The 115,343-nt window shown below is 46.3% G+C and carries 110 protein-coding genes and 1 pseudogene (1 of these 111 only partly in view); 61 read left to right on the forward strand and 50 right to left on the reverse strand.

Annotated features, from left to right (window positions below; all coding sequences use genetic code 11):
- The first annotated feature begins 60 nt into the window (after positions 1-60).
- Both QUA53_RS00225 and QUA53_RS00230 read left to right on the forward strand, forming a co-directional pair.
- Positions 61-672 (forward strand): methyltransferase domain-containing protein, encoded by a 612-nt coding sequence (locus tag QUA53_RS00225; protein ID WP_333094224.1) that lies wholly within the window; start codon positions 61-63, stop codon positions 670-672.
- A 151-nt stretch (positions 673-823) separates the two neighbouring features.
- Complete coding sequence (locus QUA53_RS00230) at positions 824-1,498, forward strand: SDR family oxidoreductase (protein ID WP_333094226.1); 675 nt, start codon at positions 824-826, stop codon at positions 1,496-1,498.
- Between the two features lie 137 nt (positions 1,499-1,635).
- Here the strand turns inward: QUA53_RS00230 and QUA53_RS00235 are convergent, their stop codons facing one another.
- On the reverse strand, positions 1,636-2,115 hold the full coding sequence (locus QUA53_RS00235) for a hypothetical protein (protein WP_333094227.1): 480 nt from the start codon (positions 2,113-2,115) through the stop codon (positions 1,636-1,638).
- Between the two features lie 82 nt (positions 2,116-2,197).
- On the opposite strand from QUA53_RS00235, the gene petN reads away from it, so the two are divergent.
- The 4 genes from petN (at position 2,198) to QUA53_RS00255 (ending at position 3,489) form a co-directional block, all read left to right on the forward strand.
- A complete protein-coding gene (gene petN / locus QUA53_RS00240) occupies positions 2,198-2,287 on the forward strand; it encodes a cytochrome b6-f complex subunit PetN (RefSeq protein WP_071883976.1) in 90 nt (29 codons plus the stop codon).
- A gap of 90 nt (positions 2,288-2,377) precedes the next feature.
- Positions 2,378-2,977 carry a DJ-1/PfpI family protein gene (locus QUA53_RS00245; protein ID WP_333094229.1) on the forward strand — a complete coding sequence of 200 codons (600 nt, stop codon included), beginning with the start codon at positions 2,378-2,380 and terminating at the stop codon, positions 2,975-2,977.
- Entirely contained in the window at positions 2,974-3,210 is a 237-nt protein-coding gene (locus tag QUA53_RS00250) for a DUF167 domain-containing protein (protein ID WP_333094231.1), read from the forward strand. Before QUA53_RS00245 ends, QUA53_RS00250 begins: the two co-directional genes overlap by 4 nt.
- A gap of 90 nt (positions 3,211-3,300) precedes the next feature.
- The gene (locus QUA53_RS00255; RefSeq protein WP_015175540.1) at positions 3,301-3,489 is read left to right on the forward strand and encodes a CsbD family protein; all 189 of its coding nucleotides are present in this window, start codon (positions 3,301-3,303) and stop codon (positions 3,487-3,489) included.
- A gap of 297 nt (positions 3,490-3,786) precedes the next feature.
- Here QUA53_RS00255 and QUA53_RS00260 read toward each other — a convergent pair whose 3' ends face one another.
- From QUA53_RS00260 to QUA53_RS00280, 5 genes are all read right to left on the reverse strand, one after another.
- Positions 3,787-4,026 (reverse strand): DUF4926 domain-containing protein, encoded by a 240-nt coding sequence (locus tag QUA53_RS00260; RefSeq protein WP_333094233.1) that lies wholly within the window; start codon positions 4,024-4,026, stop codon positions 3,787-3,789.
- Between the two features lie 158 nt (positions 4,027-4,184).
- Positions 4,185-4,376, reverse strand: a complete 192-nt coding sequence (locus QUA53_RS00265; protein ID WP_333094234.1) for a DUF6883 domain-containing protein — start codon at positions 4,374-4,376, stop codon at positions 4,185-4,187.
- Between the two features lie 63 nt (positions 4,377-4,439).
- Entirely contained in the window at positions 4,440-4,670 is a 231-nt protein-coding gene (locus QUA53_RS00270; protein ID WP_333094235.1) for a hypothetical protein, read from the reverse strand.
- A 24-nt stretch (positions 4,671-4,694) separates the two neighbouring features.
- Positions 4,695-6,674: a calcium-binding protein gene (locus QUA53_RS00275; protein ID WP_333094237.1), complete on the reverse strand. Its 1,980-nt coding sequence runs from the start codon at positions 6,672-6,674 to the stop codon at positions 4,695-4,697.
- Positions 6,675-7,137: 463 nt separating this feature from the next.
- Positions 7,138-8,271 carry a cob(I)yrinic acid a,c-diamide adenosyltransferase gene (locus QUA53_RS00280; protein WP_333039380.1) on the reverse strand — a complete coding sequence of 378 codons (1,134 nt, stop codon included), beginning with the start codon at positions 8,269-8,271 and terminating at the stop codon, positions 7,138-7,140.
- Between the two features lie 227 nt (positions 8,272-8,498).
- Here QUA53_RS00280 and fraC point away from each other — a divergent pair, with 227 nt between their 5' ends.
- The 6 genes from fraC (at position 8,499) to QUA53_RS00310 (ending at position 13,770) form a co-directional block, all read left to right on the forward strand.
- Positions 8,499-9,017, forward strand: a complete 519-nt coding sequence (gene fraC / locus QUA53_RS00285) for a filament integrity protein FraC (RefSeq protein ID WP_333069349.1) — start codon at positions 8,499-8,501, stop codon at positions 9,015-9,017.
- Between the two features lie 5 nt (positions 9,018-9,022).
- Positions 9,023-10,021, forward strand: coding sequence for a DUF5357 family protein (locus tag QUA53_RS00290; RefSeq protein WP_333094239.1), 999 nt, complete (start codon positions 9,023-9,025; stop codon positions 10,019-10,021).
- Positions 10,022-10,218: 197 nt separating this feature from the next.
- On the forward strand, positions 10,219-10,992 hold the full coding sequence (locus QUA53_RS00295; protein ID WP_333094240.1) for an ABC transporter permease: 774 nt from the start codon (positions 10,219-10,221) through the stop codon (positions 10,990-10,992).
- Between the two features lie 161 nt (positions 10,993-11,153).
- A complete protein-coding gene (locus QUA53_RS00300) occupies positions 11,154-11,900 on the forward strand; it encodes a Uma2 family endonuclease (RefSeq protein ID WP_333094241.1) in 747 nt (248 codons plus the stop codon).
- A 188-nt stretch (positions 11,901-12,088) separates the two neighbouring features.
- A complete protein-coding gene (gene larE, locus QUA53_RS00305; RefSeq protein ID WP_333094242.1) occupies positions 12,089-12,916 on the forward strand; it encodes an ATP-dependent sacrificial sulfur transferase LarE in 828 nt (275 codons plus the stop codon).
- A 107-nt stretch (positions 12,917-13,023) separates the two neighbouring features.
- Complete coding sequence (locus QUA53_RS00310; protein ID WP_333094245.1) at positions 13,024-13,770, forward strand: SGNH/GDSL hydrolase family protein; 747 nt, start codon at positions 13,024-13,026, stop codon at positions 13,768-13,770.
- Positions 13,771-13,825: 55 nt separating this feature from the next.
- Here the strand turns inward: QUA53_RS00310 and QUA53_RS00315 are convergent, their stop codons facing one another.
- A complete protein-coding gene (locus QUA53_RS00315) occupies positions 13,826-15,655 on the reverse strand; it encodes a polysaccharide biosynthesis/export family protein (protein WP_333094247.1) in 1,830 nt (609 codons plus the stop codon).
- Positions 15,656-15,985: 330 nt separating this feature from the next.
- Between QUA53_RS00315 and QUA53_RS00320 the strand changes: the two genes are divergently transcribed.
- From QUA53_RS00320 to QUA53_RS00340, 5 genes and pseudogenes are all read left to right on the forward strand, one after another.
- Positions 15,986-16,675 carry a class I SAM-dependent methyltransferase gene (locus tag QUA53_RS00320; protein ID WP_333094249.1) on the forward strand — a complete coding sequence of 230 codons (690 nt, stop codon included), beginning with the start codon at positions 15,986-15,988 and terminating at the stop codon, positions 16,673-16,675.
- 365 nt (positions 16,676-17,040) lie between these two features.
- On the forward strand, positions 17,041-17,679 hold the full coding sequence (locus tag QUA53_RS00325) for a histidine phosphatase family protein (protein WP_333094251.1): 639 nt from the start codon (positions 17,041-17,043) through the stop codon (positions 17,677-17,679).
- Between the two features lie 145 nt (positions 17,680-17,824).
- The gene (locus QUA53_RS00330) at positions 17,825-18,592 is read left to right on the forward strand and encodes a YebC/PmpR family DNA-binding transcriptional regulator (RefSeq protein WP_333094253.1); all 768 of its coding nucleotides are present in this window, start codon (positions 17,825-17,827) and stop codon (positions 18,590-18,592) included.
- 20 nt (positions 18,593-18,612) lie between these two features.
- On the forward strand, positions 18,613-20,316 hold the full coding sequence (locus QUA53_RS00335) for a hypothetical protein (RefSeq protein ID WP_333094254.1): 1,704 nt from the start codon (positions 18,613-18,615) through the stop codon (positions 20,314-20,316).
- Between the two features lie 240 nt (positions 20,317-20,556).
- A pseudogene (locus QUA53_RS00340) lies at positions 20,557-20,751 on the forward strand (YebC/PmpR family DNA-binding transcriptional regulator); the annotation flags it as partial.
- 9 nt (positions 20,752-20,760) lie between these two features.
- On the opposite strand, the gene QUA53_RS00345 reads toward QUA53_RS00340, so the two are convergent.
- From QUA53_RS00345 to QUA53_RS00380, 8 genes are all read right to left on the reverse strand, one after another.
- The gene (locus QUA53_RS00345; RefSeq protein ID WP_333094256.1) at positions 20,761-21,363 is read right to left on the reverse strand and encodes a Uma2 family endonuclease; all 603 of its coding nucleotides are present in this window, start codon (positions 21,361-21,363) and stop codon (positions 20,761-20,763) included.
- A gap of 120 nt (positions 21,364-21,483) precedes the next feature.
- Complete coding sequence (locus QUA53_RS00350; RefSeq protein WP_333094258.1) at positions 21,484-23,358, reverse strand: adenylate/guanylate cyclase domain-containing protein; 1,875 nt, start codon at positions 23,356-23,358, stop codon at positions 21,484-21,486.
- Positions 23,359-23,517: 159 nt separating this feature from the next.
- A complete protein-coding gene (locus QUA53_RS00355; protein WP_333094259.1) occupies positions 23,518-26,826 on the reverse strand; it encodes a PAS domain S-box protein in 3,309 nt (1,102 codons plus the stop codon).
- A 377-nt stretch (positions 26,827-27,203) separates the two neighbouring features.
- Positions 27,204-30,323 carry an AAA family ATPase gene (locus QUA53_RS00360; protein WP_333094261.1) on the reverse strand — a complete coding sequence of 1,040 codons (3,120 nt, stop codon included), beginning with the start codon at positions 30,321-30,323 and terminating at the stop codon, positions 27,204-27,206.
- 64 nt (positions 30,324-30,387) lie between these two features.
- Complete coding sequence (locus QUA53_RS00365; RefSeq protein ID WP_333094263.1) at positions 30,388-30,729, reverse strand: type II toxin-antitoxin system PemK/MazF family toxin; 342 nt, start codon at positions 30,727-30,729, stop codon at positions 30,388-30,390.
- Positions 30,729-31,049, reverse strand: a complete 321-nt coding sequence (locus QUA53_RS00370) for a hypothetical protein (protein WP_333094264.1) — start codon at positions 31,047-31,049, stop codon at positions 30,729-30,731. The genes QUA53_RS00365 and QUA53_RS00370 overlap by 1 nt, the downstream gene beginning before the upstream one ends.
- Before the next feature lie 284 nt (positions 31,050-31,333).
- Positions 31,334-32,443, reverse strand: coding sequence for a hypothetical protein (locus QUA53_RS00375; RefSeq protein ID WP_333094265.1), 1,110 nt, complete (start codon positions 32,441-32,443; stop codon positions 31,334-31,336).
- A 231-nt stretch (positions 32,444-32,674) separates the two neighbouring features.
- Complete coding sequence (locus QUA53_RS00380) at positions 32,675-32,953, reverse strand: hypothetical protein (protein ID WP_333094266.1); 279 nt, start codon at positions 32,951-32,953, stop codon at positions 32,675-32,677.
- 148 nt (positions 32,954-33,101) lie between these two features.
- Here QUA53_RS00380 and QUA53_RS00385 point away from each other — a divergent pair, with 148 nt between their 5' ends.
- Complete coding sequence (locus QUA53_RS00385) at positions 33,102-33,641, forward strand: cyclic nucleotide-binding domain-containing protein (RefSeq protein ID WP_333094267.1); 540 nt, start codon at positions 33,102-33,104, stop codon at positions 33,639-33,641.
- Positions 33,642-33,787: 146 nt separating this feature from the next.
- Here the strand turns inward: QUA53_RS00385 and QUA53_RS00390 are convergent, their stop codons facing one another.
- Together QUA53_RS00390 and QUA53_RS00395 are read right to left on the reverse strand one after the other, a co-directional pair.
- Complete coding sequence (locus QUA53_RS00390) at positions 33,788-34,201, reverse strand: hypothetical protein (RefSeq protein ID WP_333094269.1); 414 nt, start codon at positions 34,199-34,201, stop codon at positions 33,788-33,790.
- Between the two features lie 136 nt (positions 34,202-34,337).
- Positions 34,338-35,198: an FAD-binding domain-containing protein gene (locus QUA53_RS00395; RefSeq protein ID WP_333248600.1), complete on the reverse strand. Its 861-nt coding sequence runs from the start codon at positions 35,196-35,198 to the stop codon at positions 34,338-34,340.
- A gap of 194 nt (positions 35,199-35,392) precedes the next feature.
- Between QUA53_RS00395 and ribD the strand changes: the two genes are divergently transcribed.
- Both ribD and QUA53_RS00405 read left to right on the forward strand, forming a co-directional pair.
- On the forward strand, positions 35,393-36,568 hold the full coding sequence (gene ribD / locus QUA53_RS00400; RefSeq protein ID WP_333069377.1) for a bifunctional diaminohydroxyphosphoribosylaminopyrimidine deaminase/5-amino-6-(5-phosphoribosylamino)uracil reductase RibD: 1,176 nt from the start codon (positions 35,393-35,395) through the stop codon (positions 36,566-36,568).
- Positions 36,569-36,620: 52 nt separating this feature from the next.
- Complete coding sequence (locus tag QUA53_RS00405; protein ID WP_333094272.1) at positions 36,621-37,217, forward strand: hypothetical protein; 597 nt, start codon at positions 36,621-36,623, stop codon at positions 37,215-37,217.
- A gap of 291 nt (positions 37,218-37,508) precedes the next feature.
- Here QUA53_RS00405 and QUA53_RS00410 read toward each other — a convergent pair whose 3' ends face one another.
- Positions 37,509-38,420, reverse strand: coding sequence for a PPC domain-containing protein (locus tag QUA53_RS00410; protein ID WP_333094273.1), 912 nt, complete (start codon positions 38,418-38,420; stop codon positions 37,509-37,511).
- Positions 38,421-38,513: 93 nt separating this feature from the next.
- On the opposite strand from QUA53_RS00410, the gene QUA53_RS00415 reads away from it, so the two are divergent.
- On the forward strand, positions 38,514-40,217 hold the full coding sequence (locus QUA53_RS00415) for an NAD(P)/FAD-dependent oxidoreductase (protein ID WP_333094275.1): 1,704 nt from the start codon (positions 38,514-38,516) through the stop codon (positions 40,215-40,217).
- Between the two features lie 48 nt (positions 40,218-40,265).
- On the opposite strand, the gene QUA53_RS00420 is transcribed toward QUA53_RS00415, so the two are convergent.
- Positions 40,266-41,021: a Uma2 family endonuclease gene (locus tag QUA53_RS00420; protein WP_333094277.1), complete on the reverse strand. Its 756-nt coding sequence runs from the start codon at positions 41,019-41,021 to the stop codon at positions 40,266-40,268.
- Positions 41,022-41,163: 142 nt separating this feature from the next.
- Here QUA53_RS00420 and QUA53_RS00425 point away from each other — a divergent pair, with 142 nt between their 5' ends.
- From QUA53_RS00425 to QUA53_RS00435, 3 genes are all read left to right on the forward strand, one after another.
- Positions 41,164-41,646 (forward strand): FxLYD domain-containing protein, encoded by a 483-nt coding sequence (locus QUA53_RS00425; RefSeq protein WP_333094278.1) that lies wholly within the window; start codon positions 41,164-41,166, stop codon positions 41,644-41,646.
- A gap of 182 nt (positions 41,647-41,828) precedes the next feature.
- Positions 41,829-43,556 carry an ABC transporter ATP-binding protein gene (locus QUA53_RS00430; protein ID WP_333094279.1) on the forward strand — a complete coding sequence of 576 codons (1,728 nt, stop codon included), beginning with the start codon at positions 41,829-41,831 and terminating at the stop codon, positions 43,554-43,556.
- Positions 43,557-43,813: 257 nt separating this feature from the next.
- The gene (locus QUA53_RS00435) at positions 43,814-44,431 is read left to right on the forward strand and encodes a Uma2 family endonuclease (RefSeq protein WP_333094280.1); all 618 of its coding nucleotides are present in this window, start codon (positions 43,814-43,816) and stop codon (positions 44,429-44,431) included.
- 73 nt (positions 44,432-44,504) lie between these two features.
- On the opposite strand, the gene QUA53_RS00440 is transcribed toward QUA53_RS00435, so the two are convergent.
- Positions 44,505-44,744, reverse strand: a complete 240-nt coding sequence (locus QUA53_RS00440) for a hypothetical protein (protein ID WP_333094282.1) — start codon at positions 44,742-44,744, stop codon at positions 44,505-44,507.
- A 19-nt stretch (positions 44,745-44,763) separates the two neighbouring features.
- Positions 44,764-49,260, reverse strand: a complete 4,497-nt coding sequence (locus QUA53_RS00445; RefSeq protein WP_333094283.1) for a WD40 domain-containing protein — start codon at positions 49,258-49,260, stop codon at positions 44,764-44,766.
- Positions 49,261-49,715: 455 nt separating this feature from the next.
- Here QUA53_RS00445 and QUA53_RS00450 point away from each other — a divergent pair, with 455 nt between their 5' ends.
- Positions 49,716-50,072: a hypothetical protein gene (locus QUA53_RS00450; protein WP_333094285.1), complete on the forward strand. Its 357-nt coding sequence runs from the start codon at positions 49,716-49,718 to the stop codon at positions 50,070-50,072.
- 52 nt (positions 50,073-50,124) lie between these two features.
- On the opposite strand, the gene QUA53_RS00455 is transcribed toward QUA53_RS00450, so the two are convergent.
- From QUA53_RS00455 to QUA53_RS00470, 4 genes are all read right to left on the reverse strand, one after another.
- Positions 50,125-51,093: a YegS/Rv2252/BmrU family lipid kinase gene (locus QUA53_RS00455; protein WP_333094286.1), complete on the reverse strand. Its 969-nt coding sequence runs from the start codon at positions 51,091-51,093 to the stop codon at positions 50,125-50,127.
- 258 nt (positions 51,094-51,351) lie between these two features.
- Positions 51,352-52,128, reverse strand: coding sequence for a DUF3891 family protein (locus tag QUA53_RS00460; RefSeq protein ID WP_333220272.1), 777 nt, complete (start codon positions 52,126-52,128; stop codon positions 51,352-51,354).
- Between the two features lie 94 nt (positions 52,129-52,222).
- Positions 52,223-53,824 (reverse strand): metallophosphoesterase, encoded by a 1,602-nt coding sequence (locus tag QUA53_RS00465; protein ID WP_333094288.1) that lies wholly within the window; start codon positions 53,822-53,824, stop codon positions 52,223-52,225.
- A gap of 668 nt (positions 53,825-54,492) precedes the next feature.
- Complete coding sequence (locus QUA53_RS00470) at positions 54,493-55,548, reverse strand: alpha/beta fold hydrolase (RefSeq protein WP_333094289.1); 1,056 nt, start codon at positions 55,546-55,548, stop codon at positions 54,493-54,495.
- 386 nt (positions 55,549-55,934) lie between these two features.
- On the opposite strand from QUA53_RS00470, the gene QUA53_RS00475 reads away from it, so the two are divergent.
- Positions 55,935-57,128 (forward strand): DNA cytosine methyltransferase, encoded by a 1,194-nt coding sequence (locus QUA53_RS00475; RefSeq protein WP_333094290.1) that lies wholly within the window; start codon positions 55,935-55,937, stop codon positions 57,126-57,128.
- Here QUA53_RS00475 and QUA53_RS00480 read toward each other — a convergent pair.
- The 4 genes from QUA53_RS00480 to QUA53_RS00495 form a co-directional block, all read right to left on the reverse strand.
- Positions 57,091-57,822 carry a restriction endonuclease gene (locus QUA53_RS00480; RefSeq protein WP_333094292.1) on the reverse strand — a complete coding sequence of 244 codons (732 nt, stop codon included), beginning with the start codon at positions 57,820-57,822 and terminating at the stop codon, positions 57,091-57,093. The genes QUA53_RS00475 and QUA53_RS00480 overlap by 38 nt on opposite strands.
- Positions 57,819-58,223: a helix-turn-helix transcriptional regulator gene (locus QUA53_RS00485; RefSeq protein WP_333094293.1), complete on the reverse strand. Its 405-nt coding sequence runs from the start codon at positions 58,221-58,223 to the stop codon at positions 57,819-57,821. Before QUA53_RS00485 ends, QUA53_RS00480 begins: the two co-directional genes overlap by 4 nt.
- A 399-nt stretch (positions 58,224-58,622) precedes the next feature.
- The gene (locus QUA53_RS00490; RefSeq protein WP_333094294.1) at positions 58,623-59,189 is read right to left on the reverse strand and encodes a PIN domain-containing protein; all 567 of its coding nucleotides are present in this window, start codon (positions 59,187-59,189) and stop codon (positions 58,623-58,625) included.
- A 5-nt stretch (positions 59,190-59,194) separates the two neighbouring features.
- Positions 59,195-59,659 carry a helix-turn-helix domain-containing protein gene (locus QUA53_RS00495; RefSeq protein WP_333094295.1) on the reverse strand — a complete coding sequence of 155 codons (465 nt, stop codon included), beginning with the start codon at positions 59,657-59,659 and terminating at the stop codon, positions 59,195-59,197.
- Positions 59,660-59,979: 320 nt separating this feature from the next.
- Between QUA53_RS00495 and purB the strand changes: the two genes are divergently transcribed.
- The gene (purB, locus tag QUA53_RS00500) at positions 59,980-61,275 is read left to right on the forward strand and encodes an adenylosuccinate lyase (RefSeq protein ID WP_333094297.1); all 1,296 of its coding nucleotides are present in this window, start codon (positions 59,980-59,982) and stop codon (positions 61,273-61,275) included.
- Between the two features lie 301 nt (positions 61,276-61,576).
- The gene (locus QUA53_RS00505; RefSeq protein ID WP_333094299.1) at positions 61,577-62,302 is read left to right on the forward strand and encodes a M15 family metallopeptidase; all 726 of its coding nucleotides are present in this window, start codon (positions 61,577-61,579) and stop codon (positions 62,300-62,302) included.
- A gap of 73 nt (positions 62,303-62,375) precedes the next feature.
- Here the strand turns inward: QUA53_RS00505 and QUA53_RS00510 are convergent, their stop codons facing one another.
- The gene (locus tag QUA53_RS00510; protein WP_333094301.1) at positions 62,376-63,218 is read right to left on the reverse strand and encodes an SH3 domain-containing protein; all 843 of its coding nucleotides are present in this window, start codon (positions 63,216-63,218) and stop codon (positions 62,376-62,378) included.
- Positions 63,219-63,463: 245 nt separating this feature from the next.
- Here QUA53_RS00510 and QUA53_RS00515 point away from each other — a divergent pair, with 245 nt between their 5' ends.
- Positions 63,464-64,837 carry an NACHT domain-containing protein gene (locus QUA53_RS00515; RefSeq protein WP_333094303.1) on the forward strand — a complete coding sequence of 458 codons (1,374 nt, stop codon included), beginning with the start codon at positions 63,464-63,466 and terminating at the stop codon, positions 64,835-64,837.
- A 115-nt stretch (positions 64,838-64,952) separates the two neighbouring features.
- Here the strand turns inward: QUA53_RS00515 and QUA53_RS00520 are convergent, their stop codons facing one another.
- Positions 64,953-65,528 carry a Uma2 family endonuclease gene (locus QUA53_RS00520; protein ID WP_333094305.1) on the reverse strand — a complete coding sequence of 192 codons (576 nt, stop codon included), beginning with the start codon at positions 65,526-65,528 and terminating at the stop codon, positions 64,953-64,955.
- 194 nt (positions 65,529-65,722) lie between these two features.
- Here QUA53_RS00520 and QUA53_RS00525 point away from each other — a divergent pair, with 194 nt between their 5' ends.
- The 4 genes from QUA53_RS00525 to QUA53_RS00540 all read left to right on the forward strand — a co-directional run bounded on the left by QUA53_RS00525 (position 65,723) and on the right by QUA53_RS00540 (position 69,956).
- Positions 65,723-66,706 carry an alpha-ketoacid dehydrogenase subunit beta gene (locus QUA53_RS00525; RefSeq protein WP_333094307.1) on the forward strand — a complete coding sequence of 328 codons (984 nt, stop codon included), beginning with the start codon at positions 65,723-65,725 and terminating at the stop codon, positions 66,704-66,706.
- 137 nt (positions 66,707-66,843) lie between these two features.
- Positions 66,844-68,241: a protein translocase subunit SecD gene (secD, locus tag QUA53_RS00530; protein ID WP_333094309.1), complete on the forward strand. Its 1,398-nt coding sequence runs from the start codon at positions 66,844-66,846 to the stop codon at positions 68,239-68,241.
- A gap of 206 nt (positions 68,242-68,447) precedes the next feature.
- Positions 68,448-69,416 (forward strand): protein translocase subunit SecF, encoded by a 969-nt coding sequence (gene secF / locus QUA53_RS00535; RefSeq protein ID WP_333094311.1) that lies wholly within the window; start codon positions 68,448-68,450, stop codon positions 69,414-69,416.
- Between the two features lie 153 nt (positions 69,417-69,569).
- Positions 69,570-69,956: a hypothetical protein gene (locus QUA53_RS00540; protein WP_333094312.1), complete on the forward strand. Its 387-nt coding sequence runs from the start codon at positions 69,570-69,572 to the stop codon at positions 69,954-69,956.
- Positions 69,957-70,070: 114 nt separating this feature from the next.
- Here QUA53_RS00540 and QUA53_RS00545 read toward each other — a convergent pair whose 3' ends face one another.
- From QUA53_RS00545 to QUA53_RS00555, 3 genes are all read right to left on the reverse strand, one after another.
- Complete coding sequence (locus QUA53_RS00545; RefSeq protein ID WP_333094314.1) at positions 70,071-71,555, reverse strand: ATP-binding protein; 1,485 nt, start codon at positions 71,553-71,555, stop codon at positions 70,071-70,073.
- Positions 71,556-72,134: 579 nt separating this feature from the next.
- A complete protein-coding gene (locus tag QUA53_RS29100; RefSeq protein ID WP_445304905.1) occupies positions 72,135-72,233 on the reverse strand; it encodes a hypothetical protein in 99 nt (32 codons plus the stop codon).
- 220 nt (positions 72,234-72,453) lie between these two features.
- Entirely contained in the window at positions 72,454-72,579 is a 126-nt protein-coding gene (locus QUA53_RS00555) for a hypothetical protein (protein ID WP_333221771.1), read from the reverse strand.
- Between the two features lie 398 nt (positions 72,580-72,977).
- Here QUA53_RS00555 and QUA53_RS00560 point away from each other — a divergent pair, with 398 nt between their 5' ends.
- A complete protein-coding gene (locus QUA53_RS00560; RefSeq protein ID WP_333094317.1) occupies positions 72,978-73,376 on the forward strand; it encodes a DUF4342 domain-containing protein in 399 nt (132 codons plus the stop codon).
- A gap of 750 nt (positions 73,377-74,126) precedes the next feature.
- Positions 74,127-74,969: a hypothetical protein gene (locus QUA53_RS00565; protein ID WP_333094318.1), complete on the forward strand. Its 843-nt coding sequence runs from the start codon at positions 74,127-74,129 to the stop codon at positions 74,967-74,969.
- Between the two features lie 300 nt (positions 74,970-75,269).
- Here the strand turns inward: QUA53_RS00565 and QUA53_RS00570 are convergent, their stop codons facing one another.
- The 3 genes from QUA53_RS00570 to QUA53_RS00580 all read right to left on the reverse strand — a co-directional run bounded on the left by QUA53_RS00570 (position 75,270) and on the right by QUA53_RS00580 (position 79,251).
- Positions 75,270-76,661 carry a hypothetical protein gene (locus QUA53_RS00570; protein ID WP_333094320.1) on the reverse strand — a complete coding sequence of 464 codons (1,392 nt, stop codon included), beginning with the start codon at positions 76,659-76,661 and terminating at the stop codon, positions 75,270-75,272.
- An 805-nt stretch (positions 76,662-77,466) separates the two neighbouring features.
- The gene (locus QUA53_RS00575) at positions 77,467-78,996 is read right to left on the reverse strand and encodes a YifB family Mg chelatase-like AAA ATPase (RefSeq protein WP_333094322.1); all 1,530 of its coding nucleotides are present in this window, start codon (positions 78,994-78,996) and stop codon (positions 77,467-77,469) included.
- Between the two features lie 48 nt (positions 78,997-79,044).
- The gene (locus QUA53_RS00580; protein WP_333094323.1) at positions 79,045-79,251 is read right to left on the reverse strand and encodes a hypothetical protein; all 207 of its coding nucleotides are present in this window, start codon (positions 79,249-79,251) and stop codon (positions 79,045-79,047) included.
- Here QUA53_RS00580 and QUA53_RS00585 point away from each other — a divergent pair.
- From QUA53_RS00585 to lnt, 3 genes are all read left to right on the forward strand, one after another.
- Positions 79,250-79,597: a histidine triad nucleotide-binding protein gene (locus tag QUA53_RS00585; RefSeq protein WP_333094324.1), complete on the forward strand. Its 348-nt coding sequence runs from the start codon at positions 79,250-79,252 to the stop codon at positions 79,595-79,597. The genes QUA53_RS00580 and QUA53_RS00585 overlap by 2 nt on opposite strands.
- A gap of 547 nt (positions 79,598-80,144) precedes the next feature.
- Positions 80,145-81,227: a photosystem II q(b) protein gene (gene psbA, locus QUA53_RS00590; protein WP_333071427.1), complete on the forward strand. Its 1,083-nt coding sequence runs from the start codon at positions 80,145-80,147 to the stop codon at positions 81,225-81,227.
- A gap of 187 nt (positions 81,228-81,414) precedes the next feature.
- Positions 81,415-83,211, forward strand: a complete 1,797-nt coding sequence (gene lnt, locus QUA53_RS00595; RefSeq protein WP_333094326.1) for an apolipoprotein N-acyltransferase — start codon at positions 81,415-81,417, stop codon at positions 83,209-83,211.
- Between the two features lie 65 nt (positions 83,212-83,276).
- Here lnt and QUA53_RS00600 read toward each other — a convergent pair whose 3' ends face one another.
- Complete coding sequence (locus QUA53_RS00600) at positions 83,277-84,182, reverse strand: bestrophin family ion channel (RefSeq protein WP_333094327.1); 906 nt, start codon at positions 84,180-84,182, stop codon at positions 83,277-83,279.
- Positions 84,183-84,502: 320 nt separating this feature from the next.
- Here QUA53_RS00600 and recJ point away from each other — a divergent pair, with 320 nt between their 5' ends.
- Positions 84,503-86,584 (forward strand): single-stranded-DNA-specific exonuclease RecJ, encoded by a 2,082-nt coding sequence (gene recJ / locus QUA53_RS00605; RefSeq protein ID WP_333094328.1) that lies wholly within the window; start codon positions 84,503-84,505, stop codon positions 86,582-86,584.
- Positions 86,585-86,690: 106 nt separating this feature from the next.
- On the opposite strand, the gene psb30 is transcribed toward recJ, so the two are convergent.
- On the reverse strand, positions 86,691-86,831 hold the full coding sequence (psb30, locus tag QUA53_RS00610) for a photosystem II reaction center protein Ycf12/Psb30 (RefSeq protein ID WP_333094330.1): 141 nt from the start codon (positions 86,829-86,831) through the stop codon (positions 86,691-86,693).
- 349 nt (positions 86,832-87,180) lie between these two features.
- On the opposite strand from psb30, the gene QUA53_RS00615 reads away from it, so the two are divergent.
- From QUA53_RS00615 to QUA53_RS00625, 3 genes are all read left to right on the forward strand, one after another.
- Positions 87,181-87,555 carry a YkgJ family cysteine cluster protein gene (locus QUA53_RS00615; protein WP_333094332.1) on the forward strand — a complete coding sequence of 125 codons (375 nt, stop codon included), beginning with the start codon at positions 87,181-87,183 and terminating at the stop codon, positions 87,553-87,555.
- A 198-nt stretch (positions 87,556-87,753) separates the two neighbouring features.
- Positions 87,754-88,077, forward strand: a complete 324-nt coding sequence (locus QUA53_RS00620; RefSeq protein WP_333071421.1) for a hypothetical protein — start codon at positions 87,754-87,756, stop codon at positions 88,075-88,077.
- 251 nt (positions 88,078-88,328) lie between these two features.
- Positions 88,329-88,616 (forward strand): YggT family protein, encoded by a 288-nt coding sequence (locus QUA53_RS00625; RefSeq protein ID WP_006631083.1) that lies wholly within the window; start codon positions 88,329-88,331, stop codon positions 88,614-88,616.
- A gap of 260 nt (positions 88,617-88,876) precedes the next feature.
- Here QUA53_RS00625 and QUA53_RS00630 read toward each other — a convergent pair whose 3' ends face one another.
- The 4 genes from QUA53_RS00630 to QUA53_RS00645 all read right to left on the reverse strand — a co-directional run bounded on the left by QUA53_RS00630 (position 88,877) and on the right by QUA53_RS00645 (position 93,000).
- Positions 88,877-89,308: a hypothetical protein gene (locus QUA53_RS00630; RefSeq protein ID WP_190657424.1), complete on the reverse strand. Its 432-nt coding sequence runs from the start codon at positions 89,306-89,308 to the stop codon at positions 88,877-88,879.
- A gap of 107 nt (positions 89,309-89,415) precedes the next feature.
- Entirely contained in the window at positions 89,416-90,429 is a 1,014-nt protein-coding gene (locus QUA53_RS00635; RefSeq protein WP_333094334.1) for a shikimate dehydrogenase, read from the reverse strand.
- 170 nt (positions 90,430-90,599) lie between these two features.
- The gene (locus QUA53_RS00640) at positions 90,600-91,964 is read right to left on the reverse strand and encodes a P-loop NTPase fold protein (protein ID WP_333094337.1); all 1,365 of its coding nucleotides are present in this window, start codon (positions 91,962-91,964) and stop codon (positions 90,600-90,602) included.
- A gap of 496 nt (positions 91,965-92,460) precedes the next feature.
- A complete protein-coding gene (locus QUA53_RS00645) occupies positions 92,461-93,000 on the reverse strand; it encodes a type 1 glutamine amidotransferase domain-containing protein (protein ID WP_333094339.1) in 540 nt (179 codons plus the stop codon).
- Between the two features lie 820 nt (positions 93,001-93,820).
- Here QUA53_RS00645 and QUA53_RS00650 point away from each other — a divergent pair.
- The 3 genes from QUA53_RS00650 to QUA53_RS00660 all read left to right on the forward strand — a co-directional run bounded on the left by QUA53_RS00650 (position 93,821) and on the right by QUA53_RS00660 (position 96,599).
- Positions 93,821-95,155, forward strand: coding sequence for an alkaline phosphatase PhoX (locus QUA53_RS00650; protein ID WP_333094340.1), 1,335 nt, complete (start codon positions 93,821-93,823; stop codon positions 95,153-95,155).
- A gap of 159 nt (positions 95,156-95,314) precedes the next feature.
- Complete coding sequence (locus QUA53_RS00655; RefSeq protein WP_333094341.1) at positions 95,315-95,767, forward strand: DUF732 domain-containing protein; 453 nt, start codon at positions 95,315-95,317, stop codon at positions 95,765-95,767.
- A gap of 388 nt (positions 95,768-96,155) precedes the next feature.
- Entirely contained in the window at positions 96,156-96,599 is a 444-nt protein-coding gene (locus QUA53_RS00660; protein ID WP_333094342.1) for a hypothetical protein, read from the forward strand.
- A 108-nt stretch (positions 96,600-96,707) separates the two neighbouring features.
- Here QUA53_RS00660 and QUA53_RS00665 read toward each other — a convergent pair whose 3' ends face one another.
- On the reverse strand, positions 96,708-99,476 hold the full coding sequence (locus tag QUA53_RS00665) for a phycobilisome rod-core linker polypeptide (RefSeq protein WP_333094343.1): 2,769 nt from the start codon (positions 99,474-99,476) through the stop codon (positions 96,708-96,710).
- Positions 99,477-99,943: 467 nt separating this feature from the next.
- Between QUA53_RS00665 and QUA53_RS00670 the strand changes: the two genes are divergently transcribed.
- Positions 99,944-100,099, forward strand: a complete 156-nt coding sequence (locus tag QUA53_RS00670; protein ID WP_333094344.1) for a hypothetical protein — start codon at positions 99,944-99,946, stop codon at positions 100,097-100,099.
- 60 nt (positions 100,100-100,159) lie between these two features.
- Positions 100,160-101,392 (forward strand): class I SAM-dependent methyltransferase, encoded by a 1,233-nt coding sequence (locus QUA53_RS00675; protein ID WP_333094346.1) that lies wholly within the window; start codon positions 100,160-100,162, stop codon positions 101,390-101,392.
- Between the two features lie 286 nt (positions 101,393-101,678).
- Here the strand turns inward: QUA53_RS00675 and QUA53_RS00680 are convergent, their stop codons facing one another.
- Complete coding sequence (locus QUA53_RS00680) at positions 101,679-101,822, reverse strand: hypothetical protein (RefSeq protein WP_333094347.1); 144 nt, start codon at positions 101,820-101,822, stop codon at positions 101,679-101,681.
- Positions 101,823-101,911: 89 nt separating this feature from the next.
- On the opposite strand from QUA53_RS00680, the gene QUA53_RS00685 reads away from it, so the two are divergent.
- Positions 101,912-102,157 (forward strand): hypothetical protein, encoded by a 246-nt coding sequence (locus QUA53_RS00685; RefSeq protein WP_333094349.1) that lies wholly within the window; start codon positions 101,912-101,914, stop codon positions 102,155-102,157.
- A gap of 151 nt (positions 102,158-102,308) precedes the next feature.
- On the opposite strand, the gene QUA53_RS00690 is transcribed toward QUA53_RS00685, so the two are convergent.
- Both QUA53_RS00690 and QUA53_RS00695 read right to left on the reverse strand, forming a co-directional pair.
- A complete protein-coding gene (locus QUA53_RS00690) occupies positions 102,309-102,731 on the reverse strand; it encodes a hypothetical protein (RefSeq protein WP_333248604.1) in 423 nt (140 codons plus the stop codon).
- A 381-nt stretch (positions 102,732-103,112) separates the two neighbouring features.
- On the reverse strand, positions 103,113-104,213 hold the full coding sequence (locus QUA53_RS00695; protein WP_333094351.1) for a hypothetical protein: 1,101 nt from the start codon (positions 104,211-104,213) through the stop codon (positions 103,113-103,115).
- Positions 104,214-104,741: 528 nt separating this feature from the next.
- Here QUA53_RS00695 and QUA53_RS00700 point away from each other — a divergent pair.
- Complete coding sequence (locus QUA53_RS00700) at positions 104,742-105,332, forward strand: Uma2 family endonuclease (protein WP_333094352.1); 591 nt, start codon at positions 104,742-104,744, stop codon at positions 105,330-105,332.
- A gap of 36 nt (positions 105,333-105,368) precedes the next feature.
- Positions 105,369-105,563, forward strand: a complete 195-nt coding sequence (locus tag QUA53_RS00705) for a type II toxin-antitoxin system HicB family antitoxin (protein WP_333094353.1) — start codon at positions 105,369-105,371, stop codon at positions 105,561-105,563.
- On the opposite strand, the gene QUA53_RS00710 is transcribed toward QUA53_RS00705, so the two are convergent.
- A complete protein-coding gene (locus tag QUA53_RS00710) occupies positions 105,483-105,995 on the reverse strand; it encodes a hypothetical protein (RefSeq protein WP_333094354.1) in 513 nt (170 codons plus the stop codon). The genes QUA53_RS00705 and QUA53_RS00710 overlap by 81 nt on opposite strands.
- Positions 105,996-106,089: 94 nt before the next feature.
- On the reverse strand, positions 106,090-107,079 hold the full coding sequence (moaA, locus tag QUA53_RS00715) for a GTP 3',8-cyclase MoaA (RefSeq protein ID WP_333094355.1): 990 nt from the start codon (positions 107,077-107,079) through the stop codon (positions 106,090-106,092).
- Positions 107,080-107,264: 185 nt separating this feature from the next.
- Here moaA and QUA53_RS00720 point away from each other — a divergent pair, with 185 nt between their 5' ends.
- The 10 genes from QUA53_RS00720 (at position 107,265) to QUA53_RS00765 (ending at position 114,774) form a co-directional block, all read left to right on the forward strand.
- Complete coding sequence (locus QUA53_RS00720; protein WP_333094356.1) at positions 107,265-107,714, forward strand: nitrate reductase associated protein; 450 nt, start codon at positions 107,265-107,267, stop codon at positions 107,712-107,714.
- A 330-nt stretch (positions 107,715-108,044) separates the two neighbouring features.
- Positions 108,045-108,506, forward strand: a complete 462-nt coding sequence (locus QUA53_RS00725) for an ATP synthase subunit I (RefSeq protein ID WP_190657390.1) — start codon at positions 108,045-108,047, stop codon at positions 108,504-108,506.
- A 55-nt stretch (positions 108,507-108,561) separates the two neighbouring features.
- Positions 108,562-109,320 carry a F0F1 ATP synthase subunit A gene (gene atpB / locus QUA53_RS00730; RefSeq protein WP_006631104.1) on the forward strand — a complete coding sequence of 253 codons (759 nt, stop codon included), beginning with the start codon at positions 108,562-108,564 and terminating at the stop codon, positions 109,318-109,320.
- Positions 109,321-109,448: 128 nt separating this feature from the next.
- Positions 109,449-109,694 (forward strand): ATP synthase F0 subunit C, encoded by a 246-nt coding sequence (gene atpE / locus QUA53_RS00735; protein ID WP_006631105.1) that lies wholly within the window; start codon positions 109,449-109,451, stop codon positions 109,692-109,694.
- A gap of 97 nt (positions 109,695-109,791) precedes the next feature.
- Entirely contained in the window at positions 109,792-110,277 is a 486-nt protein-coding gene (locus QUA53_RS00740) for a F0F1 ATP synthase subunit B' (protein ID WP_333054530.1), read from the forward strand.
- A gap of 87 nt (positions 110,278-110,364) precedes the next feature.
- Positions 110,365-110,892 carry a F0F1 ATP synthase subunit B gene (locus QUA53_RS00745; RefSeq protein ID WP_190740265.1) on the forward strand — a complete coding sequence of 176 codons (528 nt, stop codon included), beginning with the start codon at positions 110,365-110,367 and terminating at the stop codon, positions 110,890-110,892.
- A 3-nt stretch (positions 110,893-110,895) separates the two neighbouring features.
- The gene (gene atpH, locus QUA53_RS00750; protein WP_333094357.1) at positions 110,896-111,441 is read left to right on the forward strand and encodes an ATP synthase F1 subunit delta; all 546 of its coding nucleotides are present in this window, start codon (positions 110,896-110,898) and stop codon (positions 111,439-111,441) included.
- 224 nt (positions 111,442-111,665) lie between these two features.
- Positions 111,666-113,183 (forward strand): F0F1 ATP synthase subunit alpha, encoded by a 1,518-nt coding sequence (gene atpA / locus QUA53_RS00755; protein WP_333037344.1) that lies wholly within the window; start codon positions 111,666-111,668, stop codon positions 113,181-113,183.
- A 128-nt stretch (positions 113,184-113,311) separates the two neighbouring features.
- Positions 113,312-114,265 carry a F0F1 ATP synthase subunit gamma gene (locus tag QUA53_RS00760; protein ID WP_333071393.1) on the forward strand — a complete coding sequence of 318 codons (954 nt, stop codon included), beginning with the start codon at positions 113,312-113,314 and terminating at the stop codon, positions 114,263-114,265.
- A gap of 257 nt (positions 114,266-114,522) precedes the next feature.
- Positions 114,523-114,774 (forward strand): hypothetical protein, encoded by a 252-nt coding sequence (locus QUA53_RS00765; protein WP_333248607.1) that lies wholly within the window; start codon positions 114,523-114,525, stop codon positions 114,772-114,774.
- Between the two features lie 35 nt (positions 114,775-114,809).
- Here the strand turns inward: QUA53_RS00765 and QUA53_RS00770 are convergent, their stop codons facing one another.
- Positions 114,810-115,022 carry a helix-turn-helix transcriptional regulator gene (locus QUA53_RS00770; protein ID WP_332958465.1) on the reverse strand — a complete coding sequence of 71 codons (213 nt, stop codon included), beginning with the start codon at positions 115,020-115,022 and terminating at the stop codon, positions 114,810-114,812.
- 202 nt (positions 115,023-115,224) lie between these two features.
- On the opposite strand from QUA53_RS00770, the gene QUA53_RS00775 reads away from it, so the two are divergent.
- On the forward strand, positions 115,225-115,343 hold the 5' portion of the coding sequence (locus QUA53_RS00775) for a hypothetical protein (protein ID WP_333094359.1). Its footprint extends 325 nt past the window's final position; 119 of the gene's 444 nt are visible here — the first part of the coding sequence; the start codon lies at positions 115,225-115,227; the stop codon falls past the right edge of the window.

The raw sequence follows: 115,343 nt of genomic DNA on the forward strand, positions 1-115,343 counted from the left end.
GACCTTCTTCAATCTAAAATCTAAAATCTAAAATCTAAAATAATACAAGAGGGGGAAATTGTGGACAAACGCGAAGAAATTACGATCGCAGAATACCAGCTAACTGCCGAATCTTTCCGAGAAGGAACTTGGCATCACGACGTATCCCAAAATCGATCCGCACTGACGGCTGCTATGCCCCGCAATCCCGGTAAAATACTCGATATAGGATGCGGGCCGGGACGAGATTTAGTAGCCTTCAAGAGCCAAGGACACACAGTTGTAGGCTTAGATGCAACTCCAGCTTTTGTAGAAATAGCTAAGAAGTTATCGGGATGCGAAGTTTGGCAGCAATCTTTTCTGAATCTCGACTTGCCAAATGCAGAATTTGACGGTATTTTTGCCAATGCTTCCCTGATTCACGTTCCCAGCAACGAGATGGTGAAAGTGCTGCAAGATTTGCACAAAGCCTTAGTTCTTAACGGTGCAATTGTCATGTCAATGTGCCGGGGAAATTGGGAGGGATACGACGAGCGACCAACGGGAAAACGCTATACTGCCGGATGGGAATATCATACTTTAGCCCCTTGTTTAGAACGAGCGGGATTTGAAATTGTAAATCACTACTACCGCCCCCCCGGCTTACCACGCGAAGCTCAATCTTGGGTAGTAATGGTGGGCAAAAAAATCTAACGTAAATTGGAAATTGGCAATAGGTAATTGCGAATCATTGCCCTCTCTTCCTCTGCGGTTAAAAAAACTAATTCAAACATTTACAGAGGATTGTTGTATACTGTTCCCAGTCAAAACATCCAATTTATGCACAACTTAAAACATAATTAACATGACAGACAAATCCCACATTTTTTTAGCGGGTGCTAGCCGAGGCGTAGGCCTGGAAATCGCGAAGTTGTTGGTAGAACAAAAGATGCAAGTAACTGCACTTTTGCGATCGCCCGCAAATAGCACCGAATTAGAAGCAATGGGCATCAAAGTCGTCACTGGCGATGCTTTGGATGCTGCCGCTATGGAAGTGGCCATGGCTGGCGGTGAGCCAATTCATGCAGTAATCAGCACAATTGGCAGCTTGCCAAAAGATAGAGAAATATCCGATTATTTGGGCAACAAAAACTTGATTGATGCGGCTGCAAAAGCAGGCGTGCAAAAATTTCTTTTAGTCTCATCCATCGGCAGCGGTAATAGTGCCGGCGCTTTGCCACCCCAAGCTTTAGAAACTTTGCGCCCGGTTTTAATTGAAAAGGAAAAAGCCGAAAATCATTTGATAGCAAGCGGGATGATTTATACAGTGATTCGTCCCGGTGGACTTAAATCGGAACCTGCAACCGGCAACGGTATTTTAACAGAAGATTGTCGAGTTTCTGGAACGATTCATCGGGCAGATGTAGCGCAGCTAGTTGGTCAGTGTTTAGTTTCTGATGCTGCTAACAATAAAGTTTTGTCGGCGGTAGATAAACAGATGGTTTACGGCAATCCAGAATTTGAGGTGTTAAATCTTTAGGGGCCGGTTTAGCGCAAAATAAGCTGTTTCGCTAAATTGTATGTTTTGGGCGGGCTAGAAGCCCACCCCACAATAAAATTGAAATTTTGTGGAACAGGCATCTTGCCTGTTCCTAAAAATGCTGCAAGATTTTGCACTCAAGAATCAAAGGGCTTAATCCACGATCGCCCTATCGCCCAATCCAAAACCAAACCCGCGATCGCAAACAATACCACACTCTCGACACCGCGAACCGCAAACGGCAATAACTCCTGTAGTGCGGGCATCTTCCCGGCATCAAACGACAATCCAGCATCCAACTGTCCAAAAGCCCGCACCAACCCAAAAGCCAACACCGCGCCCGATTTAAGCTGCGGGTTAACATCTCGGCGAATCGCATAGCGGTAAGTCACCCCGAACAAAAAACCGCCCAAAAGTGCGATCGTCCCTCTGAACGCAAAATTTAGGTCAATTTCCCTTACCTGCAAACTCGCCAGAGAATCGAACCTATCCGCTAGAATTAAGCTATTACCAAGGGCGATCGCCCCAAAACTAAGCAAACAAGACAAAGCAGCAACACTCCCTGCCTTCAAAGATTCTACCCGTTCAGCCGCACTAAAATTTGACGAGTCCTTCACAGCGCCCTCATTTCAAAAATGGCTCAAATTGACTTATCATAAGGTTTGGAGTCACTTTGTACAGTTTGTTCAATAAATAGCTATGGATATTTTGTCACTCGGTTGGGTTTCGGTGCTAGTTCTGTTCTCCTTCTCAATTTCAATGGTCATTTGGGGACGCAACGGTTTCTAGATTCCACAATAGCTTGCGGGGCAAGCTTTTTAACTGCCCCGCATTTTTTTAATCCTATTTAACACAATCAAAATAACAGGAGTTGGAAACATGACAGCCAAAAAAATCTTAATGTTAGTCGGCGACTTTGTAGAAGACTACGAAGTAATGGTTCCCTTCCAAGCACTGCAAATGGTAGGTCACACCGTCCACGCCGTCTGCCCGGACAAAGTGGCAGGTCAAACAGTTCGCACCGCAATTCACGACTTTGAAGGCGATCAAACCTACAGCGAAAAACCCGGTCACAACTTCACTTTAAACGCGACTTTTGACGAAATCAACCCGGCCGACTACGACGCTTTGATTATCCCCGGAGGACGCGCCCCAGAATACATCCGCCTCAACGAACAAGTGCTGCAAATTACCCGCTACTTTGCCAACAGCAAAAAGCCGATCGCATCTATTTGTCACGGCTTACAGGTTCTAACAGCAGCCGGCGTACTCGAAGGCAAACGCTGCACCGCATACCCCGCTTGCAGCCCCGACGTACTCCGGGCAGGCGGCAAATATACAGAAGTTCCAGTTACCGAAGCCGTAGTCGATGGCAATTTAGTCACCGCCCCCGCGTGGCCAGCACATCCTAACTGGCTGGCTGAATTCCTGAAAGTTTTGGGAACGAAGATAGAACATTTAGAGAAAGTCGAAGTGTGAGTATTTTCACAGTCAAAGTTAAACCGAATTCCAAACAGCAAAGCATCGCAGAACAACCCGACGGCAGCCTCACAATACATCTCAAATCCCCGCCCGTTGATGGTAAAGCCAACCAAGAATTAATCATGCTGTTGGCGAAAAAGTTTAAAGTGCCGAAATCTGCGATCGGCATTAAATCCGGTTTTTCCTCCAGAAATAAACTTGTGGAAATTCCAATCGAACCTTTAACTTAGAAATAAGGGTAATAACAAATCTATCTAAAGAGGGATATAGACTCAGCTTTAAAAGTATATATTATAGTTGTCGAGTTAGAATATAAAATTATGAGCATTGAAAATAGAGTCGAAGCAACAGCAAAGAATATTGAAGGCAAAATCCAAGAAGCTGTTAGCGAAGTTACAGGCAATCAGAAAGATAAATTAGAAGGTCAAGCCAAGCAAGATGAAGCATCAGCAATTCACCTGAAAGAAGACCTCAAAGATAAAGCCAAAGAGATTGTAGACCGAGCTTAGTAACAGTATTCGCTACAAGTTTCCTGCCTACTAAATCCCGCAAACAATATGTTTGCGGGATTTTTTTTTTATGAGCCTCAATCATTTGTACCAATATCTTGGGCCAGGTTTTACCAACCATAATTGCCCAAAACTAACCATCTCATAAACCCGCCTCCCCCCAGCCCAAAATTCAGAATTAATTGAATTTAATGCTTGGGCGACGATGCTTAATCGGGGTTATTTGTTGGGTGGGGGCGGGTTTATCAACATTATTGGTGCGTGGCAAAATTCATCGGAGAACCGCCCCTACAGATTCTAGTAATTTTCTAGTAATTCATAATACAAAAGCATTAATTTTGTGGCGGGAACTGTTTTCCTTCCATAAGTTGTGCCACCTTGATGAGAAAATTCTACCTCAAAAGCACTGCCATCAAATTCCACCACGACTGTTCCTACTTCTCCTTTATATAATTTAATGATTTGTTTTTTTTCAAAATGGGTTGCTTCTAAATCTTCAGTTAAATCAACAATATTAATGTCTTTAATTATTTTCATTGTTTTTACCTCACTTTTTGACGGAATAACAACTTGTTAATCTGGGTAAAATTTTACCTGCGCGGACGATTAAAGCTGCTAGAATCAGAGATTCACCTACCTACTTCGGTTTTTAGCAATAATTTCATGTGGTAACGTGTTCCGTATTCATTGTTTTTTTAAATAACAACATCTTCGTTGATAGCAGCTTCTTTTAAAGCCTGTTTGAGCATTTCAGCATTTTTTATGGTAATGCCTAACTTACTGGCAAACAAAATAGCTTTATTTTTTCCTTCTTGATGATTATGATTTAAAGAATATAATTCTATTTTATTGCCTAAATCTGTTAGATGACCATTGGACAGTTTCACTATTAATAACTGTTTTTGAATAACAAAATAGAATATTAGTCTGCTACGATAATCGACTTTTACTCAAATGTCAATTATATCGTCTTTGAGTTGGGTGGCTGGTTTGTCAACATTATTGATGCGTGGCAAAATGGATCGATCGGTGAATCTGCCCTTCCTTTCCATGCCCAAAGCCCAATGCCCAATCCCCGATGCCCAATTCCCAATGCCAATAAAAAAGCCAGGGATGGATATCCCCAGCTCGAAACATACCACAATTAGTTTTGAGAGTTGGCGCGGGCGATGTTTCAGCATCGACCCGATCCACTTTTACCCAAATTAAATCAGGGTAATGTCAGCAGCCGTAATGCCAGGTCTGCCATTCAGAATTGCCAGTGTAACGCCTCGGTCAGAACCACCAAAACCGTCAGAGTCAAATCCTAGTCGTCCAGTTGAATTTTCATAAAAGACGAACGGCTCTGTCGGGCCTGCCCCGGCTGGACCAAAACTGCTGTTGTAAGACCCACTCTCAACCGCCAAGAAGGCCTGCGAAGAAATTCGATTCGTATTTGGCACTACCCTCAAGTTGGGGAAGCCGTTGGAGCCATTGAGTTGGAAGATAAACTTGTCTTGACCGATCGTAAAATCGCCGATTTGGTCTGTGTTTGTACCCACTGCGCCTTCGCCGAAGTTGTTGTAGTAGAAGCTGTCATTGCCACTGCCACCAATCAGCGTGTCAGCACCCGGCCCGCCTCCGAGAGAGTCGTTACCGTCGCCGCCGATCAAATAGTCGTTACCAAAGCCGCCCAGCATGGTGTCGTTTCCGGCACCGGCATTTAAGGTATCGTCCCCAGCTCCTCCGAGGGAGTCGGTAGCATTGGATGAGTCGCCGAACAGGATGTCATCCCCGTTACCAGTAGTGACCACATCAGTGCCGTTGCCACCAATAATGAAGTTGCTGCCTAAGGTATCGCTAATCAAGTTGGCGGCTGTGCCAGTAAAGGTGATGCTGCTAGCGTAGGAGATGAAGTCGTTACCCGCAAAGTTGCCAATCACGCGATCGCGCTGGCTGCCAAAGATGATGGTGTCACTTCCCTCGCCACCGTTCATGAGGTTGGTAACGGTGAAGCTGCCAGTAGGATTGGTGTAGCCAATTAACAGATCGTTGCCTAGCCCGCCTTCGAGAGTAATCAAAGCAGTACCAGTAGCATTACCAAAAAAGGCAGCGGTAGCATTGATAGTATCGTTGCCATCTCCACCGGCTGCGTTAGTAAAGGTACCGCTCAGGCTGTCGTTGCCTTCGCCGCCAATCATCGTATCGCTGGAGAAGGCAGCGACGATCGTGTCATTGCCTACTCCGCCGTCGAGCAAGTTGCGACCCGCGAAGCCTGGGAATGAACTGGAGGCGCCTACGCTCGAAATTACATTCGGCACCGACGCCGACACGATGAAGTCGTCGCCTGCACCTCCCAACGCAGTATCCGAAGTAGCAAAAACGTTGATCGTGTCGTTGCCGTCGCCGCCCTCAAAGAAGTTTCTGCCGCCGCCAAACTCGCCGATCGCCCCGGTGAGAGAATCGTTGCCGCCACCACCAATCAAGGTGGTTCTCTCAATTCCGATCGTGATGACGGAGGAAGTAAATGGGCTGCTTTGCGTACTGTTGGTAATCACTAAGATGTCGTCGTCAAGATCGCCCGACAGGTAGCTGTTGCTGGCCACACCTCTTAGGGTGTCGTTGCCTTTACCGCCAAAGAGAGTGTCTCTTACATTGATACCTACAACCAAGTCGTCGCCATTATCACCCCGCAAGTAGTTGCTGCCTTCATTGCCAGCGAAGCCAATACCCAAGCCACCCTGTAAAGAAAGGTTGTTGCCACCGCCTGCAATGAAGAAGCCGATCGCGTCATTGTCCTTACCGCCGTAGAGGGAATCTCCTCTCTGCGCCCCTCCCAGAATCGTATCTGCGCCCTGATTACCAAACATCAGGTTAGCTTCGACAGTACCTTGGAGGATGTCTTCTCCCAAACCGCCGGCCACGGTAGCGCGGGCTTCAGCGACTATGGTGTCCGAGCCTGCGTCGCCAAACAGCAAAGCCGGAGTGCGCTGAGATCTGATTGAATCTTCGTCGTCGCCGCCGTATAGAGTATCGTTCGGGCCAACTGAAATCAGAGTATCGTTATCGCCTTGGCCAAATATTAAGCTGCCGCCCAGGGTGGAAGTTCTAACGAAATCCGCCCCAGCTCCGGCGAATACTGTATCCGGGCCTAGTCCCGGAAGGTTTAAATCTAGTTGATTAGGATTGTCATCTAACGTTGTCATAAAGCTTCACTCCTCTACTTGTTGGTCATCGCTGGTGCGACTACAGACACTGCCTAGAACACCGAATGTTTGGATTCCGCTGTAGTTTAACCTGTTTGCCAGCCGCAAGTCTAGCCTACTGGCGTTAACCCTGTCTAGACTTTCTCCCTCGCGGTTTTTTTGCTTGTAAGCTTTTATTTTCAAAGTCTTCACCCTTTAATAATCCTGGTGCACTGTCTCAGGTGCTCACGCTCCATAAGACGCGGCTCATATTCTTAATGTTCCACTCTGGATTGGCGGTCGGGGATCGCGTCCGGGGGAGGAAATTAAAGATTAAAAAAGGCAGATCTGGGTGATCGGGAAGACAAGGGAAATTGGGAGATTTGTTACTTGGTAACAAGGCTTTGTGGCAATTTCCGGTTTTCCAGGCAGGGTCGTCATTTAATAATTCTGACCCGGATTGAACTGCGTACCGCTCCGGGCTTTAAAAGTCTACGCCCCGCTTTAGTTCTACGCCCCGATCGCCGTAGTGTTTGTGACAGTATACCTCGGAGTGTACGCTTGCCAAGTCAAAGTAAGCATGGGGTTTGTGGCAACGCCCGGTGATAATAATTTCTGTATCCCGCGGCTTGCGTAGCAGAGCTTCGACGATCGGCTCTACCGGCAGCAGTTCTAAGTCTACTGTGGGATTGAGTTCGTCGAGAATAATCGTTTTGTACCAGCCGCTGGCGATCGCACATTTGGCGATTTCCCAACCGCGTTCTGCTTCTATGCAGTCTAGCTCTTGCTGTTGCCCCCGCCAAACTATAGCATCTCGGCCGCACCGCTGGTGGTCTACTAGCTGTGGATAGCTTTGGCGCAAAGCTGCGATCGCCGCATCTTCTGTATAACCGGTGCCGCCTTTTAGCCACTGCACGATTAACACCCGGTGAGATTGGTCTTGACTGATACCCCTACCTATTGCCTGCAAAGCTTTGCCCAAAGCGCTTGTAGACTTGCCTTTGCCCGCTCCGGTGTATATTTCGATACCCGAAATATGATGCTCTGCCGCTGCGGGGTGATAGTGGGGCTTCATTTCTGAGTGTAAGTCGGCAATCTCCAGCAAAGCTTCCGGGGCCGCTCGGCCTGTGGCGATTACTTCTAAATACTCTGGTTTGTTTTTGAGGGTTTGGACTACTTCGTCAACTGGCAGCAAACCCAAGTCCAATACGGGGTTTAGTTCGTCTAGTACCACGACGGAATAGAGCTCGCTGGCGATCGCTCCTTTGGCGATATCCCAGCCTCGCTGAGCTTCCGCGCGATCGAAGCGGGTGATTGCTTCGGCCCCAAAATATTCGGCTCTGCCGGTTCGCACTTGGTCGATCAAGTGCGGAAATGCCCGTTGCAAGGCTTCTATTGCTCCGTCTTCGTCGTAGGAGCGGCCGGGGCCTTTGAGAAAGCGCAGCAACAAAACTCGCGTGGGCGAGTCAGAATTGATACCCAGCCCGATCGACCGCAACACTACTCCCAAAGCTGCCTGAGACTTGCCTTTACCAGCGCCGTCGTAGACGTGAATCTGACCCGCGGCACGTTCCGATCGGGATGAGGCTGTCCGAATACCAATGCCATTCCTTACCATAATCAGCAGTTGTTTGAGTCTGTATCGGGGTGGGTATTCGATCGCGCGCCTTGAAGGTTTAATTTTTCCATTCTTTTGGCGGATCTCAACAGATTATACGATAAGTTCTAACCCCCAATCTTTTAAGCCACGATTTAACGCAATCAGGTGCTTAAACCTCCGGTTAAGATTATTCCGCTTGTGCTGTACAATTAAAATCTAACACGGACTGATATACCTAAAGGCTTATGATTGCGAGTGTTTTCCCATTTCGGACTGTTTTGGTGCAAATTTTAATTATGTTTTTGGCGATCGCGATCGAATCGTGGTTTTTGCAAAAACTACTTAAACTCGGCCCCAAAACCAGCATTGAATATACAGCCATCCTCAATCTATCTTGCACTTGCGTAGGCTGGTTAGTTTTCTTCGGCATTGAAAGCGTTCTTAGCAAAGAATTGCGGGAACAGCTTATCGGTTATATTTTATTAGGACGTGGGGATAATGTTTACGCTCCAATAACTATGATAGCACTCTCAGTATTAGCAGTAACTTTTCTAGCTAAATGGCAGGGATTAGAATTCATAGAAAACATGGTTTCCGGCAATAAAAAAGCTTCCAAGCCAGCATTTTTAGGACCGCCGAGCCTCACCCGCCGTGCTCCCAAAAGAACTTTTCAAGTAACTACCCAGTTTGGCGGAATTTTAATCGCCCACATTGTTAGCAATGTCGTTATTTTAACCGTGTTGTTTTTGCAAAGCGTCTATTAAAATTTATGATGAAGCAATTTTTTGATGTCACTCAGCAACTCACTAAACTGACGAACAACCTTTGGGAAACCAATAAAAAAATCCAAAAGGCGATGATTCCGCCTAAGGTTGTTCATTGGAAGACTCCTTTACTACTCAGCATCTTTTTAGCTTTGCTGACAGTGGCGGCAGTCACTGACTGGCGGACGAGAACTCTGCTTTTTGATATGAGCTGGTTATTTTTTACACTTTCAATGGGTTTGCTGACCAGTCAGCAACCTTTTGTTATTAAAGGAGTAAGTCTGAGTCCGTGGGTGACAAGCATCTTAATTGGCTTGTGGTTGCTGGTAAGATTGCCGTCGGATAGGAAGGAAATAGCGTGGATATCCGGCCCACTGATAGCAGTAGTAGTTCTTGCTACAATAGAGGTTTGGAATAGCGAGTCAAAACGGGAAGGTATCAGGTCGTTGGTGCGCCCTCAGTTTTTGATCATTACTCTAGTTCACCTGCTGTTTTCCTGTTGGTTTGCTTTTCACTTTTTAATTCAGGGTTGGATACGACAGTACCCTAGCGTTTTATCCCAGGATTTGAGGCAAAGCGATTATGTGGTGACATTTCAACAGCCAACTATTAATCGCTCTCGAGGAGTTGTCATCCTCAATGCAATGGAGGGATATTTGCGAAATGAAGCCCGCACAAAACCGTGGGCGCAAGTAGAGCAAATGTTAATAGATATTGACAACGAGCGATTTTTTCTGCGGAATCAAGCCTTAAAAACAACAGGGGTAGTCGCAGAAGATGCGAGGTGGGATGTCAAAACTTCGATCGTCCAAGGAGAGTCCCGCTATCAGTTAGAGATGCAGGCAACTTGGCTGGGATTGGTTTTTAGACCGGAAATATATTCGTTTACCAAATCTTGCGAGGTGTTCGCCGTAGCCAATAGAGCGACTGTAACCTGCGGTGCCATCAAACGCTCTCAACCCGGACAGCGAAAAGATGGAACGGCGGGGGACAGTCAAGTTTGATTCTGTCTCTGTTAACTAATTGCGATTGGTATAGCGGGAGAGTGAAAGAGTCTGAGAGTCGGAGATGGAAAAAATCCTCTTTCTTCCCTCTTCCCTCTTCCTTCTTTTTAATCTGAGCGAAGCCGAAGAGCTTTCTTCCTTCTTCCTTCTTCCTGACACTAAAGTATGGCGAAAGTTTTCAGCGGGTTAATAACTAGATGAATTTGAGAAGAATCTTGACAGTCGCGACCAATGTATTTTGGGAAGTAATTCGCGACCGCATCCTTTACTTAATTATTATTTTTGCTCTGTTGATGGGCGCATCGGTACGGTTGATACCGGAATTGGCGGCGACAACCGAAAAGAAAATTATCTTAGATATCGGTTTGGCTGCTATGAGCCTCCTCGGTCTAATTGCCACAGTCTTTGTGGCTACCGGACTGGTCAACAAAGAAATTGAAAAACGGACTGTTTATCTGTTAGTTGCTAAACCGATAAGTCGGGCGGAGTTAATTGTGGGCAAGCACTTAGGGCTGTCGGCGGTGCTGGCGGTGCTTGTAGCAGCAATGACTGTTATCTATCTGGCTATTCTGAGTTTGAGCCACATTCCTTTCCCTTTGGAAAGCATTTTAATCGCTTCGTTGTTTGTCTGGTTTGAACTGTGTCTCATGGCCGGTGTCGGGATTTTATTTGGGGTTTTTAGCAGTTCGCTGCTGGCAACTTTACTGACATTTGGCGTTTATTTAATGGGACATTCGACGCGGGATTTAGTTGCTTTGGGCAAGTTAACTAAAAATCCTGGTATTGAACAACTGATGATGGGACTATATCTGGTATTGCCGGATTTAGCCAGATTCAATTTGAGAAACGATGCTGTTTACGGACAAGTTCCTTACTTGGCAGGTTTGATTACAGATGCTGGCTACGGTTTGCTGTATGTGGTGCTGCTGTTGTCAATTGCGATCGCCATATTTTCCCGCCGGGAATTTTAAAACTCGCAGTCGGCACTTTCAGGGTAACTGTTTGTAGTGAGGATTTTCGTCATTACTACAAACAATTTTATTATCAAATTAGCGCGCTAAGATATAGAAAAGGTTATTGATAGCCAATCTCGACTAAAACTCAAAATTTTAGTGGTAAAATGAGGTGACTTATGAATACTGTAATTCACAAACCGATATCGCAGCTCAAGATTACTTGGCCGCTGCTACCCGAGGATTTCATCCTACCAGACGACCCCGTGGAAAATATAGAACATCCTTTAATCTCTAAGGGTTTGCGCCAGTATGTAATGGATTCCCCGGAACTAATGCAAGACGCACTAATAGTTTCTAATTTTGGTTTGTGTGCTGCTGTGGACGATCACACTATTTGCAAAGCCCCAGACTGGATGTACGTGCAGCCGGTTCAACCTTGGCCTCACAACTATCCCCGCCGCAGTTACACCCCTCATACCGAAGGAACTGTCCCTTTTGTAGTGATGGAATTTCTATTAGCTACTTACGGCGACGAATACTCTGTCGAACACACAGAAGAAATCGGCAAGTGTTTTTTTTGCGAACAAGTAATCAAAGTTCCTCGCTATGTCATTTTTCGACCGCAGACAGGCAGAATAGAAGTTTATGCGCTTGAATCAGAGCGTTATGACAATCAAAATCCTGATGAAAACGGCCGTTATTTAATACCTGGATTAAATCTATTTTTGGGTGTGTCGCAGGGAACTCGCGAAGGTAGAACGGGATATTGGCTGCGTTGGTGGAATGCTGAAGGAGAACTGCTTTTGTGGCCGAAAGAAAGGGCAGAAAAGGAACGCCAGCGGGCAGAAGATGAACGCCAGCGAGCCGATCGCCGACAGCAAGACAAAGAGTTAGCCGAGACGCTGCTGGAACAGGAAAGATAGCGAAATCAAGAACTTTTGGCTCGATTGGCAGCCCTCGGTATCGATCCAGAATAGCATTAGAAGTCGATGTCCGTCGGAAGAAAGAAGTGGTTCGAGGGAAGAAAGGAACCCGCTCGATATATGCTTTCTTCATTCTTCTTTATTGAGTTTGCTTTCTTACTTATATGTTCGTAAAAAAAGGTGAAATTATGTTAATACAAAAACTAGAACAATTAAAAGATATTTTCGCACAGATGGAACGGGCTTTGATTGCCTACTCCGGCGGAATTGACAGCACTTTGGTAGCCAAAATCGCTTTTGATGTGTTGGGCGATCGCGCTTTGGCAGTGACGGCAGTTTCCCCGTCTTTACTGCCAGAAGATTTAGAAGATGCGCGCATTCAAGCAGCAGAAATTGGGATTGCCCACGAGGAAGTAGAAACTCAGGAAATGGCAAATCCCAATTACACTTCTAACCCGGTTAACCGCTGCTATTTCTGCAAAAGCGAACTGCACGATACTTTGAAACCCCTAGCACTAGCAAAGGGTTATCCTTATGTGGTAGATGGGGTTAATGCTGACGATTTAAAGGATTACCGTCCCGGAATTCAGGCGGCCAAGGAACGCGGTGCGCGATCGCCCTTAGCAGAAGTAGGAATCACTAAATTTGAAGTGCGGCAGTTGGCAAAAGAATTGGGTTTGCCTTGGTGGGACAAACCCGCTCAACCTTGTTTGAGTTCGCGCTTTCCTTACGGTGAAGAAATCACCGTTAGAAAGTTGCAAAGAGTGGGGCGCGCTGAACGGTATTTGCGCCAGTTGGGACTGAAAAATTTGCGAGTGAGATCGGAGGGAGATACGGCGCGCATTGAGTTACCGGCAGAGGAGATTCGGGAGTTTGTGCTAAATACGGATTTGCCTGCTTTGGTTGCGGTGTTTCAGGAGTTTGGTTTTATGTACGCGACTTTGGATTTGGAGGGGTTTCGCAGCGGCAAATTAAATCAGGTTTTGCAGCAGGAGTTGTTGGGGGCGAAAGATTGATTAATTATCATGAAAAGAGGAGCGCAATTTCGCTAAATTTGCATAAATCCTGACTGTTGGTCAAAGGAATAGCATAAACTAAACTAGCAGCAAAATTAGCAAGTTTTATGAAAGTTAAATTTAGGTTATTTTCCGTCCTGTTGGCTTTGTTTTTATCGGCGTATATCCCCTTTCGGGTGTTAGCTAACCCGCAACCTTCGGGTGATACAGTTAGTTCTGCACTGTGGTGGCAAGTTGCTGTGTACAATCAGGTACAACAAATTAAAGATCGGCAATATCAAGGGTGTGTGTGGGGCGATTCTATTTCCTCGGCTCTGGGAGACTCTTTGGGAGCAGAAAATTTTAATTTTGCGATCGGAGGGATGAGTTCAGTCTCGCTGCTAGAACAGCTTAAACTTGTAGTGCCGCTTCGGTTTACCTGCGAAAAAGCGATTGTGGCGATCGGCACAAATGATGCTATGTACGGCATTAGCGATGAGCAGTTTGTTAGTAATTTAAAAGAGGCGATCGCCGTGATGCGATCGATCGGAACAAAACAAATTATTCTGATTCCTGCTTTTTACTCAACTCTTGCCGCCAGCTACAATCCTAAATTTGCCGGAACAATTGCCAGAGTTGACGAAATCAATGTTCTCATCAATAAAGTAGCCGCCGACGAAAATGTGACCGTGGAATCTAGCGATATACAAGCGTTGTTTAAAGAAAAAGCTCTGAATGAAGATTTAACAATTGACGGCGTTCACCTCAATCCTAAAGGTTTAGATATATACAGGAAAGTTTTGTTAAATATTTTGAATTCTCCCTCAGAAACGCGCACATCTTTCGATTGGTCTGTTAGATACCCGATTTCTTAAACAAGAAGTCGGGTATCTGGGTATTCTGTTTTTTAGGTGGGCTTAATTATCATGTCTAAGGAGTAGACTGAATTTGTTGTGGCTGCTGCTGCTGAAGCTGAAGTTGTTGATTTTGAATCTGAAGTCGCTGATTTTCAATATCTATTTGCCGCTGTCTGTCTTCAAGTTGCAGTCTTCTGTCTTCTGCTTGCTGTAGTCTATCTTGACGGTCTAGCTCTCTTTGTAGCTGTCTGTCTTCACGTTGCTCTTGTCTGTCTGCATCTTGTTGGCGAATCTGTCTGAGCTGATTTCGCCGCTCGAAATCCCCTCCCAAAAATAAGTTTTGAAAAGCGTTGATAGTTGCTTGAAACCCAGTAAGAACGCCACTAACAGCGCTGATCCCACTTGCAACTCCTGTTATTGGCTGCAAGAAACTGTTAATATTGTCTCCTACCCTAGCATAGCCCGATCGCGCTACCAGAATCACATCGTCGTTGCGGAGAGTGGGGTTATTATTAGGATTCAACCCTTGAGCAAAATCTACCTCTATCGTGCGGCGAGAAACAGTACCGTTGGGGTTCAAACGCAAGAGTTCTACCTTGTCTTTTTTAGCTCGTAATTGATTGAAACTGCCTGCGGTGAGCAAAGCTTGGTGAAGGGAGGTACTAGGCCGCACCTGCAAAGCGCCAGGCCTAATTACTTCTCCTACAATATTGATGCTAATCGCGTTCGGAGAAAAACTGCTATTTGCGACTTGAGAAACTTCAGCCAAGTCTACAGTAGCTGCTGTCGGGATAATTACGCTATCTCCTTCTTGCAGCAAAATATCTTGAGTGGCGTCGCCTTTTTGCAGCAAATCCCACAGATTTACCATGATAGTTTGTTCATTGCCACCTCTGACTCGGCGGCGGATTTGCACGCGGCGAATGTCAGCTTCTGTAGTGATACCACCAGCAATTTTCAGTGCTCTAGTTATTGTGGGTAAGCCTACAACGGCTCCTTGCTGTTGGTCGATAGATACAAAACTCAACTCGGTTTGTTGGTTGCTCGATCGCACATCCGAAGCAAATACAGTATAAGGCCCCGGCCGGTTTACTTCCCCGACAATTACCACCCCAATTGGTTTAGTAATATCAGCGGAAAAATTAGCACTGGCTCTTTGACGAACTTCTTGAGTATTCAGAGCCCTTGCTGTCGGTACAAAAATTGTATCTCCATCTCGAATGGTGACATCTTGACGCAAATTTCCCGTGTCTAAAAAATCCTGCAAATCAACATTAGTAACTTGCTCCGGCCCGCCTCTGCGGGGACGACGAATTTGGACATTTCGCATATCTCCTGCTGATGTCACCCCTTGTGCAAGTTGCAGCATTTCCATCAAAGTCGGGAATTTTACTCCTCCTCCTTCTCTAGTGGGATTAATCTTGTAGGAACCCGGGCGAGTAACTTCACCCGCAAGACCTATATTTAGGGGGCGAGCGACGATCACTGTCACGGTAACAACGGGAACATTGATGAAGGGTTCGTAGCGCTGGGTAATTACATTAGCGGCTTGTTGCAGGGTCAACCCTTGAATTGATACGCTGCGAATGATAGGCAAATTGAGCGTCCCGTCAACTAACACTTGATATTCCTTGCTGAATTCAGGAACGCCGAAGATATCTAAAGCAATGCGATCGCCCGGGCCTAAAGTATAAGCTGCTTCTGGTGTCAGCGAACCAGAATTGCCGATCGGCGGCAAACTTACACCCCGAGGTGGCGGCGGCGGTACTATCGGTTGGTTTGAGTTAGGAGTGGCAGCAGGATTTCTAATGGCAGGCAACTGAGCTATACTGGGCAGCGAACTCAATAGCACCAGGAGTGCTGAAAAACTCAGACTTGTAGCGGTTTGAACGGTATGTTTCATCTTTCTTCCCTGGTTGCAGCCTGCCAATGAACAAGAGCGATTTAGCTAGTGGATTTTAGTTTATTTTCCCTGCTGTCCAGTGTAGCCTCGCTTCGCTGCAAAATCCACAGGTAGAAGCATAAAAATTGTGCGATCGCACTTAACTATTTTGTACCTTGTTTATAAAGAAACTGTAAAGCCCGCCAACTGTTATCAGGATTAGGATCTCGTTTGAGCAAAATTCTTCATACATAACTCGGGATACAAATCAACCCGCCAAGGAAATGGATAAAAAAAACGCCCGTATTAGAGGTAAAATATTAAATAATTCTCTCTGCAGGACAAAGACAAGTGTCACTAAAACTCGACCGAGTAATTCCCTGGGGACGCTGCTTGGATGAATACATAGGAATGTTTAGCTTGACATCAAGTGACCTCAAGCTAAACATTCTTGATTGTGCCGCCGGCCCGGCAAGTTTCAATGCCGAAATGACTCGCCAAGGTAAAAAGGTAATTTCTTGCGATCCAGTTTATCAGTTTACTGCGGTGGAAATTGGCGATCGCATCCAAGAAACATATCAAACTGTGATTGACGGTGTTAAGGCCAATTTAGACGGCTACCTGTGGAACAATTTTGAATCGCCCTACCAGCTAGGCGAAGTGCGAATGAAGGCGATGCAGGAATTTTTAGAAGATTTTCCATCAGGCTTGCAGCAAGGCCGCTACCTGAATGCTGAGCTGCCAGTTTTGCCGTTCGAGAACGGTCAATTCGATTTAGCTTTGTGCAGCCATTTCTTATTTGCTTATTCTCACCTGCTTTCCGAAGAATTTCATCTCGAAGCGATTATAGAAATGTGTCGGGTTGCGAAGGAAGTCCGGGTATTCCCTCTATTGCAGAGTTTTAGCGGGGAAGAATCCGATCACTTAAATCCGACGATCGTAGAATTGAAAAAGAGAAGTTTTAGTGTAGAAATTCAAGAGGCTCCTTATGAGTTTCAAAAAGGCGGGAATAAGATGCTGCGAGTTAGAGGGCGAATGTAATGGCTACACAAACTGTCGTCCGCGCCACGCGGAATGAAATAGCAATAGGGTGACTAGACTTATTTTATAAATTTTTCCTCGATCGGAAAACAGCAGATTAACGCAGATGTCTTTCAAGATATTTTGCGACTTTTTTAAGAGATTGAGAACAAGCTCGCTTGCGTACCTGATTTTGAATACATGACAAAATCCACTGTAAATTTAAAAACACGAGCGCATCCATCACCCATTACCAAATCCACCATCCATCTGCTTCTATCTGCCTGCCTCTGCTGTTAAAAAAATCTCATCAATAGCTTCGCAACAAATCAAATTACCCAACTTTGATATGATATTACACCTAGAAGCCAAACTCAAACCAACTCATGCCGCAAACAGTCTGGATCGCACGACACGGAAACCGCATCGACTTCGTTAACCCCGACTGGTTTCTCACCGCAGAACGCCGCTACGATCCTCACCTTTCCGAAGACGGTCACGTTCAAGCTAAACAACTCGCCAATCGCCTCAAGGGTGAAGGAATTTCTCATATTTTTGCTTCCCCTTTTTTGCGAACTGTCCAAACAGCAAATCACGCGGCCGAAGCTCTCGATTTGTCAATTAAACTAGAGTGGGGACTGTGCGAATGGCTGAATCCTGAATGGATGACAGAAATGCCGGAAACTGAGTCCGTCGAAGCTTTGTGCCGGCGCTTTCCCAGGATTGATGCTTCCTACAAAGGCGGTATTGCTAATTATCCCGAAACCGTGGAAGCTTGTTTCAAAAGGGCGGGGGAAACTGCTAAACGCCTCGCGGCTGAGTTTCCCGAGGATATGTTATTAGTAGGTCACGGTGCGTCGGTTTTAGGAACTGCGATCGGGCTGGCGGGCTGTGCTGAAACGGAAATTAACGCTTCTTTGTGCTGTTTGGTGAAAGTGGTGCGGGGTGAGGGAGAATGGTCGATCGCACTTAATGGCGATACTTCTCACTTGACTGACTCTGAAGCCGCGATCCGGTTTAATTAAAGTTGAGATTCGTGCCAAAAATCGCATTTTATGCTATGTGTGTAAGGTGCGCCGAGGTGCACCCTACGTTAATCTGATTAGTCCGAATCTGGGTGTTATTGTTTAATCTCGATCGCACATTTTAAATCGAAAAGCTTAAATCGGTATGGCAGGACACAGTAAGTGGGCGAATATTAAACGCCAAAAAGCTAGAGTTGATGCGGTTAAAGGCAAAGTTTTTGCTAGAATATCTCGCGAAATTATTGTCGCGGCCCGCAGCGGAGTTCCCGATCCCGCTGGGAATTTTCAACTGCGGACGGCTATAGAAAAAGCGAAGGCGGCGAGTATTCCTAATGAAAACATAGAAAGGGCGATCGCCAAAGGTGCGGGCTTGGCCGGGGGAAGTTCGGATTTAGAAGCTATTCGCTACGAAGGTTACGGCGTTGGCGGAGTTGCTATTCTGATTGAAGCGCTGACAGACAACCGCAACCGCACAGCGGCTGACTTGCGAGAAGCTTTTACTAAAAATGGCGGAAACTTGGGCGAAACTGGTTGTGTGGGCTGGATGTTTGACAACAAAGGAGTTTGTACGGTACGCGGCCCGATTGATGAGGAACAATTGTTTGAAGCGTCGCTAGAGGCGGCTGCGGAATCTTATGATTTGATATTAATTGATGAGGATACTGAAGGTGCAGAGGTATTTACAAGCGTGGCTAATTTGGAACAACTGGCTGATGTTTTGAAACAAAAAAATTTTGCAGTTTTGCAGTCGGAAACTCGCTGGATTCCCAGCAATACAGTGGAAATAAACACTCCTGAAAAAGCTCGATCGCTCCTGAAGTTAATGGACGCACTGGAAGATTTGGATGACGTGCAAAGCGTGACAGCTAATTTTGAAATGACAGATGAATTGATGTCTTTGAGTATGGTTTAATGCTTTAAAGATGAGGGATCTTGATCGTCCTGCTGACACTGCAAAAGACGAAAACTCGCCAGCGGGACGATCGCGCTACACTATTACCAGGAAACGAATCCCTATCTGTACGCGAGTGGGGAGTGTCAATACAACGCATTGCTGAAAAAGCTGCATTGAAAATCTCAACCCACAGTAAAGCCATGCTAGATAACAACGAAAGCAAAAGAGACAGCACCCACTCAGAAGAAGTTCTCTCAGCAACCGAAGTATCAGAAACCAAGGATCGATCCGAATCAAATGTGCAGGCTGAACCAGGGGATAAATCCAATTGGTTCGGTTCCGTTTTCGGAGCCGTCTCTGCAAGGGCGAGTGCGGTAAGGAATGCGGCAGCCAGTGCTGGAGGTGCGATTGTTAATACAGCGAGTGCGGTGGGGAATGCAGCAGGCAGTGCTGGAGATGCGATTGTTGTTAATACCGCGAGTGCGGTAGGGAATGCCGGAAGTGCGATCGTTAATACCGCGAGTGCGGTGGGGAATGCAGCAGGCAGTGCTGGAGGTGCGATTGTTGTTAATACCGCGAGTGCGGTAGGCAATGCCGGAAGTGCGATTGTTAATACCGCGAGTGCGGTAGGCAATGCGGTAGGGAATGCCGGAAGTGCGATTGTTAATACGGCTAGTGCGGTGGGGAATGCAGCAAGCAGTGCTGGAGGTGAGATTGTTGTTAATACGGCGAGTGCGGTGGGGAATGCGGTAGGGAATGCCGGAAGTGCAGCACTCCAATTTCCCAATTTTTTTGGTTCAGCCCTCGGTTCGATTTCCCAGAGTCCTATCCTAAAAAAACTGACTGAAAATTTCAAAATCGACTGGTTAGTTAGTGCGATCGATAAAGTTGATGTCGTGACTGCCGAGGCGCAAGTTCGAGAGTTGCAGCGCCAATATCCTCACGAGAAACCTCAAGAAATCGCACATCGCTTAATGGTGGAAAAAGCCTTGCTAGCTGCAGGAAGTGGCTTGGTTAGCAGTTTAGTGCCGGGCGCAGCTTTGGCATTGGCTGGCATGGATTTAGCGGCAATGACGGTGTTATCCGCGGAGTTGGTTTATCAAATAGCTGCCGCCTATGGAAAGGAGTTGCAATCGAGCGATCGCCAAAAAGAAGTTGTAGCTATTTTCGGTTTATCCTTGGGTAGCAATTTAGCGATCGAAGCTGGAGTTACGCTTGTCAGCAATATTCCCTTGGCGGGTGCGGTAATTAATGCTAGCGCCAGTGCGACAATGATTTACGCGCTGGGATACGGTGCTTGTCGGTTTTATGAAGCCGATATCGATTCCTCGAAAATCGAAACCAAGCTCGAAGATTTACAAGAGGTATTGCAAGCGGAAAGTGAGCAATATTTAGAGACAGCGATCGCACAAGAAACGGTGATGGATTGGATTTTGGTGTATGTCGTCTATACCACCCAAAAATTCACCCGATGGGATGAGTTATTACCTCAATTACAAGCGGCGAATTTAAATCCCAAATCTTTAGCTGAGATTGAAGCTGTGAAAAATAAGTCTAAATTGCCTCCCAAGTTGGATATTTTACTCGCACAACTCGAACTCGACTTTGCCGAACCACTTTTAAAGCGATGCACTGAGATGATCGAGGCTGACGGTGAAATTAATGAACAAGAGGGGAAAATTTTGCTGACAATTCAACGGGCTGTTTTGAGCAAAAGAAAGCAAGCTCAAAAGCAAGCGTAGCAAACTTCTATCTAGAATGGGGTATCGGAAGCCACTGAAGTACAAACTGAAGTCTAAGCTAGATCGCAAACTACTCGGTGCCTTCACGCCCGGAAATGTCAAATCCAATACTCAAACTGGCTCAAGCGAATGGGGTAAAACTCTGGGACGATAACAGTTAATTGATTTAGTGATTCGAGCTAAAAAATAAGGGATCTATGAACCAATAATCCCAGTCTATGAAAGAGTGGGGAGTGTCATTTGAAACAAAAAAAATTTGCATTTTTGCAGTCGGAAAATCGCTGGATTCCGAGCAAGACAGTGGAAATAGACACTCCAGAAAAAGCTCGATCGCTCCTGAAGTTAATGGATGCACTGGAAGATTTGGACGACGTGCAAAGCGTGACGGCGAATTTTGAAATGACAGATGAATTGATGTCTTTGAGTATGGTTTAACGATCTAAATCACCAGATTTTTGCCATCCGCAAGACAAATCCCGGTAACTCTGGATCTGCGCTGACTGTTTCAGGATTATCCAAGATTTCCGGTTCGCGATTGGGACGGTAAATATAGACTTTTCTGTTTTTGCGATCGAGCAAAAAGCCGAGGGATACACCGTTCTCAATATATTCTTGCATCTTGTTTTGCAATCCCTTGAGAGTGTCACTAGCAGACCGCAATTCAATCACAAAGTCAGGACAAATGGGTGCGAAGGAGGCTTTTTGTTCTTCACTTAAGGCATTCCAGCGCTCTAGTTTAATCCAGGAGGCATCGGGAGATCGGGTTGCTCCATTCGGCAAGGTAAAGCCTGCACTGGAGTCAAACGTTTCACCTGTGCCATCTTCTTCTGCCCAGTTCGCAAGTTGCTGAGCAATTTTAATGTTGCGGTTCCCTGTATCTGAAAAGGCTGGTGACATGATAATGACTTCCCCACTGGCAGTACGCTCAATTCTCAAATCGCGATTAACTATACAGAATTCATAGAACTGTTCAACAGTCATCGATTGGATCGCAGGGAAATTGACCGTCAGTGGGACGCTTTCGGTTTGAATTAGCAGCGTCGTCATGGTTTTTCCTCGGTTGGTGCAGGGGTGATAGAATACCTTGAGCTTACACTATTTTAGCTTGGCGATTGAAAGTCTTACTCGATCGGGGAGTCGGAGGCTTGTATCCGTTTTTGGGCTGGATTAATAATCTTTTTTCCCAGTCAGTAAATAAGTAACCATATATCCCTTGCCCTTAACTTGAATGGCGCCGCGCTTCTGAAAAGTATATTTATCTTTTAATAGCTGGTAGGTTTCGGCCGTGACTTGAATGCAGCCAGTAATGCCGTGGGATTCCATGCGCGAAGCAATATTTACTGTGTCGCCCCAGAGGTCGTAAATAAACTTTTTTAAGCCGATGACGCCGGCAACGACAGGGCCACTGCTAATCCCAATCCGAATGCTGAAAGGTTCCGAATGTTCTAAACTCAGGAGCCGAATTTCGTGCAGCATATCGATCGCCATGTTCGCAACCGCCTCGGCGTGATCGTCTCGGGCCGTAGGCAAACCGCCGACAACCATGTAAGCGTCACCAATAGTCTTAATTTTCTCCAAACCGTGGCGATCGGCCAAGTGGTCAAAAGCCGAAAAAATATCGTTGAGCACTTCCACCACCGCCGTCGCTGAAATTCTCGACGAAAGCTCTGTAAACCCCACAATGTCGGCAAACATCACAGTCACTTCCGCAAAACTTTCGGCGATATTGTGTTCGTTGTCCTTCAAGCGCAGAGCGATCGCTGCCGGCAAAACGTTCAGCAGCAGTTGCTCGGATTTAGCTTGTTCGAGTTCCAACTGTAAGTAAGCAGCCTGCAACTGTTCGGCTTGGCGAATTCTTTCTCGGGCTAGCTTTTCGATTTGGGCGGTGCGGCTCAAAGCTGTCAGCATATATGTCACCGGAATCAGAGTCCACAGCATCCCCATCGTCAGAGTTCCCCAAGAGCGCCAGTGCTTGCGAATCCGGCGAATTTCCGGGGTTGCTGACACGTACATAGACCACTGGCGGCCGCTAATTTTCAGCCGCCTTCTGCAAGCTGTATAGTTCGGGCCTGGATTGTCAAGAATCGGGCAGTTTTGCAGGAGAGAGGGTTTCGCAGCGGCTGATGCTGGAAGCACTTGTTGGCTGGCGGATTGGAACTGCACCGCAAATTGCTGAATTCGCCTCTCAGCAGGGAGATTTTTGAGAGCTGAGTTCCCCGTTGGCGGTAACAGCGACGCTGCTTCTTGCTTGTCTGGAGCATCGCTAACGAGATAAATATTGAGGTAGTCGGTATTGCGTCCTTTTAAAGAGGTTTGGAAAATATCTTTGCCTCGAAATACGCCCAGAACAAATCCTTGTAGCAGTTGGCGGCGGGATTCCAGCGTAGTTGGTTGACTGCTGTTTTCGTAAATCGGAACTATGGCCAAAAGACCCTGTTCCGGGGAATTGCTCTGAGTTAAGCCGATGTAGTTGGTGACAATCATTTCTCCTGTATCGCGCCCTCGATCGAGCGCGACGCGGATTTCTGGGTGGGAGGCGAGGTCAAAGCCTAATACTGTCTCGTTTCCGGCTGGTGGTTCGACGTAGAAAGCCGGGAAGTATTCGGAACGCTGGAGAGCCTTGCGGAGTTCTCCTCGCGGGCCGCGCTCTGTAATCTCGAAGCTGGGCTCTGTTTCGTTTCTAGCTTTGGTTTCGTAGTTGCGGCGCTCGGAAGTGGGGACGCGGGGGGCCCAAGCCAGGAGTTGCAGGCTGGGGTGGACGGATAGGGGACGGGCGACAAACCGAGCAAAAGAGGAACGCTCGACGGCGCTGAAGGCTTTCATGTAGTCGCTGAGGGCGAGAACAGTATCTAAGTCGGAGTTGAGCTGGCGTTCGATGCCGATCGAAATATCGTCGATGCGGCGCTGCATTTCGTAGTCGCGGCGCTTGTCTTCCCAGTCCCAAACCAAGGCGAATGCCAGAAGCGACAGTCCCACACCCAAACCTAGCGTCAACGCGGCTGGAATGTAGCGAGACCAGGATAAAGGTAGTTTTTTCAGCATATTTGCCTAGCGAATAAGGGCAGCAGATTAGCACACCGCTGAGTGCGATTTGTTCCGGCCTCTGAGTGCGGTTAATTCAAAACCCTGATAACTCAAGCACCGACGGCAATGGGGAATTAAAAGTTATATCTTGAAACTTTTAAATTAATTTCCGATCGCTCAGCAGGGGATTTCAATCCAGAATTCCGCTCCCTGTCCGGGCGCTGAGATGCACCGCAGGCTTCCCTTATGTTTTTCTACCACAATCTGATGGCTGATGGATAATCCCAAGCCAGTTCCAGACCCTACAGGTTTGGTGGTGAAGAAGGGATCGAATAGCCGCTTCCGAACGTCTTCGGTCATTCCCGGACCGCTGTCGGCGATGCAAATTACAATGCGATCGCCATCACAGAGCTGGTTTTTACTGTGGCTTTTCAGATCGGCTTTTTTCATGAGGGTGCGAATCACGATCGTCCGAGGTTGCGGTTGGTTTTCTAGAGCGTCGATCGCATTGCTGATAATATTGAGAAATACCTGGTTTAACTGACCCGGACAACAGTAAATTTTGGATGTTTTTCCGTATTCTTTAATAATTTCAATCCGGCTTTTTATATTTGCATGATGCAATCTGTGCTGCAATATTAAAAGTGTACTGTCAATTCCTTCATGAACGTCTACCAACTTCATTTCTGATTCATCCAGTCGCGAAAAGTTCCGCAGCGACAACACAATTTTACTGATTCTTTCTACTCCTAATCTCATGGAATTTAGCATTTTTGGCAAGTCTTCCTTCAGAAAATCTAACTCTAAGTCCTTAATTTTTCTAGCAATCTGAGGCACTGGGGACGGGTAATGTTCCTGGTAGAGACTTAACAGTTCAACTAAATCGTGAAAATAGTTGTCAGTGTGAGAAATATTGCCGTTAATAAAAGTTGCGGGATTGTTGATTTCGTGGGCGATGCCAGCCACCATCTGACCGAGGCTCGACATTTTTTCGGATTGAACTAATTGGATTTGAGCGTTTTGTAGTTGTTCGTAGGCTTCTTGCAATTGGGCGGCTTGTTTTCTTAACTGAGATTCGGAAGCTTGGAGTGCGGCGGCGGAAATTTTGCGGTTTGTTATATTTTCTATCATCCCTAATTTGTAAATAGGTTTTCCTTCGCCGTCTCGAATTAAAGTAGCTGTCACATTTACCCAAACAATTTTACCTGTAGCTGTAATTTGGCGGAGTTCGATTTGATAGTGAGTAATTTCTCCCCGTTCGAGAGCATCAGCAACTTGGATATTTTTTGGAGAATCGTCGGGATGCCCAAGTTCTATAAAAGTTTTGTTGAGCAATTCTGCTATGGTATATCCCAGCATTTCGCAATAAGTTTTATTGACTCTCACTAACTTGTTATCATCTAAGTTAGCTAAGTATATAGCGATTGGTGCATCTTCAAAAATTGTGCGAAATAGTTCCTCGCTGGCACGGACTTTAGCTGCTAGGGAAAGCCGATCTGTGATGTCTTCAAACGTAGACAAAATGCCGACTACATTGCCGGAGTTGTCGTGTAAAGGTATTTTATTTGTATCCAGACAGCACTGGGTGCCGTCGGCTTGCATTTTGGATTCTATGATGTGATATTCTGGGGTGTTGGTTGCCATGATGCGGCTGTCACAGGCTCGAAAAACTTCTGTTTCTTCCTGCTTCCAGGGCATATCGAAGTCGGTGAGACCAGCGATTTCGCTGGGGTGATTGAAACCTGCGACTTTAGCAAAGTTTTTGTTACCTCCCAAGTAAACTAAATCTCGATCTTTCCAGGCGATTAACTGAGGGATATTATTGATTACCAACCACAGCATATTTTGGGATGTTTGCAAGGCTTCGGTACGTTCGAGGACGCGCTTTTCAAGTTCTTGGTTGGCTTCTTGCAGGGCGATTTTTGACTCGCTGAGGGCGATTTCTGCTAGCTTGCGATCGCTGATGTCGATTGTCACTCCTTCCCACAGTATGTCGCCCCCAGATTGCGCTTCGGGGCGGGCGATGCCGCGAATCCATTTCAGTTTTCCAGATGGCGTTACGATCCGCCATTCATATATCCAAGGTTTTAAAGTTTCGCCGGAAATTGCGATTGATTCTAAAAGGACTTTTAGGTCTTCTGGATGCACCGTTGACCACATTAAATCCGAGTTTTCTTGAACTTTTTCTGGATCTAATTCGTAGAGTTCGCAACAGCCTGAACTGGCATAAATGAATTTATCGGAACCGTCGGGATGTAGCAAGTATTGATAAATCATTCCCGGCACGTTGGCGGCCATTTTTTGAAATCTGGCTTCGCTTTGCCGCAGTGCTGATTCTGCAAGTTTACGATCGCTAATGTCAATCAACAAACCATCCCAAATAATGTTATTATTTTCCCCCCGTTCGGGTCGCGAAGCCCCGCTAATCCACTTAATTCTATCGCCCGGAAAAACAAATCTGCCTTCCCACCGCCAAGGGTCTAAAGTTTTAGCTGAGATAGCAACTGATTCATGGAAGCTGGGCGCATCCTCTGGATGAATCATTTCTATAGCAGGAATAGCTGAATTTTGGAGTACCTCTGGTTCTAATTCCCAGAGTTCGCGGCAGCCGGAACTGACGTAGGGGAATGACACAGTACCGTCTGCTGCTAACTGAAATTGATAAATCATTCCCGGAACGTTGGCAACCAGTTTTTGAAACCTGGCTTCGCTTTGCCGTAGTGCTGTTTCTGCTTCTACGCGATCGGTAATATCGTAAAATGCCGATAAAATTGCGGCTTCGCCATTAAAATTAATCGCTCGCATCGACATTTTTACCCAAAACAAACTGCCATTTGCTTTCTTGAGGCAGATTTCTTTGCTGTCGCTAAAGCCGTTTTGTTTGACTAAACCTATCAATTGACGGCGGTCATTGATATTGGCATAAAGTGCCAGTTTTTTGCGTCCGATAAGTTGTTCGTAACTCAAACCTAAACTTTTACCTAGAGCAGGATTTGCATACAAAATAACGCTATCTTCTAGGCGCGTAATTAACATGGGAACGGGAGTCGTACTGGCGATCGCGCGCAATCTTTCTTCGCTTTCTTCCCTGGCTGTTTCGGCTGCTACTCTTTTGCTAATATCGTTCTGAACTCCGATAAAATGAGTTAATTTTCCCTCATCGTCTAAGATGGGGGAAACCATTAATTCGTTCCAAAAAGGAGTTTTGTCTTTGCGATAATTTTTGAGAACTACCTGAATTTCAGTTCCCGCTTGCAAGCTGTGGCGGAGTTTGTTTAATTCGGCCCGATCGGTATCGGGACCCTGCAAAAATCGGCAGTTGCGTCCAATAACTTCTTCGCGGCTGTAACCCGTCAGTTTCTCAAAAGCAGGATTGCAGTAGATAATAGGTGTGTCATGCTTGCGAGCATCAGCAATTAAGACGCTGTTGTTCGACGCTGCGATCGCCCGCTCTAGGAGAGACAGGTTGAAAGAGTCTGTTGTCATCTGTGGCAATATCCAAATTCCCAGGGAGGGGACAGAACAATAAAAATTTATAAATAGCTTGAGCCATTCTTATTCTATAATTTTATTTTCAATTTAGCTTTTTGAACAAAGTCAGCAGCCCAAAAAAGCCCATGGGGGCGAGGACTAATACTATTTTAGATTTTAGATTTTAGATTGGCAATGACTAATTCCATTATGGTTTGGCGCACGGGCATACAGTTGCCTTCTGGTTTGAAAGTAGTACAACCGAAGGCATTAGGGACTTATCCAGAAAACAGAATGTGAAAATACCGAAACCCCAAAGAAAACAGAAGGTGAAAATACTGATATTTTTAACTGTTTTTCTTCTCCCCTTTCCATCCGGCTCATCAACCCTTTTAAATTGACAAGCTGATGGAAGAACCCTGAGCAGTTTTGCTTACTTCAATCCTGGCTTGAAAAGCTTCTTTCAGGTGGGGCATATGGGTAACGGTGAGGATGCAGGCGAAGTCGGAGGCGATCGCATTAATTGCAGCAATCAGCCGATCGCACCCTTCCGCATCCTGAGTCCCGAATCCCTCATCAATAATCAACATTTGCAAAGCCGTACCCGCCCGCTGAGACAGCAGTCTCGCCAGCGCCAGCCGAATCGCAAAATTAATCCGAAAAGCTTCACCGCCAGAGTAAGTTTCGTAGGCGCGAGTACCGCGAGCATCAGCAATTAAAATGTCTAAAGTGTCAATCAATTTAGTTGCTTTTTTAGAAGCAGAAGCCCGCTGAGTAATAAATTGAACGTGCAATTGATTAGCGCTCAATCTCGACAATATCTGATTTGTTTCCGCTTCGAGTTGAGGCAAAACATTTTCAATCATTAAAGCTTGAATGCCGTTTTTACCAAATGCTTGGCCCAACTCTTGATAAACTCGCTGCTGGCGTTTTGCAACTTGCATTTGCTCTTTTTGAGCTACTAGCTGAACTTGCAGGTTTTCCAGATTTTGCTGCTGCTGCTGGAGGCGTCCGAGACTTCCCAAATGTTGGTCAAGCTGCTGGCGGCGGCGACTGATTTGCTGTTCGATCGCACTTATGCGGGCTGTGGGATCGGGATGTTCTTGCAATTGCTGGTTCATCGCGGAAGTTTGAGCGCTGACAGCTTGCAAATCTCGATCGCGGACTGCGATGGAATTTGCTATTTCATTAACCCGCTGCTGCACTTGCGGGTACTGCACAGTTGCCGATCGCAATTTTTCGGCACGGGCGATCCAAAACTGCGATCGGCGCATTTCGCTGCGGACGTGTTCGTGCTGTTCCAAATTATAGCCAACTTCTGCAATGTATCTATCTAAAGACAGAATTTGCTGCTGTATTTCCGAGCTATTTTTTTGCTGTTCTAACTGTTGCTGTACCGTGGCTAATTGAGTTTGCAAATCCGGGCGGCGAGCATTAATTTTATTCAGTTTCTGCTGAGCATCTTTGATTTGAGCTTGCTTAATTTCCGCCCACCGCAAGCGCTTTTCTTCGCTGCGGGCGAGGGAGTGGCTGCGATCGCTGTAATTGAGCTGTTGCAGTTGCTGTTCGATTTGCTGGAGTTCGCCCAAATCATCGGCTGCATACTCGCCGGTGCGTAGCAACCGCTCTATTTCTGCCGCGTCTTGACGCATACTTTGCAGTCGGTTTTCATCTTGGCTCAGGCTATCTAATTGTGCTTGCAAATGGCTGCGGCGTTCGCGCAATTCTTGGTAGGGCGCTAATTCCTCTTCTAGTTCGCGGTATTCATGTCTGAGGACTTGAATTTCGCGCTCGGAGACAGCCAACTGTTCGCGCACAACCCACAGTTGATTCCAGATTTCCTGCTGTTGGGTGTGGTGTTTTGTGACTACCAAATTCCAGTAGTGTTCGTCTAAAGGTCGATCGCACAAAGGACAATTGCCAAAATTTGTATCTCGCACCATTAAAGGCGAATTCGATGGCTCGTTTTCCGCAAAATTTGAGGCTTTACCTTCACCTGCGCTGGTTTCTCCTTCATGTTTCCGCAGCAGTTGCAGTTTTTGGTCGATCTCGGCGAGTCTGGTTTGATAGTCGCGGCTTTTGGCTTGCAGGTTTCCGAGAAAGTCGTGCCTTTCTTGACCTTTTTCGCGGACTCGCTGCTGATAAACTCGCTTGTTTTCCAACTGCAAAATTTGATTGGCGATGGCCGAGATTTCCTGCTGTAATTGCGGTTGTCGCTGCTGCTGCTGAACTTGCACCTGTCGGTTGATTTCCTCTAAGCGGGCGGTTAAACCGGCGCGGGCGCGATCGAGCTTTTGTTGCTTTTGCTGCTGCTGTTGTAGCAGCGGCGAAACTTGCAGTTGCAGTTGCTCTAGTTCGTTGAGACGCGATCGAACTGCTTGCAACTGTGCGAGTCCTTTGTCAACCTCCGGCTGCTGTTTGAGAATTTCCAGAACATCTTTTTCATCTTGTTCTAAAACCTCTAATTGAGCTTGCAACTGCTGAATTTTGCTTTGCAAAAAGCTCAGTTCTTGCCGCTGCTGTTCTTGCAATTGCTGACGCTGATTTTGGGCTTGTTGATTAACCTTGAATTTGCCAGCCAGAGTTTCTTCTGTGGCTTGCAAGCTGTGGAAATACGCGATGCCTGCTGTTATTTCCTTTTCTTGCCCTAGGAGGGCTTGCAGCTCATTTTGCTGCTGTTTGGCTGCGCTGAGTTCTTGCTGCAAGCGGCGGCATTCTTGAGAGATATTGTAGTGCTGTTGCTGGTGGCCGGCGAGGAGTTTTTGCCAAGTTTGGCGGTTGTGGTGCTGGAGTTGCAGTTGCTGTAACTCGTTTGTGTCGGCTTGCTGCTGCTGCTGAAGCAAATCGGTTGCTTGCTGCAATTGAGTTTGTTCGGAGGCGAGAGCCTCTTTTTGTTGGAGTTGCTCTTGTACGGTTAGCAAACTCTGTTTGATCACTTCGACTTGAGCTTTAAATTGTTTGGACGTATCTTTGGCTTGGTCGGATAAAGTGTCGTAGGAGTCGAGCTTGAGCAGGTTGGCTAAAACTTGTTTGCGTTCGATCGGCTTTTTGAGCATAAATTCATCAGCTCGCCCCTGCCGCAAATACGCCGAGTTGATGAACGTATCGTAATCTAGTTTGATGTGTTCGAGGATTTTTTGCTGAGTTGTTCTCAGCCCCTTGTCTGTGAGCGTGCGAAAATTAAGTTTTTCCTCACTCTCGGCAGAATTCAAGCTGACTTGAAATTCCAAACTTCCCGATTGTCCGCGTCGGCGGTTGCGAATCACCCGGTAGATTTGACCGCCGGTGGAGAAAGTGAAATCAACGCGCACATCTGTTTCGCCGATATGGATGATATCGTCTTCTGTATCGCTGCGACAACAGCCCCAAAGTGCCCAGGATATGGCTTCTAAGAGGGAGGATTTGCCAGCACCGTTAGGCCCGCAAATGCAAGCGGTGTGCAGGCCGCGAAAGTCTAAAGCAGCATCTCGATAGCTGAGAAAATTTTTGAGTGTAAGTTGTATAGGAATCATTTAGGCCGCCGCGCCGTACAATCTATTTATAAATAACACTATTTGTACGCTGTTGCCTAGTTATTCAATCTAGATCCAGAACAATTGTCAGTGCTTCTGCAATTTCTTCCATAATTGTCTCGGACAAGGTTCCGAGTTGTCGGACAAATCTTTGTTGAGAAACGGAACGGACTTGAAAAGTATCGGCGGCTGAGAGTTTCGCCAAGCCATTTTCTGATGTCGGTTCGAGCTGCACCATCCAATCAAGCGGGGAAAAAAGATCGTTCCATGCTGTAATTGGAACAATTACTTTGAGCCGCAAATTTCCCACTTCATCATCGCTGACAACCACAACAGGTCTAGTTTTGCCAATTTCATCTCCCACCGTTGGATCTAGTCTGACAAGCCAAATTTCGCCCTTACGCATTAGTTTCTACCCCTGCGTTCAGATTCTTCCTCTGAATCGAAATACGGTTCGCTGTCGGGCGACCACAAATCGTGCAGCGGCCCTCCTGGTTCATACAAAGGAACCGCTGCTTCTGCTGCGGCTCTGAGTCTCCGCTTTCTCTCGGCTTTGCGCTGGGCTTTTTCTTCTATTTCTTCGCGCATCATCCGCGAAGCTGTTTCGATGATTTCTAGGCGTTCTTCTGCTGTCAGATTTTTGAGTGCTGCTAAGATTTCTGTTTTAGTCACGGTTTTGTCGGGTGGTTTGTGAGAAAGTGCGATCGATCTCATATGTTGCACCATTCTCAATAATCCTTTTTTGGGCGGGATATCCTGCCCACCCCACAAGAAAATCTACTCTTTGTGGAACGGGGAAGATGCCCGTTCTTGACAAAAATGACGCAACATCTCTGATCGATCCAACCATCATTATATCTTTCACAAAAATCAATCTCGGCGCTCTCTGCTTGTGGCGCACCCTACATCAATCGAATTGGCAGATTTTCCATCATCAAAAAGGGTTGACTGTATTCCTACAGCCAACCCCGCGCCTATTTATTTGTCCTGCGTTTGCTCAAACAGCAACACTATCTGGCAATATTCGGGAACGTATAGCCGACACCGACTAACAATCCCACTTCAGCTCCGTCAACAAAACCAATATTCAGTCCCGCTGTTGCTGTAAAATTGCTCGACAGCGGCACATCTACACCGCCCGAAATCAGGAAGCCAAAATGACCGTCATCGCCGGTAGAAACTATCACGCCAGCACCTGCATAAGGAGCCGCAGTAATCACAAAATCTTCGCTGACTTCGACGGTTTCTTGAGATACAAAATCGAAGGTAACGGGAACTAGAACAGTTAAGTTGTCGCGGAACAAAACACTCGGTCTCACCGACAAATTGTTCGTCAAACCGATTTTGCTAATAATCGCAAATGAACCGTCGCCTAATGCTGTATCTCCGCCAAAACCTAGATTGCCGCCAATGCCGATGTAGCTGGGCCCAGAACGAGTAGCTCGGCCTGGTCGGATTTGAGTTCCTTGAGCCACTTTTTCAGTTGCTTCTGAGGCAGTTGCCGGTTTTTCAGCAACTTTCGGTTGGTTTGTCAAAGCTGATGCAGAAGTGCTGACAGGATTGCTCAACAATTCTTGTGCTGTTTTGACTTCTTTTTCTTGCTTCGTTGCTGTTACTTCCAGATTATTGTTCTCGGCAACAATTGAGGTAGGTCGATCGCTCTTTTTGGCAGTCTCGACTGTTGACTCCACTTTGACACCATTATCAGGAATTTTAACGGTTTCTTCCAGCTTTTCAGTCTCAGCAGCAATGGAGGTATTTGGCGCAGTTTCTGTCTCAGCAATTTCCGATGTTGCTGCTTCCGATTTTTCTGGTGCAGCAATAGATACTTGCAAGTTCGCTGACGGTTCGGAGGCTGCTGGCTCCGCTGCTTCTGTTAGTTCGCTCCAACTGATAGAATCAATTTTTTTATTACTAGCGGTTGTTTCTGCGTCGGGTTTAACTGCTGAAGTTGCCGTCGGCTCAGAACTTTGGTCAATATTTTGAGCTGCGATTGTTGCAGTTGTAGCGACATCGGGCAAGTTGCCAGTTTCAGCTTTCGCTGACATGGTACTGCAACAAACAGCTAAAGCTGCAAGATTTATTAACGCAAAAGTAGACTTGGAAAATAGACTATTCATAGAAACTCCTCAATGAAGGGTGTGTTAAAAGTGTAAGTGTTTGAGGGCGACCGTCGAGAGCTTTGCTAAAAAAAGACACAAATATGAGTTGTGTTGTTCCTAGATTGCCATTTTACCGTTGAATAGTCAACTCTCAAGCTGATTAGATTCAAGAACGGACGGTGGGTTTAGAGGCTAATTTTAATTTACAGATCGATCGGCTAAAAATCAATCCTAGGGATGATTTCACCCTTAATCTTGTTTAATTGAGGGTTCGATCGCGCGTCTCGCTTGCATTCTACAATTCTGTACTTGGGGGCGCTGCACTCGCAGCGACGCCGGAAAAATCCGGTTTTTGAGGGCGCACCGCCTCGAAACCAAGAGACAACAAGCTTTCAAAACAGTTTTGGCAGCCCCGCCGTCCACAGCAAGTGCAGTTAATACAACGCGATCGGCTGCTGCACAGTCCATGACAATTAATGTAGAATAATACCACCGATCCGAGAAATATTTGTGGGTCGATCGTGTCAAAATTACTGAATTTTATGAAAATTGTGTAAAATTTAGTGTTCTATTTGTAAAGTTTAGCCTTCGCTTTCGCTCAGGGTCTGACCATCTAACAACAGCACGCAACTAAACAAGTAAAAAAATACAAATTATCTCATCTCAACCTGACTTTATGAGCAAAGTTCTAGTGATATTAGGCGAATTGAGCGATCGCGACATCGATTGGATGCTCGCCAACGGCACCCGCACCCAAGTCCTCCCCGGCACAACTCTGATCGCCGAAGGTAAGCCCTTAGACGCTCTGTACATAGTTCTGGAGGGAACTTTGAGCGTTGCTGTATCATCTTTGGGCGACAAAGAAATTGGAAAAATTATTTCCGGGGAAGTGTTAGGCGAAATGTCTTTTGTAGACGGGAGGCTTCCTTCTGCTAGCGTCACGGCAATTGAAGAGTGCCTCATCCTGTCAATTCCCCGGCGGCTGCTAACTGAAAAACTTGAGCAAGACGTGCTTTTTTCCCTGCGGTTTTATCGGGCGATTACCAAATTTCTTTCGTCGAGACTGCGGGGTACAGTTAAACGCTTCGGCGATGATAGTGATGGTTTAATATATCAAGAACCCGACGACGAGGGCGCTATCCCGGAAAATGTCGAAAATCCAGATTTGGCTGAATCGAGATTTCAATGGTTGTTGGAGCGTTTGAAGGGAAGTTGAAGGAAGAGGGAAGTTCGGCAACGAGCACTGTACAAGATGTAACGGATGTAACGGATTTCAGGAAGAAGGAAGAGGGAAGAGGGAAGAAGGAAGAAGAGAAAATAACACCTATTTCCAATTTCCAATTACCAATTCCCAATTCCCAATTAGAAAACATATTTTTCAGCGACGCGCCAATAGCGAGAAAAACGCTTCAAATCAATGTAACCATCGTAGTGGACAAATGGTTCGGGTGGCAAAACTTCTACAGGGTGCGATCGCTTAATTTCCCGGCAAATATCCTGAAACCGAGGACTGGGACTTTCCGCAGTTACCACTTGATTCGCGCCGGATTCGATCGCAAAAGCGATAACTTCCGCCGCCACATCGCCCCGCCGAATAACTACCGGCAACTCTAGCAAACATTCGTAAATAAACACCATTCGTTTAAGACTCAACTGCCATTCATCAATCAGTGCATCATCCCAAACCCAGATGGCTGGTGCCTCTGGGTGCGCTTGAAAAGCCGGACCTTCAGGACTCAAACAGTCGCCGTGCAGCCAAATAATCGGATTGTTCATAAATTGGGAATTGGGAATTGGGAACGCGGAATTGGGAATTGGGAATTGGGAATTGGGAATTGGGAATGCGGAATTGGGAATTGGTAACTAATTACAACAGTTAACCGTCAACAGACAACAGTCAACCAATAAAGTTTTAATTTCGGCGACCTTTTTTAGGGCGTTCCCAACTTTTAGAACCGCCGCTACGCTCGACCTTTTCTCCATGAGGAAACAACTTTCCTTCCAAATATTCGTAAGTTCCCTCAAAATCGCATTGCCCATACAGAGGACAATCGCGACAATAAACCGCCTTAGTGTAACGCTCCAAATTTTCCCGATTAAAAAAATAAGGTTTGTGACTAAAAGTGCTTGCTACCCACTGCCAAGAAAGATTATTGCTCGCCGGATCTCCATCTAGCAAATGTTGCAAAAACCAGCGAGATCCGGCTTGCCAGCGCACGCGCCGCCAGTGTACGAGATAAGCGGCAGTCCACATCCGCTGGTGATTGTGCAAATAACCAGTTTCTCGCAACTCGCGGCTGAAACTGTCGATGCAAACCAAACCAGTCGTGCCCTCGATGACATCCTCCGGCAGAGTTTCGCTGTAATCTTTAGCAGTGTAACCAGTTTTGTAGGGTTCGCGGTCTTGCCAAATCCCGTTGCCCAATTCGGCGTACAGTCGCTGCCAATAATCCCGCCAACCCAACTCGTTGACAAGTTTTACGGCCTCTTCTTGATGCCGCACCTTCTCCAGCACGGCATCCCGGACTTCCGCAAGACTCAAAACCCCGTAGCGCAAATAGGGCGACAAGCGCGTTACCGCACCGTTGAGGAAATTGCGGGTTGAGCCGTATTTGCTGGGGTCAATTTGTTGCAGGGCTGTCTCGGCTGCTTTCCGCCCGCCTGGGGTTGGGGGTACGCTGCTGTCCCGGCCGGCGGCTTCGGGGAACTGTTCACGCACGTAGGCAATTAATTCGTCGCGGCTGGCAAATTCCCGCTTCATGTCCTGACTCATTGTTTTTTCAAGCACCTGCTATTGTTTCTTAATCTTAAAGCTATGCGATCGGGTTAGAAGCTGCCCGATCGCCATAAATTGCCCTGACAGCCTGGTAACTTACAGTGGGCCCCAGCAGCAATCGATCGTCTGCTAGCAGCCAAAATTAGCATCAAAGTCAGTACACTCAGGGATAGATATAATACCAAAATCTCATGGAAACTTTTCCGGCGGACGCTCAAGCGATCGCCAGCTTAGCTAATCGACAGCAGCCAGGTACAAAACAACTGGAAAACAGCGAAATTCAAGAGTTCGATCGAGCCATGATGCGCCGCTGCATAGAATTGGCTCGCCGCGCTCTGGGCAAAACCGCACCCAACCCCCTTGTCGGTTCTGTAATTGTCCGAGATGGCAAGATTGTCGGCGAAGGGTTTCATCCCGGTGCCGGTCAACCTCACGCCGAAGTTTTTGCGCTTCGGGAAGCGGGGGAACTCGCCGAAGGAGCGACCGTCTACGTAAACCTGGAGCCATGCAACCACTACGGGCGGACTCCTCCCTGTTCCGAAGCTTTAGTTAAGGCCAAGGTGGCAAAAGTAGTGGCTGGCATGGTCGATCCGAATCCTTTGGTCGCTGGAACTGGGCTGACCCGGTTGCGAGAGGCTGGGATTGAAGTGGTGGCGGGAGTGGAAGGCGAAGCTTGCCAAAAACTCAACGAGGCTTTCGTTCACCGAATTTTATACCGCCGGCCTTTGGGAATTTTGAAATATGCAATGACTTTGGACGGTAAAATTGCTACCAGTAGCGGCCACAGCGCTTGGGTGACAGGCGAGGAGGCTCGGAGCGAGGTACACCGGGTGCGCGTCGGCTGCGATGCTGTGATTGTTGGGGGAAATACGGTGCGTCTGGACAATCCCCTACTGACGAGTCACCAGCCTGATAGGAATAATCCCCTGCGGGTGGTGATGAGCCGCACTCTGGATTTGCCAAAGTCGGCTTGGTTGTGGGAAACCTCTGTGGCGGCTACTTTGGTGCTGACTGAGCCTGGGGTTAACCCGGAATTTCAGGAATTTTTGATCGCAAAAGGGGTGGAAGTTGTGGAACTCTCGCCGCTGACACCGACTAATGTTATGGCTTATTTGTACGATCGATCTTTTCTTTCTGTACTCTGGGAGTGTGGCGGCACTTTGGCGGCGAGGGCAATTGCTGAGGGTGCAGTTCAAAAAATTATGGCTTTTATTGCTCCTAAAATTGTCGGCGGTCAAGGGTCTCCAACTCCTGTGGGAGATTTGGGCTTTTCCGCAATGACTGATGCTTTGACTTTAGAGCGGGTTTCTTGGCGCCCGGTGGGTCCAGATTGTCTGGTGGAAGGCTATTTGAAAATTAAAGATTGAAAGTTAAAAGCGAGTCTTTTTAGTTTTTGATTTTTAACTTTTAACTCCTTTTATGGTTGAAATTCTGATTTGGAGTTTGATGGTTGGCAGTCTCGGCTTGGAGGCGGCGCTCGCGGGTGTATTGGTGAGCCGCGAGCAATTGGCTATGTGGCAAAAATACAACGAGGAGGAGGAAGTTTTGACTCGGTACGAATCTCAAGAAGATAATTTTAATGCGCCTGAAAATGCGCCCTCTAAGGGCAATCCTCCACCCACTCCTAATGCTGTTGATTTGACGGTTTGGGAGTACAAGATTGTGCGGGCTAGCAACGATTTGTTTCGCAATCCTGCGATTTTTCACAAACTGTGCCAAGAAGAGGCGGAAGTTGGCTGGACTTTGCTCGAAAAGCTCGACGACAGGCGAGTGCGGTTCAAACGTCCGATCGCGCTGCGGGACGCCCCTAGGCCTAATTTACCCACCTTTGACCCTTACCGCACTCATTACGGCCCGATCTCGAATGCGATGAGTTGGGCTGCGGCGATCGTGTTTCTGAGTGCGATCGTGCTTCCGGCTGTTTTGGGCTATGCTTTGGTGTCTACTACTCTAACCAGAAGTCGCTCTAATTTGCCTCCGGCACCTGTTCAATCTTTGCCCTCTCCCAGGGGGTAAGAAACTAATAAGTGAAAGAGCGGTCCAATGGAAGAGGGAAGATGGAAGAATGAAGATAGAATTGTTTTTTTATCTCAAGTCCGGTCAACAAAGTATAATTAAGTTTGTAGTGAGGAATTCAGTCCTCTCTTCTCTTAAAAAGCTGACGACAAACTATTATATTAGAAGCAATTAACCGGACAACATCTAACTGACCAACCAGCAGAATTATTGAATTATATGTTTTTCTTTAATTCTGCCTTCTGTCTTCCACCTTCCAATTTTGGCTGCCTTCGACTGTAGACCATCCTGTCATACAAGCGGCGTGGGAGAAGGAGCGGCTAGCAATCTCAAGTCATAATTTGTATCGCCTTGAAATTGAGAAACGCGGACAAAATAAGTCCCCGCAGGTAAAGGCCCATTGCTGACAATTGTTTCTGAAGACGTGCCTAAATTGTTAGACGAAGCAATAATATCGTCTAATCCAACTGCGCCGTTGCCGTTGAGATCTTGAATTAATTCAACATCAACATCTGCACTCAAACCGTCAACAGTTACACTGAAAAGGCTGGGAGTATTGAGGATGAAACTGTAAATGTCGGCTGGTTCTGCAGTTCCCACAAAATCGCTCGCTGTTTGAATTTCTGTCAGAATGCCCAGGCTTTTTGCTGCGTTCAAATTGTCGGCGGGATCGGGGAGAGTGCTCAACAGTCCTTCTTGTTGACCGAATTGAATGTAATGGTCGATCGCACTTTTAACTGCGCCGCTTTGGACTGCTGCTGCTACCAGGGGATATTTTTCTAGATAAAAGCTGGGGTCGAAAAAAACGCTGGCTTTGCGGTTTTCAAATTGACCGGCTTTGAAGTAGTGTTCAAAAGGGGTAAATTGATTTGTTTGGACTGCTGTCTGCACGTCTGGGTTGCTTGCTAAATAGAAACCAACATCGAAGAAAGGGTTGGGGTTGCGTCGTTCAAATTGACCGAATCTAATAAAGTGATCGGCTGCTGAAAAGCCATTGAGTTTGGCTGATACCGCTACATCTGTATTGGTGTCTAAATAATAGCTGGCGTCGAACAGGGCATTCGGGTCGCGATTTTCAAATTTGCCAATTTTTCGGTAGTGATCGAAGGGACTCGATACCGTGCCTCTGGCAACTGCTACGGCGACATCTGGGTTGTTTTCGAGATAAAATTTGCTGTCGAACAGTGTTCTGAGGGTTAGCATTATTAAAAAAATCTCTCTGGACTTTAGTCTGGAAATTGCACGATCGAGAATCCAGTTTACATCAAAGTTTTGTTTTGTGAGGATGTCTTAATTATGGCTAAATCTGGACTGATGGCAATGCTGCGCCGCGCTGCAAGTATTGCTCAGAAATCAAGGGAAACGGGCATTCCGGCTGATGAACTGCTGGGGATGCTGACGGCTGGTATTCCCAATTCTCCCATATCTCGGCGCCGCTTGCTGCACGGGGGCTTAGCTGCTGCGGGGGCTGTCGCTGCTGCGACTTTTACCAGGGAGGGAGGGGGAGCTTTTGCTCAACAGGGCGGACGATCGCCCATTTTGGTTGTGGGTGCGGGAATTGCGGGTTTGACGGCGGCTTATCGCTTGGGCCAAGCGGGCGTGCGCGCCGATATAATCGAGGCAACTAACCGCGTGGGGGGGCGGATACGCACTATTCCCAAGGTGGCTGGAACGGTAATTCCGGCGGACGTGGGGGGAGAATTTATTGACACCGGTCATACTAATTTAATCTCGCTGGCGACGGAATTGGGTTTGCGGGCGATCGACTTAGCCCAAGTGCAGAGTGGACTGGTGAAGGATACTTTTTTCTTTCAAGGGCGCCGCTTTTCTCTTGAGCAAATAATCGCAGATTTTGCGCCGCTAGCTAGTAAAATTAGTGCTGATTTGCAGGCGGTTGGCGATGAAATTAGCTATCAAGATTTTACAGAAGCAGCGGAAAGATTGGACAATCTTTCGATCGCTGAATATCTAGACCAAGCTGAGACTAGCACGATTGTCCGGCAGTTACTCCGCATTGCTTATACTGGAGAATACGGTCGAGATCCCGAGGAACAGTCGGCGTTAAATCTGCTGTTTTTAATCAGTTCTGAACCTGGCAGTTTTGAATTGTACGGCAACAGCGATGAGCGTTATCAAATTGACGGCGGCAACAGTCAAATTATCAACAGTTTAGCGGGTCAATTGTCTGGTTCGATCGAGGCGGGGACGGTTTTGGAAGCGATTACTCTTTTGCCGGATGGCCGCTATCGGGTAAATTTGCGATCGGGACAAAGCGCGTTCGAGCGCACTTACGAGCGAGTTTTGTTAACTTTGCCGTTCAGCACTCTGCGAGACGTTAAAATTAACGTACCTTTGCCCCAACCGAAGCGCAGGGCGATCGAGCAGTTGGGTTACGGTACTAATTCTAAGTTAGTTACCGGCTACCGCAGCCGAATTTGGCGGGAACTTTATCGATCGACTGCTTCTGTTTATAGCGATTTAGGATTCCAGAATACCTGGGAAGCTACGCCTTTTGTTCCTACTCCTAACGGTTTAGTTACTAATTTTACAGGAGGAAAGCAGGGTTTGTCGATCGGTGCGGGAACTCCAGAAGACCAAGCACAAAGATTTTTGAACCAATTTGAAAGAGTTTTTCCCGGAGTGAGAAATTTGCGATCGGGCAAAGCTGTGCGAGCTTATTGGCCGGGAGAACGCTTTTCTAAAGGTTCTTATGCCTGCTATTTAGTCGGACAGTGGACGCAAATGTACGGCGTTGAAGGCGAACGAGTTGGCAATTTATATTTTGCCGGGGAACACACTTCGCTGGAAAATCAAGGTTACATGGAAGGCGGTTGCGAAACTGGACAAAGGGCGGCTGTTGAAATTTTGCAAGACTTGGGTTTGATACCTTCTGTTGATGCTTTGAATGTTAGAACTGCGAGCAGTTTGAACAATCGCCGTCCCAGCCGGAAAATTCCCGGAGCGCGGAATCTTGGCAATAGAAAGCCGAGTATTAGATAATCTCGTAAGGTGCGCATTGCGCACCCTACAAGTATGGCGTACAACTTATCAAATAATCTCGTCCGGGTTAATTCCCCGATCGCGCAAATATTCAGCCAGTCGTTCGGCCCGTTCACGTTCGCGATCGGCCCGTTCACGTTCTGCTGCTAACTGTTCTACACCCCATAAAAGCAGATTTCCTGCTTCATCCCACCAGCGCAACCAATAGCCTGAACGCTGTTCTTTCTCCCCTCGCCACGTTCCTAAATACAAACCAATATCTGCCATCCAGTGGCGACCTTCCGCGTCAGGAAATTCTAATTCGTATTTGCCATTTTGCAAGCGATATACTTCCAGTAAGCCAGTTTCTGGGTCAAAAATGATGTATGTTGGTACTTGCAGAATTTGTTCGTAAAAAAACCACTTTCCCGGAGGAAAAGTACGTTTGACAGAATATTCACCCCCGTCTGTTTCGGACAAGAATTCCATGACAATAGTGGGAATTTCTCCTTCCAAGTTTGGGGTATAACTTTTGCGGTCTCTTCTCGATTCGGCGGGCAGTACCGACGGTACATAAACCCAATCTGGTGCTTTGATTACTAACTCGCCGTTGACGGTAGCGCAAATCCCAAAATTGCTGGCTATCAGCATTTGTGGCCCGATAAATCCTCTCAATTCTAAGATTTCTCGCAGTGCTCCAGCAATTAGCGGTTGACCTGTATTCTCCACTGGTTTTTCTTCTAATTGGAAGTCGTCTGGCAACTTCTCCCACGTTACGATCAGTTCTAACGTTTTTTGTCCTGGGTTATCTTGAGTAACGACCATGACTTTACTTTACTTTCTCAAGTTTGATGTTTTATCATAGCACAATGCAGCGTGAGCGCGACGCGCCATACATATAAATATGCTAGCCTAAATTTTAGCTGCATTATCTTGTAGGATTTATTTCATAAAAAGCAGAAAAAACATGGTTTATTTACCTTTAACAGGAGCTTTATCGATTTGGCTAATGTCCTCGATATCAACTCGCCCTTTGATTGCATGCTCTACAAATACACTTGCCCAAAACTCCGAAATTGACGAGCCGTTTTGCTACATGAAAACCCCCGACGGCAAAACAGTAGACTTGGGCAAGTTATGCGAGAAACAGCCATCTTTAGGAACTTCCCAAACTTGCATTCCCGGTCTCAACATCGCTGCGAAAGTGTCAATTAAGGCGACTAATTATGACGGCAACTTTTTCAGCGGTCAAGTCCTTAATCAAGGCTGCAAAATAATCAAGAATGTCAAAGTCAATTATGAAGTTTTGGACGAGTCAGGCAATTTAATTGACAACGGATTTATCTACGCTGAACCACTTACTCTTGCGCCCGGACAGTCAGCCGCCTTTCGGGGCGAAGTTGTCGCGGGGGCTAAAGTACAGGCTACTCATGCCGACGGTCAAGAATGATTTTAGATTTTAGATTTTAGATTTTAGATTGAAGAATTGGACAAGAAAGCCCACGGATGAATCCGTGGGCTTTCTATCCCGGATGCTTTCGGTGAAGAATGATTGTTGAGATTTGCCCGATCGCTGATATCATATTTTGGCTCAGATATCTGTAAAAACAGAACTTGCAGAGGTAAAATATCTTGAAAACTCGATCTACATACTGGCAAATCTTACCCTACCTCCGTCCCCAAAAACAAACCATCGGTAAAGCATTAGCTTGTACCGTAGTATTTACCGTATTTTGGCCGATTATAGCGTGGCTGGTTGGCGAAACAGCCAAATTTATAGGTAAAGGAGATTTACAAGGGTTCGCTCAAATTGCTGCACTCAGCGCCATTATATTTCTACTTCGCGGTACAGCCCAGTACGGTCAAGATACGCTGATGGCGAAAGCAGCTTTGACTATTGCTTTAGAAATCCGCAAAAAAGTCTACTCCCACCTGCAAAAACTCAATCTCGGCTACTTTGAAACTGCCAAAACCGGAGACTTATCCTACCGCCTCACCGAAGATATTGACCGCATTGGCGAAGTCGTAAATAAATTTTTTCATCAGTTTATTCCTTGTATTTTGCAGCTAATTGCCGTCCTGGGATATATGATTTATCTCAACTGGCAATTAACCTTGGGTGCATTAATTATTGCACCGCTGATGGCTATCTTAATTGGTTGGTTTGGCGAGAGATTGCTGAGTTACTCGCGGCAAAGTCAAAATCGCATCTCTGATTTATCCGCTTTGCTGACAGAAGTATTCAGCGGCATTCGTTTAATCAAAGCTTTTGTGGCTGAAGACTACGAAATTGCCCGCTTTGCAGAAGAAGCAGAACAAAACCGCCGCGCTAAGTATTTGTCAGAAAGAGTAAAAGCACTTCAGTTCGTTGTAGTTGGCTTTTTGGAAGCGATGAGCGTGATTTTGCTCTTTTTCCTGGGAGGTTGGCAAATTTCTCAAGGAAATCTCACAGGTACTCAATTTATAAGTTATATCGCAGGGGTGGCACTTTTAATTGACCCCATCGCTATTACAACTGCTAATTACGGGGATTTTAAGCAGGGAGAAGCTTCTAGCGATCGCATTTTTGAACTATTAGCAATTGAACCCGCTGTTGTCGAAAAGCCTGGGGCAATTGAACTTCCCCATGTTACCGGAAAAGTCGAATACCGCAATATTAATTTTGCCTATAACTCAGAGACACCCATTCTGCAAAACATGAGTTTGTTGGTGCTTCCCGGAGAAATGATTGCCCTCGTGGGTGCATCCGGTGCGGGTAAAACTACTTTAGTAAACTTGTTACCGAGATTTTACGATCCGCAAGCGGGACAGATTTTAATTGACGGTATTGATATTCAAGATGTCACCTTAAATACTTTGCGGCGGCAAATCGGAATTGTACCGCAAGAAACGATTTTATTTTCGGGTACAATTGCTCAAAATATCGCTTTTGGGCGATCTTATTATGAACTGAAAGATGTGCAAAAAGCTGCGGAGATTGCTAACGCTCATCAATTTATTAATCAGTTTCCTGATGGCTATCAAACTTGGGTAGGAGAAAGAGGTGTAAATTTATCTGGGGGACAGAAACAAAGAATTGCGATCGCCCGTGCAGTTCTGCTCGCTCCCAGAATTTTGATTTTGGATGAAGCGACATCGGCGCTGGATTCGGAATCCGAAGGTTTAGTGCAGGAAGCGCTGGAAAGATTGATGCGCGATCGCACTGTGTTTATTATCGCTCACCGCTTGGCTACTGTGCGGAGAGCCGATCGCATTTTAGTTTTGGAAAAAGGCAGAATTGTCGAATCGGGGACGCACGAGGAGTTGCTGGAAAAGGGCGATCGCTATGCTGGCTACTACGCTCAACAGTTTAGTCAGTAGGCTACGTTAGAAACCGGGTTTTTAGCCGTTTCTGCTGGCCTCAACCAAGTATGCTCGTAAAAAAACCGGTTTCTGACTACCGGCGCGCGCTTCGACAAGAAACCGGGTTTTTGGCCGAATCTGCTGGCCTCAACCAAGTATGCTCGTAAAAAACCCGGTTTCTGACTACCCGTGCGTCAGTCCTATGAAGAATGATACAATAAATTATCCAACTGGATATTTACTGATTCCAGTTAAAAAGAACAGGCAGTGCCAACATGATTCAAACCACAGCCAAACTACTAACATTTGAAGAATTCCTAGAGTGGTATCCCGATGGCAAAGGACGTTTCGAGCTACGAAATGGAGTGATAGTTGAGAAGAATCCAAACGGAGACCATGAGGAAGTTACAAGTTTTCTCATCCGCAAAATTAACGTAGAAATCGATCGCCTAAATCTTCCTTATATAACACCATCAATCTATTTCGTCAGACCTCCAGCAGCGACTACAGGGTTTCAGCCAGACATCATAATATTAGACAAGCCTGCCTTGATTTCGGAGCCACTTTGGAAAAAATCGTCGATTATTACGCAAGGTGATTCTGTTAAACTTGCGGTGGAGGTAGTTAGCACCAACTGGCAAGATGATTACCTGGTTAAAGTGGCTGATTATGAAAGATTGGGTATCCCGGAATATTGGGTGGTGGATTATGCTGCTTTGGGCGGCAAACGTTTCATTGGTAATCCGAAACAACCGACTATCTCAGTTTACCAGTTGGTTGATGGGGAGTATCAGGTTAGCCTGTTCCGAAAGGGCGATCGAATTTTATCCTCTGCTTTTCCCGAACTAAATCTAACTGTTGAACAGGTTTTCGGATCTATCCAAAGCGAATAGTAATTCGGGTTAGCTTCAACGGTGTAAATAATGACTTGTGTATCCAAGTAAATTGTAGCAGAGGATGGTAGGTTTAGTTATCCCATGAGTTTCTTTCTGCTTCTAGTTCCCCGTCAATTTCTTCAACTGTTCTGGAAACATGACGGCTGCGGATTTCTGTAAGCAATTCCAACACCTTGCGCCGCCCCCCTTGAGGCTTTTCTGGTACGATCGCAAAAACTTCAACCTCTTCGCCCACAGATCCAGGCGGCAGTTGAATTTCAAATTTATTTCCTGCAAGAACTTTGGTTCTAATCCGTATTGCTGACTGCATAGTTTCTCCTTTTTGATGATTAATTTTCCACAGCCCCTAAAGCTTTGAGCGTGGCTTTTTCTACTTCCGTTAAACCCGTAACTCCTGTGATATTCATGTTTTCATAAGGTCTGTCACTTTTTAGTATTTTGAAGCACTCACCCGTCTCAACATCCCAAAGTATAATTGTGCCATCCCGACTGCAAGCAGCAATAATTTGATCCTCTGAATTGAAGGCAACAGAGTTAATTCTACTGGTATGACCTTGCAAAATTTTGAGACATTCACCTGTATTGATATCCCATAATCTTACCGTTCCATCGACACTTCCACTAACAACTATTTCACTAGAAGAACTAAAGGCAACTGAACGTATCCAATCAGTATGCCCCTGTAAGATTTGAAGGCATTCACCGCTACGGACATCCCATAGTCTTATTGTTCGATCGACACTTCCAGTGGCAAGTATTTCACCGTTATGGCTAAAGGCGATTCCGGGTGCCCAATTCGTATGCGCCTGCAAGATTTGCAGGCATTCACCAGTATGGATATCCCACAGCCTCACCGTTCCGTCAAAACCTGCACTGGCAAATATCTCGCCCACAGGACTGAAAGCAGCCGAGTGTACAGAATTGTTATGCCCGTCCAACGTTTTGAGGCATTCGCCAGTACCGATATCCCACAGCCTCACCGTTTGGTCATAACCTGCACTCGCAAGTATTTCACCATTTGAACTGAAGGCGATCGATCGTGTTTCATTGCCAAATTCTGGCAAAGTATGGAGGCATTCACCACTGCGAATATCCCACAGTTTCAGTGTTTGGTCGTAACTAGCGCTGGCAAGTATTTCACCCGAAGGATTGAAGGCAACTAAGTTTACCCGATCGAGGTGTCCGCGCAAGATTTGGGGGCATTCACCGCTGTTGATATTCCACAGCTTGACTGTTTGCGCGTCATCGCCGCTGGCCAGCATTTCACCGTTAGGACTGAAGGCGATCGACCTTACTTGATTGCTATGCCCTTGCAGTGTATTCAAGCATTCACCGCTGTTGATATCCCACAGCTTCAGCGTTTTATCGTAACTGCCGCTAACAAGTATTTCACCCCCAGGATGGAAGGCGATTGACCCTACTCGATCGTTATGCCCTTGCAAAGTATTCAAGCATTCACCGCTGTTGATATCCCACAATTTTGCTGTGCGATCGTGACTGCCACTTGCAAGTAGTTCGCCATTTGGGCTAAAGGCGATCGACTTTATTTGATCGAAATGTCCCTCCAAAGTTTTGAGACATTCACCCCTACCAATATTCCACAGCTTCACTGTTTTGTCGCCGCTGCCACTAGCAAGTATTTCACCAGCAGAATTGAAAGCAACTGAAAACACGTTTTTAGTATGACCTTGCAAAGTTTTGACACATTCACCAGTACCGATATTCCACAGCCTCACTGTTTCGTCACCGCTTCCACTGGCAAGCATCTCACCAGCAGGATGGAAAGCAACTGAACATACAACTTTAGTATGGTCTTGCAAAATTTTGAGGCATTCACCCGTGCGGATCTCCCATAACCTTATCGTGCGATCGAAACTCCCGCTAGCGAGTATATTTCCATCGGGATTGAAGGTGACTGACATTACTGATTCGGTATGTCCCTGCAAAACTTTTAAACATTCACCAGTCTTGACATCCCATAACTCGATCGTTTTGTCATAACTGGCGCTAGCAAGTATTTTGCCGTCAGGACTGAAGGCGACTGACTCCACCACGTTGGTATGTCCTTTACAGGTCAATATTTCTCTGCAACTGCTAGCTTCCCACAAGCGAACTATGCCATCAGTATCACCTGTAGCTAACAGTTTGCCATCAGGGCTAAATATGACCGATCGCACGCTGCTGAAGATTTTAGTAAAATCAGAATTAGCCAAATTAGCTTCAGCAAAGTTGACGCGACGCAGTGCCGCATTTGTCAAATCAGCACCTAAAATAACCGCACGAGAAAGGTCTTTTGTTTCTAACGCAGTTCGATCGATTTTCACCAACAGCGTCGCCGCATTCCCTCCCACATAACCCACGTCAATTTCTGTTTTTCCCCGCGTTGCTTCCAGAATTTCCAATAATTCCTCCGTAGCTGCCCCTACATCGAGGCAGGGCCGACACGAGGGTACAGCCCCTACCATTGGCAACAACAAATCCATGACTGCTTTCGTCAGTGGCGCTTGTCCGAAACTCTGAAGAAGTTGATCTAAATCTTCAGCAACAAATCTTTTCAAAGGCGCTATAAGTTCGTTCTTATTTCTCTTCTGGGCCTGAAGCCGACAATAATTTGACCAAGTGTATGATTCAGGCGCTGCATCAGGATTGACACAAGACTGTTCCGGCGCAACTAATTCGGTAAAATCAGCCGCCAAAACTCCCAATTCTGCTGCAAATTTATAAGCGACAAAAAACTCTAACAGCGAACGATGCGCCGGAGTATAATCGCCATCTGCATTGCGGATTAGCATCGTTTGACCCATCATGTCATAGTGCCAGTGGTCTAAGTCTTTTTCCTCTTGGACGATGGAACCAAACAAGCTGCGAATGCGATCGGGAAAACCGCGATAATTGAGGCTCATTTGGTTGGTAGACAGCATTTCCCAAGACAGTTCGCACAAAAAGTAAAGCTTATCTGCTACAGAAGTAAAAGTACGTTCAGCTTTGATATCTCTCTCTATCTTCCGCCGCACCGCATACAGATATATCCGCGACATATCGACTGGTTTTCCAGCTTCAATATCGGGCAATGCTTCCAAAATTAACTCGGTCATTACCGGGCGACGCGCTAAATCCAATAGTTGCGGGTTTCCCATGACTTTTTCAACTGTCGCCGCTTCTGTTTGAAATGACAGCGCTTGCCGAATTTGCTCGTCGTTAAATTTCTCTAATTCTAAGACTTCAAATTGGGGAGTTTCGCCTGTTAAAATGGTTGTTGATGCTTGCAGTTCTGCATTGAACAATGCCCGTCCTTCCTTGCCTTCAGGAAAGTGTTCGGTACGGCAAGTGAGGATGACTTTTGCGCCGGGAACGACTGCTTTTGCCAGTTCCCAGAAGTTGTTGATGGTTTCTTGCCGATCGCACTTAGCGGCCATTTCATCAAAACCATCGAAAATTAACAGAAATTTACCCATGCGATTAAGTTGTTCAAAGGCCGAATAACCCGCCAAAGGTATCTCGTGCTTGCGAAAGAAAAACTCGGAAAATAGCGACTCGACACTAACTGCTTTGGCGTAATCTCGCAAAGGAATTACTAACGGCAAACGCGGACGTTCTAATCCCCGCTTTTGAGCATCTCGGTAGCGTTGCAGCGCCATCCAAGCATAGTGCATCGCAAACCAACTTTTTCCCGTTCCAAATTCTCCTAAAACTGAAATATGTTCTTTTACTGGGTCATTCAACCACAGGTCAAGATAACCTTCGATCCAGCCATCTCGATCGCCATAATGACTCACGCCTATCTTGCGGTGAGTATCGGGGTCGATTTCTTCTTTCGTACAAGCTAGCGGCACATATTTGGTATCAATTCCTCGGCTGGTAATTTCTGTTTCTAGCCAATCCAGATAAGCAGTAAAATCGGCATCTTGGTCGAGTAATTCATCAAACGTATAGCAAGCTAAATTACGATTTTCGGCTTTTTTTACCTCATCCCGCGCGGCGCGACTGATGCGGCGGGCCGTAACTAACCAGCCTTCATCGGTGCGCTGTTTTTCTACCGACTCGCGCAAGGCTGAGATATCCCTGAGTCCCGCTTCTCCGGCAATTCCGCGCACTAAAATGCGATCGTACTTTTTGCGTCTGACGGGAACATTGATAATCAATTCAAAATAGTTATCTTCCCAAATTTCATATTTCTCAAACTGATAATTTAATGTTTCAAACCAACCTCGAACTTGTTGCGATAAAATAAAAACTTGAGACTTTTGAATATTAGTTGATGCTGCTGTGGCGGGAAGTGCGGGATAATCTTCAGATTCCAGTCGTGCAAATTCGGTGCGAATTCCTTCGATAGTGGGGAGGCGTTCGATGCGATCCATTACCATAGATAGGCGTTTTTGCAAAGAGGCGATCGCATTTCCCACCATCACATCTCCCAGCGTCCGCGTCCGCTTTGCTACTTCCATAAACACGGCGGCAAATGCCATGAATTCCCGTCGGGGGTCAATGCCTAAATCTCGAATTTCTTGGCCTAAAGCACTCTCATTCAGATATTCATCGCCTGCTTTAATTAAAATCGCTGGGCTATCGGACTCGAAGGCTTTGCGAAATGCTGATTCAATCTCTTTTTGGCGAAACAGTTCTAAAATCTGCTTGGGTTTGCCAGCGCCGTATTCTACTAAAGTATAAACATAAACCCCGCTAAAATCCGCGGGCGGAGCATCGGGGTCGAGGTTAAATCTTTTTAATAATTTGATAACTGTTTCGTTGCGCTGAAACTTGTCTTTGATAGTGCCGAAGGGAATTGTCGTCAGGATACTGATAACTAAGTCGAGACTAATTAGCATGATTTAGGCTTTCCTGTTTTTCCGTGAAAGTAATGCTCAAATCTAGAATCGGTAGGCTGTGTCCCTGAAATGCGCTGCGGGCGATCGCAAATTGCTCTATTTTTATGTTAACCCATCACTTAGACACTCCGACCAAAAAAACCGGGTTGTTACCAAAAGACGCGCTGTAGCCCGAAGCTCCCGTAACAACCTGGTTTTTGGGTTCCCATGCCCTCCGACTCCTCGAAACCGGGTTGCTACCAAAAAACGCCTTGCAGCCTGCAAATTCGCTAAAAAACGCGGTTTCTGAGCCATCATGCTATTACCGCAGATACTAGCACTTTTTACTAAATATGACCACTATAATACCGAGGAAAAACCGACAAATATTGTAGTAAGGATAGCTCTAATTTAGTTGTCATCTCTAATTGTTAAAAGTTAAAATATAGATAACGAACCAATAAAAGTTGCTCTCTATGAAAATACAATCATCCGTCTTAGTCCACCTGGGATTTGGCAAATATGTACGCTCCGATAGAGTAACAGCAGTAATACCAATTGAAGAAGAACGCGGACCCGGTCGGCGCACTTTTGTGCACGTAGACGGCGAAGCAGACCCGATCGTTGCTTCGCGCGCGGAAGATACAATTGTTCGCGATTTGGTGCAGGAACCGCGCGAAATAACTCAAGCTCGGCAGCAACAAGAAATTCTCCAAGATTTGCTGGCAGATTTGAGCAATGTTAACCTCACGGTGCGCCGCATCAGCCGCGATGAAGGCGGACTCGATCTAGAACGTTTGGAGCGCCGAATTCGCCAAATTCTAGAAGCCTAAAAACAAAAGACCGCCCGGGCGGTCTTTCTGATTATTTGTGTCGCTAAAAAGTTTAAGTTAAGGGTTTCAATGTAATTTCGATGTCCGCTAAACCGGTGAGTTTTTCCACTACAGGCTCTTCTTCAACTCGCGGTACAAAAATAGTTAAACCTCCTGGAACGCATTCAACAGAAACCGGAGTCATGCCGATGATTTCGCCGTCTACAACCACTTTTTGAGGCGGATCGGCACTAATTTTTACTTTTTTTGCCCGCAAATAACCGATGTCGTCGCGATCTGTAGGATTGCCGGTCAAAGCTGTTTGCAATAGGTGATAAGAAGCTGCGATCGCCCCAGCTTTATTCTGAGGCGCCACCAGCGTTATGTCCAGCAAGCCGTCATCAAAAATAATCCCCGCCGGGCCTTGAGCTAAAATGGAAGTAGGCGGCGCTGCATTTGCCACGGTGACGGCCACAGCAGTAAGGCTGATAATTCTATCTTCAGTTTCGATTTCCGCTTCAAATCTTTCTAAATTGTTTAACTGTTTAATTCCTGAAAGAATGTAAGCCAGCATTCCCCAACGATTCTTCATTTCGCGATCGGCAAGTTCGACGGTTTCCGCCTCAAAGCCCACTCCAGCTAACAAAACCATCGGCATTTCACCGTTGCAAATCGCCGCATCCACCACCCGCGTCAACCCTCCCAAAATAGTGGCGCAGGCGGTTTCAATTGTATTTGGAATGTCTAAAGCATTAGCAAAAGCATTAGCAGTTCCCCGCGAAATAATTCCTAAAGGAATATTTGTGCCGACAATCGCCCCAGCAACTGCGGACAAGGTGCCGTCGCCCCCGGAAGCAATAATTGCCTCAACCCCCCTGGCAACTGCTTCGCGGGCGATTTGATCGGCGTCTACTTCTGGGGTTGTCAGCCGAATGTCTAAGTCAATCAAAGGCTCTAAAAGTTCCTTAATTCTAGCTAAGTCTTGGTCGGGATCGCTGTTGCCGGCGGCGGGATTGAAAATTAGGCAAGCTGAACGTTTCATAGTTGGTAATAGGTAATGGGTAATGGCTGAACGGAAATCCTAGATTGTTTTGGTTTGTATCCAAGTTTCGAGCGCCATCGCATCCCCCTCAATAAAACCCATTTTGACTGTTCTTATCCCCCCGTTATTAAGGGGAGTTAAGGGGGAGCAAGACTCAACTATAACCCTAATTTAGACATGGTTTTAACATTAAGTTAACACAAATGCCATGCCCGCTAAACTCCGACAACAACCTTCACCTATTTTTCAAAGGTTTAATTAAGACTTGACAAAAGTCCACTCTAAGACTTCGCGCCGAGCTTTGTGCAACGCTTCCTTGATTTCCTTGTTGCTGTCGAACTTGACTTTATCCAAAAGGCACGCTTCGACGTTAACAGTAAATTTATCTTCTTCAAAAGGCCAAGGAGTTACAGTCACGAGTTCATTGCTGTGCTGTACAATATCGTAGCGCTTGCCGTCCGGGCCGACACTAATTTCTAAAGCTCGTTCTCCGGCGGGTAACTCGCGGCTGCAAAGAATTAATGATAGCCGATCGCACCACTGGAAAAAAGCATAAGCTGCCTTAGCATCTTCCTGAGAAATATTCAACTCTTTTTGCCATTTTTTTTGATTTTCCAGTTGTTCGTCCAAAAACTCGTCTAGTTCCTTCGACTCTCCCCGCTTTCCTTCATTGAGATAGCTCATGTGCATAGAAATCAGCATTGCTACCCACCTACCGCGATATAGGGAATTCTCCGTCATGGCTTTAATTTTCGGCAGAGAAGTTTCAGTCTGCAAGGTAAAATCAAAGGGCGCGCCCGCTTCAGTCAAAATATTTTCTTCCCATTCTTTCTCCAAATCATCGTGATGCGAAATAGCCGCTATGGTTTCGTAGAGGCGAACCGGAGATTTCGAGCGCTTCCACTGTCCGCCAAGTTGCGCCGCGAGCAAAGCGTGGGCCCGGTGGTAAATTATTTCCCAGCCCGTTGCGGTTAAGTTAGCAATCATTGAATTTTTCTCCTCAATTAAGTTAATACGAGTATTTTGTGCTAGCATTAGGCTCTCGATCCCCCCTAACCTTAAAAAGTGGGGAACAATCGGTTAAAGTCCACCTTTTTAAGGGCGAGCGAGATTTGGACAAAAACGAAAGTTAAATCACAAAAGGTTCGATCGAGATATCCTGCCATTTCCCCTCAAATCGTTCCACAACCAAAGGTCTGATGCGGAACTTCGGGGGACACCCATCGAGAACATCAATCCGCAAACACGAATAAGGACGGCGTTTGTGGGAACCTTGACCGCTGCGGCCGACAAATAGCAAAGATTCCGCTACCCGCCGGCTGGCTGTTTCGGAACCAGACTGCCGCGCCAACCGATAAGCTTCAGGACTCAATCCTTCTTGCAACATCGGCCCTTCCGGGCGCTGGCGGCGGAGACTGTGGCCGCTTCCCCCGCAGACAAGCCAATTAATCCCAGAGTCGCCGTGTCCGGTATCCCCAGTCCGCAGGTATTCCAAACAGTGAGCGTGGCCAGTCAGCACCAAATCTACTAGCGGACGCCCCCGGGCCACTTCCCCAACTGCATCGGCAACCCAGTCGAGCACCTCGCGCAATCGCAACCGAACAGCCAAAGTTTGAGCTTGATTCCACTTTGTCGCCTCTGTGACGTAGGGGGGATGGTGCAGGTAAATTACCCGCCCCCGCACCTCGGAATCGCGCCAAGAGTCAATCAGCCTTTTTTTCAGCCATTCGAGCTGTTCAACGTCGGTGCCGGCTGTTTTGTCGGGCGACAGTTGTTTGTCAATATCCATCAACATTTCGTCAACTTGCTCTAACTTGGCGGCTAAGTCGTCTAGCTGTTCGGCTTCCTCGGGAATTTGGGGATTGAGCCGATCGCACATTTCGAGCATTACCAATTTTTCTTGTTCCAATTTCTGGCGATCGAGTTCCAAATTCTGGCGGCGAATGTCGCCCTGTTTGGTTTTCGGGATCGGTAACGGTTCGTTGAAGGTGTTGGAGTCGAGGGCGAAGAAGTCGATGCCGCCGCTGCGGAAGGTGTAGTAGCGGTTGGGTAAGCGGGTAAAGCGTCCGGGTTGGTAGCGGAGGCAGCGGCCTGTGCTGGTGCTGGCGGTGTAGTGGGCGTCTAGGTGGCGATCGAGTTCTCCCGGCATTTTGTGAGCTTGCAGGTAGTCGAGAAACGCTTTGGCGTAGGTATTTCCGCGATCGGAACCGTGCCAGCCGACATCGAGATCCAACTTGGAACCCAACAGCCGGCGCAGCGGCAAAGCTGTCGCCGACAGAATGCCGTAGACTATCGGCAAGTCGTAATAGTCGTGGTTTCCCGGTACGGGCAAAAAGGGAAAGTTAAACACCATGCGATCGTAGGCAATGCGAGAGGGATGCTCGCCGCCGACGATAAATTCTCGGTAGGGGCGAATAAAGTTTTGCAAGTAATATTCGCTGGAACCGACGAGATAAACTACATCGCCCGTGTGGAGGACGAAACGGCAAGTTTCGCGCTCGGAGACCATTTGTTCGGCAATCTGCCGCTGGGGATTGTAGCCGCGGTGATTGCCCGTGCCGCTATCGCCTACGACTAAAAACGAAAACTCTGGAGAGTCGGTGGTTGGAGATTCCAAAACCATCCGAGTTTGGTCGATTCCCCGATCGACGATCGATTTTTCTTGCCACCGCACCCGCTCGTTCATTTTGCGGATTTTAACTTTTATTTGCGGGTCGGAAACGAATTTCAATTCACCTCTTCTCCAAAATTGCTGAGTTCCTAGTTAATAGTGTAGCGATCGGGCGAGTTTTTACATCTCTCTAAAAGCTGAAAATCGACGCGCGGGTACTCAGAAACCGGTTTTTTACGAGAATACGGCGTTAAAACCGACAGCAGCGGCCAAAAACCCGGTTTCTTTGGTTTTGATGCGATCGCCCCGTCTCTCAACTAAAATAAGATTTTGTACGAGGCGGTGCTGTTTGTTGTTGCCGAGGACGAGGGCATCAATTAAGGACGTGGGAAGATAACACTAACAATGCTAGGCAACTACAGCGAACTCTAAATACGAGAGAGTAATTATCGCTCTTTGCGGTTTGATTAGATTGAGAGTTGGAGCTTTAGTTTTACCTAGTTAATAGCTGACACTATTCTCAAAAAAAAGAATAAGTTAATCGATATTTATTCACCAGTTATTAACTATAATTGCTTCTAATCCTTATGCGATCGTCACATCGAGGTTAAGTCAATTGGCTGTGCAAATTATGCACAATTGTGCCCCAGTGAGCCATTCAGCTTCTGCCGAGATGTCTAGTGTTTTTGCGAAATAGTTTCAAGGTTCTGGACTGGAGGGATTAAACCCCCTAATCCTTTCCTCCCCGCAACTATTGCCGAGGAGTTTTCTGGTTTTATTTGATAATCTCAATCAACACTCAAGGCATCGAACCACTGTAAAATCCGATTCCATGCCCACCACCGATCGCTATCACCAAATTGATGCTGACAACGTTTACTACTGATATGCCCAACATGACCGCCGTAGGCTGTCACCACTAATTCTAAGGCAGAATTGTTCGCGCCAATGGCTTGCAACTCAGAGACAAGCACCGGATCAAACATCGGATCATCCGCTGCATAAAGGATGTAAGTGGGTTTTTTGAGGTGAGGCAAAATGTGTAAAGCGCTGCTAGCGTCATAGTATTCTTCGACAGACGAAAAACCTAACGGGCCAATTACCAGTTCATGGTCAAAGCCCCAAATGCTGTTGGCGCGTGCAATAGCGGCAGGATCGATCGCCCCTGGATGCGCTTTAGCGATGTCTTTTGCTAGTTTTTTTAACTGTCGCGCGATGGCTTTTTCTAAAAATTTCCCCCACTCATCTTTAACTAGATAAGACAGAGAACGGTTCGAGTCCAAGCTGGGGCAAATCACCGCCGCGCCTGCTAGTTCTGACTCTTCGAGCCCTAACTCCGACCCCCAATCTGCGATCGTCTGAGCTGATTTTACCGCCCACAAGGCTAATTGTCCGCCCAGGGAATAACCCGTGAACCAAAAAGGGGCGGGACATCCCATTTCTTTAGCAGCGGCAGCAATCCGAACGAAATCTTCGCCTTCGTATAGGCCATCAGAAGTCAGGGTGGGAGAGAGTTGGGCGGTTTTGCCGTGAGCTCGCCAGTCAAATAATACCACTGCACAGCCTTGGGCATAGGCTTTACGGCCTAGTAGCCTGAGAAACCATTGATTATCCAGATCGCCAGTAATGCCGTAAGTGCCGACAATGGTATATCGGGGATTTTCGGGGATGGCAACCCAGCCAAAAATCGGGACTCCACAGGCACCAGTAAAGATGTGTTCTCGGTAAGGGGGCTCTGGGTAAGGGATTGTCTTTTCCCAACTGCGACTAGCCCTTAATGCGGTGTACAACGTCATTAACATGCCGTTGTTCAGCAGCCAAGGTGGAGTATAGGCAATGGTCATAAGCGGATGTATGAAATGTCTGTCTTGTTGGTGGGATTTTTTTACTTGACAGGTTGGCTATTCTAGCGAATAACCCTGAAAACCGCAATACTTTTTGAGTCAATGCACTCAAGGGCGAAGTCAAGCCAAAATATTAATTGCTATTCATTTGGAACCATTTATTGGCGAATAGAGAAGAATGCCAGCTAACGAGGTTTAGCATATTGTAGCGGAGCGCCCAAACTACAAAAAAAACCTGGTTGCTTTGAGAAACAGGGTTTCTGAGTCTTGCATCCCCGCGCAGATGTACAATACGACGATCGCACTTTCCGACTCCAAGTGCGATCGATCTCTACACCCTGCCCCAAGTCGGCAACATCAGATAGAATGCAGTAAACAAATATAAAATGGAAGCAATACAACTGTCTTTATTCTCAAATGAGTCTGAACCAATTCCTGTCAAAAAGCAGAAGAAAGCAAAATTAGGGCGTTACGAACGCATCCAACGCGAACTAGAAGCAAATCACTGCGATCCGTACAAGATATTCATTGATGTTGAATCTCAGTCACTGCCAAAATCAGACTATACATTTGTCGATCTTTTTTGCGGTGCGGGCGGTATGACGCAAGGTTTATTGCAAGCAGGTTTTCGACCAGTAGCAAGTGTTGAAATTAATGCGATCGCCTCGGCAACTCATACAAAAAACTTTCCAGATTGCCATCACTTGTGCGACGATATAAAAAACTTAAATCCCCAAAAGTTGCTCGCTGAAATAGGTTCGCCAGAAGTTCATGTTGTTGTAGGTGGGCCGCCGTGTCAAGGCTTCTCAGTTGCAGGAAAACGCGACCCCAACGACCCTCGAAATCGCTTATTTAGAGAGTTTGTCCGCGTTGTCTCTGAAATACGTCCTTGGTATGTTGTCATGGAAAACGTACCGGGAATATTGACTATACAAAAAGGAGCTGTTAAGCAAGCCATTTGCGAGGCTTTTGAGGAAATTGGCTATCCCCACGTTTCCGTTGCTGTTCTGGAATCAGCCACCTATGGAGTCCCGCAAATCCGGCCGCGAGCCATTTTTATTGCCAATAGATTCGGGATGCAAAATCCCTATCCCAAGCCGCAATTGTTGCCCGAACAATACAAAGCGATTGAGTCAGCAATTTATGATTTACCAGAGTATACTCCCATCCCAGAAATTAACCACGAATGGACTCGTCATTCTGTTGAGTACATGGAAAGACTTGCTAAAGTTCCACCAGGCGGTTCTTTGTATGAAAGCTACGCCGATGCTTTCAAGCGACAGTATCCGGGAAAACCGAGCATGACTGTTAAAGAAAATCACGGCGGCACTCATATTCATCCTTATCTCAACCGCGTTATTTCAGCTCGTGAAATGGCTAGATTGCAAAGTTTCCCGGATTCATTTATTTTTGAAGGTTCAATGAAAAAGGCCATGTGGCAAATTGGAAATGCCGTGCCGCCCCGTTTAGCAGAGTGTATCGGTTTTGCACTTATTCCATATTTGACTGATATTGCGCTTAACAAGCCTAGCTTAGTTACTGTTAAACCTCCCGAACAGATTCAGCTAGTTTTTGATTGAGAGTATTTCGCCAAGTTTCAAAATCATACCAGCCGCATCCTGTGCAGCCTTCCTCAGCTTCAGCCCCGCGCTGATGTATGGAAGGCCAGTCTTCGCCTCTTTCATACCAAAACTTGATTCCGAAAGGTGTGCCTCTTTTCCCTGTTTTGATGCAGCGTTCGCAACTTCGAGATTTTAGAAGATTGTGATTGCCTGAAGCATCTTTTTTGAGCAACTGAAACTTTGCCTTGATTTCAGATTCGCTCATAGATGCCAGGTGTGGTGGCTCATTATCTCCCCAACGCTCCATTGGGAATCTATGGTCAATTACTAACTCATGAGCTGCTCGTTTTCTCTGTTCGATTACATCTGTATAAAAGTAAACTTCGAGAATTCTTTTTACCAGAGAAGCGGGTATGTTAGCAGCAGAATTTGCTGATTTAATTTCTCCTGTCCACAAATCGCCCAAACGTGTTGCCTGACAAGTTTGACAGTATCTCTTTTCTGTTACAATAACCAGACCGGGGCGCTTCCTTGTTCCGCGCTGCAATCCCTGAATTCCGCCACCGCCAGCATATTGAGCTGAGGCTATCTGTTTGCCTTCGCACTCCCGACAGTGCCATTTTTGGTCTGATAGAAGATTAAAGACTCTGAATTGAGTTGAGTCTTGTTTTAATTGAGCTTTAATTGTTCCTGCTAAATCTTGATTGCTCACTCTATATTTTCCGCTTCTATTTCTAGATTTTCGAGAAGATTGGAAACTGTTGTGCCCAAGCCGCTAGCTAGACTTGCAATTGCAGTGATGGACGGATTTCTGACTCCGCGTTCGACTCCAGATATATAGGTGCGGTCTAAATTAGCCCGCATTCCAAGCTCCTCTTGCGAAATTCCCAACGCTGTCCTGCGTTGCTTTACCAGATGACCTAAAGCACGCAGAATCTTCTGTTTCGATCGACTCATCTCCCAATTTTCAGTCTCTGCGGACGATCGGTCTACGGACGATGTGTCACATATCTGAAAAGTTTGATCGCCCCAAATTCCCCATCCCGACTGAAGACGGAGGCCTCGCAGAGGTACAATAGTAAAGTAGGGTGCGTTATCAGCGGAGTACGGCATTTTGAAAAATACTGCGATCGCTCCTCACTTACTTCACCAACAAAGAAGGCGATCGCACTTATTTTACCAGTCATCCAACTAACTCAAGGGACGCGATCGCTCAGTAAAAATAAAATAGTATGCGTTTGGATTGATAATCCTTGGTATTAACAACTTTACGCAATCTGCAATCGTTTTCCCAAAGTCTGAGGTTCTGGTAGAGGTTTGCCATCTTCTTGATAGAGTTCAATTAATGTTTCTTACAATTCTTGTCCGTGTTTTGCCGCGTCCTCGTAAGTGTGTCCGTGAGTGCAAGGCTGCATGACATCGGTAAACTCCGGCTAACTGACAACAAAAAGTCGATCTTATTCTGACCACTGGATGATGAGACTTTAACGGCTATTCATCTTGTAGCTCCTTTTATTGCTGGTAAATTCTTAGGCGAACTCTGTTAGAAAATCCCGGTACTCTATTGTTCTTTTCTAGTTTTTCAAGAAGTTCTACAACTGTATGAGGTGGTGGTTTGAGATCTTCAAACTGCTGCTGAATTATCTCAACCATTGACTCTGGATATTTATCGAAAAGTTCAGTTAGAAATATATCGGGGTGCTGCGCCTCAATGCCGTAAGTTTCTAAAGCCTCTTTTGGGAAATGTTTGAGGTTATCTGTAACTATGACCTTAGCATTGGCTACGATCGCAGCAGCTACAACATGACGATCGCCCGGATGATTTGTCATTGCTTCCACCAAACTTGCAGGCACTTCGACAGTTGCTTCAGGAAAGGTGTTTTTTATCATCGCCTGAAAACGTGCTGCTTTGACCTCTGTCATTCTGCCTTTTTTTACAAGATTGCGGGTAGCACCATCTAGAATTTCTTGTGAAAAGTGAACGCAGTACAACTCAGCCTCAGCAGCACGCAGCAGCGTATCGCATAAAGGCATAGGGAAAATAACGCAGGAATCTAAAACAACCGAAGGAACTTCCATACTGCTTAACTCGCATCCGATACAGATTCTTCGTAAAAACCTTCATCTTGAAGAAATTGAGTTAGTTCCTTAAGTCCTTGGCGACGCTGAATTTTCCGCTGTTCCTTGTAGGTCATTAAATCTTGGAAAAGTATGCGTCGGTGCGAACCAACTTTGATGTAGGGTATTTCGCCTTTTTCCAGTAACTTGACGATAAAGGGTCGCGATACATTCAGGATATCCGCAGCTTCTTGCGTGGTGATTTCACGATTGTGAGGCACTAGGGAAATAGCTTGACCGGATGCCATTGCACGCACAACTTGACCGAGTAAATTGTAAACCGAACGCGGTATTATAATTTCTTCTCCGTTACTTCCGACTAATTTTGGCTGTGCAGATTCGAGACTGAGAATCTGGTCTAATTTTGCTATTGCTTCTTGTTCTTGTTCGGGAATTAAAACTGACTCAGGGGACGCTTTTTGCTTCAACATAGCAAGTTTATTTTTTGATGTGTTTTTCTCTGAGTTACGGTGAGTTGGTGTAATGCTTAGCAGGCTAAAAGTACGATCGTGCAAAACCCTTACAGCTCCAGAAAGGGTTTGTCAGCATTCGTCCGGTACATACTCGATCGTTTTCTTCACGGTAACACTTGCCACACATAAACGCAATATCCGCAACACGCGAAATATTCAAAGCCCCTAGTGTGACAGTTCGATCGCCTCCGCTTCGATCGCCCGAAATTCCCCCTTCCGACTGAAGACCGAGGCCTCGCAGAGGTACAATAGGACGATCGCATTCCCCAACTCCCACCGTGATAGAGCGCTACACTTTGCCCGAAATGGGCAACATCTGGACTGAAACCGCCAAACTGAAAACCTGGCTGCAAGTAGAAATCGCTGTCTGCGAAGCTCAAGCCGAACTCGGCTACATCCCCGCCGCCGCAGTCGAAGAAATCAAAGCTAAGGCTAATTTTGACCCCAAACGAGTCCTCGAAATAGAAGCCGAAGTCCGCCACGACATGATCGCCTTCTTGACAAATGTCAACGAATATGTAGGCGATGCCGGCCGCTACATTCACCTCGGCTTAACCAGTTCCGATGTGCTCGATACTGCTTTGGCGCTGCAATTAGTCGCTAGCGTCAATATCTTGTTAGAACGTGTGGAAGAATTGAGTCAAGCTATTCGCTATCAGGCTCAACAGCATCGCAATACCGTGATGGTTGGCCGATCGCACGGAATTCACGCCGAACCCATTACCTTTGGCTTTAAACTAGCAGGATGGCTGGCAGAAGTCTTTCGCAACCGCGCCCGATTAGTGAATTTGCGATCGTCCATTGCAGTCGGCAAAATCTCCGGCGCAGTCGGAACCTATGCTAATATTGACCCGCGAATTGAAGCGATCGCCTGTCAAAACCTCGGACTCGAACCGGATACCGCATCCACTCAAGTCATTTCGCGCGATCGACACGCCGAATACGTCCAAACCTTAGCACTCTTAGCAGCATCGATCGAGCGTTTTGCAGTAGAAATCCGCAACCTGCAACGCACCGACGTTCTCGAAGTCGAAGAATTCTTTTCCAAAGGGCAAAAAGGCTCATCCGCCATGCCCCACAAACGCAACCCGATTCGATCGGAAAGACTCACAGGGATGGCGAGAATAGTCCGCGCCAACGCCGTCGCAGCCTTAGAAAACGTTGCACTTTGGCACGAAAGAGACATCTCTCACAGTTCCGTAGAACGGATGATTTTGCCCGACAGTTCTACAGTAACTCACTTCATGTTAGTAGAAACCACAGACTTAGTAAAACACCTGCTAGTCTATCCCGAAAATATGAAGCAAAACATGAACCTTTACGGGGGAGTCATCTTCAGCCAGCGCGTGATGTTAGCCTTAGTAGAAAAAGGCACGAGTCGCGAAGAAGCCTACAAAATTGTGCAATCTTGTGCTCACGAAGCTTGGAACAAACCGGGTGGCAATTTCTACAATTTAATTGCTAAGGACGAGCGCGTAACAGCTAAGATGACGACCAAAGAAATTGATGATTGTTTCGATCCGCAGTATCAATTGAGGCACTTAGATTTAGTGTATCAGCGCTTGGGAATTTGAGGACAATTAACAATTAAAAATGACTCAGAGAGAAAAGAGAGCGAGCGTTCTCGCGCTTGTCCCACAGTTTGCCGGGGGTTAAAACCCCCGTCTCATAACTAAAGTCGGTTAAAACCGACTGAAAGACTCATAAAATAAAAGTTTTAGAGAAATATTTCAGTCCTCATAGCGAGGACTTTAGCTATGAGACAGGGGTTTCAACCCCTGTCGGTCTGGCGGGCTGACAGACAACACGAAAAGCGCGAAAATTCCCCACAATATGAAATGTAAAAACTCTATTAAATATTTACTTAACAGAGCTATGAAATTCAACCGATTTACAAAATATTTAATTGTATTCGCTCTAATATTACTATCTACAACCACACTGAATTATACAATGTCGATTCGCGCCCAGGAGCCGCCACAAGTGCAAATTACCCAACCAGAACTAAACCCAGTAGTACCTGAAAGTATTTTCATGAGTCAACTTCCTCGTTCGGCGCGACTGGTTGACATCCGCACCGTAAATCCCAACATTCGCCTCGATATTCGATACGCCACTACTAACAATTTCTTGAAACGAAAACTTTATCCTATATCGAAATGCGCTTTGAGAAGTTCTGTTGCTCAAAAGTTAGGGCTAGTTCAAACAGATTTGGAAAAAATCGGATTGGGTTTGAAAGTTTACGATTGCTACAGGCCTTTCTCTGTGACTAAGCAAATGTGGCAAGCTTGGCCAGATCCGCGCTATGTTGCTAATCCTGCTAGGGGTTCGCGGCACAATCGCGGTGCTGCTATAGATTTGACTTTAGTCGATCGCACTGGCAAAGAATTAGAAATGCCCACACCCTACGATGATTTTACCGAAAAAGCTCACGGAGATTATCAAGGCGGCAGCGCGGAATCTCGGAAAAATCGTCAAGTGCTTAAGGATGCGATGAAAAAACACGGATTTATCGGTATCACAACCGAATGGTGGCACTTTGATTCTGAAGATTGGCAGAAATTTGCGATTCTTGATATCTCGCTGGGAACGATTCCTTAATTATACTATTGATTAAAAGTCCCATATCCGGGTAGGGGCAGGGCAGTGCCTGTTCCCACAGATGTCAGGCAAATTAGCGCAATTTAACCGAAAATTCGTATTCGTATCCCCGGAAATTAGAGTCTAATTGTAATGTGTAATTGCCTGTTACGGGCACTTTTCCACTCCACTCTGTTTCATTGCCTTGATAAGGATCTCCGGCTAAAAGTTTGCCACGAGGAGTTATAATTTGGGGAAAAACATCTTTCCGATTCTTAACAGTCATTGTTTGACCTTTTCGGGCTCGAATCCGGTAAGAGTGGCTGCCGCCGCCGATAATTCGACCTTTAACAATTGCTTCATCTCCTCCCGGCAGAAAATTAATCTGCTGGTTGAGGTTAGAACAACTGCTTTCGGTGCGTCTTTTCGCAACCCAACCGGGAACTGGATCGGTAATTCGCAGCCAACCGTTTTGTTCTTCGGCGACTGAAACAAAGGTATTATTTTTGAGTTTTCCTACAATTTGGCTGCCCCTTACTTGGGGGCTCGATCGCACATTTAGCGGTGGATTCGGATCGCTGACTACAGCCTGGGTGATTTTGCAACCCGAATTGGGCGGTGTGACAACTACTGGCTCAACTTTTCGCGGAGAGACTCCTGCAACTAGCGAGGATTGAACAGCCGGGGTTTTTGCAGGTTGGGGTTTGGATTTCGGAGATTCTGCAGCCTGGGTTTGTGCTTGCAGAGATTTTGGTTGCCGAGATTCAGGGTTGTTCGTGGGCCCTGCAATCTGGTTTCTGGTGGATGCCGGGGATTCTGCAAGGGGAAGATCGGATTGTTTCATCGCACCCGACTGTATAGTTGCAACAGCCACTCCCACCGCTGTTGCCAGTCCTGCTAAGCTTACTGTGATGATTTGACCCTTAGTAAATGACATAAAAAACCCTCTCTGTATCTATACTAATAATTTTTGTTTGAGAGTTGGGGCGATCGCCAGTTAATTTACAGTGGAAATACCTAGTGCGGCCCACAGGGTCAGGATTTTTAGATAAAATTTCAGATCCATAATTGTCGCAATAATTTGAGTCAATATATACTGGACGCCTATACTGATGGTAATCTTGCTCTGGGTTATTTGCGCGCAAATTTGCGAAGGTAAGCGTTCAGCGCGAGGTACATAAAATGTCAAAATTGATTCCTCTGAGATTACAAGCGCCCCGCGATCGATTGTTGGAGGAGGTGAAGCAGGAAGTCCAAGCAGGACGATCGCAGTCTTTGCACGCTGCTGTGCTGGCTAACCTCAGCCAAGAATCGCCTCCTGTTGGTGTTAACCGCTGTTGGGATGTGGAAGTGAAAGCCGGCAACCGTCCGAGTTTTCGGCTTTCACCCAAAGCCAGCATTGCTAAAGTGTTCGATCGCGCCGGCGGCAAATTGGTAATTTTGGGAGCCACGGGTGCAGGCAAAACTACGACGCTGCTAGAATTAGCTCGCGTATTAATTTCCCGCGCCCAAAAAGATGCTAGTTTGCCAGTACCAGTGCTGTTTGAACTCGGATCGTGGAAAGCAGAATCCGGGGCGATCGCCGATTGGTTAATTGCTCAACTTCAGTTCAAATACGGCATCTCTCCTGCTGTCGGCAAAAAATGGCTTGCCGAACAAAAATTGCTGCCTCTCCTCGACGGCTTGGACGAAGTAGAAACTCACCGCCAAAATAGCTGCATTCAAGCAATCAATCAATTTGTGGAAAGCGAATTTCAACCCAAACATTTAGTAGCTTGCAGCAGTTTTGAAGCTTACAAAAACTGCGATACTAGATTTCGCCTGCAAGCAGCGGTTTTATTGAAATCTTTAAGAGAAAATCAAATTCAAAATTATCTGCTAGAAGCCAGAAGCCGCGAACTTTGGTACAGCATAGAGCGGGAGCCGGAGTTGTTAAAATTGGCAAAAGTTCCCTTGCTTTTGAGCATGATGGCTTTGGCTTACGACGATATTTTAATCGAAGCTTGGAAGCGCATAACTTCCGCAGAAGAACAGCGCAAATATCTGTTAACTGCCTATATTCGCCACCAAATGGCCGGGCAAGTCAAGCAGTATCCCAGAGGTAAGGAACTGCGGCCCGAACAAATTCGCCACTGGCTGGGATGGTTGGCCAGAAGGATGGAACAGGAAGGAATTCAAGAATTTTACCTCGATCGCATACCGTCTAGCTGGCTGCAAACAGAGGAGGAACGGCGCAAGTATCAGTTGGGAGTTAAGCTGGTTGGCGGGCTGATTTGGGTGATTTTGGGATTAATTGCCAGCCTAGTCTCCGGGTCGATTTGGGGATTAATTGCCGGTGCTGTTGCTGCGGTAATTAGTGCTTTTTTGCCGGGAATTCCGGGAATTGAAAGTTTTATATTGCGCGTGGTGCTGTGGTCGAACGGCTACATTCCTTGGGATTACAGGCGTTTTCTCGATGCTGCGACCGATCGCCTGCTGCTGCAAAAAACGGGCGATCGGCGTTATCGATTTATTCACGATTTATTGCAAAAACATTTTTCGGAAATTAGTCATTAGTTATTCGTTAGTTGTTAGTTGTTATGTGGAGTTGGCCAATTAATGAGCAATTAAGTAAGCCTCGCTCAAAAAAACCGAAGATCCAGAGCCCCTACTTCTAGAGGAAGTCCGGAATCTAAGAGAAAGTTAGCGGTATTTTTGCCATTTGAAATAGCTGGGTCGCAGTAAATTCTAATCCATCAAAAAGTGGATCTTTTAATAGGGTATCTCCCATATAAGTCTGCGGTGCTGCATCGGGGTAAAAAACTGTAATGCTTCTCGCCTTGCTATCTACTACCCAAACCCGCAATACCTGAGCATCTAAATAATCTCTCGCTTTAGCAGCTAACTGACCGAAAGTTTGTTCGGGTGAAATAATTTCTATGACTAATTCCGGGACTACAGGACAGGCTTCATCTTGATTCCAGTCAGGAGATAAGCGTTGGTAAGAAACATATAAAAGGTTTGGTACTGGCACCCAGTCTCGCCCGTGGCGGGTTAATTTCACCGCCCATTCTACACCAATTTCTCCCCGTTCGTCCCCCCACTGCTCGAGGAGTTTTATTAGGCTTCGGGTGAGGCGAGAATGAAATTTTTTAGGTGACATTTTCGGTACTGCTTGCTCGTCAATAAGTTCGTAGGTAATATCGCCTTCTCCTTCGGGAAGAGCGAGAAACTCTTCCAGAGTTAGTTGAGTTTTTGTCTGGAGCATAATATTCCTCTGCTGTGGGCAGGCAAGTTAGTATTATTTTAACTGCAATATTCATTGACATAATACAAATGTTATGATAAAGATTGCCCAAATCTCAGGTTTTAACTGTCAAATTTGCGATCGACTCCTAGATCGACACCCCCGAAAGGTTAAGATTCTAATCTGACCCTCCTGCAATCATTGCTTCACCTCCTATGGCAGAAACCTTATTGTTCAACGCCCTCCGCGAGGCGTTAGACGAAGAAATGGCCCGCGACTCCGCCGTATTCGTACTCGGCGAAGACGTAGGTCAATATGGCGGTTCCTATAAAGTCACCAAAGACCTCTACAACAAATACGGCGAACTTAGAGTGCTCGACACCCCGATCGCCGAAAATAGCTTTACAGGCCTAGCAGTAGGCGCAGCAATGACGGGACTCCGGCCGGTCATCGAAGGCATGAACATGGGCTTTTTGCTGCTGGCCTTCAACCAAATTTCCAACAACGCCGGAATGCTGCGCTACACATCCGGCGGCAACTTCAAAATGCCGATGGTAATTCGCGGCCCCGGCGGCGTGGGCCGGCAACTCGGCGCGGAACACTCCCAGCGGTTAGAAGCATATTTCCAAGCAGTACCCGGTTTGAAAATAGTCGCTTGTTCGACTCCCTACAACGCCAAAGGACTTTTAAAATCAGCAATCCGCGACGATAACCCCGTTCTGTTTTTCGAGCACGTCCTTCTTTACAACCTCAAAGAAAATTTGCCAGAAACAGAATATTTAGTGCCGCTGGACAAAGCAGAAATCGTGCGATCGGGCAAAGATGTCACAATCCTGACTTATTCCAGGATGCGGCACCACGTCTTGCAAGCCGTGCCCGCCCTGCTAAAAGAAGGTTACGATCCAGAAGTAATCGACCTGATTTCTCTCAAACCCCTGGACATGGAGACGATCGGCGCATCCATTCGCAAAACTCACAAAGTAATTATTGTAGAGGAGTGTATGAAAACAGGAGGCATCGGTGCCGAACTAATTGCTTCGATTAGCGATCGATTTTTTGACGAACTCGACGCACCAGTTTTGCGCCTGTCTTCACAAGATATTCCCACACCTTACAATGGGAATTTGGAAAGACTGACCATTGTCCAGCCCACGCAAATTCTCGAGGCAGTCCAAAAAATGGTAGCTTTGCGAGTATAAATAGTGATTAGTCAATAGTCATTGGTTGACTGTTGACTGTTGACTGTTGACTGATGACTGATGACTGATGACTAAAATCTGCCAACCGCCAACTGCCAACTGACAACTGCCAACTGACCAATGACTAATAATTAAATATGCAAAAACAACGTTCAATATTAGCCCTAATTTTTGTTTTAATCATCGCCGCCATTACTGTAATAGTAACAATTCCGACGCGGCTGGGATTAGACTTGCAAGGAGGGTCGCAACTCACAATTCAAGTAAAAACTACCCCCACAATTCCCAAAATTGATCAGGGAATGTTAGAAGCAGTGCGGCGGATTGTCGAAAACCGCGTCAACGGTTTGGGTGTTTCCGAAGCATTAGTCCAAACAGTAGGAGAAGACCAAATTCTGGTGCAGTTGCCCGGAGTAAATGACCCACAACAAGCAGAACGAGTCTTGGGTGGTACCGCCAAGCTAGAATTTCTGGAACAACTGCCCGGAACAGAAGCACAATTAGCGATTGAAAGGCAGTTGCAGCAGGAATTACTCGCAAAACAAGCAGAATTGAAAACTAGCAACAATGAGGCGGCTATTAAAGAAAATCAGGCTGCTTTGAAAAGAAGCAATGAGGCGATCGCCAAACTCTTCAAAAGCACCGGCCTCGGTGGCGAAAACCTCAAAGACGCTCAACCTCAACCCTTGGCGGCTGGGAACAACTGGAACGTTGCTCTTGTTTTCGATACCAAAGGAGGCGAACTATTTGCCCAACTCACTAAAAATTTAGCAGGCACCGGACGCAGTATCGGTATTTTCCTAGACGAAAGAATGATCAGTTCTCCAGTCGTCGGCGTAGAATTTGCCCAAGCAGGAATTACTGGGGGAAGTGCCGTAATTCAAGGCAACTTTACAACGCAAGAAGCCAACGATTTAGCAGTGCAATTGCGGGGCGGCGCTTTGCCGGTGCCGGTCGAAATTGTAGAAAACCGCACGATCGGTGCTAGTTTGGGTAGAGACAGCATTCAAAGCAGTATAAACGCAGGTATCGGCGGCTTAGTTTTAGTCTTGATTTTCATGGTTGCCTACTATCGACTCCCCGGCGTAATTGCCAATATTGCGCTGTTAATTTATGCTCTGTTAACTTGGGCAGCTTTCGTGCTTTTGGGAGTGACATTAACGCTGCCAGGAATTGCTGGTTTTGTGCTCAGCATCGGGATGGCCGTGGATGCTAACGTGCTGATTTTTGAGCGCACGCGGGAAGAGTTGCGGGCGGGGAAATCGCTTTATCGATCGGTCGAATCTGGTTTTTATCGCGCTTTTTCCAGCATTTTAGACGGAAACGTCACAACAGTTATTGCTTGTGCTGCTTTGTTCTGGTTGGGTGCTGGTTTAGTTAAAGGGTTTGCTGTAACTCTGGCATTGGGGGTGGGAGTGAGTATGTTTACTGCGCTCACTTGCAGCCGCACTCTGCTGTTCGTAGTATTGAGCTTTCCAGCATTGCGGAAACCTCAGTGGTTCTGTCCCGGTTTGTCGAAAACTGCTAATACTTAACTGTTGACTGTTGACTGTTAACTGTTGACTGTTGACTGTTAACTTCTTCCTTCCTTCTTACATCCGTTAAGCTGAGGCGCATCTAAATTTGACAATCAAATTCGAGCAAATTCGTGTGGGGTGGGCGTCCCGCCCGCCCAAAAATACAATTTAGATGCGTAACAGCTTACACAATCCGTTGCCGAACTTCCCTCTTCCTTCAAATTATGAAATTTAGTGTAATCAAACAGCGATCGATCTGGTGGAGTATGTCCGCCGCTATTATCCTCGCAGGTATAGTGTCGATGGCGATTTCTTGGACTCGTCCCGACATTCGCGCACCGCTGCGCCCCAGTTTAGATTTTATCGGCGGCACTCGCCTGCAATTTGAACTCGACTGCACGAAACCGGAAAATTGTAAACCCATCGATCTTGCTGCTGTCCGCGAAGTGCTGGACGCCCAAGGTTTAGGTGGCAGCAGCATTCAAGTTATCGGCAAAGAACAGCGCGGTTTGTCGCTACGCACGAAAAGTTTGGATGTCGAACAACGTACTAAGTTGCAAACAGCTTTGAGCGATAAAATAGGCGCTTTTGCCCCGAACTCAACTCAAATTGATACGGTTGGGCCTACCCTCGGTAAACAATTATTTACTTCGGGATTGTTGGCTGTATTTCTTTCCTTTGCTGGCATTACTATTTATCTGACATTCCGATTTCAGTTAGATTATGCCTTTTTTGCTTTTGTAGCTCTGTTTCACGACGTGTTCATTACTGTTGGTATCTTCTCAATTTTAGGTTTAGTTCAAGGTGTGGAAGTTGACAGTTTGTTTGTAGTGGCAATCTTGACAATTATCGGTTTTTCGGTTAACGATACAGTGGTAATTTACGATCGCGTTCGCGAAGTAATCAAGCTAAATCCGGGACAGTCGATAAATCAAATTGTCGATGATGCGGTCATGCAGACGCTGGGAAGGTCAATTAACACGACTATGACAACGCTGCTCACTTTGTTTTCAATCTTTTTGTTTGGCGGCGAAACCCTCAAATACTTTGCTTTAGCATTGATTGTCGGCTTTATTGCGGGTGCGTATTCGAGTATTTTCATTGCCAGTACGCTGCTAGCTTGGTGGCGCACTCGCACGGCCCACTCTATCCCTGTCCCTGCAGAAGGAATCAACCAGTCAGAGGAAGTTTAATTGTCCTGGCCGATCAGTCATTAGTTATTAAGCTGCTGATTGCTGTTAACGGTTGACTCAGGACTAAGGCAAAAAAATGGTTTGACGCGCCACTGATAGTGGTAAGCTGCGCGCTGGGTACCCTAAATACTAATGACTAATAACTAATGACTGATGACTAATCAAAGCGACGCAAATTTTCAAATTGAAGTCCAAAGGCTTCACAAACTAACAGTTTACGGCCGCTGGTTAACTGTGATATTACTGTGGATTAGCGTCGGTTCTTTGAGCATTTGGGGTTTGCGCCGCGAAATCGCTTTGTGGTTTGAACACTTCACTTGGGCGGCCGTGCGCTACGGTTTATCTTTTAATCGCTGGCCAACTCTCGGTTTGGGTTTGTGCTTGGGAATGACTTTAGGAGTGCTAACTTGGCAAAGCCGCAATATGGTGCGAGGATTGCCCCATCGGGAAAAACAGGGTTTGGAACAACAAGTGCGCCGCATTCGCCAGCGAGGGCCCAGTCATCCTTTGTGGAAATGGGTTTGCAAAGGTTCGCGCTAGCCGGCGGGTTTTATTCTTTAGTCTCAAGCCACAAAAACGAAAGTTTGACTCTTAAGCGGTTTCAACTGCCGAGTCCCTAACTTTTATTGCTTCTTCCTTCTTCCTTCTGTTGTATCACGCAAAGCGAGGCAAAATCTGTGCTACGGAAGACTGTTGAAGCGGAATCTCGATCGCAAATTCTGCTCCTTTTCCCGGGTCCGAAAAGCACTTCAATTCGCCGCCGTGTTGGTTGACAACAATTTCATAGCTAATCGACAGTCCCAAACCCGTTCCTTGGCCGACCGGCTTAGTAGTAAAGAAAGGATCAAACAACCGCTTCCGAACATCTTCAGTCATGCCCGGGCCATTGTCAGAAATTTTAATTATTACCTTTTTTTTATCACTTAACTCGGTGCGAATCCGAATCATAGGACTTAGGCGGGTAGACTTAGAAACTGATGATTGAGTCTTTGTACAAGACTGCTTTTCTTCCGCTGATTGCGACTTTTTCGTGCTTTTTTTATCAACCTTTTCGTGTTTATTAGACTCAACCAGAGCGTAAATTGCATTAAGTAAAATATTCATAAATACCTGATTGAGCTGTCCGGGATAGCACTGCACCAGTGGCAAGTCGCTGTATTCTTTGTGAATTTCGATCGCCTCCTGCCCCGGTTTCCCTTTAAGCTGGCTTTGCAAAAGCATAATCGTGTTGTTGATACCGTCGTGAATGTTGACCTGCTTCATTTGAGCTTCGTCCAACCTGCAAAAATTCCGCAGCGACAAAACGATGTCGCGGACTCTTTTTGCACCTTGCTGCATGGAATTTAACACTTTCGGCAAGTCTTCAACTAAATAATCGAGTTCGATTTTTTCGGCTTCTGCTGCAATTTCCGGTATGAATTCGGGACAGTGCTGCCTGTAGATGTCGAGCATCCGCATTAAAGCTTGCGTGTACTCTTGAGCGTGGTATAAATTGCTAGATATAAAGCCGATCGGATTGTTAATTTCGTGAGCTACTCCTGCTACTAACTGCCCCAAAGAAGACATTTTCTCTGTTTGAATTAGTTGAGTTTGAGTGCGCTGAAGTTCCAGCAGGGCAAGTTCGAGCTGTTGGGCTTGATGTCTTAATTGCGCTTGCGACTCGCGCATCGCCACTGTTGACAACTCGTGAATTTGCAACTGAGAAAGCAGCAGTTGGTGTACGTCTAAAAGTTTGTAAGTTTCCGGTTCGACTTGTACTACAATGGGTTCGTGGATTAATTCGGGCGATCGCTCCAAAGACTGCCGCACTGCAGTCATAATTGAGGTTTCGCGATCGAGAACCAACATATCCGTTTTAGTAAAGCGGTAGAGTATAAACAAAGGTTGTTGAGAAAATAACTCCAAACTGTAGGGGCGGCTCATGTGTTCAAAATAACGCCGCCGCGAAATCATCCCTATAAACTTTCCTTGCTGAGTGATGATGATGCCGGGAACTAAAGGGTTTGCTTGAAAAATTTTAGCAACTTCGTTTCCCGGACACTCAGACTCGAGGAGAAAGTCGTACAGGGTTAATTCCTGTAGAGTCGATCGCAAACCAAGCGGTGATTTCAGGGGACTCAACCCGTCATTTTCATACACTGCTCCCTCCTTTGGTAATTGGCAGTAGCGGTTGGGTGCTGGAGTATTGCTTACTATTTAGACGGCTTTTTCTATTTTTTTTATAGCTATGAAATTAACTCTACTCTGTTCGCTCAAATTGAGTTACTTCAGCAGAAATTTTTGGGTGTTAAATCGTGCGGGTGTCACCCGAAACGATATTGCAGGTTAGATTAATTTAACAGCCGGCACTCCTTTGAAACCTAATTATGTAGTAAATTTGACAGATCCAAGATTCTACTAATCCGAATATAACAGTCATAACTATTTTTTATGTTTGACAACATTAATTTGGTTCAGATTGATAGACATCTGCGACCTCTGGTAGTACATTTGGTATTACCCCTTGCGTAAAATTATATTACAATAAGACAAGAATAGCGACAAATGGGCAGCCGATAACCTATTTGACTATTCAGGCCAAATCGGTTTCGGGCAATTGCCAAGAAATGTCAATTGTCAGTTTTTTCGTACAAATGCCGATCGCACTCAACCCTGGAATTGTAGGTAGTCTTCCAGCCAGGGACAGCCGATGGCGAGCAATTTGTCAAGTTCGGCAGCTTATACTTTACTCGCATCGATCCTCCAAAGCTTCACCGACGAATTTTTCCCAGCCGATGCTAAAGTTGTGCGATCGCAACTAAACCTCACATTCCACACATCCGCTTGATGTGCCTTAAAAGTTTACAGAAAAGTACCGTCGGGCAGCCAACTTGATATTCAGATTCTGTCACTGGCAAATCGGATACGGAGAATCAAGAGGAAGCAGAAGGAAATAATAGTATTTTACCCGCCTTTCCCCAACCTCCACTTCAATTTGAGGAAGTTGGTTTGGTTGCGATAGTATTTTGATTGCGATTACTTCTCCTCCCCCTTGATTTTAGGCAATTCTCATTAGAAACTCTAAGATGTTGATTTGAGGAACCTCGGGGGGGCGGGTTTGCTTGGGCGATCGCACTGAGTTAAATTCAAATGACATTTGAGGAAAGTAAGCGACGGTTTCCATGTGCGGTTTCCCGAACTAGAGGTGGTAACTGTATACACGGCGCGACGATCGTACTTTCAGTACAATGTCAGTATTTCAACCTGTACACCTGTTGAGTCTGAGTCTCTGAGAGTGTGAAAGTCCCTTTAATCCTTGGGCTGTCTCGATTGGAGGTTTTTGAAGAGTGGGGCGGTGCGAGGCCCAGAAGCAGACTGTTAACCAAGCGGCACTAGAGAAGTCGCCAGCTAGGGTCTACCGAGGAAGGATTTTAGGCGATCGCGATTAAAGATCGAGAGACCAAGGCACGATAGCACCAGCAGCAATATCACCCAAAAGAAGGATTTATCGACAAAAAGCTGCGTGTTATATTTCTAAATAATTCTATACAAAAATACTTTTACCTAAAAGGAGAACAAAAAATGGACACCCCTACAGATCGCCTACAAGAACCGGTCGGGACAAGAGAACTCGAATCAATACCTGTATCTGAAAAAGTTTCTTCCCAAAAAGTTAGTGAGGTTAATTTTGAAACAACTCCTTTAGAAACCCCAGCTTATACTCAGCAAAAAGTTAGCGTCGAGGAATTGAAGATTAACGGCGACGATTTGGTAGCTAAAGTTAAAGAACTGATTCACGAAGGAAATATCCGACGCATCATTATCAAAAATGAAGAGGGGCGGATCTTGGTAGAAGTTCCTCTGACAGTCGGAGTAGTCGGTGGAGTGATTGGTGCGGCCTTGTTTCCAGTAATTGCAGCAGTAGGAGCGATAGGTGCATTAGTTGCTCACATGACTATCATCATTGAAAGAACCGAGTAAAAAAAAATTAGTTGTTAGTAAGGCTTCTGTCCGGTTAATTTCTCGTAATAAAGCTTGTTGGTCGTGAGTACGACTATCCTCTCTTGATGGAGAAGAAAAAACTTGCCTTGATTACTAAAAACTTAATTGTGGCTATTTAACCGGATTTAAACAAATTTCAAGCATAAAGTGGCTTGATAAATAGAAAGCTAGTAACTCTTACTACTCCCTTCTCTTGTTTCCAGATTTCTCTGATGAATTGTCTTCCCACTCCGACCGTAAAGTTGCCACTTTTAAGGGTGTCATAAATCATCAATAACAATCCTCGCAGCAGCGAATTTATTACTTCCTCTCCGCAACTTCGGGGAGGATTGGGGTAGGATCAAAAATTTACGACTCCTGCGATTGCTAGATGCTTGCTCTGCAAGCATTATAAATAACTCATTTAGCCGGTCTTCTTTGTTGAAGTCCGGCTAATTCTATTCCTTTGGGGACTCTGGCAATCACTCTGAGGGTAGAGCCTGCTTAATACCTTGGCGAGTTATATTTAATACAGATGAAGGAGAAACCAACAGTTCTCTAAACTCCCTAAGCAGAAAGCTGTTAAGCATTTAAACTGGTATGGTATGAGCCAAACACCCAACGCTTACACCTGAATCTTGACAGTAAATCAAAATAAGTGATTTAACTGCTCAACAGCTTAGCTCAAGTTTTCAAACCAGAGAATCTCCTAGAGACAAATATTTTTGAATAATTGTGGGTAAGATAATTATGAAACCTAACGAAGAAAATAGCTCTAGCCGTGAAATTCATCAAGAAGTTCACACAGATGCAACTAACGGTCACGTCAGTACAACACGAACTACTACAAGTGTTCCGAGTACAGCGGCGAAGGCTTCTAAAGAAGCAGCTCATCACCAAGGTTATGTACAGGGTCAAATGGCGGAAAACCACCGCCAACTTGGAGTCCAAGAAGTCCGCGATAATGAGAATGCAGGTCGCGGGTTATTATTAGGGATTCTTCTTGCTTCTTTGGTAGGCTTAGTTCTGGGCAGTGTATATTACTTCAATCGGGGCGAGGAGGCTCCTAATCCTACTGCTGCTCCTGTGATTGTTGTACCGAAAGCAAATCAGCCTTCAGCAACACCAGCTCCGACTCGGACTATAGAGAGAGAAAAAACGATCATTCAAAAGATTGTTCCGGTTCCGGTTCAACCCTCTCCTGTTCAAAAAGCTACGCCTGCTCCTCAACCAAGTCCAGCTCAACAGGCGACTCCGGCTCCTCAAACAAGTCCGGCTCCCAATATCAATATTACAATTCCAAATTCACAGCAGCAAGATGCACCCGCTAAGGAAGCAGCGCCGTCTCCATCTTCGCCGTCAAATAATACCGATACTACGGTTCCGAATTCGCAGAGGGACCCAGCTTCCACTCCGCCAACTCCAGCACCGGAGAGTTCAGCTACTCCATCTCCAACTCAAGATGATGGTGCTTCTGGAGCAGGTACGAGCGGCGAAACTAATACGGAAAGCCAGAGCAATTCTAATCCTACAGGTACGGCTGTACCTGATAGCAACTCCGGTGCAGAGGGTGCGGCTGGTTCACCGCAATAGAAGTTGGATGTCGAATTAGTCCGCCAGGGGCTAAAACCCTAGACTCATAGCTAAAGTCCTTTAAAGAGGACTTTTTTTATGGTTTAAACTGAGAGCTTGCACCATTGTCAATAAGCCTGCTATGGGCGGGATCTCTTCCCAAACACCTACTCCCCACAAAAAAACTCATTCTTTGTGGAACGGGCCCCAGAGCCCGTTATTGACAATAGTGCAACATCTCAGACTAACCGGACATTGTGGCTGAACTCAAGACACCAAGTTTCTGCGATGGAAAACGTTTTAAGATTGTGCCAACCTATCCTAAGAAACTGTTTGGTGAACTAATTTAACTTTCCCTAAAGCTGTTTTCCTGCTGTCAAAGAGTTTCATCACGCCGGAGGAGATGGTTTCGATGACATCAGGAGCGCAGTAAGAGAGAAACTCTTCCGAGGTAATATGACCGGCAAAAAACTCTTGAGCTTTCTTCAAAAGGTTTTCTGTTTCAGCAAAGCCGATAGATTTGATAATAAACGTAGCTACGGGAGAGTTTTTAATATCATAGCGCGATTCTTGATTTCGTCCTATTGCTAACAAATTTAAAACCTCTTTTTCCAACTCAGTTTCTAATGGGTAGGCTATCTGTTTGTTGGGCAAGTAATCCTCCAAAACAGAGGTCTTAAATCCTCCTGGGGCGCGCAATTCTCCCATCATAGTTGAAAGCGGAATATCGCTACCCAAACGGTGAGAAAGAGCTTCTAAAATGGCGATGGTAATTAGCTTGACCCCAAAATAAAGTTTAGCAACTTCGATATTTTTGCGAGTTCTGGCAATCAGGTTAGCGTAGGTTTCATCGTCCGGCTCTTGCATAAACTGCTGGAAAACCAGTTCGGGTTTGAGGAAGTTCAAAAATCCTTCCATTTTTTGCAGAGACCTGCGATATCCGGCAACAGTATAGGAATTAACATTGGTCAATAATTCGTGGTTGGTTTCTGGCATCAAATTCCAGGTATTGTCTAAGAAATTAGAGGAATTTGGAGAGGCAAAATTCTCCACATCCCGATTGGCTAACCTGACCGCTCGCTTGACAATTTCTACGGTTTGGGTATCGCTCCATCCCAAGTTAAAATCGCGATTTATACTTACCAAACGCTGGTGCAAAAGTTCGATCGCGCTCAAACCGCTGGGCGAAAGGGGACGAAAAGGGATAGTAGCTTCGATGCAAGCTGTTATCTCAGCGATCGTACTAGCTGGCAAAAAAGGCTCCAAAGATTTGGCAGCAATAACAGCACTCAAGAATTCGTTTTGGCCGGCAAACGGAGAGAGAGTCTTGCCGGGAATAAACCCAAATACTGAGGCCACTAGCTGATACATGGCATCGTCGGGCAGTTCGGTTTCATCTCTAATAACTAACTGCGATCGCACCTCTTTGACAAAAGGACAAAGGGCGCTGCTAATATTGAAACTAACGCCCTGATCGACTTGCACGTACACGAGGTCGTGAAACAGCGCAGCCAGAACCTCGATCGGATCGACTGACCCCCCGACCTCAAAAATGTGTTCCGACGTGTGAAAGTACCGCCAAGGCCCTCTCATTGTTTGAATGATTAGCTCAGCTATCTGCTCTAGCTTTGGAATGTCTACTCGACCTCCCAATTGCTCGATCGAGCTTACCAAGCAATCCAAGCACCGTTTTTGTTCTGCGAAAAGCTCCATTTACACACCTCCAGTGCATTCCCTGATTGTCTTGCGCTTGATTGCATGGTATCAAAACGCGCTGCGATCGTGCCATGATTTGTCACTCAAAAATTTAAAATTTTAAGGTGAAACAGCGAGAGGGGGCCAGGGAAAGAGGAAGAGTGAGGAAGAGTGAGGAAGAGTGAGGGAGAGCGAGAGCGAGAAATTAAATATTAAAAATTCAGCCGTTGGGAAGATTGGTGCAACTTTGGTGATCGGTATCATAAATTACAGTAAAAATGCCAAAAAGTGGGTAAAAACTTGATGAATTTCTGATGAAATTATGAGGAATTTTTGACAAAAGCTGTGGGTGTGTGGCATTGACACCAGCTTCAAGCTGCGGTGGTATAAATACTGCGTGTGGCCTCACCATAAGATCCGTAGACGTGCTGATAAACATCTTAATATTTGCGCTAATACACTTCAGTTGAGTAGCTTTGGGTAAATCGATCTAAAGCTTCCTCGATCGCCACTTTAACTGCTGCCTTGGTTTCCTGTCGCCTCTCCCAATATAACACTAACAGAACTTACGCAACTCTCACCAGCGATCCTGGCACCATGCAGCACAAAATCAGACAACAAACATGGGAACATCGGGGCGTTTCAGTGGCTCAATTAAATAATTGGACACCATTAACCGAGCTTAAATACCCCCTTAATCCCTTATTTCCCCTCTGCTGGGACTTCGTATGTTTAGAAGCGATGCAAATCGCCGAATCAACTGTTAGATCCCCAACTTCTTTAAAAAGTCGGGGATCGGGGATTGTGTCTTTTGAGCCGCTGTTTACTGCATCCGATCGATCGTCCGATACTGCACCGCCTCCCCCACATGATGAGTTTTCAAGCTTTCATCCCCCGACAAATCAGCAATAGTTCTAGCAACTTTCAAAATTCGATCGCTCCCCCTTGCAGAAAGCCCCAATTTCCGAATTGCCATCTCCAATAAATTCCGAGAAGCATCATCCAACTGACACCATGTGTTAATGTGGCTGCTTTGCATCTGGGCATTACAGCGTAAACTAGATTCCGACTGAAAACGGCGAGTAGCGAGCTCTCGCGCCCGCTGCACCCTCACCCGCACCGGTTCCGACTCCTCCCCCGTCGGCTGTCGCGTAATTTCTTCAGGTTTCAAACGATTAACTGCCACTTGCAAATCAATCCGATCCATCAAAGGCCCCGAAAGTTTTGCCCAATATTGCTCCCTCTTTTGCGGCGAACAAGTACACTGTTGGATCGAATCCCCGTAATAACCGCAAGCGCAAGGATTCGTACTTGCAACTAAAGTAAATTGAGCCGGAAACATCACCGATTGTCTAGTCCGAGAAATCGTCACATAACCATCTTCCAGCGGTTGCCGCAAAAACTCCAAAACATCTCTTTTAAACTCAGTTAATTCATCGAGAAAAAGGATGCCGCGATGTGCTAAAGAAATTTCGCCCGGACGCGGAAAACTGCCGCCACCTACCAAAGAAGGCCCCGATGCCGAATGGTGAGGACTGCGAAAAGGCCGATCGCCCACCAAGCTCCCCTTATCCTTCAGCAACCCCGCCACCGAATGAATTTGAGTTACATCCAAAGCTTCACCAAAAGTCAGCGGCGGCAAAATACCCGGCAAACGCCTGGCCAACATCGTCTTACCGCTCCCTGGCGGCCCCACAAAAATTAAATTGTGTCCCCCCGCCGCCGCAATTTCCAAAGCCCGTCGCGCGTGAATTTGCCCCTTTACATCCTTTAAATCTAGACCAGAAAACCGCGTTTTTGCTAACTCTTCTCTACCGTTTATTTCTACAGGCGAATAAGCTTCAGGATTGTTCAAAAAATCAGTAACAGCAAAAATATTCTCAAAACCATAAACAGATATTCCGTGCACCAAAGCCGCTTCCTGCGCGTTACCAGCCGGTACAACCAACCCTGAAATACCCATTTTTTGAGCAGCAGCGGCGATCGGCAAAACCCCAGCCACAGGCCGCAAACTCCCATCTAAAGAAAGTTCCCCTAAAAACAAATAATCTCCCAAAAGTTCAGGGCTGACTTGTTCCGATGCTGCTAAAATGCCAATGGCAATCGGCAAATCAAAACTCGGCCCTTCCTTCCGCAAATCCGCCGGAGTTAAATTAATCACAATACTCCGCATCGGAAAACCATATCCCGAATTTTTTAGCGTAGCCTTAACTCTTTCTTTAGCTTCTTGCACCGCAGAATCTGGCAACCCCACAACCACAATTTTCGGTAGCCCGCCTGACACATCAGCCTCAACACCCACCTTTACCGCGTCAATTCCAACGATCGATGCACTCCAAACCCTAGCAAGCATTTTTCTTTATCCTTAATTTGCCTGTCCTTGATTCATCATCTATTATGATTAACAATGACTAATGAATATCGGGAGAGGCAAGAAAAACTTTTCCTTGCCTTTTCTTTTTCTCCTCTTCCTTCTCTCCTGCTGGGTCTTCCCTCTTCCCTCTTCCCCTTCCCCCTTCCCACTTGGGCCTTCCCTCTTCCCTCTTCCCACTTGGGTCTTCTTCCCTCTTCCTTCTTCCCTCTTCCTTCTTCCTTCGTTAACACTCATGGCAACTCAAGAAACGCTTTTCAGCAAAATCATCCGAAAAGAAATTCCCGCAGACATCGTTTATGAGGACGACTTGGCCCTCGCGTTCAGAGATATCCATCCGCAAGCACCCGTCCACATCCTCGTCATTCCCAAACAGCCTATTGCCAAATTAGCCGATGCCGAGTCGGAAGATCATGCTCTCATGGGACACCTGCTACTGACTGTCAAGCGGGTAGCAGAACAACTCGGACTTAGCAACGGCTATCGCGTCGTCATTAATAGTGGCAGCGACGGCGGCCAAACTGTAGACCACCTGCACCTTCACATTCTCGGCGGACGGCAGATGAAGTGGCCCCCAGGCTAAAGCCTAATTTTCACGCCGAACTTGCGGACTCATCCTCAGAAACCCTTTTGATTTCTATTGCCCAGCGCTTCAGAAACCGGGTTTTTTTTCGTCAATAAACCCGGTTGATTGGAGATTATTGAGAATGCAGCCCGATCGCACGATAAACGTGGTTTTTAGTATTCTCCCGATACAAATTTACCCTCGCAGAATCCACGTGTTATATGTGAATAAATATTAAAAATCATCTCTTCACGACCTAATTAAGAAATATTTAAGTAGAAAGAGAATCGACCTGAACACAAATAATGTGTTTGAACTGCTGAACCAAGCTACAGGCAATAGATTCTGTTCTTGTGGTCGCTGTATGTAACCCGTTGAATGTGTAATTTTACTTTGTAAAAAACTACAAATATTTACGAAATATCAAGTTATTGTAAAAGTTTGTAAAATGTTTAAATTGTCAGCAGTAATCCCTTGGCAAACTAGAGTGAATGGTGTTACTAATATAAGCGTGGGGCATCCCCACAACGAACCTTGAAAATTCAATTAAGCAATCATAAACCAAATGACAACAACCGTACAGCGTCGCGAAAGCGGCAACGTTTGGGAACGGTTCTGCGAGTGGGTAACTAGCACCGAAAACCGCATTTATGTGGGTTGGTTCGGCGTCTTGATGATTCCCACCTTGCTCAGCGCCACCATCTGCTACATCATTGCCTTCATCGCTGCTCCTCCTGTGGACATCGACGGCATCCGCGAACCAGTTGCTGGTTCCTTAATGTACGGCAACAACATCATTACTGGTGCTGTTGTTCCTTCATCGAATGCGATCGGGCTTCACTTCTACCCAATCTGGGAAGCAGCTTCCTTAGATGAGTGGTTGTACAACGGCGGCCCCTACCAATTGGTAGTTTTTCACTTCCTGATCGGCATCTTCTGCTACATGGGTCGTGAATGGGAATTGTCCTACCGCTTAGGTATGCGTCCTTGGATCTGCGTCGCTTACTCTGCACCAGTTGCAGCAGCCACCGCAGTATTCTTGATCTACCCAATTGGACAAGGTTCCTTCTCTGACGGTATGCCCTTGGGTATCTCCGGCACATTCAACTTCATGATCGTGTTCCAAGCCGAGCACAACATCCTGATGCACCCCTTCCATATGTTGGGAGTTGCTGGTGTCTTCGGCGGTGCTCTGTTCTCCGCCATGCACGGTTCCTTGGTAACATCTTCTTTGGTTCGGGAAACAACCGAAACTGAATCTTTGAACTACGGTTACAAATTCGGTCAAGAAGAAGAAACCTACAACATCGTCGCAGCCCACGGCTACTTCGGTCGTTTGATTTTCCAATACGCGAGCTTTAACAACAGCCGTTCTTTGCACTTCTTGTTAGGTGCATGGCCAGTTGTCGGTATCTGGTTTACCTCTTTGGGTATTTCCACGATGGCGTTTAACTTGAACGGTTTCAACTTCAACCAATCGGTTATCGATTCGCAAGGTCGCGTCATCAACACTTGGGCTGATGTCATCAACCGCGCTAACTTGGGTATGGAAGTAATGCACGAGCGCAACGCTCACAACTTCCCTCTCGACTTGGCCGCCGGTGAAGTCACCCCAGTAGCAATGGTTGCTCCTTCCATCAACGGCTAAGTTTAGCTTTTGATTTAACAAAAAGCGCTCCTAGAAATAGGGGCGCTTTTTGTTTTGGCAAGTAGAATTTGATAGATTTCCTTCTCTTAAATCCGTTAAATCTCATACACGGGGCGTTGCCGAGCTTCCTTCTTCCTGATTGATCTGATATATTAATTAGGAATTATTATTTTTAGCAATCATCAAAGTGGCGATATTTAACAGGCACAAATTTGAAAAATTCGTGGTTCATAAATCCAAAACATTAGCCTGGGCGATCGCATTTTTTAGCGGCATTTTGATGGCATTGACAACCGCACCAGTAAATGCCTGGCTATTGGCTTGGGTAGCATTAGCTCCCCTGTGGATTTTGGTTGTTAGTTATCAAAAGCCAAAAATAGAAGAACAAAAACAAAAATTTTTCTTTCTTCCTTCTTTCCTCAACATCCATCAGTTACATCTTGTACAGTGCTCGTTGCCGAACTTCCTTCTTCCTTTACTCTGGGGAATTGGGTATCACGGATTAGCTTTATCTTGGATTATGGGAATTCACCCCATGACTTGGTTGGGAGTTCCTTGGTGGCCGAGTTTGGCGATCGCACTTTTTTGCTGGGCATTCATTACCCTCTGGGGAGCCGCCTTAGTCACCGTTTGGGCGTGGCTATTTGTAATTCTCAACTCCCTCACTTTACCCGGCAAAAATCCTATTGTTATTCTTAACTCCCCCCCTTTACAACGGGTGGCTGGCGGGGGTAGCTCTGATCTTATTCTTCTTAACTCCCCCCCTTTACAAGGGGTAGCTGGCGGGATTAATGCTCAATTTTCAGCATTAACTCGCGTTTTAATTGGCACAGCTTTGTGGTGCGCCTTAGAAAGTATTTGGAGTACAGGTTCCCTGTGGTGGACATCCCTATCTTATACGCAAAGCCCGCACAATTTAGCAATATTGCACCTCGGTCAACTCTCCGGACCCAGCGCAGTAACAGCCGCTATTGTAGCAGTAAATGGCTTAATCGCCGAAGCTTTTATTGAAGGAAGAAGGAAGAAGGAAGAAGGAAGAAGGAAGAATTGGATTGCTTATCTTTTGCCTGCTAGTTTGTGTATAGTTTTGCATATTGCAGGGTGGAGTTTATACAACCGTCCTTTGAATCAAGAAGCTGCAACCGCTTTAAAGATTGGCATTATTCAAGGAAATATTCCTAACGAGATTAAGTTTGACTCAGGGGGCTGGCGGCGCGCTTTGGAAGGTTACACCAGTGGATACAAACAGTTGGCAGACAGAAAAGTCGATGCTGTGTTAATTCCAGAGACAGCTTTGCCTTTTATCTGGACAAACGAATATCAGCGTTCTACTCTTTCTTTTTATCAAGCTATTCTCGAACGCGGTGTGGTGGCTTGGGTGGGAGGATTCGGGCAGCAAGACAATAGTATCACTAACAGCTTATTGGCGATCGATCGCACTGGAGAAATTGTCGGCCGCTACGATAAACTAAAGCTAGTGCCTTTAGGCGAATATATCCCTTTTTACGAAATTTTAGGCGGGATTATTAATCGGCTTTCTCCCTTAGATGCTCATTTAGTACCAGGCAACTCTAAACAATTATTTGATACGCTGTTTGGCCGCGCCATTGTCGGAATTTGTTACGATTCAGCCTTTGCTGAAAATTTCCGATATCAAGCGGCGCAGGGAGGCGAATTTATGCTCACAGCTTCCAATAATGCCCATTACAAACCACCGATGTTGGCTCAGCATCACGCTTTAGATGTGATGCGGGCAATTGAAACTGATAGATGGGCAGCTATCGCAACTAATACGGGTTACTCTGCTTTTGTAAATCCTCGCGGCGAGACGGTTTGGAAGTCGAGAATTAATACCTATGAAGTCCGAGATGCTACTATTTATAGGCGGAAAACTAGGACTTTGTACGTGCGGTGGGGAGATTGGCTGACTCCTGTATTGTTAGTATTGGCTGGGTTAATACGGTTTATTGTTAAAAAAAATTAATCGAAGCTTTTAGATTTTAGATTTTATGTACCAATCTAAAATCTAAAATCTAAAATCAAATGACTCTACTTATCTTTCACGTGCTCGTGAACGCTAGGAGATAAAGAAATTAAATCGTCGATATTGCGCTGCATGGCAGCACAAATATTGTCCAAAGGCAAATCATTGGCATCGTGTCCAAAGGGATTTTCTATTTCAATGCCGATTTCTTCAATCCCGAACAAAGTAAAACTAATTAAAGCCACAACAGGACCGGTTCCCCAACTTACATCGTTTACCATTTGAAAGGGCAGTGCCAAACAGTAAAGCAACAATAGTTGTTTCAGGTGAATCGCGTAAGCCAAAGGGATAGGCGTCTTCAAAATTCGCTCGCAGCCGCCTAATACATCTATCATAGAGTTGATCAACTCCTTCATACCAGTTAACTGATAGACATCAACGCAATTACCCTCATACTGCTCGTGCAAGTAATCCTCAATCCAAAAGGCAATTTCTAGGGGCGGATTGTTCATCGACTTGAGCTTTTGGTACTGTGCTGGGGACATTAACGGCTCCAATTCGGGATTTACAGATTCTTGCCGCAAGTGCAGTTTCATCGCCACTGCAAAGGCAGGTAATAGGCGCAGGGCTGACTTTTTGAATGCGATATCCTGCGGGTCTTTTTCCTCAATTGCTACCCATATTTGGCGCGCCAAATTGCGGACGTTGTTGACTAAAGTACCCCACATTTTTCTACCTTCCCAAAATCGTTCGTAGGCTGTATTTGTCCGAAAGACTAACAGTAAACCGAGGACAATACTCGGTACAATGCTAGACAAAATCGGCAAGGCTACGGGCAAGTTGAAAAAGTGCAGGAAAGAAATAAACACCCCAAATCCGCCGCACAGCAAAACGCGGGGCAAAATTGAGGGAATGACAGACCCCCGAACCTGTAATGCAATTTTAAACCAAGGCGGTCGATCGACACTCATGCAAGTCTCCTCATAAAATTAAATTCGCCCTCTGCGCCCAAAGTTCATTTTCGATTTTCGATTGACGATTGACTCCACAGATGCAATGTGGGGGTTGGAACTTAGGTCTAAAATATTGGGTTCTCCACGACTCCTATCGGGTGCTGGTATCAGTATTTGGGTGCGGTGAGAGCTGCCCAAAAAAGCTTTCCTACAAACAACATTCGGATTTTACCCAAAAACTCATCTTTATGATCGATCTAAAATCTAAAATCTAAAATTGATTGACTGATGCACTTAATTCGATAAGATTAATTATGTATCTTTAGACCTCAGCTTCCGTGCAAAAGCTACCGACATCTGTGCCCCCGCATTTTCACCGATTGCCAAACCAACGGTGGCAAATTTATTTGCCTCAAGCACAGCAAGCCGAAAAGTTTGCCGGCGAAATCGGTTTGTCGCCCTTGCTGGCACAGGTGCTGATTAACCGGGGCATAGATTCTGTTCAAGAAGTACAAGGGTTTATCGAACCAGAATCTCTGGTTTTGCCTGCGCCAACCGATGAGTTTCCCGATTTGGCTGCGAGTGTCAAACTGTTGCGGGAGGCGATATCGGGAGGGCAAAAAATTGCGATTTGCGGCGACTACGATGCTGACGGGATGACGAGCACGGCTTTGTTGCTGCGAGCTCTCAGGACTCTGGGCGCGAATGTGGATTATGCTATTCCCAGCCGGATGCGAGAAGGTTACGGCATTAACGATCGCATTGTAGAAGAATTTCACTCGGAAGGTGTCGCTCTCATTCTCACGGTTGACAACGGAATTGCAGCCTACGGCCCCGTTGCTAGAGCGCGAGAACTCGGTGTCAAAGTTATTATTACAGACCACCACGATTTGCCGCCAAAACTGCCGCCGGCCGATGCTATTCTCAACCCGAAATTAATCGCGGAATCTTCACCCTATCGCGGTTTGGCTGGCGTAGGCGTTGCTTATGTTTTGGCTATTACTTTGGCGATTGATATGCAAAAAGTTGGCGGGTTGGTGAATCCGCTGCTGGAGTTATTTACGTTGGGAACTATTGCGGATTTAGCACCTTTGACAGGAGTTAATCGGCGCTGGGTAAAGCGTGGTTTACGGCTGTTGCCTCACTCGCAATTGGCGGGTATTCAGGCTTTGATTCAGGTGGCGGGAGTGCAGCCGGGAAGTGCGGAAAGTTTACCTCTTCTGAATTCAAAAAGCCAAGCTAGCAATACGTTAAAGCCTGAAGATATTGGTTTTAGGCTTGGCCCCCGGATTAATGCTGTCGGGCGGCTGGCTGACCCTCAAATTGTGATAGAGTTGCTGACTACGGACGATCGCGAATTGGCTCTTAAAAACGCGATGGAGTGCGAACAAATCAATCAGCGCAGGCAGGAGTTGTGCCAGGAAATTGAGCAGGAAGCAATTGCTTGGTGCGAGGAAAGTGAGCTCGACTTGCAGCAAGAACGAGTTTTAGTTGTCGTGCAACCCGGTTGGCACCACGGGGTGATCGGGATTGTAGCTTCTCGGTTGGTGGAACGCTACGGCGTACCTGTGTTTATTGGTACTTTTGAGGATGAGGCTGTAGGGGAGGTTGCCCATAAAATTATCAGGGGTTCGGCGAGGGGAATTCCTGAGTTTAATGTATTTGACGGGCTCAATTTTTGCGCTGATTTATTAACTAAATTTGGCGGACACAAAGCGGCGGGCGGTTTTTCTATGCCGGCTCATAATCTCGAAGAATTCCGCAATCAACTGTCAATTTTTGCCAATCAATGTTTGCAACCCGAACACCTAAAACCGCTGGTTTCAGTAGATGTGCGAGCGGATTTGGCTGAGATTAATCTCGACCTTTACCGACAAATTGATGCTCTGGAACCTTGCGGGATTGAAAATAAGGCTCCTGTATTTTGGACGCCTAATGTTTGCATAACTGAACAAAAAATTGTTGGTAAAGGAGGTCACGTTAAACTAACTGCAAGTCAAGATGGAAATTTATCGGCTAGTGTGAAAGCGATTGCTTGGCGTTGGGGGGAATATTTTCCTTTGCCTCGGCGGGTTGATATTGCTTACCGATTGCGGGAAAATAGTTTTAATGGCAAGACATCGGTTGAGTTAGAATTGTTGGGCGTTCGGCTACCGGCAAATGCTGCTACTTCCAGACCACCTAGGTTCGGAAAAGTTGAGTTTGATTATTGCGATCGCACTTATTCTTGCAGTCTGTCTCCTGCAGGATCGATCGAGGAATTGAGAATTCGCAACTCTCAAGGGCAAGTTCTGGCTGTTTCACCCGGACAAAACATCGGTTTGTTAGGTAACTCCCGCAAAGATGCTAGAGAAGTCGATGTATCTCTACCTTTTTTTGAGAATTTGATTCAAACTGCTAAACACGCCCTCGGTATTTGATAACAAAGCAGGTGCAGCAGCGAAAATTGGCGATCGAGCCTTGTGAATTTTGCATCATTTAAAACTCAAAACTCCCAACTCTCGATCGCCCCGGAGCGTGCTATAATTACAGGTCGCCGCCTCTAGCTGCCAAGAGAAAAATCACGATCGGGCCAGAAAGCACGACGGCTGCGAGTAAAGCTACCTGAACAATGAGTTGGTAGTCTACACCACCCAGACCACTGAAAAGATCGGTTATAAAGTCCATTTGTCCTCCTGACTGTAGTGATTAAGTCTAGATTGTTGAATTAGAAAATCCGCTTCTGATTTTACCGGGCGATCGACCATATTTTTTAAGGAACTTTACAAAATTCAACAAAATGTAAAGTGCGATCGACCTGTCAGTGACAGCAAACCAGGGATTTGATGCCCCTTCCCCGAAAGTGAACGGAATGTAAAACCTCAAATCTAAAATCGAACGCCCTTGAAGGAGATCCGCCTCCGGCGCGGGCAATTGATATACTTGAAGAGCTCTAGTCTCCTAAAGTTTGGCATTTTCCACATAATGCTCCCAATCTAAAATCTAAAATCTAAAATCTAAAATCTAAAATCACACTATGGCTACTTGGCGTTGCGTAAAGCAGTGCGGTGCTTGTTGTTACCTCGACCCAACAGAGCGCCCTGACTTAGACGAGTATTTATCTGAAGACGAATTATCGCTCTACTTGACCTTAGTCGGAGATGACGGTTGGTGTATAAATTTTGACAAATCGACCAGAGAATGCGGAATTTATGCCGATCGACCGCGCTTTTGTCGGGTAGACTCAGAGGTGTTTGAGGAAATGTACGGCGTTGAGCCGGCCCAATTAAACGATTTCGCGATCGACTGCTGCTTGGAACACATTGAAGATATTTATGGCGATCGATCTTTGGAAATGATCCGCTTTAACTCTGAAGTCGGAATTCTCGCCTTACCTGACGGTGTTTCATAATTGCCGGATGATTTGGATTGTTTTGGGAGATGGGCCCATGAGCCCGAAGGCGTGTATTTTCACAGCAGGCGGGACACCCCACAACCATCCTCCTCAAATTTTCCAACGCCTACCTGACAACTAACAATCTCCTGGTTTCTCACCGAGAGAGTGTCAAAATAAACAAATCAAGGAAATATCGCGCAGTTGAGTTGAGCTATGAGTAATCGAGAGGGTTTTACAGGGGGATTTATTGCCGGAGCTGCCCTTGGCGGCTTGGTGGGTGCAGTTTTGGGTGCGGTGCTGTCGCGGCGCGCTGCTGAAGCTTTGCTGAGTGAACCTTCAGACGCAAAAACCAGAAAAATCCGCCAGAGGAAAGCCAGCCAACTCGAAGCCGAAGGGATGGAAGTAGCAAGGCTGAGTTTAGAAGATAAAATTGCCCAACTAAATCAGGCAATAGATGACGTGCGGCTGCAACTCGGAGACGTAAACGGCAACGCGCCGGCGCCAGGCAGCGAGGGATCGATCGCCCCAGACTCCTGAATCCATTTAAAATTTTAGATTAGTCTGGCAGCTCCATGGGGGCTACTAACATCTTGCGCCATTCTCAAGAACTGGCTTTTGGGTATGTTCCACAAAGAGTGAATTTTATTGTGGGGTGGGTATCCTATCCTGCCCGCCCGTAAAAAGCCTGATGCTCCCCCTCTCGGCATCTCGCTCCTCTCACTCCCCCAGCTATGCTAAACTCACAGTTAAAGTGTCTGTAAACTTTACTCAAACTACAAGCAAAATTTATGAGTTCTTCAATAGGCCTTTTGGCAACCACGCTAGCGACATTTCTGCAAATCTATCTAGTCCTGATGATTTTTCGGGTGCTGTTAAGCTGGTTCCCCAATATCAATTGGTACGATCCCCCGTTTTCGATTTTGAGTCAGTTAACAGATCCTTACCTAAATCTATTCCGATCGATTATCCCCCCCTTGGGAGGGATTGACTTTTCACCACTGATTGCGTTTTTTGTACTTCAGTTCGGCTCGGAATTCTTGATCGGTCTTTTGACCAGCTTGCAAACATCCTTGTAGTTTGAAAAGCTTAAGTTTTTAAGCATCAAGCGTAAATTGTTTGGCAGACTTAGCTGCCTGCAACTAAATTTTAGATTTGACATTTTTAGATGAACTCCCCGGTTGAAAAGCTGGGGAGTTCATCGTACATTAGAAATGAGAAATTGCCAGCCACTCAACAATCTCAAATCGAAAATCTCAAATCTAAAACTGCTACGCGGTTTCACGGGCAGCTAACCCAAAATCTCTTTCTCAGCAATCTAAAATCTCAAAGAGTTTCGTTAGCGGCGAACCACGCCAGTAAAACCTGTAGCTTTAAATTGCTTGAGCTTCAAAGGTGTTCGTTGATTGGCGGCAACCGAAATTCTGAGCTGAAAATCGCTAACTCCGGGAGGAACTTCTTCTATAGAACCCAAGCGAGTGCGATTTTGCATCACCGGATTGTCGTCGGCATCATAAATTCGGCCAAAAATATCGGCATTGACAACTGGTTTGCCGGTGCTATTTTCAGCTTTCCCAGTAATCAAAAAGCAGGTAGCTTCCATAGAACTGCCGCTGGTGACTGTTCCTTCTCCCATTTCGGCAGGACATTCGCGATAAGAAAGGTCGGAAAGTTTAATCTGCGTCAGAGCCCAAGCAGGTGGAGTGAATACCAAACTAAAAATTCCGATTAGGCAAGTAGCAAAAAAAAGGCTGATAGCTCGAAATTTCATAAATGGCGGGGCAAGTATATTTTAATTCTCAGCTTAGCGCGAATTCAGCCTCAAATTTCTACTTATAGGAATTCGGAAAACTACAGCTACTTTTTGAAAAAATGGCATTAGTCTAGACCTAAATGCTGTCGCAAGGCTTGGCGCATCACATCGACTGGGACGGATTCTTTATCCAGCCAAATTTTTAAGGCGGCTGCTCCTTGTTGAACTAGCATTTCGAGTCCGTCAATAGCTCGCGCTCCCCGAAGATGTGCATCTTTGAGAAACTGCGTAGGATTAGGGGTGTAAATTAAATCATAGACGATCGCACCTGCTGAAATTCGATCGATCTCACCAGCCGCAACCGGCGACTTTTCCCCCTGCGGATACATCCCCACAGGCGTCGTGTTCACCAGCAAATCTGCCTGCGAGATTAACATGGACAAATTATCCCAAGTATGGACGTGCAAATTCTGCACGGGCATCGGAGAATTGCTCCAACTCTGCTGAAATTCCGCTAAATTTTGTTCGTTGCGGCCGACAACGTGAATCTCTGCACATCCCAATTGAGCGCATCCAGCCACAACAGCTCTCGCCGCCCCGCCATTCCCCAAAATTACCGCTACTTTCTGACTCCAATCGGAACCCCCCCTAGCCCCCCCTTGGTAAGGGGGGGGAGAGGATTCAACAGCCCGTGTTTCGTAAGGGGGGGGAGAGGATTCAACAGCCGTATTGCGCTTTTCTAAGGCAGAAATCGCGTCTTTAGCCCCCCCTTGGTAAGGGGGGGTTGGGGGGGTTTGCAGCGGCGCGAGAAAGCCTTCAACGTCAGTATTTGTGCCGCACCAACCTTTGTCAGTCAGGTATACGGTATTGACTGCGCCGATCGCTCGGGCGATCGGGGAAACTTCCGACAAAAGCGGTAAGATTGCTTGTTTGTGCGGAATCGTGATGCTAAATCCCCGAACGCCGATCGCCGCAAATCCTGCAAGAGCAGCTTTTAAATCCCCTGGTTTTACCGGAAACGGCAGGTAAACAAAATCGACTCCCAAGTGGGAAATAGCAGCATTGTGCATCGCCGGCGACAGAGAATGTTCGACGGGATGACCAATTACTCCCAAAAGTTTAGTAGTGCCTTTAATCATTTTTGTTAGTAGACTGTTGACTGTTGACTGTTAACTGTTGAGTTTTGTTAGTTTTAATACCACATCCTGCTACAGTTGGGCCCTTATTCTTTAGTCGGCTAGGAGTGAACTTCGTTCGTTCAGAAGCGATTTTCCTCGCCGAGTGACTGTAAACCGTCAACTGTCAACTCTCAACTCTCAACTGTTTCCCGAAACTCTTTGGCGTCAGCCAAAATCGGATTGACATCAAACCAGTAATCCTCGCCGTAACGGTATTCAAACACCCAGAGACTCCGCAGCAATATTTGGTATTTAGTTTCCCCGTTCACAGTTTTGGTAGCGGATACTTGGCGCAGCAATTTCCACTCATCCGGTTCGATCGCCAAAGTAAGCTGGTGGCGGCGCTGGACGATCACATTTTCCAAAGTTTCCCGCGACAGAGGAGGGTCTTGTTTCTGCAGACAGCCATACAGCAGTTGCAGCAAATTGCGGACATGACCGCCGCTGACTCGACACAGGCGATCGAGAGTTTCCGCAGAGTCGAAAACTTTGCCCACCAAAACATAGCGCTGCGAAGGATGCACCGTCGGAAAGGCCCGCGCCAGAACCATCTGCCGCAGCAATTCCACACCCTCAGAGCACTCAGAACCGTCGCTCAACTGCACCGGCACCATCGGCAAAACCTTCGGATCTACCCCAAAGCGATTGGTCAACTGGCCCAAATCGTTAGAGAAAATCAGCACCAAAGGAATTGTATACACGACGTGGCAATTTAGTCTTGCCAATTGTTCGCCGCGATCGACAAACAGGTATTCCGGCTGCAGCCGCCCCGTCGGTTTCGCGCACAGGTGTATGCGATCGAGATTGTCGATAATTACTACAAGTCCTTGTTTCCCTTGGCGCTTGAGTTCTTGATTAGCCGGTTCTAGCAACTCCTTATTCAGCGCATCTAAAATTACGTTAGTTCGCGGCTCCAAATATTGCCTCAACTCCGATCGCAGATTCGGAGCATCTTTCGCCTTAGCAGTAATTTTGCCAATTCCCAACGCCAGAGAAAACTCTCCTTCCGTGCTGGCATTTATTTCCCCAACACCAGGGATATTAGCTTCAGCGCTCAAGTCGATTTGAGTTTGAAAAACATCAGCAACCCCTTTGAGCAAAGCTTTAAAACCCGTCGGTTGCAGCTTGATTTTCATTTTCTCAATGCTTTCGCTCACCTGACGAGCAACGCTCAACAAAATGTCAGTGATATCTACATCTGCCATGTCTAAGTCTTTACTCGACTCAAAGTAAACAACATGAAATCCTTGTTGCTGCAATTGAGCTTGCAGCCGCAGCAATTCTGTTGATTTACCAGAGCCGATGTGACCGGTGAATAATTGACAGGTAGGTGCATCGGGGGACAGACGGCTGATGGTGCGCTCCAATTGTTCGACGATTGTGCCGCCCCGCACTGAAGAGAAATCGATATAGTATTGTCGGTCTTGTTGATTTGCTACTGCCAGGGTGTAGCTGGGATTGCAGGCGCTATAAAATTTCTGTAAATTTAGTTCCATACCCTGTTCCATCTTTCACAACATTATGCCCTAATACCTTATTCGTTTAGCTACTTTACTAATCAGAACAAGTTGCCAGTTTATTCTGCTGTTTTATTTTGCGATCGATATCTTGATGTAGCTCATACAATTTGAGATTTGAGATGGGCAATGACTCATCACTCTCGCGCTTTTGATATGACCTAGCGTGGTATTATTTTTGGAAAATTTTATCATAATACGCGCTAACCAATTATACCTAATTTTTGCGTACTTGGAATGAATGGAATTCACTAATACCCCCATAAATAAGTAATTTATCCTCGTACAGCGAGCGCGAATTCATTGGCATCACAGACGAAAATTTGGCAGTAATGTTCTCGGATCACAGTTGCTCTTTGAGTACGGTTAACCGAATACAAAAAGGGTCGGTATTAGATCTATATACCCAGATCCCCGACTTCTCAAAGAAGTCGGGGATCAAATAGAAAAGCGTTTTACATTTAATTAGAGCGACCTACTTATTTTTGAGCAATTCTACCATTTTGTGACCGACACCTGCTGCCGAAGCGGGATTTTGGCCTGTGACGAGCCTCTCGCTCGCAACAACGCAAACTTCAAAATTAGGAACTTTCGTAAAATTAGCCCCGAGTTCAATTAATTTTGACTCCAGCAAAAACGGCACTATTTCAGTCAATCCCACAGTGGCTTCCTCTTCATTAGTAAAAGCAGCCACAGTCTTATTTGCAACCAGGTACTCACCATCAGACAACTTAAGATTAACTAACGCCGCCGGCCCGTGACAGACAGCACCGACAACGCCACCTGCTTCGTAAATAGCAGCAGCAATCGCAGCAAGTTCCTGGTTATCCGCAAAATCCCACATTGTACCGTGTCCCCCAGCGTAGAAAATAGCGCCATATTCTGCGGCGTCAATTTGTGCAGGATTGAGAGTATTTTCCACTCGCGCCACCGGCAGACCGCCGCTTTTGGCGAGTTGTATTTGACAGAAGAATTGACGTTCATCCGAAACTGATTGTACCCGATTTAATACCAATTAGACAAGCGGTTGTATTGGGATTTGGCTTTAGCGTTCTTCCCGACTACTTGTGTGCAGATTGGGTGAAATAAAATCGCTTGATACTTGTTCTCAAACCTGCACAGACTGTTACCAATCGCATCTGGCTGGCTTTCCGAAAATCTGAAAGACAGTTGCCAAAAATCAAACGGATGTTAGAATTTTACCAATTTCAATAATTCTATCAACGCGAGGCTAAGCCTCTGGATATGCGTTACCAGGCACTGCTTGCGAACGAGAATTAGGACTTTATAGCGGTTCTCATTAGGATGACGTACAGGCTCAGAATGCCGAAAAGAAGAAGCTCCTCGTTTGGGGTGTACTGCATCCAATTGCCAACCGCTATCTCAATGTGCCAGTTTTGTAGAAATACTCGAAGTCAGCCGAGTTGTGGGCGTAGAATTTGAAACGGCTATTATCCGGGTAGAGGTTGAAGAAATAGAAGCTGTTAAAAAAAAGTAGAAAATAGCGAAACTAAAAAATAAAGGTCGCAACTAAATCCTCATAAATGTTAGTGAAGTATCCTAAAGTTTGACAATAGAATAGACATACATTTCCATTACAAAAATGTCTTTGTATAAAGCTGATTAACGTGCTTTCCACCCTACAACTCCCTAATGAAAAAAACGTCAACGGCCTGAACAAACAGAGCAACGAACAGCCAGGTTCGCCGAGAAGTTACGAGCCGCTGGGATTGACTTTGAACAGCTATGAGACAACCTTAATGAGAAGTTAAACCAACCTTATCTTGGTCTTGATGCAGGTTTAGTATGCTATGTTTAATTCACCGGAAAAGCTGATGCAACTATCACGACGAAAGTTTTTTACCTTGGCAGGAGCGAGTGCTGCTGGCACTTTGATGATGTCTCCTCTAGAAGCGCTTTATGCCAGAAAGGCGAATGGTCAGTCAGTATTTGGGGGAGGGTATGGGCCCCTCGTACCCGATCCGAATGGATTGTTAGATTTACCTCGTGGGTTTCAGTATCGGGCTTTTTCACGAACCGGCGAAATGATGAGCGATGGTTCCCCTGTTCCCGGTGGTCACGATGGCATGGCGGCTTTCCCAGGTCCCCAAAACACGGTGATTCTGGTTCGCAATCACGAACTGAGCCCGAATTCTACAACACAAGTTGTGGGTCCCAATCCTTACGATCCTCTTTGCAAAGGGGGGACAACAACACTACAGGTTGGACCCAATCGTCAGCTCGTCAACCACTACGCTTCGCTTAGTGGCACCTATCGAAATTGTGCGGGCGGCCCGACTCCCTGGGGTTCTTGGATTACTTGCGAGGAGAATACCTCGACTCTGGCGACTAATAAACCAGGCAATCCGACAAATGTCTCGAAATCTCACGGCTACAACTTTGAAGTTCCGGCTCAGGCAACAGTTCCTGTGAATCCCGTACCTTTAGTTGCGATGGGACGGTTTAACCATGAAGCTGTGGCGATCGACCCCAAAACCGGAATTGTCTACGAGACTGAAGACCAAAGAGATAGCCTTTTCTATCGCTTTCTGCGATCTCAACCAAACAATTTAAGCGCAGGGGGCACTCTGCAAGCCCTGAAGATTAAGAATATGCCTCAGGCAAAGACTTTTGCAGGCTTTCCCAAGGGCCAACCGATGCCGGTGGAATGGGTGACAATTGACAATCCTGACCCTGCTACGGATACGGTACGGGTCGAAGGTTTCGGTAAAGGTGCTGCCCAGTTTGCTCGTGGGGAAGGCATCTGGTACGGCAATCGTGAAGTTTACTTCTGTTGTACGAACGGTGGCTCTGTTGACGCTAATGGCAGACCCAACGGATTTGGTCAGGTTTGGCGATATCTTCCCGATCGAGATACGATCGAACTTTTTGTTGAGGCTAAATCGGCTGACGAACTCGATGGCCCTGACAACATTGTTGTGGCACCTCATGGCGATCTGATCATTTGCGAAGATGGCAATGATGAGCAGTTCGTAGTGGGCGTAACTCCCAACGGGGAACTGTATCGTCTGGCAAAAAATGCTATCAACGATAGCGAGTTTGCGGGAGCCTGCTTTTCGCCGGATGGTAATACTATGTTCGTTAATATCCAAACCCCAGGCATCACGTTTGCCATTTGGGGTCCTTGGAAGTCTCAACGAGGATCATAACATTATTGCCTTATAGTGCGAGCATTTTATTGGCTTGTAAAACGCTCTTATGTTCGCACTATGCAGAATATGGTGAATCACGCCGGATTGTGGCAACATCCGGTGTGGGTTCTCTATAAGCTTATGAAAGTTTAACGGTTTGTGGGAGTTTAAATAGTCGTGCAATACGTCCGCCAGTCGAAACGAGTGTTTTATACTCTGTTAATGGTGTCGATCGCCTTTGGCGTTGATTTATCTCAATCTAGGGATTCAGTCGCTCAAATACCCGTTGATTATGTTTGCTATATACAGACGAGTGATGGTCGAACGATCGACTTAGGTAAGCTTTGTGGAAGTAGTGGCAGAGGCCGCCCGATCGCTTTACAGCCCAATGACCAAGACTTTCTTAATAGTTACCAACGATCGTTGAGCAAACGGCTCAATTCATCCTCATCCGAGGCCGTGTCTCGCGTTCAGCGAAATCCCCAAGCCGCTATCGAACGTGCGCGCGGGATATGTAATGCGCTCAGTGCGGGAATGTCGATCGACTTGCTGCAACCTCAAGGCAATGCTGAAGTTGATGCACTTAACGCTTTGGCTCCTAAATATTACTGCCCTGAGTTTGACGACTGAGCAAGGAAGTAACTAGATTTTGAAAGGAAGAAAGGGTTGATTAAGTGTAAGACTTTTTCTAACATTTGCTAACAATCACTTAGATTTACCAGATGTCTTTATGCCATGTATAGCAACCGCCTTGGCGGTTATGGCGTAAACTGAGAAGGCGTTGCTGAATACAGGTATGAATGGAAGATTTCAGAATTGCTATAATCCAAGTATAGTGAGTTTTGTAACATCAAGCGAAAAGTCGATTCATACCGTGAATCAGCAAGGCCCGAAATCAACCACAATATTCTTCGCAAAGTCGGTATTATAGAATCCATGAGCTAACGGACACAGCCTAAATCAAAGTTTTCGATATTCTTAGATAAGGGTTTATTACTAGGTCTTTCGGTGAAGCAGCATGGGAAAATTTATCAACCTCAACAACACTCACATATTTGATATTACTGAGATTCAATCTATCGAGTTTACAGCAAAAGAGATAGGGACTCTTTACCCTCATAGCAAGCTAGCCAAACGTTACACTCAACTAACCGGAAAAAAGATTGCTGATTACCCTGGAACAAAGTTTGAGGGGACATATGACCAGATTGAAATTGAGTTAAAAAGCGGTCACATAATTTTGATTGAGGACTTCGATCTGAAGAAATTAAGAGAGTATCTTCTTTCATTGTTAGAATCTGTTATCTATTTTGAGTGTGCAGAACTTAAATATAGGAAGCCTGATTCTAACGTATCCATTGATGGAGAAATAGAGGTTACAGCGCGACTACAAACTGAGGATGAGCCTCTAAACATAAGTCTTAGGGATTCTGAGAGCATTGATGTAAGGATAGAAAAATAGGCTTTACTTCAAACTTGTAATAAAAAAGGGCTAGCAATTACACCAGCCCTTCAACTAATTTTAGATGTTAAATTTTTGCTAATTTAACATCTAAAACCTCAAATCCATTTAGCTTCTGTCGATCGCAGCCACAGGCTCAAAACTCGGAACCACAATCTCACCATTCTGCTTAGTCAACTGGTTGTACAGTCTTTCAGTATTGGGGAAATTAGCAGCCGGTAGAGTTGGGAAGCGACGATAAGGAACAGTATCCTCACCAAAAGCCTCAGCATATTCAACGCTGTTCAACATCGCGTTGATAAAGCCCTTAATCCCTTTACTTGCCAAGATTTGGTTATAAGTCCGAATCTCCGCCTGATTGCGGGGAGCACGGCCCAAGAAGTGCTTGGTTCCCAACTCAATCACCTTAGTATTGGGGTAAGGTGCGTAGAACTGTTTGACGTACAGCGACGAGCAACCCAAAGCCTCAATGAACTCCTTGAGATTGATTTCCTTGTTGCCCAGTTTGCTTTCGAGCGCCGTGAATTCATTCTTCACAACATACGGGTTGATGTCGCGCTCAAAAATTTGACGGTAAGCAGCTTGAATTAAAGTTTTCAAAGCTACTTTGTCCGAAGTATTCGTCAGCTTGAACACCTTAGTTTGTTCGCGCCGCTTGCTGACACCTTGAGCGAGGCTATTTTGTAACTCGAAATCGCCCCGATCGAGCGCAGTGCCGAGTTCGATAAACCGAGGAGTTTCTGGCGTCTGAGCTTGGACATTTTGCTCAGCGACGGAACCCGATCGCATCGTCCGCATCGACAAACCACCGGGAGTTACATAGCGCTCGTAGGGCACTGTATCTTCCCCGAAAGCTTCGTTGTACTCCGTGCTGTCCAGGATGCTATCGACGAGCGCGTAGAAACCCTTCTTAGCGCAAATGTCAAAGTAAGCGTTCATTTCCTGACGGCCGTAGGTAGGGCGTCCCAGGAGTCGGCGGTGAATGTACTCGATCGCCTTACAAACGTAGAGCTTGCTCCAGTACATATTGCGGAACACGTCCGACTTCGCCAACATCCGAATAAACTCGCGCATCGGAATCTCGCCGTTTTCCAGCTTAATTTCCGCTACCTTTTGGCGCTGGCCGTCGAACACATCGCGACCGAACACTTGCAGGTAAGCTGCCCGAATCACCGCTTGGGTGGAACTTTCGGTATATTTGACACTGGAAGCATTGCTGTAGCTGCTGGAGACACCGCGGGCAGTTTTCTTGGAAGCAACATAGTTGCTCGGTAACTGGTCTAATTTAAAGACCTTGGGACCCAGAGAACCAGGAGCAGCACCGCGAGCCGCCGGATTGCTCAACTGATTGTCAATCCCCGCACCTTGACGGATCAGGATGCGGCGAGTGTCTTTGCCGAAGGGAGCCGGACGGCTCTTGGGGTTGCGAGTTTCTTTAGGGAAAATCGCGCCGAACTGAATTTCTAAGGGGTCATTGCCAACACCGTAAACGTGCTGGTCTGGCAGAGGCTGGTTGTAGCCGGCAAACAAGGTGATGAACTGAGGAACCTTGCGGAACGGAGCGCTGAAATTGAACAAATCAATTTGCGGGCCCCAGTTGCGACACTCCTGAGCTTCTTGGCCCAAACCGCGCAGGTAAGGCACTGTTTCTTCGCCGAAGTAATCGGAATATTCCTGGGAATAGACCATCGCGTCTACGAGGGCTGGCAGGCCGCCTTTGCTGACGATCGCAAAATACTTGCTAAATTCCTCCCGCGAGCTCAAACCGCGGCCTAGGAAGTGACGGGCGGCAAGTTCTACAGCGCGGCTGTTGACAAACGGCTCGTAGAATTGCTGACGGTACAGAGGAGATTTACCAAGGCGGCGAATAAACTCTTTCATCGAGATTTCGCCATTTTTGACCTTGGATTCCAAGTCAGAAATGCTTTGGCTGTATGCGCGGCTAATGTCGCGCTCGAATACTTGGCGGTAAGCTGCTTTGATTACTTCTAGCTTTTCTGCCGAAGACAGACCGGTTTTCATGACGAATTTCGATCGCCGCTCGGCTGCGTTGAAGTAGATTTGAGGCAGTTGTAGACCTTGCTGGTCGTTGCTTTCGCGCTGCCGCACCTTGTCTGAAGGTGTGGGAGCTTTGAATTCGGTAATTGCTACGTCGAAATACTGTCCGACGATCGCACTTGCCTCGGCATTGTTTCGGAAATAGCCCAAAGATGCTGCCTTCATTTCCTGCATTGCCACAATTGTGGCCGCTGAAGAGCAAGCATTTTCGATGATTTCCCGCAATCCGCGCACGTTCACCGAAATAATGTTCGGGTCGCCAGCTACGATCGCGTAGGTGATGTAGCGCAAAAACCAGCTCAAGTCGCGCAGAGATTTGGTCATGTTGCCCGGGCCGTAGCGCGAGACATTGATCGGCTGAAATCCTGCTGGGATTGGGCCGCTGTAGCCGCCACCGTTGCCCGAAAACAGATTTCCCAGCCCCAAGAACCCGCCGCCACCGCCGTTGCCGCCAGCGCGGCTTTCTACGTAGGTGACATTTCCCAGTTTCATGCCTTCAGAGACATTCGCCGAGCCGCCGCGAGCCGCGCCTGCTACAGCCATCGCAGGTTCTTGTGGTCTTTCCAAAAATGCCAGCGGGGAACCGCCGGTAAAAATCCGGTTGGCTGCGCGGGATACTATCAGTTCCGAGTTTTGGGTCAGCGTCGCAGAGATATCGATCCGAAGAGCCCCGGAACTGAAATAACTTGCTAGTTCGCTGAGTTCGCCCCGCTGTAGAAAGCGGTCTTGCTGTTCTGCTTGCGAAATTGTTGCGACCGGTACAGTTTGATATAGTTGCGGACGCGCAACCGAGCTTCCACCACTTGCCTTTACAGTCATTAGACTCCTTAGCTCCCTATCCAAATAGTTGCAGCATTTAACCAGACTAACCTTGCCTTCTGATGCAGGTCAAAGTAGGTATTTTTGCTTTGTTTACTTTTTGCCTTTACCTGTCACGAGGTTCGGGCGCGCTTACTTTCTTAGATTAAAATGTTTTGGTTTCATCTTTCTGCCTGCGGGGAAATGTCCGATCCGAAGGCAGGCACGGGGTACTCCCTCCGCTGCGATCCGCCGGTATACCCGTGGAAAAAAAGACTCGGCAGGAGAGTTGCCTTTGGGCGATTGCAGCCAGTGCCTTGAATTAAAGGAAAAGAAAATCAAAAATTTTCTTCTGCCTGTTTCGGGGCTTTTGACTTTCTGCTGAAAGACGCCTCCGCTTTACCCGACAGTTCAGCGGTGGGTTATTGACAGTCCTTGTTTGTTAAAAAGCCTGTCGAGATTTATTGTATAGATTTAAGAGAGCTTATATGAGAAAAAATGATAAGTTTTATTACGCAGAAGCTGTCAGGGCTTGGCTGTCAGGGGTTAGTCGATCGCCCGATCGCTCTGTTGCAGGCTTGCCCGACGCCAGCGAAGCGACACTTTTGTGGCGAGTAACGCAGCAACAGAAGTGCATGGCCTAGCGCTGTTAGCCCGTAGCTACTGACAACCAATCTCAAAACTCACGCACTATTACCTCACCTATGGATACTACGCCTGATATCAGTGCTGCCGTGCGGCGGCTGTACGATACTTTCCCTTTCCCGCCCGATCCTTTGTCCGACGAACCGCCCCCAGGGTACAACTGGCGCTGGAGTTGGCCTGATGCTTACAATTTTTGCACCGGCCAAAAGCCGCCAAAACTCGATATTCGGATTTTAGATGCTGGCTGCGGCACTGGTTCGAGTACGGATTATCTGATTCACCTCAATCCTGAAGCTTCGGTAACGGCGATCGACCTGAGTGAAGGTGCTTTGAAGGTAGCACAAGAACGGTGTCGGCGATCGGGAGCGCGGGAAGCAGATTTTCGCCACCTCAGCTTGTACGATGCGGCCGAGTTAGAGGGCGAGTTTGATTTGATCAACTGCGTGGGAGTGCTGCACCACTTACCCGATCCGATCCGGGGCATTCAAGCGCTGGCGGCGAAGTTGGCGGCGGGCGGTTTGATGCACATTTTTGTGTATGCTGAGCTCGGACGCTGGGAAATTCAACTCATGCAAAGGGCGATCGGACTTCTCCAAGGCCAGCAAAAAGGTGACTATCCCGATGGTGTGAAAGTCGGCCGTCAAATCTTTGCTTCTTTACCAGAAAACAACCGTCTTGTCAAGTACGAAAAACAGCGTTGGGCAGGAGAAAATCAGCGAGACGAATGTTTTGCTGATATGTACGTTCACCCGCAGGAAATTGACTACAATATTGAGACTTTGTTCGAGTTAATTGACGCTTCGGGATTGGAATTTATCGGTTTCTCAAATCCGGGATATTGGCAGTTAGAAAGACTTTTGGGGAAAGCGCCGGAATTGATAGAAAGAGCTCAGGGTTTGACGGAAAGAGAGCTTTATCGATTAATTGAATTGTTGGATACGGAAATCACTCATTACGAGTTTTTCTTGGGCAAAAAGCCTGTTAATAAAATTGATTGGTCGGACGATAGGGCACTGTTAGCGGCAATTCCAGAGTTGAGTGGTTGTATGCACGGTTGGCCTAGTCAACAAGTGTTTGATTGCAACTACCAATTGGTCAATTTGTCAAGTGCTGAATTTGAGTTTTTGCAAGCTTGTGCACCCCCCCCAGCCCCCCCTTATCAAGGGGGGGAGAAAGAGGGAAGCCTGTCTGGCAAAAGCATAGGGGAGATTTTGGGGAATGTGGAGATGGGATTGGATGAAGTGCGATCGATCTTATCAAAACAGCTAATTTTGCTAAGACCGAAATTATAGTGCTTTTTGATTATTTGAACGAACCGCGAAGACGCCAAGAGCGCGAAGGAAGAACTGCATCTCTTTCTTTCTCTTCCTTCGCGTCCTTCGTGCCTCGCGGTTCATTGCTCGTTCCCCGGCTCCAGCCTGGGAACGCATTCCAGGAGGCTCTGCCTCCTGTTTTTGTCGGCAAGCGAGGCAGAGCCTCTGGATCTCGGTTCCCAGGCCACAGCCTGGGAACCAGTTACTGCGTCGAAGTATCCCAAATGGATTGACACAGGCCCCCGTCTGCGGCTACGCTTTGAAGTTAGAGGTTGCTTTGCTTGTAGAGGAAGTAGCCCGCGTCGCCCAAAAATCTAGTTGCACTGCCCAAAGCTGTTGGTAGCAGCAATGGACAGCTCACCGCCAAACTGGTATCAGCAGTCTGGAGGCTAACGGAGTATCTTAACATCCTCTGTAGCCGCCCTGCTATGTCTTGAAATGCGGGGCGGCTGGGTTTTTGGGTTTTTCTAGAAAACCCAAAACCAGGAGAACATAATTATGTCACAGGAATTCTTGCCTGACGACAACAAATTCGATCGGCCAAATGACGACTCAGCAGCAGAATCGGAACAGGATGTGGTTTGTGTAACGGTGACAGGTTCGCCCAAGGGTGTCAGGGAAACCATACTCACTTTGTACCGCCTGGGATTTGCCCAAGTTGGCGATTGGAGTCCCGTACAACGTGCAGCTAATCCGAAGCAAGTGATGAGTGTGCTGATTCGCCGTCGGAAGCGCAAAGGGTAGGCGTTTGCTCGTTCCCAGGCCTTAGCCTGGGAACACATTCCATGAGGCTCTGGCTCCTGTTTTTGTTTTTATCCGTTAGCGAGGCAGAGCCTCTGGAGCTCGGTTCCCAGGCCTTAGCCTGGGAACCAGTTAATAAGACCAACAAAAAAAGCTATAGGTTGCGATTAATTCTTTGAATCGGTCGGACGTAATTTGTATTAGCTCTAACCCAGCAGCGAAATCGACTGAATGAAGTACCAACCCATAGCCAAGGTTTTCCCCGTCGGTCAAGAGAAATTCCAACAGTATCAAATCTTTCTCCAGGTGGCATAACTCTATCAACGGGCAAATCAAGCTGATCCAATCGGTTACTTTGACCAGTCCTATCTTGACAACGAACATTCAAACCTTCTGGATCTACCGCTTCCCACACCCAAGGCATGACTCCACTATTTCCGTTGACAATGCGGTAGTCTCCATTTTTGTCAGCCTCTGGATATGTGTTGGGATTTTGAACTTGGAGCAATGGAGTAGCGACGCTCCCACCAGAAAAAGAAGGAAAGAAAACTCCGGCAGTAGAGATTAGACCAATCAAAAGATTTTTAAACATAAGAACGATATACCTCACCTGACCAAAAAACCCTATACACCTGAAGGTTTAACGTAAAAAAGCTAGACCCGCAACCGCTCCAACCTTACCAACACTCCCACCGCTCCGACCGTGCCAGCGAAACGATCGCCAAACTTGCCAACCCTGCCAGCCGTAGCAGTGTGACAGTCCGAACACATTCCATGACGCTCTGCCTCCTGTTTTTATTTTTATCCGTTAGCGAGGCAGAGCCTCTGGATCTCGGTTCCCAGGCTAAGGCCTAAGAGTATTTCCTGAGATAGAGCGTCAAACCCCTATAAAAAAGCTAGGCGGGGAAACACAAATTTCCCCGCCTAAGCCCTGTAACCTTTACAGTTACATAGTTCATCAGATATAAGGAATGGTAAGTAGGGAACTATTACGAACAGCATTTTTTCCCGCATAGTCGATCATCAAGCCAGAAATTACTTTATCGTCATTTCTCAAATCTCGCAATTGAATTTTACCAGATGCTAACTTATAAAAAATCGATTTATAGTACAAAAGCTCTTCGTGTAGTGACTTATCTACATCTAGACCTCGCCGCAACATCATCTCAACAATATCAGACCTTGAAAACTTTTCCGAAAACTCGACATTATCACTGAATAAAGAATTTGTTCTTACATCAGAAGCCGAGAGGTTAAGTAACTTGTCTTTAACTTTATCAAAATCACCGCCTAAGTCAAAATAAACAACAGGGTATAGAGTGTGAACGGACTGAGTTTTAAAATATTGAGTGACATACCAACCATCACTCTTCGTGCTTACCTTTAGTTGAATTCCAGCATTTTTTAGTTTTCCTGTAGTTATATTATTAGGAACCAATAATTCTTTTACTTTTGTCGCACTATCAATCCAGCATATATCCCTCTCACTCTGCCGAGAGTACCATCCTCTCCAATGTTGTGTGTTTTTTGTTGTTGCTAAACCTGTTCCTATCGCATTATAGTTATTTGGGTTTTGCAAAGTAGGATACCAAAAAATTTTTTTTACAAAGTTAGTAATAGGATTTTTGTCTTCTCTAAGAAGCCGTGCGATATCAGCCCATTTAGCATTTTTACTTACATCACTATTACATTCTCTTACGACCATTGCTTCTGCTGTATATCCCAACATATTACCTATCTTCAATTTTATGTCGGGATTATCTGATTCCATAAATGACATAAATTTGTAAATATTTGTTCTACAATCAAAACAAATAACCTCCGCATCTTCTAACAAATTTAAGAGATTTTTTGTGCGAGCATAGTACAGATTATTATCATTTAAGTGTTGCTGAATATCGGGCTGAATATAAACGTCAAAAAGACTCAACTGAACATATTTTTCAGTGATTTTTTTATTGTTTGAAGCAGCAATTTTATCTCTTATAGGTTTACCCTTATCGGCAACAGTTGATATTAAGTTATTTTCTGGAACAATTAAAAGAGAATTTAACATCATAGCTTATAGTATGTAAAGACACTGTGAAAAGTAAAGTGAGACAGCACTTAAAATCTATTGTAATTCTATATCTTGACGTAAACCCTTTAATCCTGTTAAACCCGCTACACCCTAAGCGTGGCGGGTTTTCTGTCGATTTTAGTTTTAAAAAAAGTATGCTGTTGTAACGTGCGAGTGTGACGCAAAAAAGCTAGACCGCCACCGCTCCGACACTGGCAACAGTCCGATCGCTCCGAGCGACCGCGCTAGACCCGCAACACTCCCACCGCTCCAACCGTGGTTAGGTGCAATTGTGCCAGCCGTGGCAGTCCTCACCATCCAATCACCTCAAACTCACCCACACGGCGCTATATGGTGCAATTTTGGAGCCGTGCCACCCATGTCAGCCGTGGCAAGTGTCAAGACGATCGCCCCGTGTCGATCGGACAGTGCTACCCAGCTTGTTAATTCAATGAAAATCACTGCGGCCGCCGCTTCCCTCGGATGTGTAAATATTTTAATAACAATAGAAATCCTGGAAGGTAAAAGATGATACAAGCCCGCAAGCAAAAACTCACCTTTGAAGAGTACCTCACCTATGAGGACGACACCGACAATCGCTACGAATTAATTGACGGAGAGTTAGTAACATTGCCACCCGAATCCGAACCCAACACCGCCATTGTCAGCTATCTGTTTTTAGTGCTTGTTAATACTGGCATCCCTTGGCGGTGTATCAAACTTCACCTGTGCGAAATCCAGGTTCCTATATTGCGGGAGGGCGACGCAGCTAACCGCTACCCAGATTTGGTGGTTTTGCGCCCCGAACACATCTTGCTGACAGCAACCAGGCTAACCATCACCCAAACTATGCCACCTCCTCAGTTGGTTGTCGAGGTTGTTAGTCCAGGTAGAGTTGGGCGCGATCGCGATTACATTAGTAAACGAGCTCAATATGCAGCGCGGGGTATCCCTGAATATTGGATTGTTGACCCTCAAGAGGAGATAGTAGCGGTACTACGACTAGAATCAGGTGAGTATATCGAAGTTGGGGTTTTTCAAGGGGAACAAGCGCTGATATCGCCGACTTTTCCGCAGTTGAACTTGACGGCTCAACAAGTCCTGGAAGGGGAGCTTTAGCCGCCGATTTACAAGGAATTTACAAGTAGAAAATGTATGAAAACTAGAGCAATTATTCATCCCGCAGAAGAAGGTGGCTATTGGGCTGAAGTACCTGCACTTCCTGGGTGCATTACCGAAGGAGATACTATGGAAGAAGTGATGGCTAATTTAAAAGATGCGATGGTCGGTTGGCTCGATGTTGCTAATAGTCGCGTAGCCTCGATCTTTACCCCACTCTATCCAAGCTGATGCCATCTGTTTTACCCTTCCCCTTTGTTCCGGTTTAATGGGATTTTCACCCGTAATTTCATTCAATGCAGCTAACCAGTAAAGGGGATTTTTTTTCAGTTCCGATAGCAACAGCGGCACGACTTGAGAACCCATCTTAATAATTTCTTGATATGCAGGATGCTGAGACATTTGAGCTGTCGAAGACATTCCCGCAACTTCACTCTGCCATTCCGTAGCAAGACTATAAAATTTGTCAATTACTTCGATCGCAATTTCAGCATTTTGATTGCAAATATCTCTATCGGTATTTGCTGCGGGATTTTCTCGTTGCGCGATCGAGCTTTCAATGTTCATCAAGACTAATTCTTCGATGGATACATTCATCTCAGCAGCAACTTTTTGTAGCTTCAGCATCAGCAGGTCTGAAATGGCGATCGAGATGATGTTCATCGTTAAATACCTGATTTATAATTAACCACAGAGAACGCAGAGATTACAGAGAGGGGGAGAGAATATCGAGGGAATACTAAAATCGGAATTGATATCACCCGCCGATTTGAGACATAGTGCGGCTGTAATTTCCTTGAGTAGTTCCCGAATCTCGCTGTTTGAAATTAATCTCCGGTTTCATCTCTAATATGTGCCGCACTCGATCGCGCAATTCGCCTGTAGACACCCCATTCCGTAAAGCAGTTTTCAAGTCAATTTGCCCCGTTTCGTTCAGCAGACAAGGCCGCAGCCACCCGTCAGCAGACAAACGCATCCGGTTGCAGCGATCGCAAAAACACTCGGACATTTGGCTGATAAATCCTAAAGTACCCTTCGCCCCCGGAATTTGAAACACATCCGCCGGCCCGTTACCGCGCACTCCCGACTCGGCTAACCCGTATTTGTCGCTAATTTGTTGCCGCAATTCTGCCGAAGCTACCCAACCTTTATCGCCAAATAAATCCCCATTCCCGATCGGCATAAACTCAATAAATCGAACGTGCCAATTCCGGTTAATTGTTAACGCCGCTAAATCCAATATTTCGCTGTCATTCACACCGGGAATTACCACAACATTCAGTTTCAGCGGGTCGAATCCTGCTTGATAAGCCGCTTGAATTCCCTCCCAAACCTGCGTCCATCGCGATCGTCCCCGACTACCAATTATCTTATCAAAAGTCTCCGGTTCCAAGGAATCCAAACTAATATTAATCCGGCGCAAACCAGCATTGTAGAGATTTTCGGCCATTCCCGCCAACAAAAAGCCATTAGTTGTCATTGACAAATCTCGCGTTTCCGGCATTGAGGCGATCGACCTTACCAATTCCACCACCCCAGGCCGCAGCAGCGGTTCCCCACCAGTCAAACGAAACTTAGTAAATCCCACGGGTATAAAAACTTCGCGCAGCAGAGTTAGCAATTCCGAGTGAGTTAACAACTGCTGCTGCAATACATAGTCCAACTCGCTACCTTCCGGCATACAGTAGAGACAGCGGAAGTTGCAGCGGTCTATCAAGCTAATCCGAAGGTAGTCTACGGTATCCATGTCAATAGTTTGTAATATTATTTAATTATAAATGCTGACTCGATTTTCTGCAATTATTGATAGAGAGCAATAAACCTGCATCAAATTCTTTTCACCTTCCCCCTCCTCTCTTACTCTGCGCCCTCTGCGCCCTCTGCGGTTAATAAAAAAATATCATTCACAACTCAAATAAACTTGCTAAATATATGTTCTTTGAATTTGAAGCTGATTTTGTCGAAGCTTTGCGCTGTATCCCCATGCAGGTACGTCTGAAATTAGATACTTGCGGCATTAAATTAAAGTTGCAGGATTGGAATCATTTTAACCAAGCAGAACGTCAAATGCTTGTAGAGAAACCTTGCTTGACAGAAGCAGAAATTATTGATTACCGGGAAAAGCTAAATCAAATATTAATTCAACACACAGGCAAACCGGGAACTGATTTGGCGGTTGATGAAAATCCCCCGTGGATGGATGCTGCAACTGTACCGGAGTCTGTTTCGGCAAAAGCGCAAGAGCTCGGCGTGACAATTTCTTTGGGACAGTGGGCGAGTTTGCAGCCTCTACAGCGATTTGCTTTGATTAAGCTTAGTCGATCGAGCCACGAGAATAAAAACTTTCTCCCGGCGCTTCAAGAGTTTAAGGTTATTGAATGAGCTCGAATTTGAATTAACTCTTGTAGCGCGCAGAGGCAGACAAGGGAGAGTTACCTCATCGATTCGCGCGATCGTCCTCTGTTACCTCTCACTAAGTGAGGCTTACTCAGTGAGAAATAGGAGAACAATGTGTAAAAAAGTGCGGTAGGGCGGTGGGTGAGATAGGGTGAGGTCGATCGGACATTTAACGGCTTGAGGTTTCCGAAGCGCCAGACACCAAATTCCGACAAGTATGATTAATTTAATTTTAAGTATTGTTACCGCAGCGTGGTATTATTTTTCTGAGTTTGCAAAGCACTCGCCTGCTACCTGCCTTAGTTTCTGAGCTTCGTGAACACGCAAAACACACCCACCGAACCCGCACCAGCAACCGAGGATATTCCTCAAGCTGGCACAGTCTCGACAGTCTCGACAGTCTCGTCCGAGACAACCAATCCCATGCAAGACTTTTATCGCCTCCAACAAGAGTTATTGGCGTACACCCTTGCTTTTACGGCGATTATTTTTATCTCCGTTTGGATTTTTTACTCCCTCAACATTGCCCTGAATTATTTGCTTGGGGCGAGCACAGGTGTGGTTTACTTAAAGATGTTGGCTAGAGACGTTGAACGAATCGGCAGCCAAAATCAACGCATCAGCAAGACAAGGCTCGGTGTGTTTTTAGCGGTGATGATAGTAGGAACACAGTGGAATCAGCTACAGATTTTACCGATATTTTTGGGATTTCTGACTTACAAAGCTGCGCTGTTGGTTTACGTGATCCGAAGTGCATTAGCACTAGACTACAGGTAAGTCAGGCAATTCGAGCAAAACTCAACTCATCGATTTGTATGGGGAAGCCCGTTGAATGGCAATGCTTGACGTTCTAAACACCTTTAATCGTTTCCCCCTCGCCGAATTGGAAGTTGGCCAGCAGTTGTACTGGCAACTGGGCAATCTGAAAGTGCACGGGCAGGTTTTTCTAACCTCGTGGTTTGTAATTGCTGTTTTAGTCGTAGTTTCGATTTTAGGAACCAGCAAAATCCAGCGTATTCCCAGCGGAATGCAAAATTTTATGGAGTATGCGCTGGAATTTATTCGGGACTTGGCTAAAAACCAAATTGGGGAAAAAGAATATCGCCCTTGGGTACCGTTTATTGGTACATTATTTCTGTTCATCTTTGTGTCAAACTGGTCTGGCGCTCTAATTCCTTGGAAGCTGATTAAGCTGCCATCAGGCGAATTGGGAGCTCCTACCGCTGACATCAACACCACGGTAGCATTTGCACTGCTGACTTCTCTAGCATATTTCTATGCAGGTCTCAGCAAAAGTGGCTTGGGGTATTTCGCCCACTATGTTGAACCGGTGCCTTTCATGTTGCCGTTCAAAATCATAGAAGATTTCACTAAGCCTCTGTCCCTAAGTTTCCGTTTGTTTGGTAACATTCTTGCGGACGAATTGGTGGTCGGAGTGCTAGTGTTGCTAGTGCCTTTATTTGTTCCTCTGCCAGTGATGGTTCTGGGACTATTTACGAGTGCAATTCAAGCTTTGATTTTTGCTACCTTAGCCGCCGCCTACATTGGTGAAGCTCTAGAAGGCGGTCACGGCGAAGAACACCACGATTAACTAACGATAAACGGCGAAGAATGAAGGAGGAAAAAGAAAAATTCTGAACTCAAACTTCCTCCCGTTAAATCGGACAATTCTCTAGACTTTCAGTTCTCAATTTTGTACTTTAGATAAGGAAAATCATCATGAACCCAACAGTTGCTGCCGCTTCCGTAATTGCCGCCGCTTTGGCAGTAGGTTTAGCTGCAATCGGCCCTGGCATCGGTCAAGGTAATGCAGCAGGTCAGGCTGTAGAAGGGATTGCCCGTCAGCCAGAAGCAGAAGGTAAAATTCGCGGCACCTTGCTGTTGAGTTTGGCGTTCATGGAAGCGCTCACAATTTACGGTTTGGTCGTAGCCCTAGTGCTGCTGTTTGCCAACCCCTTCGCATAATAATTGGAAATTTTAGATTTGAGGTTTTGGCGATTCTAATCCAAAATCTCAAATCTAAAATCGATTAAGCGAATTAGATGGAAGCCGTCAAAAAATCATGATGCACTGGACAGTATTACTAGCAGTTGAAGAAGCGGCTAAGGAAGGGGGACTGTTTGATATAGATGCTACGCTGCCTCTGATGGCGGTGCAGTTTTTAATTCTAGTCGCAGTCTTGAATGTAATTTTTTACAAGCCGCTCAGCAAGTCAATTGACGATCGCGCCGATTACATTCGCAACACTCAAGTCTCCGCCAAAGAACGCTTGGCAAAAGCTCAGCAACTAGCGCAGCAGTACGAGCAAAAACTGGGAGAAACTCGCAAACAGTCTCAATCAGTAATTGCTGCTGCTCAAGCTGATGCCCAAAAAATTGGGGCAGCCAAAGTAGCTGAGGCTCAACAAGAAGCTCAAGTCGCGCGAGAAAAGGCTGGGCAAGAAATAGAGCAGCAAAAGCAAGAAGCAATGCGCTCACTAGAACAACAAGTAGACGCGCTCAGCGGCCAAATTCTCGAAAAGCTATTAGGGCAGTCGCTGGCCAAATAGCGAGACCGAAGAGTTTTAGATTTTTGATGGAATCTCAAATCTAAAATCGCTTCACCCAATCTGCACGCGCAATTATGGAAGAGTATCATGGGGACTGTTTTATTGCTAGCCACAGAAGCTAGCGGCGAAGGTGGTTTCGGTTTAAATTTCGATATTTTAGAAACCAACCTGATTAACCTGGTCATTATTATTGCAGTGCTGTTTTATTTCGGGCGCGGATTTGTAGGTAAAATCCTGACAGAGAGGCGTTCGGCCATCCAAGAGGCGATTCAAGAAGCAGAAAAACGCCAAAAAGATGCAGCAGCAGCTCTAGCAGAGCAACAGCAAAAATTGACTCAAGCGCAAGCAGAAGCCGAACGAATTCGGGCCGCTGCTGAAGAAACTGCCAAGAAAGCAAAAGAAGCAATTCTAGCTCAGGCAGCGCAAGACGTTGAAAGAATGAGAGCAACAGCAGGTCAAGAGTTGGAAGCAGAGCGGGAAAGAGCGATCGCCCAACTGCGATCGGCGGTTGTATCTCTGGCATTAGCAAAGGTGGAAAGCCAGCTAAAAACTAGCTTGGACGACAGCGCTCAACACCAATTAATCGATCGCAGCATTGCGTTACTGGGAGGCTAAAACGTGAGTACAGTCAGCACAGAAGTCTTACAGCCTTACGCATCTGCCTTGATGTCACTGGCTCAGTCCAACAATCTATCAGAGAAGTTCGGCGAAGATATTCGTTCCTTGCTGAGCCTGCTAGAAGGTTCGGAAGACTTGCGTCAATTTTTAGCCAATCCGCTGGTAAAACCGGATGCTAAAAAAGCTGTGATTCAGCAAATAGCGGGTGAAGAAATGAGCCCATTGATGCACAGCTTTCTGAAGCTATTAGTAGACAAAGGAAGAATTCTTTTTTTAGAAGGAATTGGCAAACAATACTTGGCAAGGCTCCGAGAACTAAACCAAACAGTATTGGCTGAAGTTACATCGGCAGTCCCGCTTTCAGACGCTCAACAGCAGACTGTTCGCGAGAAAGTGCAGGCGATGACCAGCGCTAGTCAAGTAGAAATTGAAACCAAAATAGACGCAGATTTAATCGGCGGTGTGGTAATCAAAGTAGGCTCTCAAGTAATTGATGCCAGCCTGCGGGGACAATTGCGCCGTCTGGGACTTCGCTTGAATTCCTGATTTAAGGAAGCAGGAGGTTCGGCAACGGATTATGTAACGGATGTAACGGATAGAAGAAGGAAGAAGGAAGAAAGAACAAGGGAAGAATCAAACAGGAATTAGGAATAAATTAATTTCTGTTTTCGAGCTGTTATTCCCAAATTCTTACTACCAAATCCCTATTCTTTCTTGCGGAAAACATCGACAGACAACTAACAACTGACAACTGACAAATAATAACTAACATGGCAGCAATCAGACCTGACGAAATTAGCAGCATTATTCGCCAGCAAATTGAACAGTACGACCAAGATGTAAAAGTCTCTAACGTCGGTACTGTTCTGCAAGTAGGCGACGGCATTGCTCGGATTTATGGCTTGGATAAAGCCATGTCTGGAGAATTGCTAGAATTTGCCGACGGCACCGTGGGCATTGCACTGAATCTCGAACAAGATAACGTCGGTGCAGTGTTGATGGGCCAAGGCCTCGGCATTCAAGAAGGTTCGGCAGTTACTGCTACGGGCAGAATTGCTGAAGTCCCCGTGGGTGAAGCAATGTTGGGACGGGTAGTTGATGCTTTGGCCCGTCCGATTGACGGCAAAGGAGAAATTAAAACTACTGAATCTCGCTTGATTGAATCTCCGGCACCGGGGATTGTTTCTCGCCGTTCTGTTTACGAACCCATGCAAACAGGAATTACCGCTATTGATGCGATGATTCCGGTGGGAAGAGGACAGCGGGAACTGATTATCGGTGACAGACAAACCGGTAAAACTGCGATCGCGATCGACACAATCATTAACCAAAAATCGGAAAACGTGATCTGCGTTTACGTGGCGATCGGTCAAAAAGCTTCTACAGTAGCTAACATCGTCAACGTCCTGCAAGAAAAGGGCGCGATGGACTACACGATCGTAGTAGCAGCCAACGCTAGCGACCCCGCAACCCTGCAATACTTGGCTCCCTACACAGGTGCTAGCTTAGCCGAGTATTTCATGTACAAAGGAAAGCACACTTTGGTCATTTACGATGACCTTTCCAAACAAGCACAAGCTTACCGCCAAATGTCCTTGTTGCTGCGCCGTCCTCCCGGTCGCGAAGCTTATCCCGGAGACGTGTTTTACCTGCACTCTCGCTTGCTAGAACGCGCTGCTAAATTGAGCGACGATTTGGGCGAAGGCAGCATGACTGCTTTGCCAATTATCGAAACCCAAGCTGGTGACGTTTCTGCTTACATTCCGACGAACGTAATTTCGATTACCGACGGTCAAATCTTCCTTTCTTCTGACTTGTTTAACGCTGGTTTGCGTCCGGCAGTAAACCCCGGTATTTCGGTATCGCGGGTAGGTTCAGCGGCTCAAACTAAGGCGATGAAAAAAGTAGCCGGTAAGGTGAAATTGGAATTGGCACAGTTTGAAGAACTGGCAGCATTTTCTCAGTTTGCTTCTGACTTGGATAAAGCTACTCAGAATCAATTGTCGCGCGGTCAGCGCTTGCGGGAACTGTTGAAACAGCCCCAAAGTTCGCCTCTGCCGATGAACGAACAAGTGGCTGTAATCTATGCCGGTATTAACGGCTATATGGATGACATTCCGGTGGAAAAAGTCAGCAAGTTTACTGTTGGTTTGCGCGACTATTTGCGGACTAGCAAGCCGAAGTACGGCGAAATTGTTCAAGGCGGAAAAGCCTTGACTGATGAAGCTGAGAAGCTGCTGAAAGAAGGCATCACTGAATACAAGCAAAGTTTTCTAGTTTCTGCGTAGACAAGTAGGAATTTTGAACCGCAGATGAACGCGGATTAACGCAGATAATCTGAAGTTAATCTGCGTTACTCTGCGTTCATCTGCGGTTTTAATTAAGAAGATGCGGGCAAGGATGTAAGGAGAAAGTTATGGCAAATCTGAAAACTATTCGCGATCGCATTAAGTCGGTCAAGAACACTAAAAAGATTACAGAAGCAATGCGCTTGGTGGCCGCTGCAAAGGTGCGTCGCGCTCAAGAACAGGTGACTGCTACTCGGCCTTTTGCCGATCGCCTGGCAGAGGTATTGTACGGTTTGGCGGAACGCTTGCAGTTTGAAAACCTGGATTTGCCGCTGCTGAAAAAACGCGAAGTGCGATCTGTGGGACTGTTGGTAGTTTCGGGCGATCGGGGTTTGTGCGGCGGCTACAACAGCAACATCATCAAATACGCCGAAAATCGCGCTAAGGAAATCAAAGCTGAAGGCTTAGACTACAAATACGTGTTGGTAGGACGCAAAGCTACTCAGTATTTCCAGCGCCGCGAACAGCCGATCGATGCTACTTACGCTAACTTGGAACAAATTCCCACAGCATCGGAAGCGGCACAAATTGCTGACGAATTGCTTTCCTTGTTCCTGTCGGGCACTGTGGACAGAGTTGAGCTAGTTTACACCAAGTTTGTGTCGCTAATTAGTTCGCGTCCGGTAATTCAAACTTTGCTGCCCCTCGACCCCCAAGGTTTGGAAACTCCCGATGATGAAATCTTCCGCTTGACATCGCAAGGCGGACAGTTTCAAGTATCGCGCGAGAAGGTTTCTGCACCTACTATGAAGAGTTTGCCCCGCGACATGATTTTCGAGCAAGATCCGGCGCAAATTCTGGAGGCTCTTTTGCCTTTGTATTTGAACAACCAATTGCTGCGGGCTTTGCAAGAGTCTGCTGCTAGCGAGTTGGCTGCGCGGATGACTGCGATGAACAATGCTAGTGAGAATGCTAGCGATTTGATCCGTAGTTTGACGCTGACTTATAACAAGGCGCGGCAAGCAGCAATTACTCAGGAAATTCTGGAAGTTTCCGGCGGTGCTGAGGCTTTAAACGGTTAGGTTAGGGTTGACAATTTGTTGATTTTATGCCATGCGTCTGAGGGAACTCAGGCGCTTTTTTTAAGATAATTCGGCTGCACGAGCTTTCACCTCTGATATAGTCGAAGTATTGAATGCGATTGTGCGATCGTCTTTAACAAAATGGCAAAAAAAATTTGGATTGTCTACAAAACCTAAAGCATGAGTGCTCCGGGCTGGGAAGAACGTCAGCTTATGCCGAGGGGCGGTCTAACTAATATACTTTGGGAAAATTGGACTTGGAAGAAAACCCAGAAATTCCTCAAGTAGGGGACAAAACCCGCAATTATGAAAATCTATCTGACCCCGGTAATGGAGTTACCCACGGAAAAGATGGAGATTGGGTAGTTACTCGCGTTCAGCAGTTTTTTGCTTCTGATACTGAGGAGCGAATTGTGGTGTGTTACTGTTCTTACCAACCTGTTACATCTGATTGGGAAGTGCTACAACAAAGCGAGTCTGTCAATCAGATGCTAGCAACTGTCGAATAATATTGACTGGATAATTAGTTCGTAAAAGCGATCGACTATTCCTGCACAATTTCATACAAATCTTCGATCGACAAATCAAAAGTCCTTGCCAACTTGTGCAAGGCTGTCACATCAACTGTTGCTAATCCTGGCGATCGGGCATAGGTTCTGAGCGTGCTGTAGACTACTCCCGATCGCTCTGAAACTTCTTTCAGCGTCCAGCCCTTCTCGGCAGCAAATTCTCGAACCCGCAACTTAATTAATCCCATAACCTCTTGACAGTTGACTAATATAAGTCATACAATTTTATTGTAAAAAGCGATCGCCCCAACGTCTGGAAAACTTAAAGACGATCGCCTATCAAAGTTCAAATCCCATGTAAGGGACTGATCTATCTATCAAATTCCCAAATCAGGAATCGATCTATCCAAATTAGGAATCGATCTATTCAAATCAGGAAACTTATCAACTATGTTAGCAAGCTTTCGACCAAAATCAACCCCCAGACACAGATTGAGCAGGTTTGTGACGAAAGAGGCGATCGCGCGGCTGCTGAAAATCAAGGTAGAACAAATATATCGCTTCGAGTG

Source organism: Microcoleus sp. Pol12B3 (assembly GCF_036701355.1).
GTDB lineage: Bacteria > Cyanobacteriota > Cyanobacteriia > Cyanobacteriales > Microcoleaceae > Microcoleus.

Bases quoted from the DNA above. Each gene is read 5' to 3' on its own strand.
- QUA53_RS00230 (WP_333094226.1), top strand. From the start codon at position 824: ATGACAGACAAATCCCACATTTTTTTAGCGGGTGCTAGCCGAGGCGTA.
- petN (WP_071883976.1), top strand. From the start codon at position 2,198: ATGGATATTTTGTCACTCGGTTGGGTTTCGGTGCTAGTTCTGTTCTCC.
- QUA53_RS00245 (WP_333094229.1), top strand. From the start codon at position 2,378: ATGACAGCCAAAAAAATCTTAATGTTAGTCGGCGACTTTGTAGAAGAC.
- QUA53_RS00255 (WP_015175540.1), top strand. From the start codon at position 3,301: ATGAGCATTGAAAATAGAGTCGAAGCAACAGCAAAGAATATTGAAGGC.
- QUA53_RS00260 (WP_333094233.1), bottom strand. From the start codon at position 4,026: ATGAAAATAATTAAAGACATTAATATTGTTGATTTAACTGAAGATTTA.
- QUA53_RS00270 (WP_333094235.1), bottom strand. From the start codon at position 4,670: ATGCTGAAACATCGCCCGCGCCAACTCTCAAAACTAATTGTGGTATGT.
- QUA53_RS00275 (WP_333094237.1), bottom strand. From the start codon at position 6,674: ATGACAACGTTAGATGACAATCCTAATCAACTAGATTTAAACCTTCCG.
- QUA53_RS00280 (WP_333039380.1), bottom strand. From the start codon at position 8,271: ATGGTAAGGAATGGCATTGGTATTCGGACAGCCTCATCCCGATCGGAA.
- fraC (WP_333069349.1), top strand. From the start codon at position 8,499: ATGATTGCGAGTGTTTTCCCATTTCGGACTGTTTTGGTGCAAATTTTA.
- QUA53_RS00290 (WP_333094239.1), top strand. From the start codon at position 9,023: ATGATGAAGCAATTTTTTGATGTCACTCAGCAACTCACTAAACTGACG.
- QUA53_RS00295 (WP_333094240.1), top strand. From the start codon at position 10,219: ATGAATTTGAGAAGAATCTTGACAGTCGCGACCAATGTATTTTGGGAA.
- QUA53_RS00300 (WP_333094241.1), top strand. From the start codon at position 11,154: ATGAATACTGTAATTCACAAACCGATATCGCAGCTCAAGATTACTTGG.
- larE (WP_333094242.1), top strand. From the start codon at position 12,089: ATGTTAATACAAAAACTAGAACAATTAAAAGATATTTTCGCACAGATG.
- QUA53_RS00310 (WP_333094245.1), top strand. From the start codon at position 13,024: ATGAAAGTTAAATTTAGGTTATTTTCCGTCCTGTTGGCTTTGTTTTTA.
- QUA53_RS00315 (WP_333094247.1), bottom strand. From the start codon at position 15,655: ATGAAACATACCGTTCAAACCGCTACAAGTCTGAGTTTTTCAGCACTC.
- QUA53_RS00325 (WP_333094251.1), top strand. From the start codon at position 17,041: ATGCCGCAAACAGTCTGGATCGCACGACACGGAAACCGCATCGACTTC.
- QUA53_RS00330 (WP_333094253.1), top strand. From the start codon at position 17,825: ATGGCAGGACACAGTAAGTGGGCGAATATTAAACGCCAAAAAGCTAGA.
- QUA53_RS00345 (WP_333094256.1), bottom strand. From the start codon at position 21,363: ATGACGACGCTGCTAATTCAAACCGAAAGCGTCCCACTGACGGTCAAT.
- QUA53_RS00350 (WP_333094258.1), bottom strand. From the start codon at position 23,358: ATGCTGAAAAAACTACCTTTATCCTGGTCTCGCTACATTCCAGCCGCG.
- QUA53_RS00355 (WP_333094259.1), bottom strand. From the start codon at position 26,826: ATGACAACAGACTCTTTCAACCTGTCTCTCCTAGAGCGGGCGATCGCA.
- QUA53_RS00360 (WP_333094261.1), bottom strand. From the start codon at position 30,323: ATGATTCCTATACAACTTACACTCAAAAATTTTCTCAGCTATCGAGAT.
- QUA53_RS00365 (WP_333094263.1), bottom strand. From the start codon at position 30,729: ATGCGTAAGGGCGAAATTTGGCTTGTCAGACTAGATCCAACGGTGGGA.
- QUA53_RS00370 (WP_333094264.1), bottom strand. From the start codon at position 31,049: ATGGTGCAACATATGAGATCGATCGCACTTTCTCACAAACCACCCGAC.
- QUA53_RS00375 (WP_333094265.1), bottom strand. From the start codon at position 32,443: ATGAATAGTCTATTTTCCAAGTCTACTTTTGCGTTAATAAATCTTGCA.
- QUA53_RS00385 (WP_333094267.1), top strand. From the start codon at position 33,102: ATGAGCAAAGTTCTAGTGATATTAGGCGAATTGAGCGATCGCGACATC.
- QUA53_RS00390 (WP_333094269.1), bottom strand. From the start codon at position 34,201: ATGAACAATCCGATTATTTGGCTGCACGGCGACTGTTTGAGTCCTGAA.
- QUA53_RS00395 (WP_333248600.1), bottom strand. From the start codon at position 35,198: ATGAGTCAGGACATGAAGCGGGAATTTGCCAGCCGCGACGAATTAATT.
- ribD (WP_333069377.1), top strand. From the start codon at position 35,393: ATGGAAACTTTTCCGGCGGACGCTCAAGCGATCGCCAGCTTAGCTAAT.
- QUA53_RS00405 (WP_333094272.1), top strand. From the start codon at position 36,621: ATGGTTGAAATTCTGATTTGGAGTTTGATGGTTGGCAGTCTCGGCTTG.
- QUA53_RS00410 (WP_333094273.1), bottom strand. From the start codon at position 38,420: ATGCTAACCCTCAGAACACTGTTCGACAGCAAATTTTATCTCGAAAAC.
- QUA53_RS00415 (WP_333094275.1), top strand. From the start codon at position 38,514: ATGGCTAAATCTGGACTGATGGCAATGCTGCGCCGCGCTGCAAGTATT.
- QUA53_RS00420 (WP_333094277.1), bottom strand. From the start codon at position 41,021: ATGGTCGTTACTCAAGATAACCCAGGACAAAAAACGTTAGAACTGATC.
- QUA53_RS00425 (WP_333094278.1), top strand. From the start codon at position 41,164: ATGGTTTATTTACCTTTAACAGGAGCTTTATCGATTTGGCTAATGTCC.
- QUA53_RS00435 (WP_333094280.1), top strand. From the start codon at position 43,814: ATGATTCAAACCACAGCCAAACTACTAACATTTGAAGAATTCCTAGAG.
- QUA53_RS00440 (WP_333094282.1), bottom strand. From the start codon at position 44,744: ATGCAGTCAGCAATACGGATTAGAACCAAAGTTCTTGCAGGAAATAAA.
- QUA53_RS00445 (WP_333094283.1), bottom strand. From the start codon at position 49,260: ATGCTAATTAGTCTCGACTTAGTTATCAGTATCCTGACGACAATTCCC.
- QUA53_RS00450 (WP_333094285.1), top strand. From the start codon at position 49,716: ATGAAAATACAATCATCCGTCTTAGTCCACCTGGGATTTGGCAAATAT.
- QUA53_RS00455 (WP_333094286.1), bottom strand. From the start codon at position 51,093: ATGAAACGTTCAGCTTGCCTAATTTTCAATCCCGCCGCCGGCAACAGC.
- QUA53_RS00460 (WP_333220272.1), bottom strand. From the start codon at position 52,128: ATGCTAGCACAAAATACTCGTATTAACTTAATTGAGGAGAAAAATTCA.
- QUA53_RS00470 (WP_333094289.1), bottom strand. From the start codon at position 55,548: ATGACCATTGCCTATACTCCACCTTGGCTGCTGAACAACGGCATGTTA.
- QUA53_RS00475 (WP_333094290.1), top strand. From the start codon at position 55,935: ATGGAAGCAATACAACTGTCTTTATTCTCAAATGAGTCTGAACCAATT.
- QUA53_RS00485 (WP_333094293.1), bottom strand. From the start codon at position 58,223: ATGCCGTACTCCGCTGATAACGCACCCTACTTTACTATTGTACCTCTG.
- QUA53_RS00490 (WP_333094294.1), bottom strand. From the start codon at position 59,189: ATGGAAGTTCCTTCGGTTGTTTTAGATTCCTGCGTTATTTTCCCTATG.
- QUA53_RS00495 (WP_333094295.1), bottom strand. From the start codon at position 59,659: ATGTTGAAGCAAAAAGCGTCCCCTGAGTCAGTTTTAATTCCCGAACAA.
- QUA53_RS00505 (WP_333094299.1), top strand. From the start codon at position 61,577: ATGAAATTCAACCGATTTACAAAATATTTAATTGTATTCGCTCTAATA.
- QUA53_RS00510 (WP_333094301.1), bottom strand. From the start codon at position 63,218: ATGTCATTTACTAAGGGTCAAATCATCACAGTAAGCTTAGCAGGACTG.
- QUA53_RS00515 (WP_333094303.1), top strand. From the start codon at position 63,464: ATGTCAAAATTGATTCCTCTGAGATTACAAGCGCCCCGCGATCGATTG.
- QUA53_RS00520 (WP_333094305.1), bottom strand. From the start codon at position 65,528: ATGCTCCAGACAAAAACTCAACTAACTCTGGAAGAGTTTCTCGCTCTT.
- QUA53_RS00525 (WP_333094307.1), top strand. From the start codon at position 65,723: ATGGCAGAAACCTTATTGTTCAACGCCCTCCGCGAGGCGTTAGACGAA.
- secD (WP_333094309.1), top strand. From the start codon at position 66,844: ATGCAAAAACAACGTTCAATATTAGCCCTAATTTTTGTTTTAATCATC.
- secF (WP_333094311.1), top strand. From the start codon at position 68,448: ATGAAATTTAGTGTAATCAAACAGCGATCGATCTGGTGGAGTATGTCC.
- QUA53_RS00540 (WP_333094312.1), top strand. From the start codon at position 69,570: ATGACTAATCAAAGCGACGCAAATTTTCAAATTGAAGTCCAAAGGCTT.
- QUA53_RS00555 (WP_333221771.1), bottom strand. From the start codon at position 72,579: ATGGAAACCGTCGCTTACTTTCCTCAAATGTCATTTGAATTTAACTCA.
- QUA53_RS00560 (WP_333094317.1), top strand. From the start codon at position 72,978: ATGGACACCCCTACAGATCGCCTACAAGAACCGGTCGGGACAAGAGAA.
- QUA53_RS00565 (WP_333094318.1), top strand. From the start codon at position 74,127: ATGAAACCTAACGAAGAAAATAGCTCTAGCCGTGAAATTCATCAAGAA.
- QUA53_RS00570 (WP_333094320.1), bottom strand. From the start codon at position 76,661: ATGGAGCTTTTCGCAGAACAAAAACGGTGCTTGGATTGCTTGGTAAGC.
- QUA53_RS00575 (WP_333094322.1), bottom strand. From the start codon at position 78,996: ATGCTTGCTAGGGTTTGGAGTGCATCGATCGTTGGAATTGACGCGGTA.
- QUA53_RS00585 (WP_333094324.1), top strand. From the start codon at position 79,250: ATGGCAACTCAAGAAACGCTTTTCAGCAAAATCATCCGAAAAGAAATT.
- QUA53_RS00580 (WP_333094323.1), bottom strand. From the start codon at position 79,251: ATGAGTGTTAACGAAGGAAGAAGGAAGAGGGAAGAAGGAAGAGGGAAG.
- psbA (WP_333071427.1), top strand. From the start codon at position 80,145: ATGACAACAACCGTACAGCGTCGCGAAAGCGGCAACGTTTGGGAACGG.
- QUA53_RS00600 (WP_333094327.1), bottom strand. From the start codon at position 84,182: ATGAGTGTCGATCGACCGCCTTGGTTTAAAATTGCATTACAGGTTCGG.
- psb30 (WP_333094330.1), bottom strand. From the start codon at position 86,831: ATGGACTTTATAACCGATCTTTTCAGTGGTCTGGGTGGTGTAGACTAC.
- QUA53_RS00615 (WP_333094332.1), top strand. From the start codon at position 87,181: ATGGCTACTTGGCGTTGCGTAAAGCAGTGCGGTGCTTGTTGTTACCTC.
- QUA53_RS00620 (WP_333071421.1), top strand. From the start codon at position 87,754: ATGAGTAATCGAGAGGGTTTTACAGGGGGATTTATTGCCGGAGCTGCC.
- QUA53_RS00625 (WP_006631083.1), top strand. From the start codon at position 88,329: ATGAGTTCTTCAATAGGCCTTTTGGCAACCACGCTAGCGACATTTCTG.
- QUA53_RS00630 (WP_190657424.1), bottom strand. From the start codon at position 89,308: ATGAAATTTCGAGCTATCAGCCTTTTTTTTGCTACTTGCCTAATCGGA.
- QUA53_RS00635 (WP_333094334.1), bottom strand. From the start codon at position 90,429: ATGATTAAAGGCACTACTAAACTTTTGGGAGTAATTGGTCATCCCGTC.
- QUA53_RS00640 (WP_333094337.1), bottom strand. From the start codon at position 91,964: ATGGAACTAAATTTACAGAAATTTTATAGCGCCTGCAATCCCAGCTAC.
- QUA53_RS00650 (WP_333094340.1), top strand. From the start codon at position 93,821: ATGCAACTATCACGACGAAAGTTTTTTACCTTGGCAGGAGCGAGTGCT.
- QUA53_RS00660 (WP_333094342.1), top strand. From the start codon at position 96,156: ATGGGAAAATTTATCAACCTCAACAACACTCACATATTTGATATTACT.
- QUA53_RS00665 (WP_333094343.1), bottom strand. From the start codon at position 99,476: ATGACTGTAAAGGCAAGTGGTGGAAGCTCGGTTGCGCGTCCGCAACTA.
- QUA53_RS00670 (WP_333094344.1), top strand. From the start codon at position 99,944: ATGAGAAAAAATGATAAGTTTTATTACGCAGAAGCTGTCAGGGCTTGG.
- QUA53_RS00675 (WP_333094346.1), top strand. From the start codon at position 100,160: ATGGATACTACGCCTGATATCAGTGCTGCCGTGCGGCGGCTGTACGAT.
- QUA53_RS00680 (WP_333094347.1), bottom strand. From the start codon at position 101,822: ATGTTAAGATACTCCGTTAGCCTCCAGACTGCTGATACCAGTTTGGCG.
- QUA53_RS00685 (WP_333094349.1), top strand. From the start codon at position 101,912: ATGTCACAGGAATTCTTGCCTGACGACAACAAATTCGATCGGCCAAAT.
- QUA53_RS00695 (WP_333094351.1), bottom strand. From the start codon at position 104,213: ATGATGTTAAATTCTCTTTTAATTGTTCCAGAAAATAACTTAATATCA.
- QUA53_RS00700 (WP_333094352.1), top strand. From the start codon at position 104,742: ATGATACAAGCCCGCAAGCAAAAACTCACCTTTGAAGAGTACCTCACC.
- QUA53_RS00705 (WP_333094353.1), top strand. From the start codon at position 105,369: ATGAAAACTAGAGCAATTATTCATCCCGCAGAAGAAGGTGGCTATTGG.
- QUA53_RS00710 (WP_333094354.1), bottom strand. From the start codon at position 105,995: ATGAACATCATCTCGATCGCCATTTCAGACCTGCTGATGCTGAAGCTA.
- moaA (WP_333094355.1), bottom strand. From the start codon at position 107,079: ATGGATACCGTAGACTACCTTCGGATTAGCTTGATAGACCGCTGCAAC.
- QUA53_RS00720 (WP_333094356.1), top strand. From the start codon at position 107,265: ATGTTCTTTGAATTTGAAGCTGATTTTGTCGAAGCTTTGCGCTGTATC.
- atpB (WP_006631104.1), top strand. From the start codon at position 108,562: ATGGCAATGCTTGACGTTCTAAACACCTTTAATCGTTTCCCCCTCGCC.
- atpE (WP_006631105.1), top strand. From the start codon at position 109,449: ATGAACCCAACAGTTGCTGCCGCTTCCGTAATTGCCGCCGCTTTGGCA.
- QUA53_RS00740 (WP_333054530.1), top strand. From the start codon at position 109,792: ATGATGCACTGGACAGTATTACTAGCAGTTGAAGAAGCGGCTAAGGAA.
- QUA53_RS00745 (WP_190740265.1), top strand. From the start codon at position 110,365: ATGGGGACTGTTTTATTGCTAGCCACAGAAGCTAGCGGCGAAGGTGGT.
- atpA (WP_333037344.1), top strand. From the start codon at position 111,666: ATGGCAGCAATCAGACCTGACGAAATTAGCAGCATTATTCGCCAGCAA.
- QUA53_RS00760 (WP_333071393.1), top strand. From the start codon at position 113,312: ATGGCAAATCTGAAAACTATTCGCGATCGCATTAAGTCGGTCAAGAAC.
- QUA53_RS00770 (WP_332958465.1), bottom strand. From the start codon at position 115,022: ATGGGATTAATTAAGTTGCGGGTTCGAGAATTTGCTGCCGAGAAGGGC.